At 69.1% G+C, this 115,343-nt stretch carries 83 protein-coding genes, 3 tRNA genes and 2 pseudogenes (2 of these 88 running past the window's edge); 44 read left to right on the top strand and 44 right to left on the bottom strand.

Annotated elements, in window-relative coordinates:
- Positions 1–1,064, bottom strand: partial view of a muconate/chloromuconate family cycloisomerase gene (locus V5F66_RS00935; RefSeq protein ID WP_394093011.1) — the 5' portion only. 127 nt of this gene lie to the left of the window's left edge; 1,064 of the gene's 1,191 nt are visible here — the first part of the coding sequence; its start codon is at positions 1,062–1,064; its stop codon lies off the left edge, out of view.
- Between the two features lie 66 nt (positions 1,065–1,130).
- Between V5F66_RS00935 and V5F66_RS00930 the strand changes: the two genes are divergently transcribed.
- A complete protein-coding gene (locus V5F66_RS00930; protein WP_012113149.1) occupies positions 1,131–2,063 on the top strand; it encodes a LysR family transcriptional regulator in 933 nt (310 codons plus the stop codon).
- A gap of 19 nt (positions 2,064–2,082) precedes the next feature.
- On the opposite strand, the gene V5F66_RS00925 is transcribed toward V5F66_RS00930, so the two are convergent.
- The 5 genes from V5F66_RS00925 to V5F66_RS00905 form a co-directional block, all read right to left on the bottom strand.
- A complete protein-coding gene (locus V5F66_RS00925; protein WP_394093010.1) occupies positions 2,083–2,943 on the bottom strand; it encodes an NADPH-dependent oxidoreductase in 861 nt (286 codons plus the stop codon).
- Positions 2,944–3,057: 114 nt separating this feature from the next.
- Positions 3,058–4,464, bottom strand: a complete 1,407-nt coding sequence (locus V5F66_RS00920; protein WP_394093009.1) for an LLM class flavin-dependent oxidoreductase — start codon at positions 4,462–4,464, stop codon at positions 3,058–3,060.
- 17 nt (positions 4,465–4,481) lie between these two features.
- Positions 4,482–5,696 (bottom strand): acyl-CoA dehydrogenase family protein, encoded by a 1,215-nt coding sequence (locus V5F66_RS00915; protein WP_394093008.1) that lies wholly within the window; start codon positions 5,694–5,696, stop codon positions 4,482–4,484.
- A gap of 61 nt (positions 5,697–5,757) precedes the next feature.
- The gene (locus tag V5F66_RS00910; RefSeq protein WP_394093007.1) at positions 5,758–6,603 is read right to left on the bottom strand and encodes a MetQ/NlpA family ABC transporter substrate-binding protein; all 846 of its coding nucleotides are present in this window, start codon (positions 6,601–6,603) and stop codon (positions 5,758–5,760) included.
- Between the two features lie 87 nt (positions 6,604–6,690).
- Positions 6,691–8,052, bottom strand: coding sequence for an LLM class flavin-dependent oxidoreductase (locus V5F66_RS00905; RefSeq protein WP_394093006.1), 1,362 nt, complete (start codon positions 8,050–8,052; stop codon positions 6,691–6,693).
- Positions 8,053–8,495: 443 nt separating this feature from the next.
- Here V5F66_RS00905 and V5F66_RS00900 point away from each other — a divergent pair, with 443 nt between their 5' ends.
- Positions 8,496–9,551: an aldo/keto reductase gene (locus V5F66_RS00900; RefSeq protein WP_394003347.1), complete on the top strand. Its 1,056-nt coding sequence runs from the start codon at positions 8,496–8,498 to the stop codon at positions 9,549–9,551.
- 68 nt (positions 9,552–9,619) lie between these two features.
- Here the strand turns inward: V5F66_RS00900 and V5F66_RS00895 are convergent, their stop codons facing one another.
- Positions 9,620–10,033, bottom strand: coding sequence for a DUF2147 domain-containing protein (locus V5F66_RS00895; RefSeq protein ID WP_394093005.1), 414 nt, complete (start codon positions 10,031–10,033; stop codon positions 9,620–9,622).
- 217 nt (positions 10,034–10,250) lie between these two features.
- A complete protein-coding gene (locus V5F66_RS00890; RefSeq protein WP_394093004.1) occupies positions 10,251–11,027 on the bottom strand; it encodes an IclR family transcriptional regulator in 777 nt (258 codons plus the stop codon).
- Between the two features lie 275 nt (positions 11,028–11,302).
- On the opposite strand from V5F66_RS00890, the gene pcaF reads away from it, so the two are divergent.
- From pcaF to bioB, 6 genes are all read left to right on the top strand, one after another.
- Positions 11,303–12,508 (top strand): 3-oxoadipyl-CoA thiolase, encoded by a 1,206-nt coding sequence (gene pcaF / locus V5F66_RS00885; RefSeq protein WP_394093003.1) that lies wholly within the window; start codon positions 11,303–11,305, stop codon positions 12,506–12,508.
- A 38-nt stretch (positions 12,509–12,546) separates the two neighbouring features.
- The gene (gene catC, locus V5F66_RS00880) at positions 12,547–12,822 is read left to right on the top strand and encodes a muconolactone Delta-isomerase (protein ID WP_012113139.1); all 276 of its coding nucleotides are present in this window, start codon (positions 12,547–12,549) and stop codon (positions 12,820–12,822) included.
- Between the two features lie 14 nt (positions 12,823–12,836).
- Positions 12,837–13,511 (top strand): 3-oxoacid CoA-transferase subunit A, encoded by a 675-nt coding sequence (locus V5F66_RS00875; protein WP_445329419.1) that lies wholly within the window; start codon positions 12,837–12,839, stop codon positions 13,509–13,511.
- On the top strand, positions 13,508–14,161 hold the full coding sequence (locus tag V5F66_RS00870; RefSeq protein WP_012113137.1) for a 3-oxoacid CoA-transferase subunit B: 654 nt from the start codon (positions 13,508–13,510) through the stop codon (positions 14,159–14,161). Before V5F66_RS00875 ends, V5F66_RS00870 begins: the two co-directional genes overlap by 4 nt.
- Positions 14,162–14,326: 165 nt before the next feature.
- Positions 14,327–15,127, top strand: coding sequence for a 3-oxoadipate enol-lactonase (gene pcaD / locus V5F66_RS00865; protein ID WP_394006328.1), 801 nt, complete (start codon positions 14,327–14,329; stop codon positions 15,125–15,127).
- 97 nt (positions 15,128–15,224) lie between these two features.
- Positions 15,225–16,262 carry a biotin synthase BioB gene (bioB, locus tag V5F66_RS00860; protein WP_012113135.1) on the top strand — a complete coding sequence of 346 codons (1,038 nt, stop codon included), beginning with the start codon at positions 15,225–15,227 and terminating at the stop codon, positions 16,260–16,262.
- Between the two features lie 70 nt (positions 16,263–16,332).
- On the opposite strand, the gene V5F66_RS00855 is transcribed toward bioB, so the two are convergent.
- On the bottom strand, positions 16,333–18,444 hold the full coding sequence (locus tag V5F66_RS00855) for an ATP-binding protein (RefSeq protein ID WP_394093001.1): 2,112 nt from the start codon (positions 18,442–18,444) through the stop codon (positions 16,333–16,335).
- A complete protein-coding gene (locus V5F66_RS00850) occupies positions 18,431–18,814 on the bottom strand; it encodes a response regulator (protein ID WP_012113133.1) in 384 nt (127 codons plus the stop codon). The genes V5F66_RS00855 and V5F66_RS00850 overlap by 14 nt, the downstream gene beginning before the upstream one ends.
- Before the next feature lie 324 nt (positions 18,815–19,138).
- Between V5F66_RS00850 and V5F66_RS00845 the strand changes: the two genes are divergently transcribed.
- The gene (locus V5F66_RS00845) at positions 19,139–19,939 is read left to right on the top strand and encodes a response regulator (RefSeq protein WP_394093000.1); all 801 of its coding nucleotides are present in this window, start codon (positions 19,139–19,141) and stop codon (positions 19,937–19,939) included.
- 485 nt (positions 19,940–20,424) lie between these two features.
- On the opposite strand, the gene V5F66_RS00840 is transcribed toward V5F66_RS00845, so the two are convergent.
- The 3 genes from V5F66_RS00840 to V5F66_RS00830 form a co-directional block, all read right to left on the bottom strand.
- Positions 20,425–20,500: transfer RNA gene (locus V5F66_RS00840), tRNA-Ala, on the bottom strand.
- Between the two features lie 76 nt (positions 20,501–20,576).
- A tRNA-Ala gene (locus tag V5F66_RS00835) sits at positions 20,577–20,652 on the bottom strand.
- A 150-nt stretch (positions 20,653–20,802) separates the two neighbouring features.
- Positions 20,803–21,195 (bottom strand): TIGR02300 family protein, encoded by a 393-nt coding sequence (locus V5F66_RS00830; RefSeq protein WP_012113131.1) that lies wholly within the window; start codon positions 21,193–21,195, stop codon positions 20,803–20,805.
- Positions 21,196–21,442: 247 nt separating this feature from the next.
- Here V5F66_RS00830 and aroA point away from each other — a divergent pair, with 247 nt between their 5' ends.
- Positions 21,443–22,813 carry a 3-phosphoshikimate 1-carboxyvinyltransferase gene (aroA, locus tag V5F66_RS00825; protein WP_394092999.1) on the top strand — a complete coding sequence of 457 codons (1,371 nt, stop codon included), beginning with the start codon at positions 21,443–21,445 and terminating at the stop codon, positions 22,811–22,813.
- Between the two features lie 10 nt (positions 22,814–22,823).
- A complete protein-coding gene (cmk, locus tag V5F66_RS00820) occupies positions 22,824–23,450 on the top strand; it encodes a (d)CMP kinase (RefSeq protein ID WP_394092998.1) in 627 nt (208 codons plus the stop codon).
- Positions 23,451–23,454: 4 nt separating this feature from the next.
- Here the strand turns inward: cmk and V5F66_RS00815 are convergent, their stop codons facing one another.
- Together V5F66_RS00815 and V5F66_RS00810 are read right to left on the bottom strand one after the other, a co-directional pair.
- On the bottom strand, positions 23,455–24,216 hold the full coding sequence (locus V5F66_RS00815; RefSeq protein ID WP_394050354.1) for a YkgJ family cysteine cluster protein: 762 nt from the start codon (positions 24,214–24,216) through the stop codon (positions 23,455–23,457).
- A 206-nt stretch (positions 24,217–24,422) separates the two neighbouring features.
- On the bottom strand, positions 24,423–24,722 hold the full coding sequence (locus V5F66_RS00810) for an antibiotic biosynthesis monooxygenase family protein (protein WP_012113127.1): 300 nt from the start codon (positions 24,720–24,722) through the stop codon (positions 24,423–24,425).
- 182 nt (positions 24,723–24,904) lie between these two features.
- Between V5F66_RS00810 and V5F66_RS00805 the strand changes: the two genes are divergently transcribed.
- Together V5F66_RS00805 and V5F66_RS00800 are read left to right on the top strand one after the other, a co-directional pair.
- A complete protein-coding gene (locus tag V5F66_RS00805) occupies positions 24,905–25,318 on the top strand; it encodes an EVE domain-containing protein (protein WP_041575204.1) in 414 nt (137 codons plus the stop codon).
- A complete protein-coding gene (locus tag V5F66_RS00800; protein WP_394092997.1) occupies positions 25,285–25,974 on the top strand; it encodes a class I SAM-dependent methyltransferase in 690 nt (229 codons plus the stop codon). The genes V5F66_RS00805 and V5F66_RS00800 overlap by 34 nt, the downstream gene beginning before the upstream one ends.
- A 12-nt stretch (positions 25,975–25,986) precedes the next feature.
- Here V5F66_RS00800 and V5F66_RS00795 read toward each other — a convergent pair whose 3' ends face one another.
- Positions 25,987–26,283, bottom strand: coding sequence for an ArsR/SmtB family transcription factor (locus V5F66_RS00795; protein ID WP_394003322.1), 297 nt, complete (start codon positions 26,281–26,283; stop codon positions 25,987–25,989).
- A 100-nt stretch (positions 26,284–26,383) separates the two neighbouring features.
- Here V5F66_RS00795 and V5F66_RS00790 point away from each other — a divergent pair, with 100 nt between their 5' ends.
- From V5F66_RS00790 to V5F66_RS00775, 4 genes are all read left to right on the top strand, one after another.
- The gene (locus V5F66_RS00790) at positions 26,384–26,587 is read left to right on the top strand and encodes a YgaP family membrane protein (RefSeq protein WP_012113123.1); all 204 of its coding nucleotides are present in this window, start codon (positions 26,384–26,386) and stop codon (positions 26,585–26,587) included.
- 39 nt (positions 26,588–26,626) lie between these two features.
- Positions 26,627–27,643 carry an efflux RND transporter periplasmic adaptor subunit gene (locus V5F66_RS00785; protein ID WP_012113122.1) on the top strand — a complete coding sequence of 339 codons (1,017 nt, stop codon included), beginning with the start codon at positions 26,627–26,629 and terminating at the stop codon, positions 27,641–27,643.
- A gap of 1 nt (position 27,644) precedes the next feature.
- Entirely contained in the window at positions 27,645–30,863 is a 3,219-nt protein-coding gene (locus tag V5F66_RS00780) for an efflux RND transporter permease subunit (RefSeq protein WP_394092996.1), read from the top strand.
- Positions 30,864–30,964: 101 nt separating this feature from the next.
- A tRNA-Ala gene (locus V5F66_RS00775) sits at positions 30,965–31,040 on the top strand.
- Positions 31,041–31,216: 176 nt separating this feature from the next.
- Here the strand turns inward: V5F66_RS00775 and V5F66_RS00770 are convergent.
- Positions 31,217–31,477 (bottom strand): annotated as a pseudogene (locus V5F66_RS00770) (transposase); the annotation flags it as partial.
- A gap of 182 nt (positions 31,478–31,659) precedes the next feature.
- Here V5F66_RS00770 and V5F66_RS00765 point away from each other — a divergent pair.
- Positions 31,660–32,565 (top strand): LysR family transcriptional regulator, encoded by a 906-nt coding sequence (locus V5F66_RS00765; RefSeq protein ID WP_394050360.1) that lies wholly within the window; start codon positions 31,660–31,662, stop codon positions 32,563–32,565.
- A 90-nt stretch (positions 32,566–32,655) separates the two neighbouring features.
- Here V5F66_RS00765 and V5F66_RS00760 read toward each other — a convergent pair whose 3' ends face one another.
- The gene (locus V5F66_RS00760) at positions 32,656–33,669 is read right to left on the bottom strand and encodes an aldo/keto reductase (RefSeq protein ID WP_394003316.1); all 1,014 of its coding nucleotides are present in this window, start codon (positions 33,667–33,669) and stop codon (positions 32,656–32,658) included.
- 244 nt (positions 33,670–33,913) lie between these two features.
- Entirely contained in the window at positions 33,914–34,549 is a 636-nt protein-coding gene (locus V5F66_RS00755; RefSeq protein WP_012113080.1) for a TetR/AcrR family transcriptional regulator, read from the bottom strand.
- Between the two features lie 119 nt (positions 34,550–34,668).
- Here V5F66_RS00755 and V5F66_RS00750 point away from each other — a divergent pair, with 119 nt between their 5' ends.
- From V5F66_RS00750 to V5F66_RS00740, 3 genes are all read left to right on the top strand, one after another.
- Positions 34,669–36,204, top strand: a complete 1,536-nt coding sequence (locus V5F66_RS00750; RefSeq protein ID WP_394006315.1) for an efflux transporter outer membrane subunit — start codon at positions 34,669–34,671, stop codon at positions 36,202–36,204.
- A gap of 73 nt (positions 36,205–36,277) precedes the next feature.
- Positions 36,278–37,399, top strand: a complete 1,122-nt coding sequence (locus tag V5F66_RS00745) for an efflux RND transporter periplasmic adaptor subunit (RefSeq protein WP_012113078.1) — start codon at positions 36,278–36,280, stop codon at positions 37,397–37,399.
- A gap of 72 nt (positions 37,400–37,471) precedes the next feature.
- The gene (locus V5F66_RS00740; protein ID WP_394093284.1) at positions 37,472–40,468 is read left to right on the top strand and encodes an efflux RND transporter permease subunit; all 2,997 of its coding nucleotides are present in this window, start codon (positions 37,472–37,474) and stop codon (positions 40,466–40,468) included.
- A 137-nt stretch (positions 40,469–40,605) separates the two neighbouring features.
- Here the strand turns inward: V5F66_RS00740 and V5F66_RS00735 are convergent, their stop codons facing one another.
- Entirely contained in the window at positions 40,606–41,334 is a 729-nt protein-coding gene (locus V5F66_RS00735) for an SDR family oxidoreductase (RefSeq protein WP_394050368.1), read from the bottom strand.
- Between the two features lie 189 nt (positions 41,335–41,523).
- Here V5F66_RS00735 and soxR point away from each other — a divergent pair, with 189 nt between their 5' ends.
- The gene (gene soxR / locus V5F66_RS00730; protein ID WP_394003307.1) at positions 41,524–41,955 is read left to right on the top strand and encodes a redox-sensitive transcriptional activator SoxR; all 432 of its coding nucleotides are present in this window, start codon (positions 41,524–41,526) and stop codon (positions 41,953–41,955) included.
- An 85-nt stretch (positions 41,956–42,040) separates the two neighbouring features.
- Here the strand turns inward: soxR and V5F66_RS00725 are convergent, their stop codons facing one another.
- The 9 genes from V5F66_RS00725 to V5F66_RS00685 form a co-directional block, all read right to left on the bottom strand.
- On the bottom strand, positions 42,041–43,150 hold the full coding sequence (locus V5F66_RS00725; RefSeq protein ID WP_394050370.1) for an amidase: 1,110 nt from the start codon (positions 43,148–43,150) through the stop codon (positions 42,041–42,043).
- Between the two features lie 3 nt (positions 43,151–43,153).
- On the bottom strand, positions 43,154–44,179 hold the full coding sequence (locus V5F66_RS00720; RefSeq protein ID WP_394092995.1) for an FAD-binding oxidoreductase: 1,026 nt from the start codon (positions 44,177–44,179) through the stop codon (positions 43,154–43,156).
- A gap of 120 nt (positions 44,180–44,299) precedes the next feature.
- Positions 44,300–45,445 carry an ABC transporter substrate-binding protein gene (locus V5F66_RS00715; RefSeq protein ID WP_394092994.1) on the bottom strand — a complete coding sequence of 382 codons (1,146 nt, stop codon included), beginning with the start codon at positions 45,443–45,445 and terminating at the stop codon, positions 44,300–44,302.
- A 50-nt stretch (positions 45,446–45,495) separates the two neighbouring features.
- A complete protein-coding gene (locus V5F66_RS00710) occupies positions 45,496–46,647 on the bottom strand; it encodes a YlbE family protein (protein WP_394092993.1) in 1,152 nt (383 codons plus the stop codon).
- A gap of 11 nt (positions 46,648–46,658) precedes the next feature.
- Entirely contained in the window at positions 46,659–48,308 is a 1,650-nt protein-coding gene (locus tag V5F66_RS00705; RefSeq protein ID WP_394092992.1) for an ATP-binding cassette domain-containing protein, read from the bottom strand.
- Complete coding sequence (locus V5F66_RS00700; RefSeq protein WP_012113069.1) at positions 48,305–49,249, bottom strand: branched-chain amino acid ABC transporter permease; 945 nt, start codon at positions 49,247–49,249, stop codon at positions 48,305–48,307. The genes V5F66_RS00705 and V5F66_RS00700 overlap by 4 nt, the downstream gene beginning before the upstream one ends.
- 1 nt (position 49,250) lies before the next feature.
- The gene (locus V5F66_RS00695) at positions 49,251–50,120 is read right to left on the bottom strand and encodes a branched-chain amino acid ABC transporter permease (RefSeq protein WP_394050376.1); all 870 of its coding nucleotides are present in this window, start codon (positions 50,118–50,120) and stop codon (positions 49,251–49,253) included.
- Between the two features lie 26 nt (positions 50,121–50,146).
- Entirely contained in the window at positions 50,147–50,764 is a 618-nt protein-coding gene (locus V5F66_RS00690) for a hypothetical protein (protein WP_394092991.1), read from the bottom strand.
- 108 nt (positions 50,765–50,872) lie between these two features.
- Positions 50,873–52,237, bottom strand: coding sequence for a Rieske 2Fe-2S domain-containing protein (locus V5F66_RS00685; RefSeq protein ID WP_394092990.1), 1,365 nt, complete (start codon positions 52,235–52,237; stop codon positions 50,873–50,875).
- A gap of 329 nt (positions 52,238–52,566) precedes the next feature.
- Between V5F66_RS00685 and V5F66_RS00680 the strand changes: the two genes are divergently transcribed.
- The gene (locus tag V5F66_RS00680; RefSeq protein ID WP_394003288.1) at positions 52,567–53,517 is read left to right on the top strand and encodes a LysR family transcriptional regulator; all 951 of its coding nucleotides are present in this window, start codon (positions 52,567–52,569) and stop codon (positions 53,515–53,517) included.
- Between the two features lie 108 nt (positions 53,518–53,625).
- Here V5F66_RS00680 and V5F66_RS00675 read toward each other — a convergent pair.
- Positions 53,626–54,039 (bottom strand): annotated as a pseudogene (locus V5F66_RS00675) (integrase core domain-containing protein); the annotation flags it as partial.
- A 273-nt stretch (positions 54,040–54,312) separates the two neighbouring features.
- Here V5F66_RS00675 and V5F66_RS00670 point away from each other — a divergent pair.
- Genes V5F66_RS00670 through V5F66_RS00620 form a run of 11 tightly spaced genes read left to right on the top strand, consistent with a single transcriptional unit; the run spans position 54,313 to position 64,692 of the window.
- Positions 54,313–55,002 (top strand): HAD-IB family phosphatase, encoded by a 690-nt coding sequence (locus V5F66_RS00670; protein ID WP_394092989.1) that lies wholly within the window; start codon positions 54,313–54,315, stop codon positions 55,000–55,002.
- On the top strand, positions 54,995–56,404 hold the full coding sequence (locus V5F66_RS00665) for an aspartate aminotransferase family protein (protein WP_394092988.1): 1,410 nt from the start codon (positions 54,995–54,997) through the stop codon (positions 56,402–56,404). The genes V5F66_RS00670 and V5F66_RS00665 overlap by 8 nt, the downstream gene beginning before the upstream one ends.
- A gap of 5 nt (positions 56,405–56,409) precedes the next feature.
- Positions 56,410–57,333, top strand: a complete 924-nt coding sequence (locus tag V5F66_RS00660) for an arginase family protein (RefSeq protein WP_394092987.1) — start codon at positions 56,410–56,412, stop codon at positions 57,331–57,333.
- Complete coding sequence (locus V5F66_RS00655; protein ID WP_394092986.1) at positions 57,330–57,698, top strand: EamA family transporter; 369 nt, start codon at positions 57,330–57,332, stop codon at positions 57,696–57,698. Before V5F66_RS00660 ends, V5F66_RS00655 begins: the two co-directional genes overlap by 4 nt.
- Positions 57,699–57,706: 8 nt before the next feature.
- Positions 57,707–58,603 carry an alpha/beta hydrolase gene (locus V5F66_RS00650; RefSeq protein WP_394092985.1) on the top strand — a complete coding sequence of 299 codons (897 nt, stop codon included), beginning with the start codon at positions 57,707–57,709 and terminating at the stop codon, positions 58,601–58,603.
- Positions 58,593–59,816, top strand: coding sequence for a GNAT family N-acetyltransferase (locus V5F66_RS00645; RefSeq protein WP_394092984.1), 1,224 nt, complete (start codon positions 58,593–58,595; stop codon positions 59,814–59,816). The genes V5F66_RS00650 and V5F66_RS00645 overlap by 11 nt, the downstream gene beginning before the upstream one ends.
- Complete coding sequence (locus tag V5F66_RS00640) at positions 59,813–60,235, top strand: EamA family transporter (protein ID WP_394003274.1); 423 nt, start codon at positions 59,813–59,815, stop codon at positions 60,233–60,235. The genes V5F66_RS00645 and V5F66_RS00640 overlap by 4 nt, the downstream gene beginning before the upstream one ends.
- Complete coding sequence (locus V5F66_RS00635) at positions 60,223–60,729, top strand: DUF2147 domain-containing protein (RefSeq protein WP_394092983.1); 507 nt, start codon at positions 60,223–60,225, stop codon at positions 60,727–60,729. The genes V5F66_RS00640 and V5F66_RS00635 overlap by 13 nt, the downstream gene beginning before the upstream one ends.
- Before the next feature lie 6 nt (positions 60,730–60,735).
- Positions 60,736–62,481: a sensor histidine kinase gene (locus V5F66_RS00630; protein ID WP_394006291.1), complete on the top strand. Its 1,746-nt coding sequence runs from the start codon at positions 60,736–60,738 to the stop codon at positions 62,479–62,481.
- An 8-nt stretch (positions 62,482–62,489) separates the two neighbouring features.
- Positions 62,490–63,875 carry a sigma-54-dependent transcriptional regulator gene (locus V5F66_RS00625; RefSeq protein ID WP_394092982.1) on the top strand — a complete coding sequence of 462 codons (1,386 nt, stop codon included), beginning with the start codon at positions 62,490–62,492 and terminating at the stop codon, positions 63,873–63,875.
- Positions 63,868–64,692 (top strand): MipA/OmpV family protein, encoded by an 825-nt coding sequence (locus tag V5F66_RS00620; protein WP_394092981.1) that lies wholly within the window; start codon positions 63,868–63,870, stop codon positions 64,690–64,692. Before V5F66_RS00625 ends, V5F66_RS00620 begins: the two co-directional genes overlap by 8 nt.
- On the opposite strand, the gene otnC is transcribed toward V5F66_RS00620, so the two are convergent.
- Positions 64,686–65,372, bottom strand: coding sequence for a 3-oxo-tetronate 4-phosphate decarboxylase (otnC, locus tag V5F66_RS00615; protein ID WP_394092980.1), 687 nt, complete (start codon positions 65,370–65,372; stop codon positions 64,686–64,688). The two genes, V5F66_RS00620 and otnC, sit on opposite strands and share 7 nt — an antisense overlap.
- A gap of 104 nt (positions 65,373–65,476) precedes the next feature.
- The gene (locus tag V5F66_RS00610) at positions 65,477–66,544 is read right to left on the bottom strand and encodes a LacI family DNA-binding transcriptional regulator (protein ID WP_394093283.1); all 1,068 of its coding nucleotides are present in this window, start codon (positions 66,542–66,544) and stop codon (positions 65,477–65,479) included.
- A gap of 266 nt (positions 66,545–66,810) precedes the next feature.
- On the opposite strand from V5F66_RS00610, the gene V5F66_RS00605 reads away from it, so the two are divergent.
- The 9 genes from V5F66_RS00605 (at position 66,811) to V5F66_RS00565 (ending at position 77,385) form a co-directional block, all read left to right on the top strand.
- Complete coding sequence (locus V5F66_RS00605) at positions 66,811–68,124, top strand: MFS transporter (protein ID WP_394050404.1); 1,314 nt, start codon at positions 66,811–66,813, stop codon at positions 68,122–68,124.
- Positions 68,051–69,157, top strand: a complete 1,107-nt coding sequence (gene ltnD, locus V5F66_RS00600; protein WP_394092979.1) for an L-threonate dehydrogenase — start codon at positions 68,051–68,053, stop codon at positions 69,155–69,157. Before V5F66_RS00605 ends, ltnD begins: the two co-directional genes overlap by 74 nt.
- Positions 69,158–69,272: 115 nt before the next feature.
- Positions 69,273–70,076: a 2-oxo-tetronate isomerase gene (gene otnI / locus V5F66_RS00595; RefSeq protein ID WP_394050406.1), complete on the top strand. Its 804-nt coding sequence runs from the start codon at positions 69,273–69,275 to the stop codon at positions 70,074–70,076.
- The gene (gene otnK, locus V5F66_RS00590; RefSeq protein WP_394092978.1) at positions 70,073–71,353 is read left to right on the top strand and encodes a 3-oxo-tetronate kinase; all 1,281 of its coding nucleotides are present in this window, start codon (positions 70,073–70,075) and stop codon (positions 71,351–71,353) included. The genes otnI and otnK overlap by 4 nt, the downstream gene beginning before the upstream one ends.
- A gap of 320 nt (positions 71,354–71,673) precedes the next feature.
- Positions 71,674–72,372: a pirin family protein gene (locus V5F66_RS00585; RefSeq protein WP_394003257.1), complete on the top strand. Its 699-nt coding sequence runs from the start codon at positions 71,674–71,676 to the stop codon at positions 72,370–72,372.
- Between the two features lie 62 nt (positions 72,373–72,434).
- Entirely contained in the window at positions 72,435–73,034 is a 600-nt protein-coding gene (gene wrbA / locus V5F66_RS00580; RefSeq protein WP_394092977.1) for an NAD(P)H:quinone oxidoreductase, read from the top strand.
- 311 nt (positions 73,035–73,345) lie between these two features.
- On the top strand, positions 73,346–75,148 hold the full coding sequence (locus tag V5F66_RS00575) for an IlvD/Edd family dehydratase (RefSeq protein ID WP_394092976.1): 1,803 nt from the start codon (positions 73,346–73,348) through the stop codon (positions 75,146–75,148).
- A gap of 9 nt (positions 75,149–75,157) precedes the next feature.
- Positions 75,158–76,090, top strand: a complete 933-nt coding sequence (locus tag V5F66_RS00570; RefSeq protein WP_394006284.1) for a dihydrodipicolinate synthase family protein — start codon at positions 75,158–75,160, stop codon at positions 76,088–76,090.
- 227 nt (positions 76,091–76,317) lie between these two features.
- Positions 76,318–77,385, top strand: a complete 1,068-nt coding sequence (locus V5F66_RS00565; RefSeq protein WP_394092975.1) for an aldose epimerase family protein — start codon at positions 76,318–76,320, stop codon at positions 77,383–77,385.
- Between the two features lie 54 nt (positions 77,386–77,439).
- On the opposite strand, the gene eda is transcribed toward V5F66_RS00565, so the two are convergent.
- The 4 genes from eda to V5F66_RS00545 all read right to left on the bottom strand — a co-directional run bounded on the left by eda (position 77,440) and on the right by V5F66_RS00545 (position 82,543).
- Positions 77,440–78,081, bottom strand: a complete 642-nt coding sequence (eda, locus tag V5F66_RS00560) for a bifunctional 4-hydroxy-2-oxoglutarate aldolase/2-dehydro-3-deoxy-phosphogluconate aldolase (protein WP_394092974.1) — start codon at positions 78,079–78,081, stop codon at positions 77,440–77,442.
- On the bottom strand, positions 78,078–79,937 hold the full coding sequence (gene edd / locus V5F66_RS00555) for a phosphogluconate dehydratase (protein WP_012113038.1): 1,860 nt from the start codon (positions 79,935–79,937) through the stop codon (positions 78,078–78,080). Before edd ends, eda begins: the two co-directional genes overlap by 4 nt.
- Before the next feature lie 170 nt (positions 79,938–80,107).
- Positions 80,108–81,583 (bottom strand): glucose-6-phosphate dehydrogenase, encoded by a 1,476-nt coding sequence (zwf, locus tag V5F66_RS00550; protein WP_394092973.1) that lies wholly within the window; start codon positions 81,581–81,583, stop codon positions 80,108–80,110.
- Positions 81,584–81,802: 219 nt separating this feature from the next.
- Positions 81,803–82,543 (bottom strand): SDR family oxidoreductase, encoded by a 741-nt coding sequence (locus tag V5F66_RS00545; protein ID WP_394092972.1) that lies wholly within the window; start codon positions 82,541–82,543, stop codon positions 81,803–81,805.
- Positions 82,544–82,658: 115 nt separating this feature from the next.
- Between V5F66_RS00545 and V5F66_RS00540 the strand changes: the two genes are divergently transcribed.
- Positions 82,659–83,561: a LysR family transcriptional regulator gene (locus V5F66_RS00540; RefSeq protein WP_394092971.1), complete on the top strand. Its 903-nt coding sequence runs from the start codon at positions 82,659–82,661 to the stop codon at positions 83,559–83,561.
- Here V5F66_RS00540 and V5F66_RS00535 read toward each other — a convergent pair.
- The 8 genes from V5F66_RS00535 to V5F66_RS00500 all read right to left on the bottom strand — a co-directional run.
- Positions 83,533–84,330, bottom strand: coding sequence for a 4'-phosphopantetheinyl transferase family protein (locus tag V5F66_RS00535; protein WP_394006274.1), 798 nt, complete (start codon positions 84,328–84,330; stop codon positions 83,533–83,535). The genes V5F66_RS00540 and V5F66_RS00535 overlap by 29 nt on opposite strands.
- 30 nt (positions 84,331–84,360) lie before the next feature.
- On the bottom strand, positions 84,361–85,284 hold the full coding sequence (locus tag V5F66_RS00530) for an alpha/beta fold hydrolase (RefSeq protein WP_394092970.1): 924 nt from the start codon (positions 85,282–85,284) through the stop codon (positions 84,361–84,363).
- 99 nt (positions 85,285–85,383) lie between these two features.
- On the bottom strand, positions 85,384–86,370 hold the full coding sequence (locus V5F66_RS00525; RefSeq protein ID WP_394092969.1) for a patatin-like phospholipase family protein: 987 nt from the start codon (positions 86,368–86,370) through the stop codon (positions 85,384–85,386).
- The gene (locus V5F66_RS00520; protein ID WP_394092968.1) at positions 86,367–92,309 is read right to left on the bottom strand and encodes an SDR family NAD(P)-dependent oxidoreductase; all 5,943 of its coding nucleotides are present in this window, start codon (positions 92,307–92,309) and stop codon (positions 86,367–86,369) included. Before V5F66_RS00520 ends, V5F66_RS00525 begins: the two co-directional genes overlap by 4 nt.
- 10 nt (positions 92,310–92,319) lie before the next feature.
- Entirely contained in the window at positions 92,320–100,134 is a 7,815-nt protein-coding gene (locus tag V5F66_RS00515) for an SDR family NAD(P)-dependent oxidoreductase (protein WP_394092967.1), read from the bottom strand.
- The gene (locus V5F66_RS00510; RefSeq protein WP_394092966.1) at positions 100,131–108,263 is read right to left on the bottom strand and encodes an amino acid adenylation domain-containing protein; all 8,133 of its coding nucleotides are present in this window, start codon (positions 108,261–108,263) and stop codon (positions 100,131–100,133) included. The genes V5F66_RS00515 and V5F66_RS00510 overlap by 4 nt, the downstream gene beginning before the upstream one ends.
- A 3-nt stretch (positions 108,264–108,266) precedes the next feature.
- Positions 108,267–113,765 (bottom strand): type I polyketide synthase, encoded by a 5,499-nt coding sequence (locus V5F66_RS00505; RefSeq protein ID WP_394092965.1) that lies wholly within the window; start codon positions 113,763–113,765, stop codon positions 108,267–108,269.
- A gap of 10 nt (positions 113,766–113,775) precedes the next feature.
- Positions 113,776–115,343: the end of an SDR family NAD(P)-dependent oxidoreductase gene (locus V5F66_RS00500; RefSeq protein ID WP_394092964.1), read on the bottom strand. The gene runs 4,270 nt beyond the window's last position; only the last 1,568 of its 5,838 coding nucleotides appear in the window; its start codon lies off the right edge, out of view; the stop codon is at positions 113,776–113,778.

Below are 115,343 nucleotides of genomic sequence, written 5' to 3'. Positions count from 1 at the left end.
TCGCTGTAGTCGAGGGGCTCGGCCAGGATCTCCTCGGTGATGAGCAGCGGGCCGAACAATTCGGTGCCGAAGCCGAGGCGGGGGAAGACGGAAAACAGGTGGGCGGCGGCGATGGTGGACACCGCGCCTTCCAGCATGGTGCCGCCATACAGATCGATGCCCGCCGCATCGGCGATGGCACCCACGTTGGCGGCGGCGATGAGGCCGCCGGACTGCTCGATCTTCACCGCGAACACATCGGCGGCGCGCATGCGGGCCAGCTCGAACGCGCTGGCGGGACCCTGCAGGATCTCGTCCGCCATCACCGGCACCACGCCCCGCGCGGTGAGCCGGGCCAGCGCCTCGGCGGAGGCCACCGGCTGCTCCACCAGGTCGCAGCCGGCATCGGCCAGCGCCCTCAGGCCATAGGCCGCTTCGCTCTCGCTCCAGGCCATGTTCACGTCCACGCGCACGCTGGCCCGCTCGCCCAGCGCCGCCTTGATGGCGGCCACGTGCGCCACGTCCGCCCGCACCGCGTGGCGGCCGATCTTCAGCTTGAAGATGCGGTGGCGGCGGCGCGCCAGCATCTCCTCGGCCTCGGCGATGTCGCGGGCGGTGTCGCCGGAGGCCAGCGTCCAGGCCACCGGCAGGCGGTCCCGCACCCGCCCGCCCAGAAGCTCGGAAATCGGCAGTCCGCTCCTTTTGCCCTGGGCGTCGAACAGGGCCGTCTCGACGGCGGACTTGGCGAAATGATTGCCCTTCACCACCTTGCCGATGGTCGCCATGGTGGCCTGGATCCGGGTGGGATCGGCGGCCAGCAACACCGGCGCCATATAGGCGTCGATCGTCAACTTCATACCTTCGGGGCTCTCCGGACCGTAGGCCAGGCCGGCGATGGTGGTGCCCTCGCCCACCCCCACCATGCCGTCGGACATGTGGAGGCGGACCAGCATCAGGGTCTGCCCCTCCATGGTCGCCACCGACAGCTTGTGGGGCCGGATCGTTGGCAGATCGACGAGAAATGTCTCGACTCGCTCGATCCTGGGGGCTTGTCTGGAGAGGGGGGCATGGATCGTCATGCCCATTTTCTACGGCGCGCCGCGGCGCGGATCCAAAACCGAGTTGGTCAACTATTATACTTCGAGGGTATCATGGATGTCCGCCAGCTCCGCTATTTCGTCGCCGTGGCGCAGGAGCGCAACTTCACCCGCGCGGCGGAGCGGCTCCACATCGCCCAGCCGCCCCTGAGCCGGCAGATCCAGGGGCTGGAGGACGAGCTGGGGGTGATGCTGATCGACCGCTCGGAGCGGCCGCTGAAGCTCACCGAGGCCGGGCGCTTCTTCTACGAGCAGGCGCTGCAGATGATCGGCCGCATGGACCAGATCCGCAACACCACGCGCCAGCTCGGCCGCTCCGGGCGCAGCCTGTTCGTGGTGGGGTGCGTGGCCTCCACCCTCTATGGCGGCATGCCGGACCTCGCCCGGCGCATGCGGCGGCTATGGCCGGACATGGAGATCGAGCTGAAGGAAATGAGCTCCACCCAGCAGGTGGCCGCCCTGAAGGAGGGGCGCATCGACCTCGGCTTCGGTCGCGTGCGCGTCACCGACCCGGCCATCGAGCGCATCACTTTGCGCGAGGAACGCCTCGTGCTGGCGCTGCCCCTCGACCATCCCAAGCTGGCGCACAAGGGCCCGCTGCCGCTCGCGACGCTGGAAGACGAGATGCTGGTGCTCTACCCCTCCGAGCCGCGCCCGAGCTTCGCCGACGAGGTGCTGGTGCTGCTCGGCGACCGCAACGTGCGCCCCCGCGCCATCCGCGAGGTGCGCGAGCTGCAGATGGCGCTGGGGCTGGTGGCGGCGGACGACGGCGTCACCATCGTGCCCGCCTCCGCCCAAAGGCTGCGCAGCTACGACGTGGCCTATCGCCATTTCGACGACCCGAAGCTGGTCTCACCCATCATCATGAGCTACCGCGCCAATGACGCGTCCGGGCGCATCGAGGCCATCAAGCAGCTGATCCGCGAGATGTACGCCGACCAGCCCGACTGGCTGAAGCTGTCGGAGAACCGGCTCCTGCCGCCGTGACGGCGGCGCCGGTCGCTCCTCAACGCAGGCCGAAGCCGAGCGCCTTCAGCACTTCCGGGATGCGGTCGCGCCCGCTGAGGGACTCCGCCCCGCGTACGCGGGCCAGCGCCACGCTGGCCCAGCCCACCTCGGGGAGATTCTGGCCGTGCTGGAACGCCTTCAGAGCGTCCTCATAATGGTCCAGCGCCGCCTGCGGCAGGCTGGCGTCATAGCGCTCGCGGTGGAGCACGAGGCGCTGGGAGATGCGCGGCTTCACATCCGCCGGGCGCTGCGGATCGGGATAGCCGACGGCGAGGCCGAACACGCCCACCACGTTGGGCGGCAGGCCCAGCAGCTCGGCGACCACCTCCGGCTTGTTGCGCAGGGCGCCGAGATAAACGCCGCCGAGGCCGAGGGATTCCAGCGCCACCAGCGCATTCTGCGCCGCCAAAGCGGCATCGATGATGCCCACGAACAGGGTTTCGAGGAAGGACAGGGCATCGGTGGGCGCCCCGGCGCGGCGGCCGATCTCCTCAAGGCGGGAGAGATCGGCGAGCCAGACCAGCACGAGCGGGGCTTCCACCACATGCTTCTGCCCGCCCGCCACTTCGGCGAGGCGCGCCTTGGTGGCGGGGTTCTCCACCGCCACCACGCTGAAGGTCTGAAGGTTGGAGGAGGACGGCGCCGACTGCGCCGCCGCCACCAGCGTCTCGATCAGCCCCTCCGGCAGGGGACGGTCGGAGAAGGCACGCACGGTGCGGTGGGAGAGCAGCGCGGCGATGGTGTCGTTGAGCAGGATGCCGGCGGGCGCCTCGGCGGCACCGTAGCGGGCCTCCAGCAGGGCGCGGGCATCGGCGGACGGGGCCGGCGCGGGGCGGGCCTCAGACAGAGTGGCAGACATGACAGCTCCATAATGCGGAGGCGGGAACGGTTCAGCGTGCGGCAAGCTGAACCGTTCCCGTGCCGAACTTCAAGCAACAAGACCGTTTGCCCGACGGCACCGGTCTCCCGACACTCAGGCCCCGGCCGCCACCGGCTCCGCCGGCGCGAGCGCTCCGCGCCGGAAGCCGGCGGCGGGGTGGGTAGCGGGAAGGGTGGGGCCGCGGCCGGGGAACAGCTTCTGGCGCAGGGGGCCTTCGGCGTAAGCCGTCTTGTAGACGCCACGGTCCTGAAGCTCGGGCACCACCAGATCCACGAAGGCCGCCAGCGTCTCGTGGGAGACGAGGCGGTTCAGGTTGAAGCCGTCGATATCCGTGTCCTCCACCCAGGACAGGATCTCGTCCGCCACCTCGCTCGGCGATCCCACGATGAAGGGCGCGCGGGCGCCGATGGCCGAGAGGGTGGCGAGGTCCTTCACCTTCAGCGGCTCGGCACTGCGCAAGGTGAGGTTTTCCAGCGTGGACTGGATGGCGTTGCTCTTCACATAAGAGATGGCATCGTCCGGATCGACCTTGGAGAGGTCCACCCCGGTCCAGCCGGAGAGCAGCGCCAGCTGGCCGGCGGTGTGCACATATTGCGCATAGTCGGCGAGCCGATCGAGGGCCTCCGCCCGCGTCGGCGCGACGATCACCGTGGCGCCGGGGAACATGCGGATGTCGTAGGGGTCGCGGCCGAAGGACTGCGCCGCCTGCCGGATCGCGCGTACGGATTCAGCAAGGATCGGCCGGGTCTGTCCGTTGAGGAAGATGCCCTCGGAGTGCTTCGCCGCGAACAGCCGCCCACGATCGGAGGCGCCGGCCTGGTAGAGCACCGGCGTGCGCTGGGGCGAGGGCTCGGCGAGGTGGATGCCATCGACCTGATAGTAAGGCCCGTCGTGATGGATGCGGTGGACCTTGGCCGGATCGGTGAACACCCGCGCCGCCCGGTCGCGGCGCACCGCCCCATCTTCCCAGCTGGATTCCCATAGCTTGTAGACGGCCGCGAGGAAGTCTTCCGCCGCCTCGTAGCGGGCATCGTGGGCGCGGTTGGCCACATGGCCCATGCCCTTGGCGCCGCTGTCGAGATAACCGGTGACGATGTTCCAGCCCACCCGCCCGCCGGTGAGGTGGTCGAGGGTCGAGAAGCGGCGGGCGAACTGGTAGGGGTGCTCGTAGGTGAGGTTGGCGGTGACGCCGAAGCCGATATGCTTCGTCGCCTGCGCCATCACCGGCACCACCAGGGTCGGGTCGATATGGGGCGTCTGCGCGGCCGAGAGCAAGGCCGCGTCCGGCGTGCCGCCATACACGTCATAGATGCCGAACACGTCGGCGATGAAGATGCCGTCGAGCAGGCCGCGCTCGGCGGTCTGGGCCAGCTCGATCCAGTAGTCGAGGCTGTTGTAGTCGATGGCCTTGTCGCGCGGGTGGGCCCACAGGCCGGCCCAGGTGTGGCCGGGGGCGGCCATGTTGAAGGCGTTGAAGCGCAGCTCCCGCTTGCGGCTCATGGGGTATCTCCTGCGGGTCAGCTGTAGAGCGGGGTCGGGGTGATGGTGCCGTTGAGCGCGTAATTGCCCATTTCCCGCGCCTTGTAGACGACGGGGTCGTGCAGGGTGTGGGTGCGGATGTTGCGCCAGAAGCGGTCGAAACCGTAATGCCCGGCGGTGGCCCGCGCGCCCATCAGCTCGAAGATCCTGGAGGTGATCTCCAGCGCGGTGCGGCTGGAATGCACCTTGGCGGCATAGATGGCGCCGGCGGCGACGTTGCGCTCATCGAGCGTGATGTCGTTGGCGCGCGCGGCGGCCGCCTCGAACCGCTCCGCCGCCACGTCTGCGAGGGCAAGCGAAGCGCGAATCTCCACGTCGAGCAGGCCGTAATGCTCAAGGATGTAGGGATCGAGGCTCGCCTTCTCCACGTTCGAGGCCTGCCACGGCCGCGAGACGGTGCGGATGTAGCGGTTGGCCTCGCCGAGGGCGCCCTCGGCGGTGCCGAGGTAAAAATTGACGATGAGCAGCTGGTGGAACGGCACCACCAGGCTGGTGCGTGGCGGCGGTGCGGCGGCGGGATCGCCCAGCACCTCATCCCTGGCCACATGCACGTCGGCAAAGGTGATGGTGCCGCTCTCCGACAGGCGCTGGCCGAAGGCATCCCAGTCGTTGCCGTGGGTCACGCCCTCCCGGTCGCCGGGGACCACCAGCACGGCGAAGCCGTCGTTCAGCTCGGCGCGCAGGGTGATGCGGTCGGCCAGCGCGGCGTTGGAGGCAAAGGTCTTGCGGCCGGTGAGGCGGAAGCCGTCCTTAACCGGGGTGAGCTTTGATTCCGGATCACGCGGGTTGGAGGCCCCGCCCCAGAACCAGTTGCCGGCCACCGAGGCCCGCGACAGCCCTGCGCTCTGCTCCGGCGCCGCCCGCCACAAGGCGTTGGTGAGGTGGAGATAATGGTAGGCGAGCAGCTGGGCAATGGAGGCATCCGCCCGCCCGATCACCCGCACCGCCAGGAGCGCGTCGGTGAAGCTGCCGCCGCCCCCGCCGTGCTCCTGCGGATTGAGCAGGGGCAGGAGGCCGGAGCCACGCAGCAGTTCCAGTTCCTTGCGCGGGGTGGCACCGAGACGGTCGCGCGCGGCGGCGTCCGGAAGCAGCGCTTGCGCCACCCGCTCGGCGGCGGCGATGGCGTCGAAGCGGGGCGCCGGGCTCGCGGCCGAACGGGCGGCGGGGAAGGTGACGACGGAAGGGCGGGTCATGGCAAACGTCCTGTGGCGGCTGTCCTGCTGGGGTGGTGGGGGTGCCTTTCGGCGCGGCCGCTCACCACGCGGGCAGGATGCTTCCCTTGAACTTGGCGAGGGTGAAGTCCTTCACCGGCTGCGAGCGGTAGACTTCGATGAACTTGGCGATGCGCGGATCATCCTTGCGGTCTTCCCGCGCGGCGAAGACGAGGGTGAAGTAGGGCTTCGCCTCCTCGACCGAGGTCTCGGCCACCAGCGCATTGTTGAGATCGAGCCCGGCGAGATAGGCGTAGTTGGAAGAGACGAAGGCGGCGGCCACGTCGTCCAGCGAGCGCGGCAGCTGGGCGGCGTCGATCTCTACGATCTGGAGCTTCCTGGGGTTCTCCGCCACGTCCAGCACACTGGCATAAAGGCCCGTGCCCGGCTTGAGCTTGATGAGCCCGGCTTTCTGGAACAGCAGCAGGGCGCGCCCGCCATTGGTGGGGTCGTTGGGAATGGCGATCTTGGCGCCCGCGGGAATGTCGGCGGCGCTGGTGTAAGTCTTCGAATAGATGCCCGCCGGCACCAGGAGGGATTCGTCGAGGGCCACGATCTGGTAGTTGCGGGTCTTGATCTGGTTGGCGAGGTACGGCCGGTTCTGGAAATTGTTGAGGTCGATGTCGCCGGCCTGGAGCGCCGCGTTGGGCTGGTTCCAGTCGGTGAACTCGATGATCTCCGCCTTCACCCCCTGCTTCTCGGAGAGCCGCGCCGCCTCGCGCAGGACATCGCCGTAGGGACCGGCGGAGACGCCCACCTTCAGCGGCTTGTCGGCCGCCGGAGCCGGCGTCTGGGCCTGCGCCCCGGCACCGAGGCAGAGAAGGGCGAGCCCGGAGAAGGCCCCCGAGAAAGCCAGAGCGAGGAAGCGGGAGCGGGACAGAACAGTCATGGGTCGATCCGTGTCGGGGCCGGCATCCGCAGCCGGCCCGGCAAGTGAATGGACGAGTGAAGAGAAAGGCTTGGCGCGGCCGGCGGATCACGCCGTGGCGCGGGCCTCACTGGCGTAAAGGCTCTCCGGGCGCGGCAGGCCGTAGTGCTCGCGCAGGGTCTTTCCCGAGTATTGGCTGCGGAACAGGCCGCGCTTGCGCAGGATCGGCACCACCTGGGAGGTGAACAGGTCGAAGCCGCCGCGGAACCAGGGTGGCATCACGTTGAAGCCGTCGGCCGCGCCCTTCTCGAACCAGAGCTGGATCTCGTCGGCGATCTTCTCCGGCGTGCCCACCACCACATAATGGCCGCGGGCGCCGGCGAGGCGGTCGATGAGCTGGCGCAGGGTCGGCTTCTCGCGCTTGACGATGTCCACCACCAGCTGGAAGCGGCTCGCCACGGTGCGGGCGGGGCCGGCATCGGCGAAGGCGTCCAGCGACACCACGCCGTCCAGCGGATGGCCGGTGAAGTCCACGCCGGTGATCTGCTTGAGCTGGGTGATGGAATAGGCCGGCTGGATCAGGTCGTTGACCTCGTCGTACAGCCGCTTCGCCTCGGCCTCGGTGGAGCCGATATAGGGGCTGATGCCGGGCAGGATCTTCACATGGTCCGGGTTGCGGCCCAGCGACTGCGCCTGCTTCTTGATGTCGGCATAGAAGGCCTGCGCGCTCTCCACGGTCTGGTGGGCGGTGAAGATGGCTTCCGCATAGCGCGCGGCGAAGGAGCGGCCGTCGTCGGATGAGCCGGCCTGCACATAGACCGGGCGGCCCTGCGGGCTGCGCGGGGTGTTGAGCGCACCCTTCACCCGGAAGTGCCGGCCCACATGCTCGATGGGGTGGATCCTGGCATCGTCCGCGAATACGCCGGAGATGGGATCGGCGACGAGGGCGTCATCCTCCCAGCTGTCCCAGAGCTTGGTCACCACGTCCACGAACTCGGCGGCGCGGGCATAGCGCTCAGCGTGGGTCGGGGTCTCGGCGAGGCCGAAATTGCCGCTGGCCTGCGGCACGGCGGTGGTGACGATGTTCCAGCCCGCGCGCCCACCGGAGAGGTGGTCGAGGGAGGCATAGAGCCGGGCGAGGTTATAGGGCTCGTAATAGGTGGTGGAGGCGGTGCCGATGAGGCCGATATGGGTGGTGGCCGCCGCGATGGCCGCAAGCCAGGTCAGCGGCTCGATGCGGAAGCGCGAGGCGAAGCGGATGTTGTCCACCTGCGCCGGCCCGTCGGCGAAGAACACCGCGTCGAGCTTGGCGGCTTCCGCAGAGCGGGCGAGGTCCTGGTAATAGGTGATGTCCAAGAGCCGCTCGGGGCTCGCGCCGGGATAGCGCCAGCCGGCCTCGTGATGGCCGCCGGGATAGATGAACAGGTTGAGGACAAGCTGTCGTCCGGGCGACGTCTCAACTAGGGCCATGGACTCATCTCCTCGCGATCCCCGCACGGGATCACGTTCTCACCGCGTGCCTCCCCTGCGGGATCACGTGCGGCGTGTGACGGGGCAGAACTTGTTCGGACGTGGGAGGCGCGCGCCCCGACCTGGGAGGCACCCGCCGGCGCAGGGCGCGGGACACGGCCCGCGGCAAGCCTGAACGGGCGACGGCGCCGGTCACGGGACCGTCAGAGCAAACAGCAGGCGCAGCTCATCTGGACCTCCATCGCGGTGCGTCTTCGCCCTCCACGATAGGCGCGCCGGACGCCCCGTCAATCATTTTTTGATTTAGTCGATGGTTTAAGTTGATTTATAGAGACGCCCCGACCCGCTGGGCTGTCCTTACCTCTCCTCCCGTTGACGGACGCCCGCCTCAGGGTCTTTTCTGCCCTCCCCTCCCTTGCCCGTCCCCCGGAGCATTGCCCTTCATGCTCGATTATCGCCCCCTCGGGCGCACCGGCCTTTCGGTGTCGTCCATCTCGCTTGGCACCATGACCTTCGGCCAGCAGAACACCGAAGCCGAGGGCCACGCCCAGCTCGACCGCGCCCGCGACATAGGCATCAACCTGATTGACACCGCGGAGATGTATTCCATCCCGCCCCGGCCGGAGACCCAGGGCTCCACGGAACGCATCATCGGCACTTGGCTGAAGTCCCGCGGCGGGCGCGACAAGGTGGTCCTCGCCACCAAGGTGTCCGGCCGCACCGACAACACCTGGCTGCGCGAGAACGGCGCCAAGACCCGGCTCGATGCGAAGAACATCACCTATGCCATCGAGGGGTCGCTGAAGCGGCTGCAGACCGATTACGTGGACCTCTACCAGCTGCACTGGCCCGACCGCGCCGTGCCCCTGTTCGGCAACCCGGCCTCGGCCATCACAAGCAGCACGGGCGATGGTCCGGAAGTGCCCATCGAGGAGACGCTGGGGGCGCTCGCCGATCTGGTGAGCGCGGGCAAGGTGCGCCATATCGGCCTGTCCAACGAGACGCCCTGGGGCCTCCACCGCTTTCTCAAGGCGGCGGACACCGGCGGCGGGCCGCGCGTCGCCTCGGTGCAGAACGCGTACCATCTCCTCAACCGGGAGTATGAGGTGGGCCTCGCAGAATTCGCCGCGCGGGAGGATGTGGGCCTGCTCGCCTATTCGCCCCTGGCGCAGGGCTATCTCACCGGCAAGTATCTGGACGGCGCGCGCCCGGCCGGTGCCCGCTCCACCCTGTTCGATCGCGGCCAGCGCTACCAGAAGCCCGGCGTTGACGCGGCCATCAAGGCCTATCTGGCGCTGGCGGCGGACCTTGGCCTGACGGCGGTGCAACTGGCGCAGGCGTGGGTGACCAGCCGGCCGTTCGTGACCTCCAACATCATCGGCGCTACGTCCATGGCGCAGCTGGAGGAGACCCTCGCCACCCTCGACGTGGTCATCACCCCGGAGATCGAGGCCCGGGTGAACGCGGTGTTCCAGCTCCACGGCAGCCCGGCCCCCTGAGGGGCGGGGTAGTCGCGCGAGGCGCTTCCGGCGCGGGACCCATGGTCACCGCGCCGGCTCTCAGAACCTCAGTTGGTCCGGCGCCAGGTTTCGCCGCTGCACAGCACCGCGGCCACGCAGCCTTCCAGCCTGAGGCCGTCGCCGGCGAGGGTCATGGAACCCTTGTAGGTCTTGTTGGTATCGGGATCGAACAGATTGCCCTTCCACTTGCCGGAACCGACGGATTCGGCGCCGTTGACGATGAGCTGGCCCACGGTCGACTGGAACTTGGGATTGGTCACCGAGATGATCTTGCCGCAGAGCTTGCCGCCGCAGTCGTAGAAATTCACCACCGTGCCGGTGGACGGCCGCGTGAACTTGCCGAGCGCGTCGGCAGCCTCAGCGGCACCCGCCGTCGCCAGAGAGAGAAGACCCGCGCCGGTCGCCGCCGCAAGCGCGGCAACCCGCAGGGACCGCGCACGGTCGGACACAGAGATTTTCATTTTCCGTCCACTTCAAGCCAGGAGCCCGACGCAGGTGAAGCACGCTGCGCCGGCGCGCTGATACCATGGCGCCCCTGCCCGGACCATGCGCGTAGGCACAAGATCCCACCTGAAAACCGGGATAAGCTGGCGTGCCCGACATATATTACGCTGCGTAATCTGGCGCCGATCGCCGGAATAGTTGCGCCGGTTCCGGACTATACAGACGATATTACCTCTATTGCGGTAGCGCGGCCGAGATGCGCTGGGCGGCATCGAGCAGCACCGGCAGGAAGCGCGTCTTGATGGTCTCGAGGGAGGTGCGCCCCTCGTGGGTGCTGACATTGAGCGCGGCCAGCACCTCCGAGCGGCGGTTCTTCACCGGCGCTGCGATGGAGCGCAGGCCCATTTCCAGCTCCTGGTCCACCAGGGTCCAGCCCTGCCGGCGGGAGGTCTCGATGGCGTCCTTCAGGGCCACCATGTTGGCCACCGTGCGCTCGGTGCGCCGCTCGATCTTCACCCGGTCGTAATAGGCCGCCAGCTCCGCCGGTGGCAGGCCGGCCAGCAGGGTGCGGCCCATGGAACTGCAATAGGCCGGCAGGCGCGAGCCGATGGACAGGCCGATGGTCATCACCCGCTCGGTGGGCACCCGCGCCACATAGACGATGTCGAGGCCGTCCAGCACCGCCAGCGAGCAGGATTCGTGCAGCGCATTCACCACGTCGCGCATGATGGGTTGGGCCACCTCCCAGATCGGCAGCGAGGAGAGATAGGCAAAGCCGAGGTCCAATACTTTGGGACGCAGGGCGAAATACTTGCCGTCGGTCTCGGCATATTCCTCCCGCACCAGGGTGAGCAGGAAACGGCGCGCGGTGGCACGGGTCATTCCGGTCTGCTCGGCCACCTCGGTCAGGGTCATGCGCGGCTTGTAGCGGCTGAAGGTGCGGATCACCTCCAGCCCGCGCACCAGGGACTGCACATAGTCCTTGTCCTCGCTCGCCTGCACCTTGGTCATCCGCCCTCCCCGATGCGACGCGCGTTGCGCAATGCGTCGCCGGACCGGATGTAGCATTTGTTCGTATTGCGCACAAGATTGAGGCCGTCGGACGCTCTCGAAAGCTGGAAGGGTTCGGCGAGAGGGTCCCGCCGCCTCCTGCGGGCTTGCGGCCCAGAAGGCCGGATTGCAAGGCCGTCGTCCGAACCTCACGCAAATTCCCCTTGACGCGCACCTGCGCGCGCCCCTATCAATTTTGCGAACTTAAGTTCGTATTACGAACAAATGAGGAAGCGATGAGCGACGCCTTCATCTGTGACGCGGTGCGCACGCCCATCGGGCGCTATGCCGGCGCGCTGGCCTCGGTGCGGCCGGACGACCTGGCGGCCCACGTGATCCGCGCCCTCGCCGCGCGCAGCCCCGGCCTCGATGCGGCTCAGGTGGAGGACGTGATCTTCGGCTGCGCCAACCAGGCCGGCGAGGACAACCGCAACGTGGCCCGCATGGGCGCCCTGCTCTCCGGCCTGCCCATCGAGGTGCCCGGCTCCACCATCAATCGGCTGTGCGGCTCGGGCATGGATGCGGTGGGCACTGCCGCCCGCGCCATCAAGGCCGGCGAGACCGACCTCATGATCGCCGGCGGCGTCGAGAGCATGAGCCGCGCCCCCTTCGTCATGGGCAAAGCCGACAGCGCCTTCTCCCGCGCCGCCAAGATCGAGGACACCACCATCGGCTGGCGCTTCGTGAACCCGGCCATGAAGGCCCTGCACGGGGTCGATTCCATGCCCGAGACCGCCGAGAACGTGGCGGAGGATTTCCAGATCAGCCGCGCCCGGCAGGACGCCTTCGCGCTGGAAAGCCAGCGCCGCGCCGCCGAGGCCTGGGCCGCCGGCCGCTTCGCCGACGAGATCGTGGCGGTGAGCATCCCCCAGCGCAAGGGCGACCCCAAGCTGTTCGAGCGCGACGAGCACATGCGCCCCGACACCAAGCTGGAAGACCTCGCCCGCCTCAAGGGCGTGGTGAAGCCCGGCGGCACCGTGACCGCCGGCAACGCCTCCGGCGTCAATGACGGCGCGGCCGCCCTGCTGCTGGCCTCCGCCGCCGGGGTGGAGAAGCACGGCCTCACCCCGCGCGGGCGCGTCATCGCCATGGCCACCGCCGGCGTGCCGCCGCGCATCATGGGCATGGGGCCTGCCCCCGCCACCCGCAAGGTGCTGGAGAAGGCCGGCCTCACACTTGCCGACATGGACGTGATCGAGCTGAACGAGGCGTTTGCCGCGCAGGCCTGCGCCGTGCTCGCCGACCTCGGCCTGCCGGATGACGCCGCCCATGTGAACCCCAACGGCGGCGCCATCGCCCTTGGCCATCCGCTCGGCATGTCGGGGGCGCGGCTCATCACCACCGCGCTCTACCAGCTCCACCGCACCGGCGGGCGCTACGCCCTCGCCACCATGTGCATCGGCGTCGGCCAGGGCATCGCCACCATCATCGAGCGGGTGTGACGCCCGCCCACCCCCCTTTTCAAGAAGAGCGCACCGCCATGCTGTTCCATGTCGAGATGACCGTGAAGATCCCGCACGATTTTCCGGTCGAGAAGGCCGACGCCATCAAGGCGGCGGAGAAGGCCTATGCCCAGGACCTGCAGCGGCAGGGCAAGTGGGTGCATCTGTGGCGCGTCGCCGGGCGCTATTCCAACATCTCCATCTTCGACGTGGAGAGCGTGGACGAGTTGCACACCCTGCTCTCCTCCCTGCCGCTCTTCCCCTTCATGGACATCACTGTGACGGCGCTGGCACGCCATCCGTCGGCGATCTGAGGAGCCCGCCCATGATCGACAAGACCAGGCCCGACACGCAAAGCTGCGTCGCCGACATTCCGGACGGGGCGACCCTGCTGGTGGGCGGCTTCGGCGGCGCCGGCATGCCCCACGAGCTGATCGAGGCGGTGATCGCCCGCGCGCCGAAGGACCTCACCATCATCTCCAACAATGCCGGCAACGGCACCACCGGGCTGGCCGCCCTGCTGGCGGCGGGGCTGGTGAAGAAGGTGGTGTGCTCCTTCCCCCGCCAGGCCGACTCGTTTGTGTTCGACAAGCTCTATCGCGAGGGCAACCTGGAGCTGGAACTGGTGCCCCAGGGCAATCTGGTGGAGCGCATCCGCGCCGGCGGCGCCGGCATCGGCGCCTTCTTCACCCCCACCGGCTACGGCACCCCCATCGCGGCCGGCAAGGAGACGCGGCAGATCGACGGGCGCAACTATGTGCTGGAATATCCGCTGAAGGCCGATTTCGCCCTCATCAAGGCCCGGCGCGGCGATCGCTGGGGCAACCTCACCTATCGCAAGACCGCGCGCAACTTCGGTCCGGTCATGGCCACCGCGGCCACCATCACCGTGGCGCAGGTGGAGGACATCGTTCCCCTCGGGACGCTCGATCCGGAAGACATCGTCACCCCCGGCGTGTTCGTGGACCGCGTCGTGGCCATCGGCACGGGAGCCGCCCAATGAGCGACATCGCCTTCACGCCCTGGACGCGCGCCGAGATGGCGCAGCGCATCGCCGCCGACATTCCGGACGGCGCCATCGTCAACATCGGCATCGGCATGCCCGAGCTGGTTGCGGACTTCCTGCCCCAGGACAAGGAAATCCTGCTCCACAGCGAGAACGGCATCCTCGGCATGGGGCCCAAGCCCTCGCCGAACGAGGTGGACTACGACCTCATCAACGCCGGCAAGCAGCCGGTGACGCTGCTGGAAGGCGGCGCCTTCTTCGACCACAGCCTGTCGTTCGCCATGATGCGCGGCGGGCATCTGGACATCGCCATCCTCGGCGCCTTCCAGGTGGCGGTGAACGGCGATCTCGCCAACTGGGCCACCAACGATCCCAACGCCATCCCCGCCGTGGGCGGCGCCATGGACCTCGCGGTGGGCGCCCGCAACGTGTTCGTGATGATGGAGCTGCTCACCAAGAAGGGCGAATCCAAGCTGGTGGCGCACTGCACCTACCCGCTCACCGGCCTCGGCTGCGTCTCCCGCGTCTATACCGACCACGGGGTGATCGACATCACCCCCGAGGGCTTCGTGGCCCGCCAGCTTCCGCCGGGCCTGAGCCTCGAGGCGCTGAACGCGCGCGCCGGCATCGAGATCCGCGCCAGCTGACCCTGCGTGGCCGGGGACGACCCGGCCGCGCCTTGCCCGACGCCCCCGTGCCCGCCCATTGCGTCGCACAGCCCGCCCCTTGCGCCGGGGCGACCGGGCGGCTTTCCTCGTCCCCGATTTGCCCCGCCAGCCGGCGCGGCGCCCCTTCCAGCCGGAGACCGCCGGATGCCCTTCATCGCCGCCGGAGAGATCACCACCCACTACGCCCTCGAAGGCCCCGAGGGTGCCCCCGTGCTGCTGCTCGCCAATTCGCTGGGCACCAGCTTCCATGTGTGGGACCCGGTGATGGCCGAGCTTGCGGCCACCTTCCGGGTGCTGCGCTACGACATGCGCGGCCACGGCCTCACCGACGCGACGCCCCTGCCTGCCGAGAACGCCGGCTATTCCATCCCCCTGCTCGCCGCCGATGCGCTGGCGCTGCTGGATGCCCTTGGCATCGAAAAGGTCCACGTATGCGGCCTCTCCATCGGCGGCATGGTGGCCCAGCATCTGGCCGCGACGGCACCGACCCGCGTGGACCGGCTGGTGCTGTGCGACACCTCGGCCCTCATCGGCCCGGCCTCGGTTTGGGACGAGCGCATCGCCGGCATCCGCCGCGACGGCCTCGCCGCCATCGCGCCGGGGGTGATGGGCCGCTGGTTCACAGACGCTTTCCGGGAGAAGGCGCCGCAGCTCATGCGCGGCTATGCCAACATGGTGGCCCGTACCACGCTGGACGGCTATCTCGGCTGCGCCATGGCGGTGCGCGACGCGGACCTCAGGGCAGCGGCGGCCACCATCACCGCCCCCACCCTCGTCATCGTCGGCGACCAGGACCCGGCGACGCCCCCCGCCTCCGCGCAGGCGCTGGCCGCGGCCATCCCCGGCGCCCGGCTGGAGGTGATCGCGGACGCCTCCCACATCCCCTGCGTGGAGCAGCCCGCAGCCCTCACCCGCCTGCTGGTGCCGTTCCTGACCGCGGCCTGAAGCCCGGGCCTGAAGGACCGACAAGGGGAGGATTGCGCCCGGTGTGCGTTGCGGCGTAATCCTTGGGCCCAGATCGGGGAAACCTCAGGAGCAACGCATGACCACGAGCACCGGCACGACCACCGGGACCGGAACCGCCCGCGCGGCGGAGGGGAGCCTGCTGCGCTCCGACTGGACCGAGGCCGAGGCCCGTGCGCTCTACGACCTGCCCTTCCCCGAGCTGATGTTCCGCGCCCAGAGCGTGCACCGCCGCCACTTCGATCCCACCACGGTGGAGACGGCGACGCTGCTCTCCATCAAGACCGGCGGCTGCGCCGAGGATTGCGGCTACTGCTCCCAGAGCGCCCACCACGAGACCGGCCTGAAGGCCACCAAGCTCATGGGCGTGGAAGAGGTGCTGTCGCAGGCCCAGAAGGCCAAGGACGGCGGCGCCACCCGCTTCTGCATGGGCGCCGCCTGGCGCAGCCCCAAGGATCGCGACCTCGACGCCGTCTGCGCAATGATCTCGGGCGTGAAGGCCATGGGCCTTGAAGCCTGCGTGACCCTGGGCATGCTCACCCCCGATCAGGTGACCCGCCTCGGCGCCGCCGGCCTCGACTATTACAACCACAACATCGACACCTCGCCCGCCTTCTATCCCGAGATCGTCACCACCCGGACTATGGACGACCGCCTCGACACCCTCGCCTCGGTGCGGGCGGGCGGCATCCGGCTGTGCACCGGCGGCATCGTCGGCATGGGCGAGAGCGTGGACGACCGCATCGCCATGCTGCTGGTGCTCGCCACCCTCGATCCCCATCCCGAGAGCGTGCCGATCAACATGTGGAATGAGATCGAGGGCACCCCGGTGATGGGCAAGGCCGACAAGCCGGACCCCATCGCCTTCGTGCGCCTGATCGCGCTGGCGCGCCTTCTGATGCCGCAGAGCATCGTGCGCCTCTCCGCCGGCCGGGACGCCATGAGCGACGAGATGCAGGCCCTCTGCTTCCTCGCCGGGGCCAATTCCATCTTCACCGGCGACGTGCTGCTCACCACCGCCAACCCGGAGCGGGACAAGGACGCGGCGCTGTTCGCCCGCCTCGGCATCCGCGCCGCCGCCCCCGCCGCCACGGAGATGCGCTCCGCCGCGGAGTGAGGGCGCGCGACGGCCGCCTCCGGACGCTCGCCGCAGGAGGCATCAGCCTTGCGCGGTCGGCCTCGCGTGGTCAGCCTTGCACGATCTCGGCGCTGGCGCCGATCAGGGCCGGCGCGGCCAGCCGGGCCGGAAGGCGGATGCTGAAAATGGCGCCCTCGGACCCGTTGCGGACCGAGAGGCTACCGCCGTGGTCGCGGACGATGCCGAAGCTCACCGACAGGCCAAGGCCCGTCCCCTTGCCCGGCGGCTTGGTGGTGAAGAACGGCTGGAAGATGCGCTCCACCACCTCTTCCGGAATGCCGCCGCCATTGTCGGCGACCTCGATCAGCACCTGCTCCGGCGCGCCGATCCTCGCCTCGCCGGCGACGCGCACCGCGATGCGGCCGGCGAAGTGCTCGCCCAATGCGGCGCGGCGCTCGTTGATGGCGTCGCGGGCATTCTGCAGCAGGTTGATGATCACCTGCTCCAGTTGGTCCTGGCGGCAGAGCACGTCCGGCAGGTGGGGCTCGGACATGGTGTTCACCTCGATCTCGTCGAGCCGGAAATGGGCACCGACCACCTGCAGCGCACCCTCCACCGCCTGGGTGGGCTGCGAAGGCTGAAGCTGCTCCTCGCTCTTGCGGCCGAAGATGCGCATGTGGTCGATGATGCGGCTCATGCGCACCGTCTGCTGGATGATGCGGTCGAGCTTGCCGGCGAGATGATCGGGCGGCAGCCCCACCTTCAGGCCGGTCAGGGCGTTGGACGCGGCCAGCCGGATGACGCCGAGGGGCTGGTTGATCTCGTGGGCAAGCCCCGTCGCCACCTCGCCGAGGGAGGCGAGCTTCGACATCTGGTAGAGCTTGTTCTCCTCCATCCGCCGCTGGGTGCGGTCCACGGCGAACACCACCATGTCGCCCCCCTGCCCGGGCGATGCGGCGCGATCGATGTCCTGGAGCGGCGCCACCACCATCTCCACTTCCAGCTCGCTGGTGCCATCGGACAGATGCTCGTCGCGCAGCTGCGGCTCCTTCAGGCCGCGGACCAGGTTGCGAAACCGGCCGCTGGCGAGATAGCGGCGCACCAAGGGTGACAGGGTCGGATCGGCGGCGGTGCCCACCTCGCTGGCGCCGGCTTCGGTGACGTGCATGACGGCGACGCCGGGCACCCGGCTGATGGCTTCGAGCACGTTGGCCTCGCGCTGGCGCGCCAGGGCCTGCACCTCATTGGCCTTCAGCTTTTTCTGCAGTTTCAGGTAGCGCCCGGCCAGAAGCGCGACGATGAACAGCGCCACGGACAGTCCGATCGCCGTGCTCCAGATGGCGGCGCGGAACTCCTTCGACCGCTGCTCCACGGCGGCCAGCGAGTGAGCCACCGTCACCAGGATGGGGTATTTCGTCGAGGCAACGGCGTATCCCACCCGCGCTACGCCGTCGAAGACACTCACTTCGTCATAGACGACCGCCCCGTTCGCGATGGTTTGCCGGAAGGCCCGGCTTGCGGAAACGTCTTCGCCGAAGCTGGTGGCGCGGGCCGCGCGGGCGCGAACGATGCCATCGCGGCCGACGAGAGCGATCAGCATGTCGTCCTCGGTTCGCAGTTGCTTGTAGAAGTCGATGAAGTCGCTGATCGCGTACGACGCAACCGCCACGCCGGCAAACCGGCCTTCCGCGTCGACGAGCGGCCGAGCGAGCGGGATCCCCCACTTCTTCGACAGCAGGCCCAGCACCGGCTTGCCGATGGAGAGCCCCGCATGGACAGCCTCCCTGCCGAGGTAGGCGCGCATGTACTCGCGGCCCGACAGGTCCTTCTGCTCCATGCCGTCGGTGGGCAGGCTGCTGGCGATCAACATCCCCGCCTTGTCGGTGATGGTCACCTGGAGCACGGCCGGAGGCAGGTTGAAGCTGCGCAGCATGGTATGAACCTGCACCGGCGAGGCGGATGCGTCATACGTGCTGGCGATATTCAGGAGCAGAAGGTCGACCGGCGCGATGGATTGCTCGAAGCTGCGCAGCAGCAGCGTCGCGGTGCGCCGGGCGTCGGCCACCGCCTCGTCCCGTTCGGCCCGGTCATGCATCTGGTACAGCGCCAGCGCCGCGACGAACGGGATGACGCCGACCAGGACCACGAGGCCGACCAGCATCAGCGTGACCGGATTGACCAGCCCCCGCAAGCCGTCGCCCAGTGCCTCAGGCCCCTTCATCCTTGCCGCCATCCAGTTCCACCAGCGCCGCACACAGGTCCTCGAAGGCCAGCGGCTTGCGAAAGCACCGCACCACGCCGGCCGCGAGCGCCTGTGCGATATCGCCGGGGGCAGCGTGGCCGGTCATCATCAGGAAATCGATCTTGCGCCCGGGAAAGGTCTCTTGAACAGCCTTGATCAGCGTGATGCCATCCATGTCGGGCATGCGCATGTCGGTGAGGATGACGCGGATGGCGGGGTCGCGGCGGAGCGTATCGATGGCCTCGGCGCCCCGCCCCACCGAAATGGTGGCGTGGCCGAGAAAACCCAGCGCCTCGACCAGTTCGTCGAGGTATTCGGGCTCGTCATCGATGACAAGAACCTGGTCCATGCGACACCGCTCAAGACCAACTCCGGCCATCCGCGCCGGATATCATCAGGTTGAACCGACCTGAACGGGCATGAACAACGCAACGAGGCAGACCTTGCAGCCCCATTACGATGCCATCTGATCACAACGCTGCCCTGAGCTCCGCGAGACCGGAATGCACTGCACAGCACGACCAAGATACCGTCAAGGCGAATTGATTTCATTTTGGATTGAATTAGAGACAAACTTCAACCAGAAGCCGAAAGAACAGGCGCCGCGATAACGGCCTGCTTGCCCTTCAGGCTGGACTCGGCCATCGCCGTACGGGGATCGCTGGAGGAGAAGATGGACGGGCGGACCGAAACAGCCCCGCGTGTTCTGCTGGTGGACGATGATCCCGACGTGCTCATCGAGTTGCAGGAGGGCCTCGGCATGCTGGGCATCGCCGCCCTGACCGCCGGCACCGCGGTCGAGGCGCTCGACCTGGTCCGGCTCAATGACGACCTGCAGGTCATCGTCACCGACCTGGAAATGCCACGCATCGACGGCATCGAACTGCTGCAGAAGCTCTCGGCACGGCGGCGCAAGCATCCCATGGCCGCCATCGTCATCACCGGCCACGCCTCCCTCGACCGTGCCGTCGGGGCGTTGCGGCTGCATGCGGTGGACTTCCTGCAGAAGCCGCTGGCCGCGGAGGAGGTTGCCCACGCCATCACCCGCGCCTTCGCGCTGGTGGAGGACGAGGCCGGCTCCGGAGACGAAGCGGCGGCGACGGGCCACATCGCCCGCCCCGTTTCCCCGCGCGCCCAATATCTCCGCGTATTGGTCGCCGCCCGCGCCGACCGCGACTCGCTCTTCCAGGCGGGCCTGTTTTCCGACCCCGCCTGGGAGATGATGCTTGATCTGGCGGTGGCGGAAGCGAGTCAGCGGCCCATCTCGGTCACCAGCCTGTGCATCGCCTCCGGCGCGCCCACCACCACCGCCCTGCGCCGCATCGACGACCTGGAGGCGGCGGGGCTCGTGACCCGCGTTCCCGACGCTTGCGACCGGCGGCGCATCATCGTCCACCTCACCGATCTGGGGCGCGAGCGCATGGAGGCCTTCGTGCGCCGGCAGGCCGAGCGCTTCGGCATAAGGCTGGATTGAGACCTGGCGTCGTCGGCCCGCCTGCGGACCATCGGATATGGGAGCGCCCGGCTCCGAGAACCGGAACGGGCCGGATGGCACCGCATGCGGCCACCACCCGACCCGCCCACCCCGTGCCGGTCAGGGCTTGACACGGGATCCCGACTAGTACGCCCGGCGCTTCCGAAGACGGCTCGGCGTGACCCGGATCGATATGGAACGGATCTAGCACGCACAACCGGGAAACAAATTGGGAGACTGATCCAAATGGGATCGAATCCGCCGCGCCCCGCTCCGGCATGGAGCGGGATTCGCCGCTCTTGGAATACGCCATGTGGGCAGGAACCGGCGTCGCCGGGCAGAGCGTGGTGATTCGCGCCCTATCGCGCCGATTCGCACGCCCTTCTGGCCTTGTGCGTCCGCGAGATAGCCCGGATTCCGGCCTCGACGGTCGAGGCGGCGCGTGCGGTCAGCGCATATGCGGGGCAGGGTATATGCGGGGGAAGTGGTGGAGCCAGGCGGAATCGAACCGCCGACCTCTTGAATGCCATTCAAGCGCTCTCCCAACTGAGCTATGGCCCCACGCGGGGAAGCGTGGTCGCGTCCGGGACGATCCGGGCGAAAACCCGAGCCGCGTGCCGCACGCTTATGGGAAATTTGGTGGAGCCAGGCGGAATCGAACCGCCGACCTCTTGAATGCCATTCAAGCGCTCTCCCAACTGAGCTATGGCCCCACTGAACCGCGGCCTGCGCGCAGGACGCCCCGTTGGGAGGAGCGCCGGATCTGCGTGCCGGGAAATCCGCGGCGGATGCTTGGTGAACCTTGATCGTGAAACCAGGTCCGCCGAGCGAGAGCGGCCTTTAAGCACAGGCCGCGTCGGGTATCAAGCCTCTTCGTCGTCCTCGAGGCCCTCACCGATGAGATCGGAGACGTCGTCCCCATCATCTTCATCTTCTTCGAGGAAGGTGTCGTCGTCACCGGCCTCGATGTCGTCGTCCACGTCCACATCGTCGCCCACGACCACCTTGGCGGGAGCGGAGGCTTCCTCATCCGCTTCCTCGAGGCTGATGACCTCGGCCTCGGTGTCCTCGGCTTCAACCTCCTCGACCGCACCACGCGGCTCGGCTCGGCTCGAGCCGCGGACGGCGGGCTCGAAATAGGATCGCGGATAGGACTCCCCCGTGAACGGCGACACGACGGGGTCCTTATTCAGGTCGTAGAACTTGCGCCCCGTAACAGGACAGATGCGCTTCGTGCCGAGTTCAGCTTTCGCCACGGCAAAGATCCTCGGAAGGGCTAAACAGGAGCGTGCTCCATTGGCGCCAGACGTATCCCCTGTCAAGGCCCGATCATCAGCCGGGCGCGGGGCGGTGACGCCTCGCCGCGCCCTGTGCTAGAGCACGCGCCGGTCGGCTTGCACGGCGAGGCGACCGGATCCGGCTTTTCGCAAGCCGGCCTTTACAACAAGAATCCGTCGCCCCGGACGTCATCGATTAAGACGCCAACGCTTGAGGAAGGCCCCCATGTCCGCCACCCGCAGCGCCGCTCCCGCCTCCGGCCACGGCGACGGCCCGGCTCAGCCCGCGACCGCCCTTCGCTCCCCCGCGCTCACCGGCCGCGTGCGCGTTCCCGGTGACAAGTCCGTGTCCCACCGCGCGCTGATCTTCGGCCTGTTCGCGGAGGGCATCACCCGCATCACCGGCCTGCTGGAAGGCGAGGACGTGCTGAACACCGCCAAGGCCTGCGCCGCGCTCGGCGCGCGCGTCACCCGCCGCGGCCCCGGCGAGTGGGAGGTCGAGGGCGCCGGCGCCGACGGGCTGTCCAGCCCCGCCGCCCCGCTGGATTTCGGCAATTCCGGTACCGGCGTGCGCCTGATGATGGGCGCGGTGGCCGGGCAGGACGTGACCGCCACCTTCGACGGCGACGCCAGCCTCAGGCGGCGCCCCATGAAGCGCGTGCTGGACCCGCTCACCGCCATGGGGGTGGAGATCGTGGACAGCGCCGAGGGCGGGCGCCTGCCCCTCACCCTCAAGGGCAGCGACAGGACGAAGGCCATCACTTACGAAACACCTATGCCGTCGGCGCAGGTGAAGTCTGCCGTGCTGCTGGCCGGGCTCGGCGCCGCCGGCGAGACCGTGGTGATCGAGCGCGAGGCCACCCGCGACCACACCGAGCGCATGCTCGCCCATTTCGGCGCCGACGTGCGGGTGGAACCCCATGGTGCCCACGGCCGCCGCATCGCCCTGAAGGGCCGGCCGACGCTCGTGGCCGCGCCGGTGGACGTGCCGGCCGACCCCTCCTCCGCCGCCTTTCCGCTGGTGGCGGCGCTGATCGTGCCCGGCTCCGACGTGACCTTGACCGACGTGATGATGAACCCGCTGCGCACCGGCCTCATCACCACGCTGCTGGAAATGGGCGCCCGCATCGAGGTGGTGGCCGAGCGCACCGAGGGCGGCGAGCGCGTCGCCGACCTGCGCGTGCGCCATTCCCGCCTGAAGGGCGTGGAGGTGCCGCCCGAGCGGGCGCCGGCCATGATCGACGAATATCCCATCCTCGCCGTGGCCGCCGCCTTTGCCGAGGGCGTCACCGCCATGCGCGGCCTCTCCGAGCTCAGGGTGAAGGAAAGCGATCGCCTGGCGGCGGTGGCAGACGGCCTTGCCGCCTGCGGCGTGGCCCATGAGGTGGTTGGGGACGACCTGCTCGTGACCGGCGCCACCACGGTCAAGGGCGGCGGTCCGGTCGCCACCCACATGGATCACCGCATCGCCATGTCGTTCCTGGTGCTGGGCCTTGCCAGCGAGGAGGGCGTGAGCGTGGACGACGTGGCCTTCATCGCCACCTCCTTCCCCACCTTCATGCCCATGATGCGCGGCCTCGGCGCCGTCATTTCGTGAGGTGACAGCCATGGTCATCGCCATCGACGGGCCGGCGGCCTCCGGCAAGGGCACGCTGGCCCGCCGGCTCGCCGCCCACTACGGCCTGCCCCACCTCGACACCGGCCTGCTCTACCGGGCCGTGGGGGCTATCGTATCGGCGCAGGGGCGGCTTCAGGACGAAGCGGCCTCGGTGGAGGCGGCGCGGACGCTGGACGTGGCCACGCTCGATCCCGAGGCCCTGCGCACGGCGGAGCTGGGCGAGGCGGCCTCGGTGGTGGCGGCGCGCGGCGGCGTGCGCGCGGCGCTGCTGGATCTCCAGCACCGATTCGCAGCCCAGCCCGGCGGCGCGGTACTGGACGGGCGGGACATCGGCACCGTCATCTGTCCGAAGGCACAGGCCAAGCTGTTCGTCACCGCCTCACCGGAGGTGCGCGCCGAACGGCGCCACCGCGAACTGATCGGGCGGGGCGAGGACGTGGCCTACGAGACGGTTCTGGCAGACATCCGCAAGCGCGACGAGCGTGATTCGGCCCGCGCCGCAGCCCCGCTGGTGCAGGCGGACGACGCGGTTCTGCTCGATACCTCGGCGCTGGATATCGCCCAGGCGTTCGCGGCGGCCCTCGCCATCGTGGAGGCGCGGCGGGCCGGGCGGTGAAGCATCACACCTTCAGCCGGTCGAAGGTGCGCGCCATCTCCTCGCGGCTCACATGGTCGATCATGGCGGGCTCGAACACGTCCGTGCCGGCGGCGAAGGCCGCCTCTGCATCAGGCCGCTCCAGGGCGATCCGCAACGCCGCTACCAGATCATAGAGCGCCCACGGGTGGCCGGTGTCGCGCAGCGCCGATTGCAGCGCGCCCTGCACCAGCGCCCGCACGGTGCGATGGGATTCGGAGACCGGAACCTCGTCGGCCTCCCCTTCCAGCGCGGCGACGCAGGCCTCCTCGTTGAAGGAGACGTGGCCCCGGCACGCCAGCGGGCGCACCGGATAGATCACGCAGATGCCTTCCACGAGAAACGGGCATTCGCGCCCCAGCGCCATGGTGCCGGCGGCCTCCGGCGCGATGGCGGCGGCGGCGGCGAGGCGCGCGGGCAGATCGATGCCCACCTTGCGGAAGCCGTCCGCCATGGCCCGCACGTAGCGCGCCACCATCAGCACCTCGGGCGCGGTGGCCACCACCTGGATCCGGCAGCAGGTGCCGCACCCCTTGCGGCAGGCCAGCGGCGGCAAGTCCCGGGTCTGCTCCGCCACATTGTGCTCGTAGCTGGAAAACGCCTGCATCCAGATGCGGTCGAGCAGATTTGGCGCGCCCTTGTTTGCAGCGAGCGTGCTGCCGAAGGCTTCGTGCTGAGCGCGGAAAAACAGGGCCGGCCCGGCCTCTTCGCGCCCATCCTCCGCCTGCCCCTCAGAAGCGATCGCCACGGCAAGCCTCCAAAAATACCATCCGCCCGCAACGGGCGCCGCGCCACGCTCCCCAAGATGGAGAGCCGGCGCATTGAGATGGAACAAGCTATGTTTCGTTGGATACAACGATCAACATAGGGAAACTGCGTAGGGCGCTTGGGGGGGTGCGGGACCGTCACGAAAGGGGAGAGCCCGCACCGGCGCGGTGCGGGCTCTCCGGCATCTCAGAAGAAGGTGCCGACCACGCTGGTGTGCTCCACCGACGGCGGGTTGGCGAAATGGGGGCTGGCGAGGCGGCGCCATTCCTGGAACTCGGGCGAGTTGCGGAAGTGGACCATGTGGTCTTCCACCGTGTCCCAGGTCACCACGAGATAATAGCGGCTGGGCGATTCCACCGAGCGCTGCAGCGACAGGCCGCGGCAGCCGCGCGACTTCTGGAAGAAGGGGGCAGCTTCCTTCACTCCGGCCTCGAAGGCGGCTTCCGAGCCTTCCTTGATGTCCAGCGTGGCGATCTCATAGACCATGATGTTTTCCTTCACAGCGACGGCCCGTCCGCGCCGCCGCGCGGGACATTAAGGCTTCGCCCCGCCGAGGCAAGATTGCCCGGCACCGGCGCGCAAGCCTGCCAATGCACTTGCCAACACACTTGCCAAGCCGGGAGGGAAGAGGCAAACCCGCACCATCATTGCGAAACACGAGCTTTGCCATGGCCCATTGGCTCTATAAGTCCGAACCCTTCAAATGGTCGTGGGACATGCAGGTGAAGGCCGGCGCCAAGGGCACCCACTGGGACGGGGTGCGCAACCACCTCGCCAAGCAGCAGTTGCTGGCCATGAAGAAGGGCGACCGGGGCTTCTTCTACCATTCCAACGAGGGCAAGGAGATCGTCGGCATCGTGGAGGTCATCAAGGAGGCCTATCCCGACCCCTCCGACCCCTCCGGCAAGTTCTTCATGGTGGACATCAAGGCGGTGAAGCCGCTGAAGACCCCGGTGACGCTCGCCGCCGTCAAGGCCGAGCCTAGGCTTCAGGAGATGGCTCTCATCAAGTTCTCCCGCCTGTCGGTGCAGCCGGTGAGCGACGAGGAATGGGACATCGTCTGCGGGATGGGCGGGGTGTGAGAGCGCCCATCGCCGACCCTCTCGCCTTCATCCGCGCCGAAACCCGCCTCAACCCGGTGCCGCTGGTGCCGGAAATCTCGCTCCATGTGGCCGACGAGGCCGTGCCCCTCTGGCAGCGCACCGAGGAGGAACTGGGCGAGATGGGCCTGCCGCCGCCGTTCTGGGCCTTCGCCTGGGCCGGCGGGCAGGCGCTGGCCCGCCACGTGCTCGACCATCCCGAAGCGGTGGTGGGCCGGACCGTGCTGGATTTCGCCTCCGGCTCCGGCCTCGTGGGCATCGCCGCCATGAAGGCGGGGGCGGCGGCCGTCACCTGCGCCGACATCGACCCCTTCGCCCGCGCCGCCATCGGCCTCAACGGGCAGGCCAACGGCGTGGTGCTCACCGCCGCTGAGCAGGACCTCATCGGCACGGACGAAGGCTGGGATACCGTGCTCGCCGGCGATATCGCCTATGAGAAGGACCTCTCCGCGCGGGTGTTCGACTGGCTACTGGCCCTCAGCGCACGCGGCGCCACCGTGCTCATCGGCGATCCCGGCCGCACCTATTTGCCGAAGGACCGGCTGGAGCATCTCGCCGAATACAGCGTGCCGGTGACCCGGGAGCTGGAGGACATGGAGATCAAGCGCACCAGCGTCTGGCGCCCCAGAGAGGGTTAAGCCTCACACCGCTCAGCACGGCCCCTCCGGCTTGCTGCAGAAGGCCCTGTGCAGCGCCTCGATGATATGGAGCACCTCCTCGCGGGCGATGCGGTAGTGCACGCTCGTGCCCTCGCGCCGCGCCTCCACCAGCCCGTCGGCCCGCAGGCGCATGAGCTGCTGCGACATGGGCACCTGCTCGATGCCCAGTTCGTCCCGCAATTGGCCCACCGACTTTTCCCCACTGCCCAGGGAGCACAGCACCAGAAGGCGCTGGGGATGGGAGAGGCTGCGCATCAGCTCGGCCGCCCGTTCCGAAGCGGGCATCATATCAACAACATTCATGATCTTGAATTTATAATATTTGAATGTTAAGTGCAAACGAACACGCACGGGCACGGGGCCCGCGCGTTTTCAAGGGAACAAGATAATGTCGGTTGATCGCGCCGTCATGCTGTTTGCCGGGTTTATGGTCCTGGCCTCCCTCGGCCTCGGCCTTTTCGTGTCGCCGTACTGGTTCTGGCTCACCGCCTTCGTGGGCGCGAACCTGATGCAGGCGTCCATCACCGGCTTCTGCCCGGCCGCCATGGTGCTGAAGAAGCTGGGCCTGAAGCCCGGCGTCGCCTTCTCCTGAGCCCGCGCCCGGCGCCGGCCGGGCTGAAGAGACCTTAAGATGCACCTGCCCTCCCTCGCGGTCCTCGCCGCGCTCGTTGCCGCTCCCCTCGCCGCCTCCGCCGCTGCGGCGGAGGATTTCACCGTGCGCCTGGAACAGGTGCCGGAACTGAAAGCCGTGTTCGGCGAGGTGGAAAGCCGCACCGTGGTGCCCGCCCGCGCCCGCATCGGCGGCACCCTCAGAACGGTGTCGGTCACCGAGGGCAGCCAGGTGAAGGAGGGCGACGAGATCGCCCTGGTGGTGGACGACAAGCTTGCCCTCACCCTCAATGCCGCAGACGCCAAGATCAAGGAGCTGCGGTCCCAGCTCGAAAACGCCCGCGTCGAGCTGGACCGCACCCAGCAGCTGGTGGCCAAGGGCGTCGCCAGCCAGAGCCGGCTCGACACCGGCAAGACCCAGTTCGACGTGGCCACCAACCAGGTCACCGCCGCCGAGGCCGACCGCGCCGTGGTGCTCCAGCGCGCCCGTGAGGGCGCCGTGCTGGCCCCGGCGGACGGACGCGTCCTCACCGTTCCGGTGACGCCGGGCAGCGTGGTGCTGGCCGGCGACGAGATCGCCCGCATCGCCTCCGGCCCCTATTACCTGCGCCTCAGCCTGCCCGAGCGCCACGCCGCCGACATCCGCGAGGGCGGCACGGTCCGCATCGGCCGGCGCGGCATCACGCAGGATACGGCCGGGACGCCGGCCACCGCCCGCCTTGGCCGGGTGGTGAAGGTCTATCCGGAAATCACCGCCGGCCGCGTCATGGCCGACGTGGAGGTGGATGGCCTCGGCGACTATTTCGTCAACGAGCGCACTTTGGTGTGGGTGGAGATCGGCCGCCGCGCCGTGCTCGCCATCCCTCCTGCCCTGGTCTCGACCCGCCACGGCATCGACTATGTGCGCGTTGCCACGCCGCGCGGGGCGCTCGATGTGCCCGTGGTGCTGGGCGCCCGCCTCACCGACGCTGCCGGGGAGCGGGTGGAGGTGCTCACCGGCCTTGCCGACGGCGACAAGATCCAGGCGCCGGGGCACTGACATGACCAGCAAGACCTCCTCCCTCGGCCTCGCCGGCGTGCTGACGCGCGCCTTCATCACCTCGCCGCTGACGCCGCTGCTGCTCATCGCCGCCTTCGCCTTCGGCCTCATCGCGCTCATCACCCTGCCGCGCGAGGAGGAACCGCAAATCTCCGTGCCCATGGTGGACATCTCCGTCTCGGCCCAGGGCCTGAAGGCGGAAGACGCGGTGAAGCTCGTGACCGAGCCGCTGGAAACCATCGTCAAGGCCATCGACGGGGTGGAGCACGTCTATTCCACCACCCAGGACGACGGCGTCATCGTCACCGCCCGCTTCCTCACCGGCACCAGTCCGGATGCCGCCATCCTGCGCGTGCACGAGAAGGTGCGCGCCAATCTCGATCGCATCCCCGTGGGGATCACCGAGCCGCTCATCGTCGGGCGCTCCATCGACGACGTGGCCATCCTCGTCCTCACCCTGACCCCCAAGCCCGAGGCGGCGGAGCGCTGGAATGCCAACGCCCTCACCCGCGTCGCCCGCGAGCTTCAGGCCGACATCGCCAAGCTTCCCGACATCGGCCTCACCTACATGGTGGGGGAGCAGCCGGAACAGATCCGCGTCGCGCCCGATCCCGAGCGGCTTTCGCTCTATGGCATCACGCTGGCCCAGCTCGCCGGCAAGCTCGAAGGCGCCAACCGCACCTTCAACACCGGCACCGTGCGCGAGGCCGCATCCCAGCGCACCCTCGTCGCCGGCCAGACGCTCCAGACCCCGGCGGAAATCGGCAACATCCTCGTCACCGCCCGCGACGGCCGCCCGGTCTATGTGCGCGACGTGGCTCAGGTGACCCTTGCCACCGACACCGCCGAGACCCGCGTGTTTCATGTGGCGAAGACGGCGGACGGCCTTGCGCGCCGGCCCGCCGTTTCGCTCGCCATCGCCAAGCGGCCCGGCACCAATGCGGTGGTGATCGCCGATGCCGTCCTGCGCCAGATCGAGGCCGCCCATGGCGGCATGCTGCCGGCGGACGTGGAGGTGCAGGTCACCCGCAATTACGGCGAGAGCGCCAACGAGAAGGCCAACGAGCTGCTGCTGCATCTCGGCCTCGCCACCGTGTCCATCGTGGTGCTGGTGGGCTTTGCCATCGGCCGGCGCGAGGCGCTGGTGGTGGCGGTGGTGATCCCCACCACCATCCTGCTCACCCTCTTCGCCGCCCGGCTCATGGGCTACACCCTGAACCGGGTGAGCCTGTTCGCGCTCATCTTCTCCATCGGCATCCTGGTGGACGACGCCATCGTCGTCATCGAGAACATCGCCCGGCACTGGGCCATGAAGGATGGCCGCACCCGCGCCGAAGCCGCCATCGATGCTGTGGCGGAGGTGGGCAACCCCACCATCGTGGCGACGCTGACCGTAGTGGCCGCGCTGCTGCCCATGCTGTTCGTGTCGGGCATGATGGGGCCCTACATGAGCCCCATCCCGGCCAATGCCTCGGCGGCCATGGTGTTTTCCTTCTTCGTCGCGGTGGTGCTCACCCCCTGGCTGATGCTGAAGCTCGCCGGCCGCGACACCGGCACCCCCGTCCATGCCGAGGCGGCGGACGGTGGGCGGCTGGGGCGCTTCTATCGCCGCGTGGCCGCGCCCATCCTCGCCTCGCGGGCGCGCTCGGGGGCCTTCCTCGCCGTGGTGGGGGTGGCGACACTGGCTTCGCTGAGCCTGTTCTACACTCACGGCGTGACGGTGAAGCTGCTGCCCTTCGACGACAAGACCGAGCTGGCCGTCATCCTCGACCTGCCCGCCGACACCTCGGTGGAGACCACCAACCGCACCCTGCAGGACATGGTGACCGCGCTGGCCGATCTGCCGGAAGCGGTCGCGTTCCAGACCCACGCGGGCACCGCCGCGCCCTTCAACTTCAACGGGCTGGTGCGCCATTACGGGCTCAGGTCCGCGCCCCGGCAGGGCGACATCGAGATCACCCTCCAGCCCAAGGGCGCGCGCAGCCGGGCGAGCCACACCATCGCCCTCGACGTGCGCCAGCGGCTGAAGGCCATCCCCCTGCCCGCCGGCAGCGCGCTGAAGGTGGTGGAGCCGCCTCCCGGCCCGCCGGTGCTGGCGACCCTGCTGGCCGAGATCTACGGCCCGGACCCGGACACCCGCCGCGCCGTCGCCCGCAAGGTGCGCGCGGCGTTCGAGAGCGTGCCCTATATCGTGGACGTGGACGACAGCTTCGGCACGCCCGGCGAGCGGGTGCGCCTCGCCATCGACCAGGACAACCTCGAATTCTACAAGGTGGAGCAGGCGGACGTTTACGACGCCATCCGCTCCGTCTTCACCGGGGCGACCCTGGGCTATTCCCATCGCGGCGGCGGGCGCGCGCCCATTCCCATCCGCCTCGCCCTGCCCAAGGGCGAGCAGGCGGTAGACCCGCGCACCCTCTCCACCCCGGTTCCGGCCAACGCCCTGCCCGGCGGGCGCGGCGTGGTGGAACTGGGCGACGTGGTGCGGGTGGTGCGCGAGCCGGCCTCCTTCCCCATCTTCCGCCATAACGGCCGCGCCGCCGAAATGGTCTCCGCCGACCTCGCCGGGGCCTACGAGGCCCCCGTCTACGGCATGCTGGCGGTGTCGAAGGCGCTGGCGGCGGCGGACTTCGGCGACCTGCCCAAGCCTGAGATCACCCTCCACGGCCAGCCCACCGACGAGAGCCGCCCCACCCTTTTGTGGGACGGGGAATGGGAGGTGACCTATGTGACCTTCCGCGACATGGGCGCGGCGTTCGGCGTGGCCATCCTCGGCATCTATATCCTGGTGGTGGCGCAGTTCGGCTCGTTCAAGCTGCCGCTGGTGATCCTGACGCCGATCCCGCTCACCTTCATCGGCATCATGGCGGGGCATTGGCTGTTCGGCGCGCCGTTCTCGGCCACGTCCATGATCGGCTTCATCGCGCTGGCGGGCATCATCGTGCGCAATTCCATCCTGCTGGTGGACTTCATCCGCCACGCCCGCGCGCCGGGCCGCCCGCTCAAGGACGTGCTGCTGGAGGCGGGCGCCATCCGCTTCAAGCCGATCCTGCTCACGGCGCTCGCGGCCATGATCGGGGCGGCGGTGATCCTCACCGATCCCATCTTCCAGGGCCTCGCCCTCTCGCTGCTGTTCGGCCTCGCCTCCTCCACGGCGCTGACGGTACTGGTGATCCCCGCCATCTACGTGGTGCTGCGCGGCGAACGACAGGCGGCCTGAGGCAAGGCCATGGTGGACAGCGCAGGAATGGCCCGGATTTCGCACCCCGGGGCGCTTGACAGCATGGGGCCCCAACTCATAAATGGCGCCTCCCACGGATCGGGGCCGTAGCTCAGATGGGAGAGCGCTGCAATCGCACTGCAGAGGTCAGGGGTTCGATTCCCCTCGGCTCCACCAATCAGACGACATAAGCTATCGAATTATAATGGGCTTCTGATGCTTGTTTCGCATCACCCCCACCGCCGCCCCCACAGCGTGACACTGGCTTTAGGCGAACGTTTCCGGACGCATCTGGACGATTATTGTCCCCTAAAAAGGTAAGGGGCCGCCATCCGGTGGGCAGCCCCTTAGGCTCCGCCCACGACGCGATCGGCCGTGCGGGCAAGTTCGGCCTCGATCGGGACCTCGTCCCACAGGCCATCCCAGATGAAATGATGGAAACGGCCGTACCGTGCCGGATCAAGGCGTTCGGCCATGGGCCGCATGCTCTTGCGCTCACCCGGACCGATCAGGCCTGCCACATAGAGCGGGCACATCTGCCGTCGCTTCTTGTGCTCCAGCAGGGCGACAAACGGCTTCAGAAACGCCCCCAGCGCCTCATCCCAGCTCGCCATGGCCTGCGCCACAATCCGGGCGCAAACCTCAACAGCCAATCTTATCAATGCGTTAATCGGCCAAAGCAGTGCTAGACGGCCGCTTTTCACTGGATTTGGGAGATGGTTTCACAGATCGCGGGACGGCCGTCCGATGGCGTGTTAGGTCTCGGCCCTCGGTCAAGCCAGATCAAAGGTCCGCCATGGACAACCGCGCCGGCGAGATGATGGTGTTCGTTCGCGTGGTGGAAGCGGGAAGCTTTTCCGAAGCGGCCCGGCTGATGCTGATGACACCCTCCACGGTATCCAAGCTGATCGCCCGCCTGGAAGCGCGGCTGGGGGTGCGCCTGATCGAGCGATCGACCCGCCGGCTGGCGCTGACCGGAGAGGGCCAGTTCTATTACGAGCGCAGCCAAGCCCTGCTCGGCCAACTCGACGAAACCGAGCAACAGATCGCCCAGGGCGGCGCCGAGGCCGAGGGCGTTGTGCGCGTAACCTCATCGGTGAGCTTCGGCTCCGCGGCCCTGGAACCGGTCCTGCCGGCCTTCTTCGAGGCCTATCCAAAAGTGATCGTCGATCTCTCGCTCTCGGACGAGGTGGTCGATCTCTATCTCGACCGCACCGATGTGGCGATCCGGGTGGGCAAGCTCATGGATTCCAACCTGATGGCGCGCAAGATCGGCGAGACGCGGCGGCGCATCGTCGCCTCCCCCACCTATCTCGCGCGCCACGGCACGCCCGCTACGCCGGAAGATCTCGTCCACCACAATTGCCTCGGCTTCAATTTCCGCCGCGCGATGCCGGTCTGGCCCATGCGCGAAGGAGGACGGATCGTCGAGCGCATGTTGAGCGGGTCGCTGCTGGTCAATAACGGCGACACGCTCCGCCGCATGGCGATTGCCGGCGTCGGCATCATCAGGCTCGCCGACTACCATCTGCGCGAGCCCATCGCACGGGGCGAACTGGTGGAGCTTCTGGCCGACACCGACATCGGCGTGACGGACGATGTCCATGCCCTGTTCCGGGGCGCGCAGTTCCTGCCTGCCCGCGTCCGGGCCTTCCTGGATTTTGCCGTGCCGCGCATGCAGACGTTTTTGGCGCACGGCTAGGCCACTCACGCGACACGCTCCCCTGCGCACGCCGCCACCGCGTCGGCGGCGGCTGCCTGTGGACGCGGTGGCGGGGACGGGATCGCAGGATCAGCCTGCGACGGGAAGCGGCGCCGCCGGATTGACGAGGCCACGCTCGCGCAGTTCGGCCCAGAATGCGGCCGGAATGGGTTCGCGCAGCGCGGCGCCATCCTCGGCGATCCGCTCCGGGCGGCTGGCACCGGGAATGACCGCGGCCACTGCGGGATGGGCAAGCGAGAACTGCAGTCCGGCCGCCTTCATGGAGATGCCGTAGCGATCGGCGATGGCCTTGATCGCCGCGATGCGCGCGCTCATGACAGGCGTCACGGGGGCGTACTCGAAGTTGGGCCCGCCGACGAGGGCGCCCGAGCTGTAGGGGCCGCCGACCACGATGCCGAGGCCGCGCTCCTGAACCATCGGCATCACCCGCTGCAAGGCCCGGTCATGGTCGAGCAGCGTGTAGCGCCCGGCGAGGAGGAAGCCGTCGGGGCGCGGCTCGTCCAGCGCCAGCAGCAGCTCGATGGGCTCGACCCGATTGACGCCCAGCCCCCAGGCCTTGATGACGCCCTCATCGCGCATTCGGTCTAGCGCGCGGAAGGCGCCCTTGCGCGCCTCCTCGAACCGGCCGAGCCATTCATCGCCATAGAAGTCCTGCGCCACGTCATGGACGAAGGCGATGTCGATATGATCGACCTTCAGGCGCTTGAGGCTGTCCTCGATGGACCGATAGGTGGCGTCTTCCGAATAGTCGTTCACGATCTTGTTGGGGCGGCCATATTTGAAGACCTCGCCCTTCTCCCCGAGATCGCGGGCGCTGATGTCTTCGATCTCGTCGAGGATGATACGGCCCACCTTGGTGCTGATGACGAACTCGTCCCGCGGCTTGCCGGCCAGCATCTCGCCCATGCGGATTTCGGCGAGGCCCGCACCGTAGAAGGGTGCGTTGTCGTAGTAGCGGATGCCGTCATTCCAGGCCGCCTCGACGGTGGCGCGCGCCTCCGCCTCGGGGATGTCCCGGAACATGTTGCCGAGGGGCGCCGCGCCAAAACCGAGTTGCCCGCGCAGGATAGCCTTGAGTGCCATGACCTGAACCTTTCGATTCCCTTCCAGACCCGATGTCTGGTGTCAGGCAATGAAATACGGCGTGCGGGATATCCTCAGTAGCCGGCCCGTGATCTCAGCACTTTGGAATGTGGTTCATAGGCCGGTGCTTCCCAGGCCCTCCGTTATCGCCGTATTGCCGGCACGGCTAAACACGACGCCAACGCGAAGACCTTCCATCTTGAGAGTCCGGGGACGCTTTCGATCAATTGCCTTCAACATTCGGCTAAGCCTTGTAGAAGCCGAGGAACATCGCGATGCCGCTCTCGATCAGGCGATCGGCCGCGCGACCGCTCGAGGGGGGAAACCCCAGGGCCCCGCTCAGCTTGATGTCCTCGGTGACCAGCGCGAGAAACTGGTGCGCCGCCAGTTCAGGATCAGGAATCCGGAGGCGGCCCGCGTCACTCAGCGCACGGAGATAGCCCGCGATCTGATGGATCGCGGCACCTGGCCCTTCATCATTGAAAACCTGGGCGAGACGGGGAAACCGCGGCGCGACCGGAATCAGGATCCGGAAGATGTCGAGCCCCTCGCGGTCCGCGAAAATGCCTCGATAGTTGGCCGCCACCTTGCGCAGCTCCTTCGAAACGGTGGCGCTCTTGGGGTCCGGCACGTAGAGGTTGGCGTTCACCGCCCGGCATTCGACCCGGATCAGTTCCTCGAAGAGGGCGGCCTTGTTGGAAAAGTGCGCATAGAGAGTCGCCTTGGACAGCGCGCCGACGCGCGCGATCGCGTCCATGCTGGCGCCGTCGTAGCCCACCTCCAGGAACACGGCGCGGGCCGCCGCGAGGGCCTCCCGGGCTTTGGGCCTCAGGGAGCTGGCGTCTTGCGGCTCAAGGGATGAAGCGTTGCATTCCGACATGCGTTCAATCTAATCGAACTGTACGGTTCAGTCCATATTGACTCTCCACCTGCCTCGCCCTACTCGTATATCGAACTGAACGGTTCGGTTCAGGCTGTTGTACCGGGGTGCCATCACACATGCGAGACCTGTCTGCCCTTTCCGGGCTCGCGCCCTGCTTAAAGGGAGGCGCCTTCGCCGCTTCCCTGCTGCTCATGAACGGCTGCATGGTGGGGCCGGACTTCGAGGCGCCCGATGCACCGCGCGTCAGCGGCTACCTGCCCGAAGGCACGCCCCGTCCTACGACCTCGGCGGATGTCCATGGTGGAAGCCGCCAGGTCTTTCTCCGCGGTCGCGATCTGCCCGGCGAGTGGTGGCGGGTGTTCCGCAACAAGCAGATCGATGCCTTCGTCGCGGAGGCGATCCGCAACCATCCGGACGTGACCGCCGCCCAGGCTGCGCTGCGGGCGGCACGCGAAAACGCGCTGGCCGGCGAGGGCGCGCTGTTTCCGCAGGTGTCGGCGAGCGGCAGCGCCACCCGGCAGGTCGCCTCGCTGGCGAGCCAGGGCGAGAGCGGCAACACCAGCCCCTACAATCTCTACAACGCCTCGGTCAGCGTCAGCTATGTGCTGGACGTGTGGGGCGGCACCCGCCGGCAGGTCGAGGCGCTGGAGGCGCAGGCGGACTATCAACGCTTCCAGCTGGAGGCAACCTATCTCAGCCTGACCGCGAATGTGGTGACGGCGGCCATCACCGATGCCTCTCTGCGCGCGCAGATCGAAGCAACCAACGACATCATCAAGTCCGAGCAGGAACAGCTCAAGCTGGTCCAGCGCCAGTTCGAGCTGGGCGCGGTGGCTCAATCCGACGTGCTATCGCAGCAGTCCAATCTCGCCCAGACCCAGGCGACCCTGCCGCCGCTGCAGAAGCAGCTCGCCCAGCAGCGTAACCAGCTGATGGCCTATCTCGGCCGGCTGCCGAGCCAGGATCGGGGCGAGCACGTGACCCTTGCCAGTCTCACATTGCCGCGCGATCTTCCCGTCAGCGTCCCCTCCGCGCTGGTGCGGCAGCGGCCCGATATCGGCGCGGTGGAGGCGAGCCTGCACAAGGCCACCGCCACCGTGGGCGTCAACGTGGCCAATATGCTGCCGCAGGTTCAGCTCACCGGCAGCTACGGCAGGGCCGGCCTCACCCCCGACAGCCTGTTCTCGCCGGGCACCGCCGCTTGGAGCATCGCCGGCAGCGTCGCACAGACGGTGTTCGACGGCGGGACGCTCTACCACGACAAGGAATCCGCCGTCGCGAGCAACGAGCAGGCGCTGGCGCAATACAAGAGCACGGTCATCACCGCCTTCCGCGACGTGGCGGATTCGCTGCGCGCCATCGAGGCTGATGCCAGCACGCTGAAGGCCCAGCTTGCCTATGAGAAGGCGGCGCAGGAGAGCGTGAAGATCTCCCGCACCCAGTATCTGGCCGGCGCGGTGACCTATCCCTCGGTGCTCACAGCCGAGCAGAACTTCCAGCAGGCCGTGGTCGCGCGGGTGAAAGCGCAGGCCGCCCGCTTCACCGATACCGCGGCGCTGTTCCAGGCCCTGGGCGGCGGCTGGTGGAACCGCGTGGACCAGACGGCGCAGGCCGAACCCCGCACCAACGCCGGCTATTTCCAGGACCACTGAGCGGTACGCACGACCCCTCGCCCCTGCGCCCTCAAAACGCCACCTGCGCCGCAGCTGCAAGAAGAGACGTCAGATGAAGAAACGGATGATCCTCATGCTGGCCGCCGTCGCCCTGGTTTTCGGGGCGCTATACGGCTTCCAGCTCTTCAAGGCGAGCATGATCAAGCAGGCGCTGGCCTCGCTGCGCGACCCGCCGCAGACCGTCGCGACCACGGTGGCTGGCCTCACGCCCTGGCAGTCCACCGTCAAGGCGGTGGGCAGCGTGCGCGCCGAAGCGGGGGCAGACTTGGCGCTCGAGAGCTCCGGCACGGTCGCGAAGATCAATTTCAAGTCTGGTGACGAGGTGCGCGAGGGGCAGGTCCTCCTTCAACTGCGCGACGAGCAGGAGGTGGCCAATCTCGCCGCCCTGAAGGCGACTGCGGACGTCAGCGCCATCATCCTCAACCGCGACCAGGAGCAGTTGAAGATCCACGCGGTGAGCCAGGCAACCATCGACAGCGACACCGCAAACCTCAAGAAGGCGCTGGCCCAGGTGGCCGAGCAGCAGGCGGTGGTGGACAAGAAGACGCTGAAGGCGCCCTTTTCCGGCCGGCTCGGCATCCGCTCCGTCGATCTCGGCCAGTATGTGAGCGCGGGCACGGCGGTGGTGACGCTCCAGTCCCTCAACCCCATCTTCATCGACTTCTACCTGCCGCAACAGGCCCTCGCCGAGGTGAAGACGGGCCAGACGGTGAAGGCCACGGTGGATACCTATCCCGGCCAGGCATTCGAGGGCACGGTGACGGCCATCAGCCCCAAGGTGGACGTCACCTCGCGCAACGTGCAACTGCGCGCCGAGTTCAGGAACGACGATCACCGCCTCACCCCCGGCATGTTCGCCACTGTCGAGGTCGCTGTGGGAACGCCGGACGCGTTCGTTACCGTGCCGCAGACGGCCGTGACGGCCAATCCGTATGGCGACATCGTCTTCGTGGTGGAGAAGAAGGAGGGCTCGGCCACGGGCCTCGCCGCGCGTCAGGTCTTCGTGAAGACGGGCGCGACGCGGGGCGACCAGATCGCCGTCCTATCAGGCATCAAGGAGGGCGACCAGATCGTCGCCGCCGGGCAGATGAAGCTGCACAACGGGTCCCAGGTCAGCGTCAACAATACGGTGCTGCCGGCCAACGACCCCGCTCCCTCCATCGTCGATCGCTGAACCGAGGCGCCAGTGTCATCCTTCACCGACATCTTCATCCGCCGGCCGGTGCTGGCGATCGTGGTCAGCCTGATGATCCTGGTGCTGGGCCTGCGCGCCATGAGCTCCATGCCCATCTTGCAATATCCGCGCACGCAGAATGCCATCGTTACCGTCTCGACCACCTATCCCGGCGCCGATCCGGACGTGGTGGCGGGCTTCATCACGACGCCGCTGGAAAATGCCATCGCCCAGGCGAACGGCATCGACTACATGACCTCCACCAGCACCACCGGCACCAGTACCATCACCGCCAACCTGCGGCTCAACTACGATACCGGCAAGGCGCTGACCGAGATCAATACCAAGGTCAATTCGGTACTCAACCAACTGCCCTCCGGTACTCAGCAGCCTGTGCTGACGGTCAAGGTCGGGCAGACCATCGACGCCATGTATATCGGCTTCCGCAGCGACGCCATCGCCGGAAACCAGATCACCGATTACCTGATCCGCGTGGTGCAGCCGAAGCTGCAGGCGGTGCAGGGGGTGCAAACGGCGGAACTGCTCGGCAGCAAGACTTTCGCCATGCGCGCCTGGCTCGATCCCATCCGTCTTGCGGCCTATGGTGTGACCGCCTCGGAGGTCTCCACCGCGCTCACCCGCAACGACTACATTGCGAGCCTCGGCAACACTAAGGGCCAGATGGTGCAGGTGAACCTCACCGCCTCAACCAGCCTGCACAATGTGGAGGAGTTCCGGAACCTCATCGTCAAGGAGGCGAACGGCGCCATCGTGCGCCTGAAGGACGTGGCGAACGTCACTCTTGGCGCCGACGACTATGAGTCCGCCACCATGTTCGACGGGCGGGAGTCGGTCTATATCGGCATCCAGATCGCCCCCACCGCCAATCTGCTTGATGTCATCAAGGGCGTGCGCGCGGTGCTACCGGAGATCGAGAGCCAGCTGCCCACCGGGCTCTCCATGGGTGTGATCTACGATTCCTCCGCCTTCGTGAATTCCTCCATCGAGGAGGTGATCCACACGCTGGTGGAGGCGCTGGCCATCGTGACCCTTGTGGTATTCGCCTTCCTCGGCTCCTGGCGCTCGGTGCTCATACCGGTGATCGCGATCCCACTGTCGCTGATCGGCACCTTCCTGATGATGCTGGCCTTCGGCTTCAGCATCAACCTGCTGACGCTGCTGGCCTTGGTGCTCGCCATTGGCCTCGTGGTGGACGACGCGATCATCGTGGTGGAAAGCGTCAACCATCACATGGAAGAGGGCATGAGCGCGCTTCAGGCCGCCTTCGCCTCGGCGCGCCAGCTCGCCAATCCCATCATCGCCATGACCGTGGTGCTGATCGCGGTCTATGTGCCCATCGGATTCCAGGGCGGGCTCACGGGTGCGCTGTTCACCGAGTTCGCCTTCACGCTCGTGGGCGCGGTGACCATCTCGGCCGTGGTGGCGCTGACGCTGACGCCGATGATGTCCGCCTACATGCTGAAGCCGGTGGACCATGCGGGCGGGGACCTGGAATCGCGCATGGTGCTGGCGGTGGACCGGGTGATGGGCAGGATCACCGCCGCCTATTCCCGCTCGCTGACGGGCGCTCTCAACTACATGTCCGTCACCGCCGTGTTCGCCGCCCTCGTCCTGTGCAGCGTCTACTGGCTGTATGGCACCGCGCAGAGCGAACTGGCGCCCGAGGAGGACCAGGGCATCATCCTCGCCCAGAGCATTTCCGCCCCCAATGCGACACTGCAGCAGAAGCTGCTCTACAATCGACAGACCTACGAGACCTTCTCCAAGCATCCCGAAACCGAGACGGTATTCCAGGTGGAGAGCACCGGCACCAGCATCGCCGGCTGGGTGCTGAAGCCCTGGGACGAACGCAAGGCGACCACCAAGACCCTTCAGCCGATGATCCAGCAGGAGCTGAACGCCATCGCCGGGCAGAAGATCGTCGCCTTCCAGACCTCGCCTCTGCCCGGCTCGAACGGCCTGCCCATGCAGATCGTGATCGGCACCTCTGATGGCTTCGACAAGCTCAACGAGGTGGCCGCGAAGTTCCTGCAGGAGGCGCTGGACACTGGCCTGTTCATCTTCCTCAACAACGATCTCAAGATTGACCAGCCGCAGGCCTCCATCGTCATCGACCGGGAGAAGACCTCGCTCCTCGGCCTCTCCATGAGCGACGTGGGCGGTGCCCTCTCCTCGCTGCTGGGTGGCGGCTATGTGAACTACTTCAGCCTGGACGGGCGCTCCTACAAGGTCATCCCGCAGGTGAAGCAGGAGGCGCGGCTCAATACCGACCAGGTGCTCGATTATTACATGCGCATGAGCGACGGAACGATGATCCCGCTGTCGACCGTGGCGCGTATCGAAACGAAGACCGTGCCGGAATCCCTCAACCACTTCCAGCAGGTAAATGCCGCCACCATCGCCGGCGTGGTCGCACCCGGGATTACCACGGGTGATGCCATCACGGCGTTGAAGGATCTCGCCAAGCGCACCCTGCCCGCGGGCTATACGCTCGATTTCGGTGGCGCCTCGCGGCAGTACGTGCAGGAGAGCGGCGGCTTCGTCACCACCTTCGCCTTTGCGCTGATCGTGATTTTCCTATCGCTCGCCGCGCTGTTCAACAGCTTCCGCGATCCGGTGGTGATCCTCTTGTCGGTGCCCATGTCGCTCGCCGGCGCGCTGCTGTTCATCAGCGTCGGCATCGGCGGGGCCAGCATCAACATCTATACACAGGTCGGCCTCACCACGCTGATGGGACTCATCAGCAAGCACGGCATCCTGATGCTGGAGGTGGCCAACGAACTGCAGCTTGAAGGCAAGTCCAAGCGCGAGGCCATCATCGAGGCCGCCACGCTCCGCCTGCGGCCCATCCTGATGACGACGGCGGCGATGGTGCTCGGCGTCTTACCGCTCATCCTCGCGTCCGGCGCGGGCGCCGCCTCGCGCTTCAACCTTGGCCTCGTCATCGCCACCGGCCTCGCCATCGGCACGCTCTTCACGCTGTACGTGGTGCCCACGGCTTATGTTTTGATGGGCCAGACGCACCACGCTTCGAAGAATGAAGACTGAATTTGCCGGGCGGATGCTCCGTCCGGCGTGCAATACCGGGACCGGCACGGCGCCGGTCCCGGGTCGCTTGCACCCAGACTGCCGACGGAGGTCTCCACGCCGGCCTCAAGCCCTGTTGGGCTCCACCTTAAATCATCTTACCAAGGTAGTTCCTGCACTTCATTGACGAAAATGCCGTTCGGTCCCTCATTGTCGAGCAATGCGAATTTAACAGCAATCACAGCCGCCTGTTCGGGCGTGCGTGTCCCCGCAAAGTTGGTCGCCTCGGTGGCCGTGTAGCCTGGGCAAATGGCGTTGACCTTAAAGCCCTTATCCTTCAACTGCTGCGCATAGCTCAGCGTGAGCGAATTGAGCGCCGCTTTGGATGCCGCATAGGTGGGAAGCCTGAAGTCGCGATAGGCCCAGTCCGGATCTGCGCGCAGCCCAAACGAACTGAGTTCAGAGGATACGTTGACGATCCGAGGGCGGGTGGATTTCGCCAGCAATGGGACCATCGCCTCTGTAAGGCGCAGGGCGCCGACGACGTTGACATCTAGTGTTTTCTGAATTCGCTCAACAACCGACAGTGATGGATCATAGTCTAAACCAATTCCGGCATTGTTGACGAGCGCGTCAAGGCGCCCGTATTCATTCTCTATAAAATGAGCAAGCGACGATACGCTGGCTTCGTCCGTTGCGTCCAGTTGGACCGGCCGGACCCGGAGCCCTTCCGCGAGCAGCGGGAGGCTCGCCGTCTTTCCTCGGTCAAGATCGCGGCACCCAAGCAGCACGCTGACACCTTTGCGGCGCGCGAGCCCAGCCGCAACGGCCAAGCCGATGCCGCGATTGGCACCGCTGACCAAGGCAATAATCTCATTGGTTTCCATTTTGTCCGTCCCGTACGAGCTTGCGTCGGGCCGGTCCTTCTTACGGACGCGGTCGCCAACGCGAAAGACTCTTCAGCCGTCCTTGGCCAAAGGGCTTGCATGGGCAAGCGGACCATTCGTATAAAACCTCGAGTATGGTTTAGGTCAAGGATTTTCGTCGTGGACAGACGAGGAAGCCCGCCTCGGCAAATGACCGTGGGGGAAGTTGCGCAGCGCAGCGGAGTGGCCGTTTCGACTCTGCACTTCTACGAAGCCAAAGGGCTCATCGCGGCAACGCGCAGCCGCGGCAACCAGCGGCGCTTTTCCAGGGACATTCTACGGCGGATCGCGATTATCCGGGTGGCACAGCACCTGGGAATGCCGCTGGCTGAAATCTCCGCCCTGCTGAAACCGATACCGGCCGGGAAACAACCGTCAGCTGCCGCGGTTCGCGATATGGTCGCCGGCTGGAGAGTGGCATTGCAGGCGCGTATCGACGGTCTCACCCAGCTGCGCAACCATCTGGATGGTTGTATCGGATGCGGATGCCTGTCACTTGAGGAGTGCCCGCTCCGCAATCCTTCGGATGCGTTAAGTGCTAGGGGAGCGGGGGCGGTTTTGCTACAGAGTAATTTGGAGTGAATTCAAGAAATATATTTTACGTAGTCGTCATTTTTTAAACTAATGTATCATTTTTGGTGCAAACAACTGGAGCTGAAATCGCCCCTCATTGCGACCTTGCGGGGCTGACCCGTTCAGCGACCGCCAGGACCAACGCATCCTCGCCCTTTCTCCCGACGATCTGCAAACCCGCCGGGGCGCCGTTCTCTGCCAGCAGCGGCACGGTCACGGCGGGATGTCCCGACAGGTTGAAGGGGCGCACGAACGTCGTCATGCCTACGGCGGAAAGGTCGCCGCGCGCTTCCGCAAGGGCAGGCGGGAACTCGGGCATGGTCGGCAGAACCAGTACGTCGAGGGCTTCGAGGAGTGCGTCGATCTCCGCCGTGAACGCCGCACGCACAAACTCGGCTGCGGCGATCTCCTCCCTGGTTACGGCGGCTGCCTGGGCGAGGCGCCGGGCGACGTCGTCTCCCACGAGACCCGTCTGCAGCAGGTGGCCGAGGCCGGTGACGTTCTCGGCATTGATGATGGCGAGACCGGCGGAGAAGGCGGCTTCAAGTCCGGCGAGTTTGACATCGCGGCTCTCGACGCCCGAAGCTACCAGTGCCTCGTTGACGGCGCGGTGGATCGCCGGATTGGCCTTCACCGCCACGCGCCCGATGCGCGGCGCATTCACCGACCGTCGCGCGAAGGTGGGATCGATGATCTCCATGGCGCGCATCAGCATGTCCGCGCTTGCCGCGATCGGGCCTACACAGTCGATGGTGCTGTCGGTTGGCATCACACCGTGCCGGCTGACCCGACCGAAGGTCGGCTTCAGCCCGAAGACACCGCAGCAGGCGGCCGGGATGCGGACGGACCCGCCGGTGTCCGTGCCGAGGGCGAAATCGGCGAGCCCCGCCGCCACTGCCGCGGCCGATCCCGAGGACGAGCCGCCGGGCACCAGATGCGGCCATTTCGGGTTCTCGGGCGTTCCGCTCCAGTCGTTGATGCCGGTCACGCCGAAGGCCAGCTCGTGCAGAGTGGTCTTGCCGACGATCCGGCAGCCCGCTGCGAGCGCCCGCGCCACCACTTCGGCATGTTCGGTCGCGGGGGCTGCGTCGGCCAGGGCCCGGCTGCCCGCCATGGTCGGCTCGCCCGCGATATCGATGGTGTCCTTCACTGCGACGCGTGGGCCATCCGCCCCGAGGCTGAGGGTCTTGACAAAGATGCTCATGGATCAAGCTTTCGACCAGGCGGCGGTGGCCCCGCTCGCGACAAAACGTTCCAGAAAGATGGCCGCAGGATCGGCGCCGTGGGCAGTCAGGAAGGCGCGCGCCGCGTCGGTCATGGGGGGCGGACCGCACAGGTAGATGTCGCGCCCCGGCACGTCCCCGGGCTGGAGGAGATCGGTGGCATAGCCCGCCTGCCATTTCGGCCCGGCGTCGCCACGCGCCACGGCGACGCGGATTTCAAGGCCCGGCAGGCGACTTGCAAGCTCGGCGAGGTCGTCGAGGCAGAAGAGGTCCTCGGGCGTGTTCACGCCGAAGCAAAGGGTCATGGCGCGCGACGTTGGCGCGCTCGCAATCTGTCGCAGCATGGCGAGCATTGGCGCGAGGCCCGTGCCGCCGGCCACCATCAGCAACGGGCGCGTGCCGTCGCGGAGATAGAAGGTGCCGCGTGGGCCTTCGCACGCGATCTGGTCGCCGGGAGCCGCGCGTTCGCGCAGATACGTGGACATGGCGCCGTCGTCGAGCAGCCGGATCAGCAGCTCCAGAGAGCGCTCCCCGGACGGCGGGTTGGCCATGGAATAGGAGCGCAGGGCCTCCGTGCCCGGCACTTTCAGGTTGATGTACTGGCCGGAGAGAAACACCAACGGCTTGAGCCCCAACGTCTGCCCCTTCAGGCGGATCACGCTGGCGCCGAGTTGCTCCAGGCTTTCGATGCGCAGCGTGAAGGGCTTCGCCGGCAGCAGCCGGGTGCGCTCATAGGGCATGCTGAGCGTCACGTCTCCATCAGCTGCCGAGACGCAGGTCAGCACCTCGCCGCCCTCCATCTCGGCGGTGGTGAGGGAGGTGGTGGCGAATGCGTCATGCTCGATCGCGCCGGCGAGAAGGGTGCAGCGGCAGGTCTGGCAGTCGCCCACCTCGCAATCAGAGCTCAGCGCCAGTCCGTTACGGCGCGCGGCCTGGAGGATCATCTCGCCGGGGCGGGCCTTGATCTCGGTCCGCTCGCCGTCTGCGAAGACGATGGTCACATTGGGCATGTCCGTCTCCTCGGGAGCGTCCGGCCGGGCGCGCGCGTCTCCGCGCCCGACTGGATCGCCGAACGGAATCGGGTGAAGGGAATGGATCGGGTCGCGGCGGTCAGCGCCGCCGCAATGTCATCACCGCACGAGGGCGAACTTGCCGTCCTTGACGGTGAGCATCACCACGCTGTCCGCCTTGGCGCCGAAATGGTCGCCGGGGCCGTAGGTGTAGACGGCGGTGACACCCACGTGATCCTTCAGGCCCTCGATGGCACCGCGGATGGCGGCGCGATCGGTGGCACCGGCCTTCTTCACCGCCTCCGCCAGCATCATCACCGCGTCGTAGGCGTTACCCGCGAACGTCGCCGGGGGCTTGCCGTATTTGGCCTCGTAATCCTTCGCGAAGGTCTCGATCACGGCTTTCTGCGGGTCGTTCGCGGCCAGCGCGCCGGTGACATAGATCTTCGAGGAGGGGATGAAGATTCCGTCCGCAGCCGGGCCGGCGAGGCGCAGGAAGTTGAAGTCGTTCGCGGCCTGGGAAAGATAGAGCGGCAGGTCGATGCCGAGCTGGCGATAGTTCTTCACCACGATGGCCTGTCCGGGGCCTGTGGCCCACACCACCACCGCCTGCGCATCGGTGCCGCGCACCTTGGTGAGCTGGGGCGTCATGTCCTGATCGGCGTTGCCGAAGGCCTGCTGGGACACGACGGTGATGCCGTAGCTGGCAGCGTTCTTCTCCAGTTGCTCGCGGCCGCTGGTGCCGAAGGGACTGTCCGCATTCAGGAGGGCGATGCGTGTGATCCCGCGCTTCTTCATGTCCTCCATCATCACGCTCTGCACGAGCACGTCAGTGAGGGGCGAGAGGAAGATCCACTTCTTCTCCTCCGCCGGCAGCACGATGTTGCGCGAGCCGCCATTGGAGATCATGGGCACCGAGGCCCGCTGCACGGTGTCGATGATGGCGAAGGACGAGCCGGAGTTCATCGGCCCGACGATGGCAGCGATGTCGCCCTGTCCGATGAGGCGCTTCACGGCGGTCACGGCGCGGGTGTTGTCGCTCTCGGTGTTGACGTTCACGAACTCGACGGGCTGTCCGTTGATGCCGCCCGTCTTGTTGATCTGCTCCACCGCCAGCATGGCGCCCTCAAGGCCGGGCTGGCCGAGGGAGGCGACGGGGCCGGAGGTCTCCAGAAGGCCGCCGATCTTGATGGGGTCGGCAGCGTGGGCGGCCGAGAGGCCAGCGGCGATAAGCAATGCGGCGATGGTGGGTCTCAGGGGCAGCATGGGAACACCTTCGGTCGGGGCTGTGTGGGCGGATCAGGAACGAATTCGGGTCAGGCGATGGCGTTGAAGGCTTCGGCGAACAGCGCCGGGGGTGGGGTATGGATGCCGCCGCCGATGCGTCCGCGCCGTCCGGTGCGGTCGAGGATGCCGAGGGCGATGCGGGGCGCGGCGCCGGCCGCCACCAGGGCCGCGGCGGGGAGCCCGACGCGCGCCCGGCTGAGGGCGAAGGCGGGGTGCTCGCGCGGGAACAGGCGTGCCCGCGGCAGGCCGGCTTGCTCGGTCAGCATGGCGCCGAAGCCCAGCGCGTCCACAAGAGCGCTGTCGCCGATGGCGCCGAGGCGGTCGTCCGGGGTGACGCCCTCCACCAGCGTGCCCTCCGGGGGCGCGGCCGGCGCGGTGAACCACTGGCCGGGCCGGCCGCCGAGCTGGACACCGGCGTCCACGCCGTTGGCGCCCATGGCGGTGATGAGGCTGCTGCCGGGGATCTCGGCGGCCGAGGCGATCAGCTTGGCCGTCGCCATCCAGAGGTTCAGGAAGAAGCCGGGCGCGCCATCCAGGAAATGGCGTTCCAGCGTGGCGCTGCCGAGGCGTGGTGCGATGGCCTCGATCACCAGCCGCGTACCCGCGACGGTGCGGCCGTGGCAATCGTCTCCCGCCGCCAGCGCGGCGTCCGCGATGGGCAGGAGAGGAATGTCCCGGTCGGCTACGATGGACAGCGTCGCCGCAAGGTTGCCGTTGATCCACTTGAGGTGCGCGAGGATGTCGGGTCCGGCAAGGCCGAGCCGTTGCGCCTTGGCCATGCCGCCATTGATGGGGGCGAGCACGCGGCGGCGCGGATCGGCGAGATCGACGACGATCTGGGCCGCCATGTTCGGCGAGAAGACGGCGGCAAGCGGCACCATGACGCCATGGTCCTGTGCCGGGGCGAGGCGGATGGCGCCGGAGAGGATCATCGCCTCCGCCTCGGTCGCATCGGCGGCCCAGGCCTCCAGCAGCGCGGCCATAACGGCGCTGTTGAGGATGGGACGGGCGATGCGCGCCAAGTCCACCGGCGGGCCGGCATGAAGAATGGTCCGCTCGGGAAAGTCCATCGCGTCGCGCGCCAATGCGACGCCGCGCCAGGCCGGTTCCACCGCGTGCATCAGTGCGAGCGCGGTGCCGTCTGCGTCGGAGAGGGCGGAGGGGGCGGTGATCTCGTCCAATGCGACCTCCTCTAGACCGCGATCATGCGCGGTGCGCTGCAGCCGGATGCCTGGCTGTCGCTGGTGCCCAGATAGGCCTCGGTGATGCGGGGATCCCTCAGCAGCTCGGCGCCCGTGCCGCTGGCGGCGACACGCCCGTTGGCGAGCACCAGGCCCCGGTCGGCGATGGCGAGGGCCGAGGCGATGTTCTGCTCCACCAGCAGGATGGTGAGGCCCTGCCTTTTCAGCCGCGCAATGGAGGCGAAGATCTCGTCGATCACCTGCGGAGCGAGGCCGAGGGAGGGCTCGTCGAGCATGAGCAGGCGCGGTTCGCCCATGAGGGCACGACCGATGGCGAGCATCTGGCCCTGTCCGCCGGACAGGGTGCCGGCGAGCTGACGCGCCCGCTCTTTCAGCACCGGGAACAACTGGTACACCATATCGAGGCGGGCTTCGAACACCGCCCGCTCCGCGCGGCTCTGGTGGAGAAGGTGCGTGAAGCCGCGGGCGCGACGGCGGGCATAGCGGCCGGCCGCCAGGTTCTCGGCGACCGTGAGCGAGCCGAACAGGGCGCGCCCCTCGGGCACGAGGCAGAGGCCGCGGGCCACCACGGCATCCTCCGGGAGCCGGGCGATCTCCTCGCCGGCGAAGGACATCTCGGCGGCGCGCGCGTTCACCACCCGGCCGATGGCCTTGAGCAGGCTGCTCTTGCCCGCGCCGTTGGCGCCGACCAGCGCCAGCACCTCGCCCTCGTCGATGTGGAGCGATACGCCGTCTACTGCCGTCAGGCCGCCATAGGTGACGTTGAGATCCCGGACCGTCAGCAGCCGCGCCGCCGGCCTCACCGGCTCGGAGCTGGCCTCGGCGGCCGATGCGACGATGGCGGCGACGGGCGCCGCGGCGGGCTCCTCCGGCGCGCGGCGGCCGAGATAGGCCTCGATCACCTTCGGATTGGCGCGCACCTCATCGGGCGCTCCATCGGCGATGAGATGGCCGCGGTCGAGCACCATGATCCGCTGGGCGATGCGGCTCACCAGTGGCATGTCGTGCTCGACGAACAGCACTGTGCGGCCGTCGCGCCACAAGGAGAGGATGACGTCGCCGAGAAAGGTCTTCTCGCTCTCGTTGAGGCCCGCGCCCGGCTCGTCCAGTACCAGCATGGACGCCCCGGTCGCCAGCACCCGCGCGATGCTGAGCAGGCGCCGCTGGCCGGCAGTCAAGAGGCCGGCCGGCAGGTCCGCCTTCTCCAGCAGCCCGACCCGCTCCAAGTGGGCATCCGCCTCGCTGGCCACGCGGCGGGCGGCGGGCAGGCTGTTGGCGCGGAAGCCGAGGCCGGCGATGAGCCCTAGGCCGGAGGCAGGGACGCCGCCCACCATGACGTTTTCGCGCACCGTGAGGTGCTGGAACGGCTCCGCCGCCTGGAAGGTGCGGGCGAGGCCCCGGCGCGCCACCTCGTGGGGCTTGAGGCCCGCCAGCGGCCGGCCGCGAAAGCTGACCGTTCCAGCCGTCGGCGGCACTTCTCCGGAGAGCACGTTGAGGATGGTGGTCTTGCCGGCGCCGTTGGGGCCGATGAGCGCCACCAGTTCCCCTTCGGCCACGTCGAAGGTCACCTCGGTGAGGGCCGGAAACGTCCCGAAGGTGACGCTGACACCGGCGACGGAGAGGATCGGCTGGGCGTTCATCGGGCGGCCACCTTTCGGAACCGGCGCGCCTGCGCCACCACGGGCTCCGCAATGCCGGCCATGAGGCCGCGCGGGAAGAAGATGACCGAGACCACGAGGAGCGTGCCGTAGGCGATCACGTCGAAGGCGCCGAGCGGCTTCAGGGCCTCGCCCACCAGCGTCACGAAGGCGACGCCGAACAGCACGCCCCAGATGTTGGCGAAACCGCCGAGCGCCACCATGAGCAGGAGCCGCACGGAGAAGCCCACGTCGAACGGTCCGGGGCTGAGGTAGCCGACATAATGGGCGTAGAGCCCGCCGCCCACCGCGCAGAGGAAGCCGCTCAGCATCATCACCTTGCGCTTGATGGCGGCGACGTCATTGCCGAGGGAGCCGACCACCTTGTCGCCCTCCGCGATGGCCCGCATCACGAGACCGGCGGGCGAGGAGATGAGGTTCTGGGCGAACAGGACCGCAAGGATCACCGCGCCCCACACCACCGGCAGCACCTGGGCGTCGGTGATGAGGTCCTTGCCGAAGATCGACAGCGGCTCGATGCCCGACAGGCCGTTGGGACCGCCGGTGAGGAAATGCATCTCGACGAAGGCGATCTGCACGATGATGCCGAAGGCCAGCGTCGCCATGGCGAGATGGTGCCCCTTCAGCCGGAACACCAGCCAGCCGATGGCCCAGGCGATCCCCGCCACCAGCGCCGAGGCGATGATCACGCTCAGCAGGGCGGGCAGGCCGAGGGCGGCGCCGATGAGCGCGGAGCCGTAGGCGCCGAGGCCGTAGAAGGCCGCATGGCCGAGCGAGATCTGGCCGGTGTAGCCGGTGAGGAGCGTCAGGCCGAGGGCAGGCAGTGCCTGCAGTCCGATAACCACTGCGAGGCTGATGGCATAGTCGCCGCCCGTGACCAGGCAGGCGACGAGGATGGCGATGAGCAGGGGGATGCGGACCATGTCAGCTCCTCACCTTTTCGAGGTCGCCGAACAGGCCGCCGGGCCGGAACAGCAGGAAGACGAGCAGCAGCACGAAGGCGATGGCGTTCTTGTAGCCGGAGCTGACATAGCCCGCTGCGAACGCCTCCAGGATGCCGAGGAGGATGCCTCCCAGCGCCGCGCCGATCGGCCCACCGAAGCCCCCGACGATGCAGGCCACGAACCCCTTGATGCCGAGCTGGAGGCCGCTGTCGTACTGGGTGAGGGCGATAGGCGCCACGACGATGCCGGCGACGGCCCCGAGCGCGCCGGACATGACGAAGCTGATGAGGCTCATGGTGCCGACGCGAATGCCGACGAGGCCGGCCGCGAAGGGATTGATGGCGCAGGCGCGGAACATTTGCCCGAGGAACGTTTTGCGGAACAGCAGTTCCAGCAGGACCATCGCGGTCATGGCGGCGCCGACGACCCACAGCGCCTGGGGCGAGATGGTGGCGCCGCCGATGCGGATCGGCGCATCTCCCGAGAAGGCCGGCATGGGCTGGGCGTCGGTGCCCCAGACCAGCGCGGCCACGCCGTGGAGGATCACGCCGATGCCGATGGTGACGATGATGCCACGCACGACGTCCGAGCGGACCGGCCGGATGGCGGTGCGCTCGATGATTGCCGCCACGAGGCACGTGACGACGATGGCGAGCACGATCGCGATGGGCAGCGGCACCCCCGCCGACAGCAGAGCGATGGTGGTCATGGCGCCCACCATCGCGAAATCCCCCTGGGCGAAGTTTACGATGCCGGTCACGTTGAAGATGCAGGTGAAGCCGACGCCGATGAGCCCGTAGATGCTGCCGACGACGATGCCGCTCAGAAGAAACTGGAGCGCGTCCGTCATGGTCCGATCCTCCCGTGGAACGCCGTTCAGGCGTCCGTCCGCATCCAGGACTCGGAAAATGCCAGGAAGGCGGAGCTCTTGACGGTATCGGCGCAGTTGCGCGTCGCGACCTTGCCCTTGAGCGGACGGCCGTTGATCGTCACCGAGGCGTCGGGCGCGTCAAGGAAGACGCTGTACATTTCGTGCTTCTTGGTGGGTCCCTTCTCGGGCGGCATGTCGACAGCATAAGGCGCGCCGAGCTGGTTCCACGTGGCGACCACCTCCATGTCGGCGGCGCTGACGATCTCGCGATAGGTGCCGCGGGTGTCGCCCTCGCGCCGGATCTCTGTGGCCGACAGGTAGCTGATGGCTGAGATGCCGGGAGAGACGCGGAAGGCCGCGAACTTGCTGAAGAACTCGGCCACGAGGTAACGGGCGAGATCCTCGTTGTCGGAGATGCAGAAATTGGCGACCTCGGGCAGGCCCTTGGCGGTGCCGGGCTCGTCCAGCACGACGATGCCGCTGCCAAGGCCGAAAGGCGAATAGACGATGCGGAAGAAGCACATGAGGCCGGTCCACGGCCCCTCCGGCAGCTCCTTCAGATAGATGCCGGGGTTCTCGCCGCTCCAGTCAACGGCGCCGGGGTGGATCGGGTGCTTGGTCACGGGGCAGATCCTTGTGCTGTATGGCTGCGAGGCCGTTTCGCCTCACCGGTCTTGCGGCATTGCTGTGTGGCCGCGTGGGGCGGCGGCTGGGCAAGCCGCCGGGTGCGTTCACTCCGCCGCGCGGGGCAGCAGCGAGCGCTGGTATTCGAGCAGCTTGTGCCGCACGATCTCGATCCGGTCGTCGGCGCTGTGGTGCTCGCCCTCGATGATGATCTCGGTGACGCGGCGGCCCACCTCCTCAAGCAACTCCAGATCGTCCACGCCGTCGATGGGCGGAATGTCGAGAACCGTGTCGTGGCAGTAGGTCGGGATGAGGCCGTTGGAGCGCAGCGGGGATGCAGCCCGCTCTTCGCCTGCGGCAAGGCCGCGGATGTCGCGGCGCAGGAGCTTGCGCAGCATCACCACGCCCTTGTCGCAATAGGTGAGGTGCTCCAGCGCGTGGACGGCGATGGGCCGCTGGGAAACGATGGCGTCATAGTCTCCCGGCAGGCGCTGGCGCTCCTCGAAGGAGGCCCCGATGCCCTGTCCGTAGAAATCCACCTTCTCGACCCCGCACTCCTCTTCCTTCGCCAGGCCGCGCGGATCCACGTCCGGATGGAAATGGCGCCAGCCGATCACCCGGCAGGTCTGGTTGTCGATGGGCGTGGTCCAGCGCGTGATGCCCACGCGGCCGAACTGCTTGGCCTCCTGCCCATCCTCCCAGATATGGCCGACCTGGGCGAGGTTCGGCATGAGGATGTCGTTGGATCGCACCCACACCTTGTCCTTCCAGCGGCGGGTGGTGACGTAGATCATGCCGGTGGGCGTCTCCACGAAATCCATCACCGGAAGCTCGCCCCAGGTGTCGGAGAAGTGGGAGAAGGTCACGCGGGTGTGCAAGAACACCGCATGCGCCGGGTCCATCACGTTTTCCAGCACCTGCAGCCAGTTGCAGGGATAGGTGACGCAATACGGCACGAGCTTGTCGTCGGGGTGCTCGTAGGAATCATAGATGGGAAATTCCGGCATGGCCTCGATCGGGCCGAAGTATCCGAAGACGAGGCCCTTGTATTCGCGTGCAGGATAGGCGGCGTGGTAGAGCCGGTCCTTCAGCGTGCTGCCGGGCGGGTCGCCGGGCGTTTCCAGAACCTTGCCATCCATGCCGAAGAGCCAGCCATGGTAGCAGCACCGCAGGCCGCATTCGGTGGGCAGGCCGAATTCCAGCGACGTCCCGCGGTGCGGACAATGGCGGTCGAGGATGCCGTATTCGCCAGCCGTGTTGCGGAAGACCACGAGGTCCTCACCAAACATCCGGATGCCGAGCGGCACATCCTTGATCTCGCTGGTCAGGGCCACCGGCTGCCAATAGCGTCGCAGCAACTCGCCCGCTGCCGAGCCCTTCTCAATGTGGGTGAGCTCGACATTCTCCTCAGGTGCCGGCTCGTTCAGATATCCGGCGAAGGGCTGCGAGAGAAACTGCTTTTGCTGGGCCATGCGTTTTGCTCTCCGTGGGGCGGCGGAGGTGGGGCGGTGCTTCCCTTCGCGGAAGCGGCTCCGCTTTGGATGACACGAGCATTGCGCCGGCTCTTTAGGTTGGCAAATCGAATTAGTGCGATTACAAAGTCAATAAATCCGAACCAAGATCGCTTACAAAATTTGTGCTGCGCGATATGTTCGTGAGCACTTGCGAGATAAATGCTGCAAAAGGCGCCCACATGCTCATTTTGTAGGCCCATATTGCATCACGTTTGATCGTTTCTGCCGGCGACGGATGTTGCGCGGCTCAGGTGGTGAGCAGCTCTCGGAAGCATGGGGCGCATGATATGAACAGGTCCGAGGGCGAGGACGGTTGGCGGGACGTGCCCAATCTGAGCCTGCGGCAGCTCGCCTATTTCCTCACGGCTGCGAACCAGCTGAGCGTGCTGCGCGCAGCCGAGGCTCTGAATGTCTCGCCCTCCTCGGTTTCCACTGCCATTTCCCAGATGGAGCGCATCCTGGGAGTGAAGCTGTTCATGCGGCGCCATGCGCGCGGCATGCTGCTCACGCCTGCGGGGCGGGATCTCGCCGTCCATGCGCGCAGCATCCTCCTGCATGTACGGGAGATCGAGACCATGGGCGAGCGCGGCGGGCCGCGCGCCGCCATCCGTCTGAGCATTGGTTGCCTGAATACCCTGGCGCCCTATCTCGTACCCCGGCTGATGCAGGAGGTGGAGAAGGAGCACCCCAAGATCCAGGCCCGCTGGCACGAAGACAGCCACGACAGCCTGCTCGAAGGCCTGCACAGCGGCGCCCTCGATCTGGCGATCCTCTATGACTACGACCTGCCCACCACCGTGCAGGCGATCACGCTGCGCACCATGCCGGTTCAACTCGTGGTGCCTGCTGGTCACACGGTGCTTCAGCGGGAGCGCTTGCGCCTCGCCAACGTGGCGAAGGAACCCTTCATTCTTTTGGACCTTCCGAAGACGCGGGACTATTTCCTCTCGATCTTCGCGGCGGAGCGCATCGAGCCGCGCATTGCTTACCGGACCGGTTCGTTCGAGATGCTGCGCAGCATGGTGGCCAGCGGCTTCGGCTACACGGTGCTGAACTTCTCGCCGCCTTACGTCGCCCCGGATCAGGGTGGGCTCGTGTCTCGGCCGCTGGACGGACCGTTCCGGCCGCAGGAATTGGTGATCGCCCGCCTATACAGGACCCGCCCTCCATCTCGCCTCGAACAGCTCGTCGAGACGGTAAAAGCCTGCGTTTCCAAGCTGAAGACATCCACCGGATGACGGCGGGTCAGCTGAATTCGCCGGCAAGGTCACAACCATCCGCGCTGATGTCCTGGCGGGTGCTCATCGGCCCGAAAACTCGAAGGCCTATGACGTTGCCACCAACTTCTATCCAGCTGTGAGTTCGTTCCGTCGGTTGGATTTGCCCTCTGGGGCGGCCTGAGCGGCGGGTGCAGACGCGGAGCCATTCATGGTGCGGAGCGTCTGATCCCGCCACGGGTGGAAGGTTGAGGCGAAGGCCGCTGGCGTCTGCCATCCGAGCTTCGAGTGCGGCCGGGCGGTATTGTAGTCGAGCTGCCACCGGGCGAGAGCGGCTCTTGTCTTGGACAGGCTGGAGAACAGCGTTTCGTTCAGCAACTCGTCCCGAAGGCGGCCGTTGAAGCTCTCGATGAAGCCATTCTGCATCGGCTTGCCGGGCGCGATGGAGTGCCACTCGACCCGAGCCGCGTCGGTCCAGGCCAGAATGGCATTGGAGGTGAACTCGCTGCCATTGTCGCTGACGATCATCTTCGGCCGGCCGCGACCGGAGCGCAGCGGACAAGTTCGCTCCATCGATTTTGAGCTGGCAGGAGCCAGCGCACCTTAAAGGGGCAGGCTGACGCCTGCGACGGCTCGGCACCGCGCGCCCCCGATGCGGGCCTGAGACCCCGCCGCCGCCGTTCCTCCAAAATTTGGAGGAAGCTCCAAACCGCAAGGCTGCGCGGAACCCGTCCCCGACAAAAATTCATTTAAAATCATACTATTATGCTTTGGCCCCGCGCTTGCGTAGAGGGCATGCGCAGTTCGCGAGGCCAAATGCAACTTCACTTCGCTCTCGACTTCGATGGCACCATCAGCCCCATCGACACCACCGATCTGCTCCTTGCCACGTTCGCGGATGGGCGCTGGGAGGAGATCGAGGAGGACTGGCGCGCCGGCCGCATCGGCTCGCGCGAATGCCTGTCGCGGCAGGTCGCCCTGCTTCAGGCGCCGCGCGCCGCGCTGTGTGCCGCACTTGCCGATGTAAGACTCGACCCGCACTTCACCGCCTTCGTCACGCGGGCGTGGCTCTGCGGGGCCACCGTCTCGGTGGTGTCGGACGGGTTCGACCTCGCCATCATCCACCTGCTGCACGCCAACGGCATCGACCTTCCGGTCACCAGCAACCGGCTGGTGGAGGCAGGCGCGGGACGCTGGCAGGCGGCCTTCTCCAATCGCGGGGAACAGTGCCCCAGCGGCACCTGCAAGTGCGCCGCCATCCCGGCGGATCGCCGGTTGGTGCTGGTGGGCGACGGGCGCTCGGACTTCTGCCTCGCCCGCCGCGCCGATTTCGTCCTGGCCAAGGGCGAGCTTGCCGCCTTCTGCGCCGCCGAGGGCATCGCCCACCAGGCCATTTCCGGCTTCGCCGACGCCCTCGCCTTCCTGGACTTCGCCTTTCTGGAACCGCTGCGCGCCCGCCGCGCCGCCTCCCCCTCCCGCCTCACCCTCGAGGAAGTTCATGCTTGATCGCCAGACCGAAATCTCCACCGCCGCCGCCGAGCGTACCCGCCTGCGCGAGCTGGAGGAGACCTATTGCTCCCATGGAGACACGGTCCATTACACTGAAGAGCCGAAGATCTTCGAGCGCTGCGAGGGATCCTTCATCTATGACGACGAGGACCGCGCCTTCCTGGATCTGCAGATGTGGTATTCGGCGGTCAATTTCGGCTATGCCAATCCGCGCCTGAACGAGGCCATGCGCCGCCAGCTCGATCGCCTGCCCCAGGTGGCGAGCCAATATCTGCACCGCGAGAAGATCGAGCTGGCCGCCGAGATCGCCGAAGGCGCCATGGCGCGCTTCGGGCACAAGGGGCGGGTGCATTTCAACGTGGGCGGCGCCCAGGCCATCGAGGATTCCCTCAAGCTGGTGCGCAATGCCTGCGGCGGCAAGAGCCTGATGTTCGCCTTCGAGGGCGGCTACCACGGCCGCACGCTCGGCGCCTCGGCCATCACCTCGTCCTACCGCTATCGCCGCCGCTTCGGCCATTTCGGCGAGCGCGCCCACTTCATCCCCTTCCCCTATCATTTCCGCGGCCCGCGCGGCATGACGAAGGAGGAATGCGGCCACCGCTGCGTCGAGCAGTTCGCCCGCCTGTTCGAGAGCGAATACAATGGCGTGTGGGACCCCAAGGCCGGCCAGTGCGAATACGCCGCCTTCTATGTGGAGCCGATCCAAGGCACCGGCGGCTATGTCATCCCGCCCGCCAACTTCTTCCCGGAGCTGAAGGAAGTGCTCGACCGCCACGGCATCCTGCTGGTGGTGGACGAGATCCAGATGGGCTTCTACCGCACCGGCAAATTGTGGGCGATCGAGCATTTCGGTGTGGCGCCTGACATCATCGTGTTCGGCAAGGCGCTGACCAACGGGCTGAATCCCCTGTCCGGGCTCTGGGCGCGGGAGGCGCTCATCAATCCGCAGGCGTTCCCGCCCGGCTCCACCCATTCCACCTTCAATGCCAATCCGCTCGGCACTGCCGTGGCGCTGGAAGCCATGCGCATGATGCGCGAGGAGGATTTCGCCACCTCCGTGGCCGAAAAGGGCGCCCATTTCCTCGATGGGCTCAAGGAGCTGAAGGCGAAGCACGCCATCGTCGGCGACGTGGACGGGCTGGGCCTTGCCCTGCGGGTGGAGATCTGCGAGCCGCATGACAGCTACACCCCCTCAAAAGCCATCGTCGACCGCATGGTGGACGAGGCGCTGAAGGGCGATCTCGTCCACGGCGGCGAGCGCTACGGGCTGGTGCTGGACATCGGCGGCTACCACAAGAATGTCATCACGCTGGCGCCGGCGCTGACCATCAGCCATGCCGAGATCGACCTCGCCCTGGCGCTCATGGACCAGCTGTTTGCCCGCGTGACGCCCCAGTGAGCGCCATGCGCATCAAGGTCATCGATCTGGACGGCACGCTCACCGTGCAGGACGAGGTCATGGCCGGCCTGCCCGGCTGTGACGCCGATCTGTTCATTGCCCGCGACCTTGCACCCCGGCTGCGCTTTCTGGCGGGGCGGAGCGCGCTGAAGACGCTGGCCGAGCGGCTCGGCCCGCCGACGCGCGGCGAGATCTGCTTTTATGGCTCGGGCGATTTCCATCACCTGAGCCACCTTCTGGTCTCGCGCTTCGACCAGCCGATGAGCGTGGTGCATTTCGACAACCATCCGGACTGGACCCGGTTTCCGCGCACGCTGAACTGCGGCTCCTGGGTCAGCCGCCTGCTGGAACAGCGGAATATCGAGCGGGTGGTGACGCTGGGCCCGTGCAGCAGCGACCTCAACGCCCCACAGCTGAAGGGTGCGGATCTGCCGCTGCTGCGTGCCGGACGGCTTGAGGTCCATCCCCTGGCATCCGGAGCCACCTTCTATGCCGGGCCGGGGTTCGAAACGGCCGGCGTGCGCGGGGCGGCGGGGATCGCCGCCGACGGCCTGCGCTGGGAGGGGCTGGAGGACGGCGACTTCGCCGCGCACGTGGAGACCATCGCCGGCCAGCTCCCGGCAACACCCCTGTGGATCACCCTCGACAAGGACGTGCTCGGCCCGGACGAGGCGGTGACCAACTGGGACCAGGGCCGCCTGCCCCTCCACCTTGTGCTGCAGGCCATCACCCTGTTTGCCCGGCACCGGCCCGTGCTGGGTATGGACGTGTGCGGCGACTATTCGCCGGAAGGCGACAACGGCGCGCTGCGCACCCTGCTGGCCAATCTCGACCGGGACCAACGACGCGATCCCCACGGCAATGCCATCGCCGTCAACGGCGCCACCAACGGCCGTATCCTCCGGCACATGGGGGACATCCTGCAATGAACGCGTCCCTCGTCGCCCTGTTCGCCACCTCGGTGGCCTGCGATGTGGCCGGGCAGCTGGCGTTCAAGCGCGGTGCCGACCGGCTTCCCGCCGTCGGCTCCGCTGGCGTGGGGCGCTTCGCTTTGAGGCTGGTGGGCGAGCCCTGGCTGATCCTGGGGCTGCTGGTCTACGCCGTCGAGTTCCTGGTGTGGACGCGCATCCTCGCGCAGGTGCCGCTGGCCATCGCGTTTCCCGTCGCCAGCCTCAACATTCTCGGCATCACCGTGGCGAGCCACCTGTGGCTCGGCGAACGGATCGTCCCGCGGCAATACGCCGGGGCAGTCCTCGTCACCGCCGGTGTCGCCCTCGTCGCATCCAGCCTGTGAGGAACGCCATGCCTGTGGACCGCAGCATCATGAGCGAGGGCGGCCCCATCGGGGTGCTGCTCATCCACGGCCTCGGCGGCACCCCGGTGGAGCTTCGCGAGGTGGCGCGCCGGCTCGCAGCCACGGGTGCCACCGTTCTGTGCTGCCAGCTCGCCGGCCATTGCGGCACCGAGGAGGAACTGGCCGCCACACGGTTCGAGGACTGGTACGCCAGCGCCGAGGCCGCCCTCGCGGCGCTGGAGGCGCGCTGCACCAAGGTGGTGGTGGGTGGCCTCTCCATGGGGGCACTGCTGGCCGCCCTGCTCGCCGCCCGCAACCCCGACAGCGTGGACGGGGTGGTGATGCTGGCCCCGACCCTGCGCTATGACGGCTGGTCCATCCCCCGCTACGGCTTCCTGCTGCGCCTGCTCATCAATACGCCGCTGGGCCGCCGCTATCGCTTCGTGGAGCGAGAGCCCTACGGCCTGAAGGACGAGCGCATCCGGACCATGATTTTGCGCGCCATGCGGAGGGGCGATACCGATGCCGGCAGCCTCGGCACCCCCTCCGCGGCGCTGAAGCAGCTGTGGCGGCTGGTGGCGCGGCTGAAGCCACTGCTCGGCTCCATCCGCCAGCCGGTCTTCATCGCCCATGCCCGCCACGACGACGTGGCGAGCTTCAACAATGCCGTGCTGCTGCAACGCCGTCTCGGCGGCACGGTGGAATGCCTGGTGCTAGACGACAGCTACCACCTCGTGACCCTCGACCGGCAGCGCCATCTGGTCACCGACCGGGTGGCGGCCTTCATCCGGGGCGTGGTGGCAGCGCCGAACCGCCATCCCGTGCTGGAGCCGCGCCGCGCGGCGGCCGCCCGCGCCGAACGCAATGCGCCCATCGCCGCTGCGGAGGTGGCCCATGTCGCATGAGGCCCTGATGGGCGATTGGGCCGAGGGCACGGCCCGCCGGCCGAGCCTTCCGCTCGCCCGCGTGGTGTCCGGCATGGCCGGCATCGACCCCACCGGCTGGAAGGCCGCCCGCCCCCCCGAAAGCGAGGGATGGGCCTATCTTGCCGCCTGCGAGACCGCGCCGCCCGCCGCCATGGAGCTGGCGGCGGTCAGCGTCGGCAATCGCGACGGCCTCGCCGCCGGCGCCCCGCTGTTCGCCCTCAAATACCGGCTCGACACCCCGCTCCAGGGTGGTCCGCTCGCGGCCTTCTGCGACCGCCTCGCCCGCCGCGCGCCGGGGCTGCTGGAATGGCGCATGCTCGGCGTCGGCTCGGCCTTCACCGACGCCTGCCCGGTGGCGCTCAACCCGCGCCTCGGCGGGACCGGCAGGCAGGAGGCCCTCTTAAGCCTCATCGCCGCCGTGGAGGCGGAGGCGGCGCGGCGAGGCGCCGGCCTCGTGGTCTTCAAGGACCTTGCCCCGCGCGAGCTGGATCTCCTGGGGCCGCACCTCGCCGCCGCCCGATACTTCGCGGTGGAGAGCCTGCCCGTGGCCGTGCTGGACCTCGCGGACACCGGCGATCTCGACTCCTATCTCGCCCGCCTCTCGCCGGCCACACGCAAGGACCTGCGGCGCAAGCTGAAACAGGCCGGGCGGGTGGAGGTGGAATGGCGCACCTCCCTCGCCGGCCTGGAAGGGGAGGTGCGCGCGCTCTATGAGGCTACCCGCACCCGCAGCCAGGTGCGCTATGGCGATTTCGAGGAATTGCCGGACGGCTATTTCGAGGCGGTCTCGCGGGCGCTGGGCACCGATGCGGTGTTCGCCTGCTATCGGGTGGAGGGGCAGCTTGCCGCCTTCAACCTGCTGTTCGTCGAGCCCGACCGGGTGATCGACAAGTTCCTCGGCATGGCCTACCCGCTCGGCCCCGCGCACGACCTTTATGCCCTGAGCTGGCTGGAGAACGTGCGCTTCTGCCAGCGCATCGGCCGGCGCTACCTGCAGACCGGGCAGACCGCCTATGCCTCCAAGCTGCGGTTCGGCAGCGCGCTGGAGCCGCGCACCCATCTCGTGAAGCATCGCAACCAGCTGCTCCATGCCGCCGTGCGCCTGGCCGCCCCGCTGCTCTCCTTTCCCCGCTGGGACCCCGACCTGCGGCGGCTGGACCTGCGGCAGCGGGACAAGGACGGGGCGCGATGACGCTGCGTCCCTCAGCCTTCCCCACCCTCATCCTCGTGGGCGTGTTCCTCGCCGTGGACACCGCGACCCAGCTCGCCTTCAAGGCCGCCGCCGAGGCCATCGGCGACCTGCCGCTGGGGCTCGATTTCCTCGCCTCCGCTGCGGGAACCGCCTTCGCGTGGCTCGCGGTCGCGCTTTACCTTGCGACCTATGTGCTGTGGATGCTGGTGCTGAAGGATACCGCGCTCAGCCGGGCCTTCCCGCTGACGGCGCTGAGCTATGTGAGCGTGCCGCTGTTCGCCTGGCTGGCCTTCGGCGAGGCGGTGGACGCGCGCACCGCCGCCGGCATCGGGCTGATCCTCCTGGGCGTGGCGCTCATCGGCCACGGTGCCGAGGCGGACGCCGTTCCAGAAGAGGAGCTGACCCCATGCGAAACCTGATGGCCGGCCTCCGCGCGCTGGCCCTGATCGGCCCGGCGATGGCGACCCCGGCCTTTGCCGCCCCTGACGTGACCGGCACCTGGATGACCGAGGACGGCGAGGGTGCAGTCCAGATCGCACCTTGCGGCGACAGGCTGTGCGGACGCATCGTATGGCTGAAGACCCCGCTGGACGAGAACGGGCAGCCCATGCGCGACGAGAACAATGCCGACCTGTCGCAGCGTGACCGGCCGCTGTGCGGGATGGAGGTGCTGTCCGGCGTCGCGCCGGGACGGGACGGCTGGGAAGGCGGCTGGATCTATGATCCGGAGGCCGGCGCGCGCTATTCCGTGGCCATCGCCCCGGGGGAGGAAGACGCCATCGTGGTGACCGGTTTCGTCGGCATGAAGGCGTTCGGGCGGACGCTCCAATGGCATCGCGCGCCCGCCAGCCTGAAACGCTGCGACGCCCCGCCGGCCCCGGCGAAGGCCAGCGCCGGGAACAAGAGGTCCTAGGGCATCATGGCGCGACGGCGCGGCTCGCGTTGGCTGAACTGGTGGTCGCTGCTGCCCCTGCGGCTGCGGCTGACCCTTTATTTCGTCATGGTCAGCGTGCCGCCGGTGCTGGTGGCGAGCTTCATCGCGGCCGAGGTCATCTCGGCGACGTTCGAGCGCAACGTGGAGCAGTGGATCGGCGAGATCGCAAGCTTCATGGCCAATGAGGCGGCGGAAGGACGCGAGGAGGCCCAGCGCGCCACCGCCATCGTGGCCGCCGCCCTGTCGCGGGCAGGCACGGGCGGCGTCGAGCCCATCGAGCCGTTCGCCGATCTGCTCACCTCCGTGGGCTATGATTTCGTGCGCCTCTACACCGCCGACGGCAAGGTGCTGTTTTCCACTGGCGACCTGGAGCTGATGCAGCCTTTGCCGCTCAAGGCGGTCTCATCCATCTTCTTCGTCCGGCAGGACGGCCGCCGCGCCATGATGGTAGGTGCGATCCAGGCGGTGCATATCGGCGAGCAGGCTGGCTTCCTGTTCGTCGCCAATCTCTTGGACGAACAATTCTTCACCGCGCCGCAGACCATCCGCTCCCTCGACCTGCACCTGATCGAGGTGACCGAGAGCGGCGAATTGCGCGATCTCGAGGCCCTGCATCGCGCCCCGCTGCCGGTGCCGCCGGAGGCGCTGGCGGCGCTCACCGCCGGCGCACCCATCGCCATCCAGCGGCGCAGCTACGGGCTGGGACCGGCGGTAGCCTTCACTGCCCTGCGTGATGATGGCGGGCGCCTCGTGGGCATCATCGCCTGCCGGCTCAACGGCACGTCGGCGACGTTCGAGCGCCTGGGCACCGTGTGGCTGTTCGTGGCCCTGGCGGCGGTGGCGGGCGCGCTGTCGCTGCTGGTGGGCTTCTCCATCGCCCGGCGCATGAGCCGTCCCCTGCACGATCTCACCCGCGGCGTGCGGGCGGTGGCCGAGGGCAATTACGCCATCCGCGTGCGCGAGACCGGCGGCCGCGAGATCGAGGCGCTGGCCAGTGGCTTCAATGCCATGACCGAGCAGCTTCAGACCCTGCGCGACCGGGAGGCGGCGCTGCGCCACCGCGCCCAGCTGGCGACGCTGGGGCAGGCGGCGGCGGTGATCGCCCACGAGATCCGCAATCCGCTCGGCATCATCAAGACCTCGGCGGAGCTGGTGCGCCGCAAGACCCCGATGGCGCCAAGCGAAGACCGGCTGATGATGTTCGTCCTCGACGAGGTCCAGCGCATCGACCGGCTGGTGAAGGAGCTGCTGGACTATGCCCGGCCACCGCAATGCGCCGCCGTTCCGCTCGATCTCGTCACCTCTATCGTCCAGCCGGCCCTCGACTTCATGGCGCCGGAGCTGCGCCGCCGCGACATCACCCTCGCCGCCCGCCTGCCGGACCATCCGGTGCCGATCCAGGGCGACAAGGACCTGCTCCACCAGGCGCTCATGAACCTGCTCATCAACGCCATGGACGCCGCCGGCGACGGCGGCCATGTGATCGTGCGGGTGGGTCAGGAGGAGGACGCGGCCGTGCTCCATGTGGAGGACAACGGCCCCGGTGTGCCGCAGGACGTGCGCGCCGCCCTGTTCGATCCCTTCGTCACCACCAAGGTGAACGGCACCGGCCTCGGCCTTGCCACCGTGCGCTCGACAGCAGAGGCGCACGGCGGCGCGGTGAGCCATGCCGACGCACCGGGCGGCGGCGCCATCTTCACCCTCCGCCTCCCCCTCGGCAAACAGGGCTGATGCCGCACATGGCCGCGAAGATACTCATCGTCGACGACGAGGTCCGCCATGGGGAGGTGCTGGAGGCAGCCCTCGCCGAGCGCGGCTTCGAGGCGACTTCGACCAACACCGTCGCCAAGGCGCTGGCCCATTGCGCCAGCCACGCGGTGGACCTGGTGCTGAGCGACCTGCGCATGCCCGGCCAGGGCGGCAGCGACCTGCTGAAGGCGCTTAAGGAGCAGCGGCCCGAGCTGCCGGTGATCATCATGACCGCCTACGCCACGGTGCGCGGTGCGGTGGACCTGGTGAAGGACGGCGCCTTCGACTATGTGGCCAAGCCCCTCGACCTCGACGACGTGGTCGCCACCATGGCCCGCGCGCTACGACTGAAGGCGGTGGAAAGCGAAAACGCGCGCCTGCGCTCCGAGCTGGAGGGGCGCTACCGCTTCGACAATCTGGTGGGCGACAGCCCGGCCTTCCGCGACGTGCTGCGCCAGGTGACCGAGGTGGCGCCGAGCCGGGCCAGCGTGCTGCTTCTTGGCGAGAGCGGCACCGGCAAGGAACTGGTGGCCCGCGCCATCCACTACAACAGCCCGCGCCGCGACCTGCCCTTCGTCGCCGTCAACTGCGCCGCCATTCCCGAGACCCTGATCGAAAGCGAGCTGTTCGGCCATGTGAAGGGCGCCTTCACCGGCGCCACCGGCGCCCGCGAGGGCCGCTTCGCGGCTGCCGACCATGGCACGCTGTTCCTCGACGAGATCGCCGACATGCCGTTGCCGGTGCAGGCCAAGGTGCTGCGCGCCCTGCAGGAGCAAAGCTTCGAGCCGGTGGGCAGCAGCAAGAGCGTATCGGTGGACGTGCGGATTATCGCCGCCACCCACAAGGACCTGCAGAAGGAGATCGCTGCCGGCACCTTCCGCATGGACCTTTACTATCGCCTCGCGGTGTTCCCCATCTCGCTGCCGCCGCTGCGCGAGCGCACCGACGATATCGTGCTGCTCGCCAACCATTTCCTCGCTGCCGCGGCGCGGGACATGGGCAAGCGCATCAAGGGCCTCACCCCCGAGGCGCAGGCCATGCTGACGCGCTACCGCTGGCCGGGAAACGTGCGCGAACTGCAGAACTGCATGGAGCGCGCCGCCATCGTCGCGCGGGGCGACCTCGTGGGTGAAGGCGACCTGCTGCTGTTCGAGGCGACCGGCGATGCCGCCGCGATGCCGCACACGCTCGACGGCGACCTCGACGGCGAGCTCGCCCGCATCGAGCGCGAGTTTGTGCTGAAAGCGCTCAAGGACAACGGCGGTGTGCAGGCCCGCGCCGCCGAGAAGCTCGGCATCACCGAGCGCAGCCTGTGGCACCGCATCAAGAAGCTGGGCATCAAGATCGACAAGGTGGCGGGGGCCGGCGATGGTTAGGCGCTTCTTCCTCCTCCTGATGCTGGCGGTATCGGCGCTGCCGTGGCACGCGCGAGCGCAGGACACCGGTTCCGCCGCCACCTCCGCGACCGATGCCGCGACCGACGCCTGGATCGTCACCCTCGGTGGCAGCTTCACGCTGGGGCCGTCCTATGAGGGGGCGCGGTCCATCGCGCCGTTCTTCACGCCCTCGTTCGACATCCGCCGCGCCGACGAGCCGGCCACCTTCGGCGCGCCGGACGACAATTTCGGCATCGGCCTGCTGGATCTCGGCGCCTTCAAGCTCGGCCCGCTGGCGGGCATCCGTGAAGGACGCGCGAGCGGCGCCCTGCCCGGACTGCCGGGCTATGCCTGGGCGCTGGAGGGCGGTGGGTTCGCCGAATACTGGCCGGTGGACGGCATGCTGCGCACCCGCGTGGAACTGCTGCAGGGCTTCGGCGCCTCTGGCGGCCTTGCGGCCAATCTCTCGGCCGATTTCGTGCAGAAGCAGGGCGTGTTCACCTGGTCCATCGGGCCGCGCCTGTCGCTGGCCGACAGCGCGCTGATGCAGACGGAATTCGGCGTCTCGCCGCTGGCCTCGGCGCTGAACGGCCACATCGCCCCCTACGCGCCGGATGCCGGGATCAAGTCCCTCGGCCTCACCTCGTCCCTGTCTTATGAGATGTCGCAGGACTGGACCACCACGCTCTACGGCAGCTACCAGCGCCTGACCGGCGCGGCGGCCACGAGCCCCGTGACCACGCTCTCCGGCAGCCCGAACCAGATCACGGTCGGGCTGGGGTTCGAGCATTCGTTCGTGCTGGGCCGGCCCTATTGACCATGCCCCTCGTGGTCGTGCCCCGCGTGATCGTCCGCCGGCCGCGAGACGCCGAACACCTTGACCAGATCGGCCACCTGCTCCGGCGACAGGTAGCGCGGGTTCAGGCCGCGCAGCAGCAGATAGAGCCTCGCGGTCTCCTCCAGCTCCTCGGTGGCGAAGACGGCGGCTTCCAGCGTGTCGCCGGCCACCACCGGGCCGTGATTGGCCAGCAGCACCGAGGAATAGCGCCCGGCGAGGCCCCGGATGGCATCGGACACCGCCGGGTCGCCGGGCCGATAATAGGGCACCAGCGCGGTCTGGCCGCAGCGCATCAGATAATAGGGCGTCATGGGCGGCAGCACCGCCTTCGGATCGATCTCCGGCAGCATGGTGAGCGCCACCGAATGGGTGGAATGCAGGTGCACGATGGCCCGCGCGCTGGAGCGCGTGTCGTAGAGCGCCTGGTGGAGCGGGATCTCCTTGGTGGGCGCGTCGCCGGAGACGATGCGGCCCGTGGCGTCGAGGCGCGAGATGCGCGCCGGATCAAGGAAGCCCAGCGAGGCATTGGTGGGCGTCACCAGCCAGCCGCCGTCGTCGAGGCGCAGGCTGATATTGCCCGACGAACCGGGGGTGAGGCCGCGCTCGAACAGCGAGCGGCCGAACATGCAGATGCTTTCGCGCAGTTTTGTTTCCGACATGGCAGGTCCTCGGCCCGGCCCCAAGGCTGAGGCGCGGGCTCCAAAGCGGGAACGGAAGATCTCGGCCCGGTTGAGACAGCAAACCGGGTCCAAAGCGGATGAACTTAAGTGGTCGCCCCCTCGATCAGCTCGAAATCGAGGGTGACGACGGCTGGCGGCCCGTCCGATGAAATGAGCCGTGCGCTGGCCTCACCCACCTCGACGCGGGGGGTGCGGATGGTGGACAGGGGCTGCGGCGCGCAGCGGGCGACCTCAAGGCCGTTGTGGCCGAACAGCGCCAGCTCGCCCGGAATACCGATGCCCCTGGACAGGCAGAGGAAATAGCCACCGATGGCCATGTCGTCGTTGGAGAAATAGACGGCGTCAAGATCGCGGGTCTCACTCAGGATCCGGGCCAGCCCGTCGCGCCCCGCCTCGATGGACGAGGGCGCCGACGCGATCACTTGCCCTGCCACCTGGAGCCCGGCCTCGGCAAGCGTGGAGCGGAACCCCTCGAACCTTTTGGCGGCGCGCAGGTCGAGGGCCAGGTCGTGGCCCACATAGCCGATCCGGCGATAGCCGCGGGTGATGAGATGGCGCGCGCTAGCGCGGCCCGCCTCCCGGTTGGAGAAGCCCACCACCATGTCGATGCCGGCCCCGTCGGTGTCGAGCATCTCGATGATGCGGATGCCGGCGCCGCGCAGCATGGCTTCGGCCCGCGGCGTGTGTTCCAGCCCCGCGACCAGCAGCCCGGCCGGGCGCCAGCTGAGCAGCGAGGCGATGAGGGCTTCCTCGCCCACAAGATCATAGTCGGTGACGCCGATGACCGACTGGAAGCCGGCCTTGCCGAGCACCGAATTGGCGCCGCGCAGCAGGTCCGGAAACACGATGTTGGCGAGCGAGGGCACGATGATGCCCACCAGCTTCGATCCGGTGGAGGCAAGGGTGCCGGCGATGCGGTTCGGCACGTAGCCAAGCCGGGCGGCCGCCTCCAGCACGCTGGCGCGGGTCTTGGAGGAAAACGAACCGTGGCTGCGCAGCACCCGCGAGGCCGTGCTCTCGCCGACACCGGCCTCGCGCGCCACATCCGTGAGGGTGACGCCCGCACCCGAGCCCGCGGGAGAGACAAGGTGCGGACCTGCGCTTGCGCGGCGCCCCGCCAGCGCGTCGTCACGGATCGCGTCATCTCGCATCGAACTGGCGTCCTTGTCGGCCACGCCTGCCCTCCCCCGCCCGGTTGGGCGCACTCCGGATGCGCGGCAAATGCGCGTCGGGTTTTCGTGTTTGTTGCCGTTGTGTCACGCTCCTGGGGAGCCATCAAGGTGGTATTTTGGCAGCGCTACCATTTTCTGTTTGGCAGCGCTGCCACTGTTTGCTATGTGCTGATGGCAGCGCTGCCATGCCCAGCACGCAGCCCGACACGACAGCCAACACAAACGCCACCTCCAGGGAGGACCCGATGAGCACCCAAACCGCGCCCCTCGCGGCGCACGTCGCCGTGGAACCCGACACGCAGAAGGCCGCCTACGCCAAGGTGTTCTGGCGCATCGTCCCGTTCCTGATGCTGTGCTACGTGGTGGCCTACCTCGACCGGGTGAACGTGGGCTTCGCCAAGCTCCAGATGTCGCAGGACCTGAACTTCAGCGAGACCGTCTACGGCCTCGGCGCCGGCATCTTCTTCCTCGGCTATTTCCTGTTCGAGGTGCCAAGCAACGTCATTCTCCACAAGGTCGGCGCGCGCATCTGGATCGCCCGTATCATGGTGACCTGGGGTCTCATCTCCGGCGCCTTCATGTTCGTCTCCAGCGCGCCCATGTTCTATGCCCTGCGCTTCCTGCTCGGGGTCGCCGAAGCCGGCTTCTATCCCGGCATCATCCTGTACCTGACCTATTGGTATCCCTCGCACCGCCGCGCCAAGATCATCGCCATCTTCATGTCGGCGATCCCGATTTCCGGCATCTTCGGCAATCCCCTGTCGGGCTGGATCATGGACAGCTTCCACGGCACCTCGGGGCTGGCCGGCTGGCAGTGGATGTTCCTCATCGAGGCCATTCCGGCCATCGCCATCGGCATCGCCATCTATTTCTATCTCGACAATGGCATTCGCGACGCCAAGTGGCTGAGCGCCGAGCACAAGGCCGTGCTGGAATATGAAATCGCCCAGGAAGAAAAGACCAAGGAAGGCCACCACTCGGTTGCCGGCGTGTTCGCCGACAAGCGGATCTGGCTCATGAGCTTCATCTACTTCTGCTTCGTCATGGGCCAGTATGCCCTGACCTTCTGGATGCCCACCCTGGTGAAGGCCACCGGCGTGGTCGGCAACTTCCACATCGGCCTCGTCAGCGCCATTCCCTTCCTCTGCGCCGTCATCGCCATGAACCTGATCGGCCGCAGCTCGGACCGCCATCGCGAGCGGCGCTGGCATCTCGTCGTCCCGGCGCTGATGGGCGCGGTGGGCTTCACGGTGGCCGCCACCTCCACCAGCACCACGGTGGCCATCATCTTCCTGTCCATCGCCGCCGCCGGCGCCATCTCCTGCGCGCCGCTGTTCTGGTCCCTGCCCACCGCCTTCCTCGCCGGCACGGGCGCCGCCGCGGGCATCGCGCTGATCAATTCGGTGGGCAATCTCGCCGGCTTCGTCAGCCCCTACCTCATCGGCTTCCTGAAGGACCTCACCGGCTCCACCCAGGTGGGCATGTATGCCCTCGCGGCGATCCTGGTGGCCGGCGCCGCTGCGGTGCTCACCACCTCGCCCAAGCTCGTCAACAAGTGAACCCACAGCCTCCCGCGGCGCGATCCGCGGGAGGCCCCTCGTGCCGATGCCGTCGCAGCGCAGCTCCCTTTTCGAGGATCAGGTCATGACAGAACAGTTCTCGCCCGAGGTCGCCATTTCGGGGGCCACAGGGACCGGGCGCGCCGCGGTCATCGGGCTCGGCTCCATGGGCTATGGCATGGCCCAGTCCCTGAAGCGCGCCGGCTTCGACGTGGCCGGCTTCGACGTGAACGCCGCCGCCGTTGAGCGCTTCGCCGCAGAAGGCGGTCGCGGCGCATCGAGCCCGGCGGAAGCCGCCCGCGACGCCGACGTGGTGGTGAGCGTGGTGGTGAACGCCGCCCAGACCGAGACCATCCTGTTCGGCGCCGACGGCGTGGCGCAGACGCTGGCAGACGGCGCAGTGTTCCTCTCCTCCGCCACCATGGACCCGGAAGTCGCCCGCACCCTCGCCACCCGGCTGGAGGCCACCGGCCGGCTCTATCTCGATGCACCCATCTCCGGCGGTGCCCAGCGCGCGGCGGAAGGCGCGCTCACCATCCTTGCCTCCGGCAGCCCGGCGGCCTTCGCCAAGGCGCGGCCGGCGCTCGATGCCATGGCGGCGAAGCTCTATGAGCTGGGCGATGCGCCCGGACAGGGCGCGGCTTTCAAGATGATCAACCAGCTGCTCGCCGGCGTGCACATCGCGGCGGCAAGCGAGGCCATTGCCTTTGCCGCGCGGCAGGGGCTCGACATCGCCAAGGTCTATGAGGTCATCACCGCCTCGGCCGGCAACAGCTGGATGTTCGAGAACCGCATGCCCCACGTGGTGGACGGCGACTATACGCCGAGGAGCGCGGTGGACATTTTCGTGAAGGACCTCGGCATCATCCAGGACATGGCGCGCAGCGCGAAATTCCCCGTGCCGGTCTCCGCCGCCGCGCTGCAGATGTTCCTGGCCACCTCCGCCGCCGGCATGGGGCGCGACGACGACGCCTCCGTCGCCCGCCTCTATGCCCGCATCACCGGAACGAAGCTGCCGGGCGATCCGGCCTGAGCCGGTGCCGACCTAAACCCTGCTTGCGTCCCTGCGCGGATTGGTGCGTCCTTCACGCCGCACCGACCGCCGCGACCCGACCTTTCGGAAGATCCCACCTTTTCGGACAATTCCCATGCCGCGCTTCGCCGCCAACCTCACCATGATGTTCACCGAGTGGTCGTTCCTCGACCGCTTCGCCGCCGCCGCCGATGCCGGCTTCACAGCGGTGGAATTCCTCTTCCCCTACGAGCATGCGCCGGAAGCCGTGGGCGAACGCCTCGCCCGCAACGGCCTGACCCAGGCCCTGTTCAACCTGCCCCCCGGCGATTGGGCGGCCGGCGAGCGCGGCATCGCTGCCTTCCCCGAGCGCTTCGACGAGCTGAAGGCGGGCGTTGCGACCGGCCTCACCTATGCCGCAGCCACCGGCGTGAAGCGCCTGCATCTCATGTCCGGCCTTGCCGACCGCGCCGACCCCAAGGCCCGCGCCGCCTATCGCGAGGCGGTGGTCTACGCCGCCGGCGCGCTGGCGGAGAAGGGTCTCGACCTGGTGCTGGAGCCCATCAACGGCCGCAACATGCCGGGCTATTTCCTCAACGATTTCGCCTTCACCGAGGCGCTCATCGCCGAGCTGGGCCTGCCCAACCTGAAGCTCCAGTTCGACATCTATCACTGCCAGATCATCCATGGCGACGTGACCATGCGGCTGCGCCAGCTCATGCCCATCACCGGCCATGTGCAGATCGCCAGCGTGCCGTCCCGCAACGAGCCGGACGGCGAGGAGCTGAACTATCCGTTCCTGTTCGCGGAGCTGGATCGCCTGGGCTATGACGGCTTCGTGGGCTGCGAATACAACCCGCGCGCCGGCACGCTGAACGGCCTTAGCTGGTTCGCGCCCTATGCCGCCGCCCCGGCCCTCAAGGCGGGAGCGAACGGATGACCCTCGCCCTCGGCACCATCGCCGACGACTATACCGGCGCCTCCGACCTCGCCAACACTCTGGCCAAGAACGGCCTGCGCACCGTGCAGACCGTGGGCATCCCGGCCGACGACCTGCCGCTGGGCGAGGTGGACGCGGTGGTGGTCTCCCTGAAGATCCGCTCCGTGCCCGCCGCCGAGGCGGTGGAAAAGGCCCGTGCCGCCGACCGCTGGCTCAGGGCGCGCGGCGCCAGCCATGTGATGTACAAGATCTGCTCCACCTTCGATTCCACCGACGAGGGCAATATCGGCCCGGTGCTCGACGCCCTCTCGGCGGATGCCGGCGCGGCGGCGGTGCTGGTCACCCCCGCGTTTCCGGAGACCGGGCGCACCGTCTACCAGGGCCATCTCTTCGTCGGCTCGGTGCCGCTGAACGAGAGCCCGCTCAAGGACCACCCGCTCAACCCCATGCATGACGCGAACCTCGTGCGCGTGCTGGGGCGGCAGAGCGTCTCCCGCGTGGGGCTGGTTCCACAGGCGCTGGTGGCGCGCGGCGCGGATGCCGTCCGCGCCCGGCTGGCCGAGCTTGCGGTCGACGGCATCGGCGGCGTGATCGCCGACGCGGTGAATGAGGGCGATCTGGTCACCCTCGGCGCCGCAGCACTCGATTCCCAGGTTTCCGTGGGCGCCTCCGGCCTCGGCCTCGGCCTGGCCCGGGGCCTCGTCGCCACCGGCCGGGTGCTGCGGGTCGATGCGACGGCATCGGTCATGGCCGGTGTCGGCGGGCTTTCCGCCTGCCTTGCCGGTAGCTGCTCCAAGGCCACGCTGGAACAGATCGCGCGGGCCGAGGATGTCATGCCGGTGCTGCGCCTGTCCGCCGAGGCGCTGGTCTCCGGCCCTGCCGAGGCCGAGGGGGCACTGGAGTGGGCAGCCGCCCGCATCGGCGACGGCCCCGTCCTCATCGCCTCCTCTGCCTCACCGGCCGAGGTGGCGCGGCTTCAGGCCCTCCACGGCCGTGAGGCCGCCGGCCATGCCATCGAGCAGGGGCTGGCGACCATTGCCGAGGGGCTGGTCAAGCGCGGCGTCCGCCGGCTGGTGGTGGCGGGGGGCGAGACCTCCGGCGCGGTGGTGGATCGCCTGGGCATCCCAGCCTTCGCGCTGGGACCGGAGATCGCCGCCGGCGTGCCGGTGCTGCGCACCATCGGCGGCGCCCACGGTGATCTTCTCATGGCGCTCAAGTCCGGCAATTTCGGCGGCGTGAACTTTTTCACCGATGCGCTGGGGCTGATGTCGAAGTAGCGAGCCGCCTTCCAGACACCGAGCTTCGCTGAGCGGGCTCCGGCCGGGTCGAAATGGCCCCGTCGGAGCCCGTTCGCGTTTCAGGGAAACGCCCAGGCCTATGTTTGCATTTCTGCAAACACCGCTGTCGCTCTACCCCTCTTTGCTTTGCCCAGCGCCAACCTAATATCCACCCCGACAGCTGGAGCGGTCGACGTTGGCCAAAGCCCACGGCAATCGCTCCAGACCCCGAAGTTGACGCGTTTTCGTCACGCGAACCGGTATTCACTTCGCTTGAAAACGCTTTGTTGCGGCCGCTTGAACGGCCACGGAACACCGACATGATCGAGCATCGCCCCTTCGACAGCCTCGGCAAGGCCAACCACGGCTGGCTCAACGCCCGGCACCACTTCTCCTTCGCCAATTATTTCGATCCCGCCCGCCAGAGCCACGGCAAGCTCCGGGTGTGGAACGACGACGAGATCGCGCCGGGATCGGGCTTTCCGCCCCACCCGCACGCCAACATGGAAATCATCACCTATGTCCGTGAGGGCGCCATCACCCACGAGGACAGCCTGGGCAACCGCGGCCGTACCGTGGCCGGTGACATCCAGGTGATGAGCGCGGGGCGCGGCATCCGCCACTCCGAATACAATCTGGAAAGCGGACCCACGCGCATCTTCCAGATCTGGATCGAGCCGGATCAGGCCGGCGGCGCACCCACCTGGGGCACCCGCCCCTTCCCCAAGACCGACCGCTCAGGCCGCTTCGTGGCCCTGGCGAGCGGCATCGCGGGGGATGGGGACGCCCTGCCCATCCGGGCCCGGGCCCGGGTGCTCGGCGCCACGCTGAAGGCGGGCGAGACCATCGACTACGCCCCTTTGAGCGGCCTCAACACCTATCTGGTGCCGGCCACCGGTGCGGTGGAGGTCAACGGCCTGCGCCTCGACACCCGCGACGGCGCCGCCATCTCGAACGAGCCCACCCTCACCATCACCGCTCTGGAAGACAGCGAGCTGGTGCTGGTGGAAGCGGCCTGACGCCCTCTCCCCTCCCTCTCCGTTTCCCCCTTTCCGTTTCCCCCTTTCTCAAGGAGCCCACCATGGCCAAAGTCCTCGTCCTGTATTATTCCGCCTACGGTCACATCGAGCAGATGGCGGAAGCTGCTGCCGCCGGTGCCCGCGAGGCCGGCGCCACCGTCGACATCAAGCGCGTGCCGGATCTCGTGCCGGAAGAAGTGGCCAAGTCCGCCCACTTCAAGCTGGACCAGAAGGCCCCCATCGCCACCGTCGCGGAGCTGGCCGAGTATGACGCCATCATCGTGGGCGTGGGCACCCGCTTCGGCCGCATGGCCTCGCAGATGGCCAACTTCCTCGATCAGGCCGGCGGCCTGTGGGCGCGCGGCGCGCTGAACGGCAAGGTGGGCGGCGCCTTCACCTCCACCGCCACCCAGCATGGCGGACAGGAAGTGACACTGTTCTCCATCATCACCAACCTGATGCATTTCGGCATGGTGATCGTGGGCCTCGACTACGGCTACGGCGCCCAGATGACCCTCGACGAGATCACCGGCGGCAGCCCCTATGGCGCCACCACCATCACCGGCGGCGACGGCTCCCGCCAGCCCTCCGCCATCGAGCTGGACGGCGCCCGCTACCAGGGCAGGAAGATCGCCGAGACCGCCATCAAGCTGCACGGCTGATGGTGGGGGCCGGTCGGCCAGGCTGACCGGCCCTCGCTTCAAGCCCGCATGGAGCTTGAATATTCTGGAGCCGCATGGCGGCCGGGGCGAGCGCTCCGGCCGCTTTTTTTGTCCCGCGAAAGGTGTGAAAAGCCGGGCGGGGACCGGCTGTTCAGCCGCCCGATGCCGTGCCATAAATCGTTTTAAGAAGATGCGGCCAAAGCCGCGTTCAGGCCAGGGAGGACAGCCGCAGTGTCACGCAAAGACCCGCCGCGCGCCGATGATCCCGGCCTTGCCACGCCGCGCCGCAACGGCATGACGGGACACGCAGCATGAGCGACAAGACCAAGGGCAAGCCCGTGCAAGACACGCCCGTCCAAGACACGCCCGCCGCCAAGGAAGCCGCCAAGCAAGGCACCAAGCCCCTGCGCAGCCAGGCCTGGTTCGGCCGGCAGGACAAGATGGGCTTCTATTACCGCTCCTTCCTGAAGAACTCCGGCTTCCCCCAGGACCAGTTCGACGGCCGCCCGGTCATCGGCATCTGTAACACCTGGTCGGAGCTGACCCCCTGCAACGCCCATTTCCGCACCATCGCCGAGCATGTGCGCTACGGGGTGCTGGACGCCGGCGGCTTCCCGCTGGAATTCCCGGTCTCCTCCCTCGGCGAGGTGACCATGCGGCCCACCGCCATGCTGTTCCGCAACCTCGCCTCCATGGACGTGGAGGAGGCCATCCGCGCCCATCCCCTCGACGGCGTGGTGCTGCTGATGGGCTGCGACAAGACCACCCCCGCCCTGCTCATGGGTGCGGCCTCCGCCGACCTGCCGGCCATCGGCGTGTCCGGCGGGCCGCAGCTGCGCGGCGTCTATCGCGGCGAAATCATCGGCTCGGGCACCAACATCATCTCCATGAGCGAGCAGTTGCGCGCCGGGGAGATCACCCTTGCCGACTTCCACGAGGCGGAGGCGGCCATGAACCGCTCCGCCGGCAGTTGCATGACCATGGGCACGGCTTCGACGATGGCCTCGATGGTCGAGGCCCTTGGCCTCGGCCTGCCGGAGAATGCCGCCATCCCCGCCGCCGACGCCCGGCGCAACCTGCTGGCCCGCATGGCCGGCCGGCGCATCGTCGAGATGGCGAAGGCGGACCTGAAGCCCTCCGACATCCTCACCCGCGCGGCCTTCGAGAACGCCATCCGGGCGCTGGCGGCCATCGGCGGTTCCACCAATGCGGTGGTGCACCTGCTCGCCATCGCCGGCCGGGTGGGCGTGGAGCTGACCCTGGAGGATTTCGACCGCCTCGGCCGCGACGTGCACTGCCTGGTGGACCTCATGCCCTCCGGCCGCTTCCTGATGGAGGATTTCTACTATGCCGGCGGCCTGCCCGCCGTGCTGCGCACGCTGGGCGAGCGCGGGCTGCTGAACCGTGAGGCGCTCACCGTCAACGGCCGCTCCATCTGGGAGAATGTGGCGCAGGCGCCGTGCTGGAATAAGGAGGTCATCACCCCGTTCGAGGCGCCGTTCAAGGCCGACGCCGGCATTGCCATCCTGAAGGGCAACCTTGCCCCGGACGGCGCCGTGATCAAGCCCTCGGCGGCCTCTCCCGAGCTGATGCAGCACACCGGCCGCGCCGTGGTGTTCGAGAGCGTGGAGGAGATGCACCAAGCCGTGAACGACGAGGCCCTCGACATCGACGCCTCCTCGATCATGGTGCTGAAGCATTGCGGCCCCAAGGGCTATCCCGGCATGGCGGAGGTGGGCAACATGCCCCTGCCCGCCAAGCTGCTGCGCCAGGGCGTGCGCGACATGATCCGCATCTCGGATGCCCGCATGTCCGGCACCGCCTATGGCACGGTGGTGCTGCACGTGGCGCCCGAGGCCACCGCCGGAGGCCCGCTGGCCCTGGTGAAGACCGGCGACCTCATCACCCTCGACGTGCCCGCCCGTGCCCTGCACCTCCACGTGAGCGAAGAGGAACTGGCGCAGCGACGCGCCGCCTGGGTGCCGCCCGCTCCCCACGCCGAGCGCGGCTATCAGCGCCTCTACATCGACCATGTGCTGCAGGCGGATCGCGGAGCGGATTTCGATTTTCTCGTCGGCCGCACCGGATCGCCGGTGCCGCGCGACAATCACTGAAGGTGACCCATGCCCACGTTTACTGCCGCGCGCCCGTTCAAGGGCGTGTTCCCGGTGGCGCCCACCGTGTTCGACGCCGCCGGCGCGCTTGATCTGGACGGCCAGAAACGCGCCATCGACTGCATGATCGATGCTGGCTCCCACGGCATCTGCATCCTCGCCAATTTCTCCGAGCAGTTCGTGCTCACCGACGACGAGCGCGACCGCGTCATGGTCACGGTGCTGGAGCATGTGGCGGGCCGGGTGCCGGTGATCGTCACCACCACCCATTTCTCCACCGCCGTCTGCGCCGAGCGCTCGCGCCGGGCGCAGGAGCTGGGCGCGGCCATGGTGATGATCATGCCGCCCTACCACGGCGCCACCTTCCGGGTGCCGGAAGCCTCTATCTACGACTTCTATCGCGGCGTCTCCGACGCCATCTCCATCCCCATCATGGTGCAGGACGCGCCGGTGGCGGGCACGCCTTTGTCGGTACCGTTCCTCGCCCGCATGGCGAAGGAGATCGGCAACCTCGCCTATTTCAAGATCGAGGTGCCGCAGGCTGCAGCCAAGCTGCGCGCGCTGATCGAGGCCGGGGGCGATGCCATCGAAGGGCCGTGGGACGGCGAAGAGGCCATCACCCTGATGGCCGACCTCGACGCCGGCGCCACCGGCGCCATGACGGGCGGCGCCTATGCGGACGGCATCCGCCAGGTGACCGATCCCTACTTCGCCGGTGACCGCGAAGCCGCCATGGACGCCTACCAGCGCTGGCTGCCGCTGATCAATTACGAGAACCGCCAGTGCGGCCTCGCCGCCTGCAAGGCGCTGATGAAGGAAGGCGGCGTTATCGCCCACGAGACCGTGCGCGCGCCCCTGCCGGCCATGCACCCCGCCACCCGCGCCGGCCTGATCGAGATCGCCCGCCGGCTTGACCCTCTGGTGCTGCGCTGGGGGAAATGATCATCCGCTGATCCGGGGCGTCATCTTATTTGCCGTCGCCCTCGGTCTTCGACCGAGGCCAAGTGTCCGCGTTTCAACTCGGGGGCTCCCGAGTTGAAGATTCTGGGACCGGTTTCGGCAATAGCCGGAACCGGGCGCCGCGCGGGCTTGACCGATGGCCCACGAGCTAAGCTCATGGGCCATTGACATATCCATGCCGGACCGCTGCCGTTCGAGGGCGAGACGCGATGACGACCCCCATCCTGCGCGAGAATTTCGGCCTGCTGCCCCATGGCCCGGTGGTGGAGCGGGTGCGCCTCCTGGGCGCCGGGGGCTTCGAGGCGTCGGTCATCACCTATGGCGCGGCGCTTCAGGCGCTGCATGTGCCCGACGCCCATGGCGTGCTCGCCGACGTGGTGCTCGGCCATGAGGACGCGGCCGGCTATGGGCGGACACGCGATTTCTACGGCGTCACCGTGGGCCGCTTCGCCAACCGCATCGCCGGGGCGGCCTTCGACCTCGACGGCGTCCGCTTCACCGTGGAGGCCAATGACGGCGCCAACATGCTGCACGGGGGCTTCAACGGCTTCGACCGGGCGCTGTGGACCATCGAAGCGGTGGACGAGGACCCGGTCCCGGCCGTCACCCTGCGCCACATCAGCCCGGACGGGGCCGGCGGCTTTCCCGGCACGCTGGATGCCCGCGTCACCTACAGCCTCTCGGGCCTCGGCGAACTCACCATCGCCTTTTCGGCGGTGACCGACCGGCCCACCGTGGTGAACCTCACCAACCACGCCTTCTTCAACCTGGACGGGGTAGAGACGGGCGGCGACATCCTGGGCCATCACCTCACGCTCGTCGCCGAGCGCTTCCTCGCCACCGATTCCGCAGCGATCCCCCTGCCCGGCCCGCCGCGCACGGTGGATGGCACGCCGTTCGATTTCCGCGCCGGCGCGCTCATCGGTGCGCGCATCCGCGACGACGACGAGCAGCTGCGCTTCGGGCGCGGCTACGACCATAACTACTGCCTTGAAGCGACCGACACGCCTCGCCTTGCCGCCCGCGTGCGGGCCGCCCGGTCCGGCCGGGTGATGGAGCTGCTGACCGACCAGCCGGGCGTGCAATTCTATTCGGGCAACGTCATCGACGGCGCGGCGCAGGGCAAATTTGGCCGCCTGCACCGCCAGTCCGACGCCTTCTGCCTGGAGCCGCAGGCCTGGCCCGACGCGCCGAACCGGCCGGATTTTCCCTTCGCCCGGCTCGACCCCGGCGCGACCTACCGGCACATCTCCATCTACCGCTTCTCGACGCTTTGAGACCGCGCGGCGCGGGAGCGAGGGGATCTCGCCCTCACCCCCGGGTGTCCGTCCTCAGGCCTTGAGCGCTGCCGCCGCCCGGCTCGCGGCTTCGATGGCCGCCCAGTCGCCGGCGTCCACCTGCGCCCGCGGCAGCATCCAGGAGCCGCCGACGCAGATCACGTTGGGCAGGGCCAGATAGCGCGGCGCGGAGGCGAGGCTGATGCCGCCGGTGGGGCAGAAGGTGAGCTGCGGCAACGGCGAGGCGATGGAGGCGAGATAGGCGCTGCCGCCCGCCGGCTCCGCCGGGAAGAACTTGGCGAAGCGGTAGCCGCGCTCGATCAGGCCCATGGCCTCCCCGGCCGTGGCGATGCCGGGCAACAGCGGGATGGCGAAGGAGGCGGCGGCGTCCAGCAGGCGCGGCGTGGCGCCGGGCGAGACGGCAAAACGCGCGCCGGCCTTCTCGGCAGCCTCCAGCTGGGCGGCGTCGAGCACCGTGCCGACGCCGGGAATAGCGCCCTCCACCTCCTGCGCCACGGCGCGGATGGCGTCGAGGGCAGCCGGCGTACGCAGGGTGATCTCGATGGCTGGCAGGCCGCCCGCCACCAAAGCGCGGGCCAGCGGAACGGCATCGGCGGCGCGCTCCACCACCACCACGGGCACCACCGGGGCGCGGGAGAGAATGGAATGAAGCCCGGGCTGGATCTGATCGGTCACGCGAAAACCTCCTGGAAAATGCTTGCGCCCTTTTCGGCCTGGCCGACGGCGTTTCGGAAGGGGGCGAAGAGCTCGCGGCCGACGCCGGAGTGGGAAGCGCTGAGGTCCACGGTCACCGCCGGGCGGGCGGCCCATTCGGCGGCCGGGACCAGAACCTCGAGGGTGCCGGCCACCGCGTCCACGCGGATGAGGTCGCCGTCGCGCACCTTGGCGATGGCGCCGCCGTCCACCGCTTCCGGCGTCACATGGATGGCCGAGGGCACCTTGCCCGACGCCCCCGACAGCCGCCCGTCGGTAACGAGGGCCACCTTCAGCCCGCGATCCTGCAGCACGCCCAAGGGCGGCATCAATTTGTGCAGCTCCGGCATGCCGTTGGCCTTGGGGCCCTGGAACCGCAGCACCGCCACCATGTCGCCCGTCAGCTCGCCGGCCTTGAAGGCGGCCTGAAGCTCCTCCTGGGCATGGAACACCCGCGCCGGCGCCTCGATGACGTGGCGCTCGGGGGCCACCGCCGAGGTCTTGATGACCGCCCGGCCGATGTTGCCGTCGAGCACCTTCAGCCCGCCGGTGGCCTGGAACGGATCGGCCGCCGTGCGCAGCACCTTGGCGTCACCGGTGACGGCGGGGCCGTCGCGCCAGGCAAGGCTGCCGTCTTCGGCCAGAACCGGCTCCTTGGTATAGGCCGCAAGCCCGCGCCCGAGGATGGTCTCGGCATCGGCATGCAAGAGACCTGCGCCCAGAAGCTCGCGGATGACGAAGGCCATGCCGCCGGCGGCGTGGAAGTGGTTCACGTCGGCCGTGCCGTTGGGATAGACCCGGGTGAGCAGGGGCGTGACCTCGGCGAGGTCGGAAAAGTCCTGCCAGGTGAGGGCGATGCCGCCGGCCGCCGCCATGGCCACCAGATGCAGGGTGTGGTTGGTGGAGCCGCCGGTGGCGTGCAGGCCGACGATGCCGTTCACGAACGCCTTTTCGTCCAGCATCCGCCCCGCGGGGATGTAATCGTTGCCCAGCGCGGTGATGGCCAGCGCCCGCTGCGCCGCCGCCCTGGTGAGGGCATCGCGCAACGGCGTGTCGGGGGTCACGAAGGAGGCGCCGGGCAGATGCAGGCCCATGATCTCCATGAGCATCTGGTTGGTGTTGGCGGTGCCGTAGAAGGTGCAGGTGCCGGGGCCGTGGTAGGACTTGGATTCCGCCTCCAGCAGCGCGTCGCGGCCGACCTTTCCTTCCGCGAACAGCTGGCGGATCTTCGACTTCTCGGTGTTGGACAGGCCCGAGGTCATGGGACCGGACGGGATGAACACCGCCGGCAGATGGCCGAACGACAGCGCCCCGATCACCAGCCCCGGCACGATCTTGTCGCAGATGCCGAGGAACACCGCCGCATCGAAGGTCTGGTGGGAGAGGGCCACGGCGGTGGAAAGCGCGATCACGTCGCGGGAGAACAAAGACAGCTCCATGCCGGCCTCGCCCTGGGTGACGCCGTCGCACATGGCGGGCACGCCGCCGGCCACCAGGGCCACGCCGCCCACGCCACGGGCGGCTTCCCGCAGCAATTCCGGATAGCGCTCATAGGGCTGGTGGGCGGAGAGCATGTCGTTATAGGCGGTGACGATGCCGAGGCTCGCGCCCTGGCCCTCGCGCAGCACCGCCTTGTCGCCGGGGGCGCAGGCGGCGAAGCCATGGGCCTGGTTGGCGCATCCCAGCGCCTGGCGGCGGGGCTTGTGGGCGGCAGCGGCGGCGATGCGATCGAGATAGCGCTGTCTCTGATCGCGGCTGCGCTGCGCGATCCGCTCCGTCACCTCCCCGATACGGGCGTTCAGGGGGGCGGGCGAAGCGGACGGAGTTTCGGCGGACATTGGCGGTCTCCTCCCGGAGGGCATCCGCCGATCCTGTGGCGGCTCTCCCGGCAATCGGTTTCTTGTAGTCAGCTCTTATACGCGCATCTTGCGACCATCTGTTGGCACGAGCCAGCTTTTGGCGCGACCCTGCCGGTCAAATCCGGCAGGGTGCAAGCGAAAACGGGCGTTCAGTCGTCGCCGGACCAGGTCCGGCCGTCGCGCTCGATGAGGGCGATGGCGGCAGCGGGGCCCCAGGTGCCGGCGGTATAGGGCTTGGGCGGCTCGCGGGAGGCGCGCCACGCCTCGAGGATCGGGTCCACCCAGCGCCACGCCGCCTCCACCTCGTCGCGGCGCATGAACAGGGTCTGGTTGCCGCGCACCACGTCCATGAGCAGGCGCTCATAGGCATCGGGATTGCGCACGCCGAAGACGCTGGCAAAGCTCATGTCGAGGGGCACATGCTCAAGCCGCATGCCGCCGGGGCCGGGATCCTTGATCATCAGCCACAGCTTCACGCCCTCCTCCGGTTGGAGCCGCAGCACCAGCACGTTGGCCCGCAGCGTGCCGGCGGAGGCATCGAACACCGAATGGGGCACCGGCCGGAAGGTGATGACGATCTCCGACACCCGCGATGCCAGCCTCTTGCCGGTGCGCAGGTAGAAAGGCACGCCGGACCAGCGCCAGTTGCCGATTTCCGCCTTCAGGGCCACGAAGGTCTCGGTCTCGGAGGTGGAGGAGCCCAGCTCCTCCAGATAGCCCGGCACCGCCCCGCCCGACGAAGCGCCGGCGCGATACTGGCCGCGCACGGTGACCTGGCCGGCATTGGCCTCGGTGATGGGCAAAAGCGCCTTGAGAACCTTCAGCTTCTCGTCGCGCACCGCATCCGCATCCAGCGACACGGGGGGCTCCATGGCCACCAGGCAGAGCAATTGGAGAATGTGGTTCTGCACCATGTCGCGCAGGGCGCCGGCGGTGTCATAGTAACCGGCACGGCCGGCGGTACCGATGTCTTCCGCGACCGTGATCTGCACATGGTCGATGTGGGCGTTGTTCCACACCGGCTCGAACAGGTTATTGGCAAACCTGAGCGCCATCAGGTTCTGCACCGTCTCCTTACCGAGATAATGGTCGATACGGTAGACGTTGCGCTCCTCGAAGACTTCGCCGATGGCCTTGTTGAGCGCCACAGCGCTCTCCAGGCTCTTGCCCAGTGGCTTCTCCACCACCACCCGCGCACCATCCACGGCGATGCCGTGCGCGCCGAGCCGGGAGCAGATGGGGCCGAACAGGGCCGGCCCGGTGGCGAGATAGAACACCCGGATCATGTCCGTGTGGGTGGCGATGAGGGCCGCAAGCTGCGGCCAGCCGCCCTCGCCTTCCGCCTCCACCGGCACATAGGTGAGGCGGGCGAGGAAGCGGGCCACGTCCGCATCCTCGAGGTCGCCGGCCGGCACATATTCGGTGATGGCGGCGCGGGCGAAGGCGACGAAAGCCTCCGGCGTCATCTGCTGGCGCGAGGCGCCGACGATGGCGGCGCGCTCCGGCAATTGTCCGGCCCGGTCGCGCTGGTACAGCGCAGGCAGCAGCTTGCGGCGGGCAAGGTCCCCGGTGGCGCCGAACACCGTGAGGACGAAGGGTTGCACCGGAATGACGCGACTCGACATCGGAGATTCGCCTTGCAGTGGGGCCCGCCAGGCCGGGACTGCGGGTCCGGCGCCTGGGTGCGGCACGAGCCGGGGAGGCTCGGCGAGATTTATGCGGCTGACCCCTCCCGCGTCAATTAATAACTTCACATGATTTATATATTGGCGTCGAATCGCATGGGAATCGGCCGCGCCGGGACGCGGGCACAGGCGGCCTCTGAGCTGCGGCAACCGCCGCGATCAGATGATACCGCCGTTGGCCCGCAGGGTCTGGCCGTTGATCCAGGCACCGTCCGGCCCCACCAGAAAGGCGACGGCGGCGGCGATGTCCTCGGGCTGGCCGAGACGCTCCAGCGGTGCGAGCTTGGCGAGGCGATCCACCACCTCCTGCGGCTTGCCGTCGAGAAACAGCCTGGTCGCCGTGGGCCCCGGCGCGATGGCGTTGACCGTGATGCTGCGGCCGCGCAGCTCCTTGGCGAGGATGCTGGTCATGGCCTCGACGGCGGCCTTGGTGGCGGCATAGACGCCATACGTGGGCTGCAGCAGGCCGACCACGCTGGACGAGAAGTTCACGATCCGCCCACCGTTGCGCAGCCGCCGCGCCGCTTCGCGCAGGGTGTTGAAGGTACCCTTCAGGTTGACCGCAATGTGGCGGTCGAACAGCGCGTCGTCGCTGTCGGCGATGGACGCGAGGGCCATGATGCCGGCCGTGTTGATCAGCACGTCGACGCCGCCGAAGGCGGTTTCCGCGCTGTCGAACATGCGACGCACGGAATCTGCATTGGAAACATCGGCCTGGGCGGTGAGGGCATGGCCGCCCGCCGCCACGATTTTCGCCACCAGAGCGTCGGCCGGCGCGGTCTTGCCCGCGTAGTTCACCACCACGGTGAAGCCGTCGCGCGCGAGGCGCTCGGCCACCGCCGCGCCGATGCCGCCCGCGGCTCCGGTCACGATCGCAACCTTGCTGGTGTGAGTGGTCATGGTCTTCGCTCCTGTGCCGACCGCCGGTGTGGCGGCGGGTTGGTGGAGACAATGCCCATTTCCCCACGCCAGATAATCGCCCATGATCCGGCATCATTATTCGAGACTGCGAACAATGGATCGTTTCGATGCCATGCGGGTCTTCACCCGGATTGTCGAACGCAGGAGCTTCACCCAGGCGGCCGGGGATCTCGGCCTGCCGCGCTCCTCGGTCACCGACGCGGTGAAGGGACTGGAGGCGCGGCTGGGGGTGCGGCTGCTGCAGCGGACCACGCGGCATGTCAGCCCGACCCTGGATGGTGAGGCCTATTACCAGCGCTGCGTCAGCCTGCTCGCCGACCTCGAGGATGCCGAGGGCGCCTTCGTCGGAGCCAAGCCCTCGGGCCTCATCCGCATGGATGTCCACGGCACCCAGGCGCGGCATTTCCTGCTGCCCGGCCTGCCGCGCTTCCTCGCCACCTATCCCGGCATCCGGCTGCACATGAGCGAGACCCACCAACCGCTGGACCTGATCCGCGAGGGCTTCGACTGCATCCTGCGCGCCGGCGAACTCGCCGACAGCCCGTTGATCCGGCGGCGCCTGGCGACCCTTGAGCGCGGTACCTTCGCGAGCCCCGGTTATCTCCGGCGCTTCGGCACGCCGCGCACGCCGGAGGAGCTTGAAGGGCACGAGATGGTCGGCCTACTGGCCACCGACACCGCCAAGATCTCGCCCTTGCTGTTCACCGTGGCCGGAAAAGTGCGGCAGCTGACGTTGCCCGCCTCGCTCACGGTGACAGGGCCCGAGACCAACGTGGCCGCCGCCTGCCTCGGCATCGGACTGATCCAGGTGCCGCGCTACCGCGTCGCCGCAGAGCTTGCGGGAGGCGCCCTAGCGGAGGTCCTCGCGGACTTTCCGCCCGCCGCCCTGCCGGTCCATGTGCTGTATTCGCACACCCGCCAGCTCTCGCCGCGGCTGCGCGTGCTCATCGACTGGATGGCCGTCCAGTTCAGGGAACGGGCCGGGCCGGCGCTCTGACGCTACCCGCGCAAGGGAGAACGCTCTCGATGGGCAGCAGCCGCCATGCCACCGGTCCCGGGACCCGCGCGGCGACGGCCAGAATATGGTCCGGGCCAAGGTCGCATTGGTGGAGGTGCCAGTCGCCGGCCGTCCCGAACTGCTCGGAGAGATGGGCGACGGCCGGAGCCCCCTCGCCGGCGGGACCTTGTCCCCCGAGGCGGAAGGAGACGGCATTGCGCGGCAGCGACAGGCCCAGGCCCACGGCCTTGGCGAAGGCCTCGCGCAGGGTCCAGTAGGCAAACGCCTTGCGCCGGGCGGAACCACCGGAAGCGGCAAGGTCTGCCACCTCGGCATCGGCCATGACCATGGCCATGGCCTCCAGCGGAACCTCGCGGCCGTGGGCCTCCACATCGACGCCCACCTGCGGCGCGCGGGCGATGGCAATGGCGATGGCCTGCCCCGAATGGGACAGGCTGAACCCCGGCCCCGCCTCGAACGGTCCGGCGAGGAACGGCTTGCCATAGGCATCGCGGGTGAAGGCGAGGTCCCGCGGACCGACCCCCATGACGCGGCCGAGCGCCAGCCGCATCACCCCATGGGCCAGAAGAAACATGTCGCGGTCGCGGGGAAAAGCGAAGGCCCGGCGGCGGGCCTCCTCCTCGGGGCTGAGGCAGGCCATCACGTGCCGGCGCACGTCCTCCTGCGCCAGCACGTGGGTGAAGCCGTGCAGGACCAGCACCTCGCCGGGTGCAGCCCCGTGGGCGGACACGCCGTCCTCAAGCCGCATCGCGATCCCCCCTCTCCGCGCCCCTGCGGATTACGACACCGAGCGGATGAAGGCGATGATCGCCTGCTGGGCGGGCGCGTCCCACAGCAGGGGCGCGTGACCCTGGTCCGCCACCTCATGGATCACGAGGCCCGGATGGCGGGCCGCCATGTCCTCCACCGTGCTGGCCGAGAGCACGTCCGACAGCGCGCCGCGCACCACCATGGCCGGGACCTGCGCGAGGGCATCGAAGCCGGGCCACAGGTCCGGCAGGGGCTTGCCGGGATCGATGGCCTTGAACGCCTCGCCCAGCGCCGGATCATAGGAGAGGCACGGCTTGCCGCCCGCATCGCCGTAGATCTGGCGGGCGAAACGCTCCCACTCGGCATCGGTGAGGGCCGGGAACATGAAGCCCTGGGTCGCCTTCAGGTCGGCGACGGCCTCCGGCCAGCTCGCCTTCAGCGGCGCGCCCACATAGCCGCCGATGCGCAGGATGCCGGACACTTCCACCACCGGGCCGATGTCGTTGAAGATGGCGCCGGCGAACAGGTCCGGACGCAGGATGGCCAGCACGAACATGACGAGGCCGCCCCGCGAGGTGCCGGCCAGCACCGCCCTCGTGATGCCGAGCACGGCAAGGCCGGCGAGGATGTCCTGCGCCTCCTGGATGGGCGTGTAGGTGGTATAGGGCGCATGGCCCGAGCCGCCGCGCCCGCGATAATCGAACGCCACCACGCGGGTCGGATGGGCCGCATCGGCCACCAGCGCTTCGGCAAGCGCCTCATAATCCCGCGAATTGCGGGTGAGGCCGGACAGAAGCACCACCGGCAAAGGCGCTGCGGCATCGCCCCATTCACGCCCGAACAGGGCGACGCCATCCGCGCTCGGATAGGCGAAGAAGCGGGCCGGGGCGGTCTTTCCCGGTTCTGCTCCGGCCGGCTCCACGCCGCTCTGCATCCCGTTTTGCTGGTCCATGCTCCCCCCTCCCGGCCGCTGTGCCGGCGTCCCTTGAAGCCGCCTCTCCCCAGCGGCGGCCGGCGGCCCGAAAGCCGAGCCGGCGCCGCCGCACCCCGGTCACGAAACGGGAGCTGCCGGCGCCTTCACGGCGGCGGCGGGATCGTTCCAGCCGTGGGCGTTGAGCCAGTCCACGGTGGTGTCCAGCACCGCATTGGTTTCCGGCGCGTCCCAGGCCGGCCCGGTGAACACCGGCGGATCGACGCGGCGGAAGCGCGAGCCCAGAAGCTGAGCGCACTGGGCGCTGGTGGCGGCGGCGCCGGCCTGCAGGAACAGGTCCACCAGCACCAGCGGGTTGAACGGATCCAGCAGCCACTGGCGATAGCCCCAATCGGCGCTACCCTCGGACAGGCCGGGCGAAAGATAACGGGACTGGCCCGCGAGGTTGCGCGGCGTGCCGATGGACAGAAGGGCGATGTCCTCCAGCGCCTTCTGCTGGGCCAGCGCCGAGGTGATCGCCGTCAGCGCCGGATTGTTGGAGGCCACCGCCCCGTCCACATAGGCTGGGCCGGTCTGCGCCCCGCTCTGGTAGATGGGATATTGCAGCGGCATGGCCATGGTGCGCAGCACCACGTCCGCGATCAGCTCCACCCGGCCGAGATCGCCGGGGAAATTGCTGAAGGTGCGCGGCAGCCAGCTGCGCTGCCCGTCGGAGAGGGCGTTGTCGAGCTGCACCGTGTTGACCAGCACCGGCCGCTTCACGTCGGCGAGGATGGCGCCGGCACCGAACACCTCGTCGCAGAACGTCTTGATGCGCCCCGTGGTCATGGCGGCATTGTTGCCCAGCACGGTGCCGGCGATGGACCACGGCGTCTGGCTCTCGCGCACCTCGTCATCGAAGCGCAGCACCGCCTCGAAGGCCAGCACCGGATCGTCGAACCACGCCAGCAGCAGCGCGTTGACGGCGCCGTTCGAGGTGCCGGCGAACAGGTCGGTCTGGCGCAGGACGCTGAAGCCGAGCACCTCGGCCCGGCGCTCCAGCGTCGAGAGGAACACGCCGGCCTTGCCGCCGTTGCCGCCGTCCAAAGACAGGATGCGATACGTCATACCCCTTCTCCCTTTCGTGCTCCGGCCTCACCATCGAGAAACGGCTTCAAGCGGGCGGCAAGCGTCGCCGCCCCCTCGGGATCGAGAATGATCGACATGTGGTTGCCTGGAAGATCCACGCGCACCACATCGCCGGCAACATGGGTCCGCAACTCCGCCTCCAGCGGATCGTCCGCCCCTTGCGAGGACCCCGCGCGGAACAGCACCGCGCCTGCGGTGATGCGGGAGGGAGAATAGCGGTATCCCATCGTCGTGTTGAGATTGAAGATGCGCAGGGAGCGCCCGACACCCGCCCAGAAGGCGCGATCGAGCCTCAGCTCGCGGAAGCTGGCCGGCAGGCTCAGCCCGATGAGGCGCGCCAGGGCGGCGAGATCGCCATAGGAGCGCGGCAGGCGCACCTGCGTCACGAACGTGCCCATGCGCCACAGCGCCTTCACATGGCGCAGGGGATCGCGCGAGCGCACGAAATTCTCGGTCTCCATCACCGCGCAGTCGAGGAAGGCCAGCGTCGCCACACGCTCGCCTGTCTCCTCCAGCAGCCGCGCCATCTCGAACGCCACCGGCCCACCTGAGGACCAGGCGGCTACGTGGTACGGCCCCTCAGGCTGGCGCACCCGCATCGCTTCCACATAAAGCCGCGCCATCTCCTCCACGGTGGAGAGAGGCGGCGCATCGTCAATCAGCCCCGGCGCCTGGAAGCCGTAGAGCGGCTGGTCGCGGCCAAGATGATCGGCAAGGAACAGGTAGCACCAAGGGCTGCCTCCGGCCGGATGGACGCAGAACAAAGGCGGCCCCCGGCCTTCCGGCTGCACCGGCACGAGGCAATCGGGCAGCGGCCGGCGATCCGCCTCGGCCGGCGCGTTGGCGGCGATCCAGCGGGCCATGCCGCGCAGGGTGGGGGCCTCGAACAGGATGCGCAGGGGCAGGTCCACCCCGAACGCCGCGCGCACCCGGTGGACGAGGCCGGCCGCCACCAGCGAATGGCCGCCGGAGGTGAAGAAATTGTCGTCCGGCGCAATACTCGGCCGCTTCAGCAGCACGCTCCAGATGGCTGCCAATTCCGCCTCCACCCCATCCTGCCCGCCCTCGACGGCCAGCGCCACGCCCTCGTGGCGCGACAGGGCTTCGGTGTCGATGGTGCCGTCCGCCGACCGGGGCATGGCATCGAGCACGCGCAGCGGGCACGGGATCGGCGTGCCGAAGCGATCGGCCACATCGTTCACAGGCGCCGCCGGCACGGCACCCGGACGCGGCACCACGAAGCCGGCCAGCCCCTGCAACGGCCGCGCCGGCTGGCGCACCCGCGCCCGGACAAATGGCGAGGCGCCATCGAGCCCGATGGACAAAGGCGAAGTCCCCAGCGCCAGCGCCGCCTCAAGGCTGGCGAGGGCGTCCTCCACCGGCAGGGTGCGAAAGCCCCGCGCGGCGGCAAATTCCGCCGCCCCGCTGTCGGCGCCCGCCGGCGCGCTCATGCCGAGGTCTTGCCAGCGGCTCCAGTTAAGGCAGAGCACACGGGTTCCCTCCCCCACCATCCCCGCCAGAGCGGCATTGGCGGCGGCATAGGCTCCCGCCTCGGCGCCGCCGAAGATAGCGTTCACCGACGACCACAGCACCACGAACCCGCCGGGCCGGCGCGCCATGGCCTCGATCACCACCCGCGCGCCCACCGCCTTCGGCGCGAAGGCTGCCGCCAGCCCCTCCGCCGTCTCCTGCGCCAGCGCTCCGGCCGGCGAGATGCCGGCGAGATGGAAGGCGCCGTCGAGGGGGCCGCCGAAGTGTTCCTCCGCCACGCGGATGGCGGCTTCCAGCGCATCGGCGTCGGTGACATCCACGGCGCGGGTGAGCAGGTCCGGGCCATCCTCCTCGCTGCCCCCAGCGGAGCGCCCGACCACGAGCAGCCTGGCCCGGCAGCGCGCCGCCAAATGGCTCGCCAGCGCCCGCCCGATGCCGCCGGTGCCGCCGGTGATGAGATAACGCCCGCCAGTCTTCAGCCGGAGCGCTGGCTCGCGGGGCGCGCGACCGGGGTCAACCGGCTCCAGCCTTGGCACGAAGCGGCCAGTGGGCCGCAGCGCCACTTCCGCCTCGCCAGCGGGCGCGCGGATCTCGCGGGCCAGCCGGGCCATCAGGTCGGGTGCGGTGGCGTCCAGCCCGCCGACATCGATCTGCCGGCAGGCGAGGCCGGGCATCTCCTGCGCGGCGGTGCGCAGCAGGCCGCGCAGGGCAGCACGGACGGGGTCGATGCCCTCGCCGCTCCCGGCCCCGCCGCGCGTCACCAGCGTGAGCGCCACAGGCGGCCTCCCGCGCCCCAGTTGCTGGAGCAGGGCGAGCGTGGCCGCGAGTTCCAAGCCGGCCCGCGCCCGGAAATCATCCAGCGTCTCGCCGGCGGGCACGGGAGCCAACGGACGCAGGTCCACTACCGTGTCGGCCCGCGCATCAGCGAGAGCCACCTGAAGGCCCCCATCCACATCGGCACCAGCCGAAACCACCGGCACGCCCTCCCGCTCCAGCGCCTGCGCCAGCGCGGCGGCGAGCCCATCCGGGCCGCCCAGAAACACCACGCCGCGCGGCGGAACAGGCTCCGCGTCCAGATCGCGCCGCACCCAGCTTTCCGCGTGGAACCACGCCGGCACCGTGCGCGCGCCTGCGCCCTGCGCCAGTTGCGCCATGAGGCCGGCGCGCAGCTGCATGCGCTGGATCTTACCGCTGGTGGTCTTGGGAAAATCCGGCTGGGGGATCGCCGTCACATGGGCCGGGGCGATGCCGAGCCGGGCCGTCACCGCCGCGCGGATGGCGTCGGCCACTGCCGATGCGTCCGCCTCGGGGCGGGGAGAGAAGAACAGGGCCAGCGCCTCGCTGCCCGTTGCCGCATCCGGCACGGCGCAGGCCGCGGCAAACGTGGGCTGGACGCCGTCCACCGCATTCACCAGATCCTCGATCTCGTAGCAGTAGAAATTGGCGCCGTTGACGATGATCAGCTCTTTCTCGCGTCCGGTCAGGGCGAGATTGCCATCGCGGATGAAGCCGAGGTCGCCGCTGTTGAACCAGCCATCGCCCACGAAGGCCTCGGCATTGGCGGCATCGTTGCGCAGATAGCCCGGCGTGATCACGCCGCCCTTGATCTGGAACCGCCCGATAACCCCCTCCGGCACCAGCGCGCCGGCGCCGTCCACGATGCGGATGGCCACCCCCGGCACCGGCGGGCCGAGCTTGATGAAGCTCACCGCCTCGGGCGCATCCGCCGCCACCGGCCGCAGCCGACCACCGAGGGAAGCCTTGTCGATCCAGTGCACCGAGCGGGCGGGGTCGAAGCCGGTCTCATAGGTCATGCAGGTGCAGGCCTCGGCCATGCCGAAGGCTGGCTGCATCGCCTCCGCCCGCAGGCCGAAGGGCGCGGTGAGGGCGAGGAATTCGGAAATCACCGGCAGTGTCGCCTGCTCCCCCGCATTCATGAGGGTGCGCACGTGGCCGAGCGCGAAGCGGCGGCCGGGGTCCCGTCGCAACGCGTCCGACACCAGCTTGAAGCCGAAGTTCGGCGACCAGCTGCGGGTGACGCCATGGCGGTCCATCAGGTCGAGCCACAACAGCGGATCGGCCAGCACTGCCGCCGTCTCCACCTGGATCTGGGTCATTCCCAGATACACGTCGCGCAGGTGCCAGGTGAGCATGGGCACCACATGGTCCATGGGCAGCCAGTTCAGCGCCACGTCGTCGGCGCCATAGCCGTTGACGCGCACGGTCGCGTGGATGTGCGCCACCACCCCGCCATGGGTGATCTGGATGCATTTGGGCGTGCCGGTGCTGCCGGAGCTGAGCTGGAGGAACAGCACGTCCGCGGGCGCCGCCGCGTGCACGGTTTCGAGGGGCGGGTGGTCCGCAAGCTGTTCCAGCGCCAGCACACGCGGCGCGGCATCGGCGAAGCGCGCCAGCCCCGCGAGAGGGGGCGCCAGCGCGGCGGGGGCCAGCACCACCGGGCGGCCCAGCAGCTCCCAGGCATTGATGAGCTTGGCCACCAGCGCGGTGCGCTCGGTGAAGGTGGCGCTCACCGCCACCGTCACCGGCTTCACGCCAGCCAGCACGCAGCCCCAGAAGGCGGGAAGATGGGCCCGCAGGTCCGCCACTTGCAGGATGGCCATGTCGCCAGGCTCAAGCCCCGCTGCCTTGAGCCCGCCGGCGATGCGCCGCGCCTCCTCAAGCAACGTGGCATAAGTGAGCCGCCGGGACGGCCCCGTGCCTTCGAACAGGATGCCCTTGTCGCCGGCTCGTTCCGCCGTGCGCAGCAGGGCCTCGGTGAGGGTGCGGGCGGCGTCGGCCGGCAACTCCTGCGGCCCGCCATCCGCCAGCGCCCATGGGCCTTCGGGGGCGGGCGGCGGCTCCGGCGCGACCGTCGCGGGGGACGGGAGCGGCGCCACCGCCGGCAGCGTGACCAATGCCGGCTCGGGCGCCAGAGCCCGCGTCACCACGGCGGCTTCCGCGATACCGTCCATGGGTTCCAGAAGCGCACGCCACTGCGCGGCGGCGACCGCATCGGGCACCGGCAGGCGGGCCAGCGCCACGTCGTCCACCGCCCCGGCTTCAGTGAGAGGCAGGGCTGCCACCGCGACGAAGGCCGCCGGCCGCTGCCAAAGCGGCAGGACGCGTTCGGCATGAGGCGCCCACCCCTCCGGCGCCGCATGGCCATCCGGCACGATGTAAGCCACGAGGCGGGGTGAACCCGCATTATCCACCCGTTCCAGCACCCGGCAATCGGCGATGCCGGCCTGCCCGCGCAACTCCGCCTCGATGACGGCGAGGCCGAAGCGCAGGCCGCCCGTCTCCACGCGGCGGCCACCATCGGGCCGGCGCTCGAAGCGGCCATCGGCGCGCTGCCGCGCCCGCACGCCCGGCGCCACCTCCGGCAGTTCCGGCGCGGGGGTCACCGCGAGGTTGCCGACACCGCCCAGCGGCACCTTCTGACCATGGCGATCGAGGATGCGCAGGGGGGCACCCATCAGTGGCGCGCCCTCGCCCACCGGCTGCGCCAGCACCGGCCCGCCAGCTTCCGCGACCTGCCACAGGGTGAAGACATGGGCCCCCGCCGGGCTGGCGGCACCGGGGGGCGGATCGGCATCGAGGAACACCAGCCGCAGCGCAGTTTCATCCAGCAGCGGCAAGCCAGCAGCCGGCAGCAGCGCGCACGTCGCCGCCGTGGTGCGCGCAAGCTGTGCCAGAGCGGCCGGCTCACGCTCCACCGGCGCCAGCGCCACCGTCGCGCCCACCGTCAGCGGCCACAACAGGCTGGTGACGGCCGATATGTCGTGGAGGGAGGAGGCGCACAGGCTGACATCGCCGTCCCCCAGCCGGAATGCCGCCCGCAGCCACGCCAACCGCTCCGCCACAGCGCGCGCTGGCACGACGAAGAGCGCCCGCTCCGGCGCGATCAGGGCGAAGGCGGATGGGTCGGTGGGGGCGGCCTCAGCAACACCGGCCTCAGCAACACCTGCCTCAACAAGACCTGCCTCCGAACCTACCGCGTCCGTGAGCACGAACCGCGCGGATGCCCGCAACCGGTCGAGCCGCGCCGGCGCGTCCTCCGGCTCCAGCGGCAGGATTGCGCAGCCGGCCTTCAGGATGCCGATGAGGCCGGCAATCAGCGCAGGCCCGCGCGCAAGGGCGAGCCCCACGACATCCCCCGGCCGCGCGCCCCGGCCGCGCAGGGCATCGGCCCATGCCGCCGCGCGGGCATTCAGTTCGCCATAGGTCAGCCCGTCGCGGCCATCGGACACCGCCGGGGCGGCGGGCATCAGCCCGGCCTGACGCTCGAACAGGGCCACGAAGCCCTCGGCCGGGGCAACGGCACGGCCTTTTCCCTCCGCCATCAGCCGCGCCAGCAAGGCACGCTTCTGGGCGGCGGAAAGGCCGGTGCCGGCCCCGGCGGGGCCATCGTCCCGGGCGATGCTCATGACGCCTGTCTCATGGTGTGTGGTCGACGCCCTCGTCCATCATCTCGCGCAGCAGCGCATCCACCTCGGCGTCGCTGAGGTTCTCGATCTGCTGGAGCGTGCGCGCCAGCGCATCTCCCCCATCCGGCACAGCCGAGGCCAAAGGCAGCCGCGAGACCGGCAGGTCCGGGGCCTCCACCATGGCCGCGAGCACCGCCGCGAACTGGCGTTCCAGCTGCTCCACGCTGGCGGCGTCAAACAGGTCGGCGTTGTAGATGAAGGAGGTGGAGAGGCCCTGGTCGGTCTCCCAGACATGCACCTCCAGATCGAAGCGCACGGTGCCGTTGTCGAGGTCCCACACCGGGCCGATCTTCAGGTCCCGCGCGTCGAGGTCGGGCTTCGGCACGCCGCGCTGGAGCACGAGGATCACGTCGCAGAGGGGATTGCGGCCGGCATGGCGCTCGGGCTTCAGCTCCTCCACCAGTTTCTCGAACGGCACGTCCTGGTGGGCGAGGCCGCCGCGCACGGTCTCCGCCTCGCGGGCGAGGGCCGCGCGCACGGTGGGGTCGCCCGAAAGGTTGCCGCGAAACACCACCATGTTGGCGAAGAAGCCGATGAGGCCCTCGATCTCCGGCCGGTCGCGATTGGCCACCAGCGAGCCGATGACGATATCGGGCGCCTCGGTGAGGCGATGCAGCAGGATGCGGAAGCCGGCCATCAGGGTGGCGAACAGCCCCGCCCCGGCGCTGCGGCCGAGCGCCTTGAGGCCATCCGCCAGATCCTTCGGCAGCATCACGGTGAAGGCGCCGCCCCGATGCACGACGGCGCCGGTGCGCGGCCGGTCGGTGGGCAGGTCCAGCACCGGCAGGGGCGCCACCAGCTGCCCGCGCCAATAGTCCAGCTCCGCCGCAAGGCGCGGCCCGCTGAGCCAGTCGCGCTGCCACACGGAGAAATCGGTGTATTGCACCGGCAGCTCCGGCAGGGGCGAGGCCTCCCCCCGGGAAAAGGCGCGGTAGAGCGCCCCCAGCTCCTGGATGAACACCACCGCCGACCAGCCGTCCGTGACGATGTGGTGCATGGCGACGATGGCCCGTTGCAGCTCCGCGCCCAGCTTCAGCACCGTGAGCTTGAACAGCGGCCCTTCGACCAGATCGAAGGTGCGGCGGGATTCCTCCTCCACCCGCCGCGCCATCTGGCGTTCGCGTTCCGCCTCGCTCAGGCCGGAGAGGTCCACCCACTCCAGCGGCAGCGCAAGATCATCGCGGATGCGCTGCACCGGCGCGCCGTCCACCTCCGGGAAAGTGGTGCGCAGCGCGCCATGGCGGCGGACGATCTCCGCCGCCGCGCGGGCGAAGGCGGCTGGCTCGAACGGGCCTTCCAGGAACAGGGAGAAGGTGACGGTGTAGAAGGCCGAGCCCGGATCGAGCCGCGACAGGAACCAGAGGCGCTGCTGCGCGAACGAGGCCGGCGCCTCGGCAAGGTGAAGAGGCACGATGCCGGCGGGCGGCGGCGCGCCCTCCCCCGCCACCGGCGCGATCTTGCCGGAGGCCACCGCCACCAATTGGGCAAGGCTGCCGGCCTCCATCATCTCCGCCACCGGCAGGTCGATCTCCAGCTCGGCGCGGATACGGTTGCGCAGCTGGATGCTGACGAGGGAATCCAGCCCCAATTCCTGCAACGACTGGGTTTCGGAGAGCACCTCCCCGCCCTCCAGCCGCAGCAGGCGGCTGACGACGCCGCGCAGGTAATCCAGCAGCAGGCCGTCGCGGCGGGCGGCATCGGCGCCGCGCAAGGCGGTGCGCAGGGCGGCGAAGGTCTCGGCGGCGGCGGCGGCCTGCTCCAGCTCCCGCTCCACATGGGCGAGCACCGAAAGGCGGCGGGGCAGACCCTCGAAATAAAGCCGCCAGTCGAACGGGGCAACGCCCACCTCGGGGCCGCCCTCGCGCATCAGCTGGCCGAGGATCGCGAGCCCCTTCGCCGGCGGGATGCTGCCGCCATAGGCAAGGTTCGCCGCCACCGCGCCGCCGGCGGTCATGCCGGTGTCCTGCCAGCCGCCCCAGTTGATGGCCAAAGCGGGCAGGCCCTTGGCGCGGCGGGCGTGGGCGAGCCGGTCGAGGAAGGCGTTGGCGGCGGCATAATTGGCCTGCCCCGGCGCGCCGAGCACGGAGCCGAGCGAGGAGAACAGCACGAACAGGTCCAGCGGGCGATGGGCGGTCGCCCGGTGCAGGGCGTAGGCGCCGCGCACCTTGGCGGCGAACACGCTTTCAAGCCGCGCCGGATCGAGCGCGGTGAGAACGCCGTCATCCAGCACCCCGGCGGCATGGATGACACCGCGCAGCGCCGGCATGCCGGCATCGACGGCGGCGAGCACTTGCGCGAGCGCCGCCTCGTCCCCCACGTCGGCGGCAAACACCTCCACCCGCGCGCCGGCGGCCCGCAGCGCGGCGATGGCGGCCTCGGCCTCCCGATCCGGCGGGCGGCGGCCGACGAGCGCAAGAGTGCGGGCGCCGCGCTCCACCATCCAGCCCGCCACCAGCCGGCCGATGCCGCCGAAGGCGCCGGTGACGAGATAGGTGGCGTCGGCGGCAAAATCGCCCCGCCGCGCGCCGGCGGCGGGCGTCGCCAGCACCAGCTTGCCGGTGTGCCGCGCCTTCTGCATGGCCGCCATGGCGTCGAGCGCGTCCTCCACCCCATAGACGGTGGTGACGGGCTGGCCCAGCGCGCCGGACGACATCAGCTCCAGCGCCTCGGCCAGCAGGGCGCGGACCAGCTCGGGCTCCTCCACGGCGGTGATGTCGAAATTGACGATGGAATAGGTGATGTCGCCCCGCACCGCACGGGCCTCGTCCACGCTCCAGATGTCGCGCTTGCCGATCTCCACGAAATGCCCGCCCGGCGCCACCACCGAGAGGCTGGCGGGAATGGCTTCACCGCCCAGGCTGTTGAGCACGATGTCGACGCCACGCCCGCCGGTCAGCCGCATGATCTCGTCGGCGAAGGCGGTGTCGCGCGAGTTCATGATGTGGGTGACGCCGAGCGACCGCAGGAAGTCGTGCTTGTGGGGGCTGGCGGTGGCGAAGATCTCCGCGCCCACCATCTGCGCGACGCGGATGGCGGCGATGCCCACGCCGCCCGAGGCGGAATGGATCAGCACCCTGTCCCCAGACTTGATGCCGGCGAGGTGGTGAAGCCCGTACCAGGTGGTGAGATAGACGATGGGCAGGCCCGCCGCCTCTACCACGCCCATGCCATGCGGCACCTTGAAGACCACCGCCGCCGGCAGGGTGACGTGACTGGCGAAGGTGCCGAAATGCATGGCGACCACCGCGTCGCCGGGCGCAAGGCCGGTGACGCCCGGCCCCACCCGCAGCACCCGCCCGGAGCATTCGCCGCCGAACGGGCCGGCCTCGCCGGGATAAAGGCCCATGGCGTTCAGCACGTCACGGAAGTTGAGGCCCATGCCCAGCACTTCCAGCTCCACCTCTCCGGCCTGCGGGCGGCGGCGGGCATGGGGCACCACAAGCAGCCGGTCGAGGCCGCCCTCGGGCGTCCGGTCGATGCGATAAGGGGTATCGGGAATGTCCAGCCGGCTCTGCGCCGCCGTGCTCTGGTGGTGCTTCAGCCGCGCCACGAAGCGCCTTCCGGCGCGATAGGCCACCTGCTGCTCGCCATCGGCGCCGGTGAGTTCGGCGGCGATCTGCGCGGCCTCGTCTGTTGCGGCTTCGGGTGCGAGGTCGAGGATTGTTGCGGGCAGGTCGGGATATTCGTGCCACACGGTGCGCACCAGGCCCCAGAGCGGGGCGGCGGCCAGACCCTCGGCAACGCCCCCCTCGACAACGCCCTCCCCGGCCGGCGCCTCGTCGGGCACGACACCGCCCTGGGCGCCACGCGTGAGCACGACCAGCGGCAGATCACGGGTGCGCCCGGCGGCGATCATGGCCTGTATCAGCGCCAGCAGGTCCGCGCTCGCGCGCTGGGCGGCATCGGGGAGAGGGATATCGCTTGAAGCGAGCGCCCTGAGATCCACAAGGCCGGCAAGGGCGCCGGTAGCGAGGAGCTCCGGCAGGCGGCCCACCTCCCCTGCCGGCAGAAGCAGCGCGGACCATCCCAGCATGTACAGCCGAGCGGCGATGGCACGCGCCAGCCCATCGCCGCCGAGGAGAACCCACGGCCCCGCCCCCGGCCCCTCGACGCCCGAAGGGGTTTCAGCCGACTCCCAGGCGAGGTCATAGAGCCAGGTGTCGATGCCGCCGGCATCCTGCGGCAGCACCACGTCGCGGGTGATGCGGCGCGACTTCAGCCCCGCCGCCTCCGCCGCCACCGCGCCCTGCGCGTCGAACAGGCGCAGGGTGGAGACATGGTCGGCGACGCCTTCCCCTTCCCCGCCGTGCAGGCGGGAATGGCTGAAGATGTCGCCCGGCACGAGGCCGCGCACGGTGAGGCGGTCGAGGCTCACTGGCAGGTAGGTGTCGGCGTCATTCATGGCGCCGAAGGCGGCGCCCAGCGCCTGGAAGCAGGCATCCATCAGCGCCGGATGCAGGCGATAGGCATCGGCCCCGTCCCGCGCCGCGTCGGGCAGAACGATATGGGCCAGCGTCTCTCCCTCCCCGGCGGCCAGATCGGCGATGCCACGGAAGGCCGGTCCGTAGGCCAGCCCGCGCTTGAGATAATTCTCGTAGACCGAGGCCACCGGCACCGGCGCGTCGCAGCGGCGGCGGGCCGCGTCCAGTGTCTCGTCATCGGCGGGCAGGTCGGTGTCATCCTCCGCCGGCTTCACGGTGCCGGAACAGTGGAGCGTCCACTCGTTCCCAGCCGCATCGCCGCTGAAGATCTCGAAAGAATAGGCCTTCCCGGAAGCGGGCACGAACACCGCCTGCACGATGCGCTCGCCGGTGTCCGGCAGGGTCATCACCTGCTTGAAGGAGATATCCTCCAGCGTCAGTTCGTCGGTGGCGAACAGGTGAGCGCCGCCAGCCAGCGCCATTTCCAGATAGCCGGTGGCCGGCAGCACCACCGCGTCGAACACCCGATGGTCGGTGAGGAAGGCGGGATCGGTCGCGTTCAGCGCCGCCTCGAACCGCACCTCTTTGGTACCGGCCTGTCGCAGCCTTTGGCCCAGCAGTGGATGGTCGGCGCCGGTGGCGACGCCGCGCACCTTGCCGCCAGCCGTCCCGCCGGCGCGGGGCGCGGCCCAGAAGCTGCGGCGCTGGAAGGCATAGCCCGGCAGCCGCACCCGGCGGCGCGCATAGTCCGCATCAAACCCGGCCCAGTCGATCTCCACGCCGGCCAGATGCAGCCGGCCGAGGCTGTCGAGCAGCGTGCGCCAGTCGGTGCCGGGCCGGCGCAGGCTGGCCAGCCACTGCCGCCCGTCCGCGCCGGGCGCCCCATCCAGCGTCTCGCGGCCGAGCGCGCACAAAACCGGGCGCGGCCCGATCTCCACGAACAGGCTGATGCCCCGCGCGGCGGCGGCGCTGATGCCATCGAGGAAGCGCACCGGCGCCAGCACGTGGCGGCACCAATAGTCCGCGCTCGCCAGCGCACTGGTCTCCAGCCGGCCGGTGAGGTTGGACAGGATGGGAATGTCCGGCGCGCCATAGGCGACGCTTTCCGCCAGCGCGCGGAACGCCGCCATCATGGGCTGCATGAGGGGGGAGTGAAACGCATGGGACGTGGTGAGCGCCCGCGCCTTCACGCCCTTGGCCTCGAAGCCGGCGGCGATGGCCTCCACCGCCGCCCGCCGGCCGGAGATCACCGTGCTGCGCGGGGCGTTGACGGCGGCGATGGAGACATCGGCAGCGTAAGGCGCCACCGCCGCCGCCACCTCGGCCTCGGCGGCGAAGATCGTCATCATCACCCCGTCGCGGGGCAGCGCCTGCATGAGGCGGCCACGGGCGGCGATGAGCTTCAGCCCCTCCTCCAGCGTGAACACGCCGGCGAGCGTCGCGGCGGCATACTCGCCCACGCTGTGGCCCAGCATCACCGAGGGCTTCACGCCCCATGAGCGCCACAGGTCCCCCAGCGCATAGCCGAGGCTGAACAGGGCCGGCTGGGTGTAGATGGTCTCGTCGATCAGCCCTTCATCCCCCGGCGCCGGGAACAGCACGCTGAGCAACGGCCGGTCCATGAGCGGGCGGAGGACGGCGTCGCATCGATCCAGCGTGCGGCGGAAGCGCGGCGATGCCTCATAGAGCACGCGGCCCATGCCGGCATATTGGGAGCCCTGCCCCGAGAACAGGAAGGCGACCTCGGGCGCCACCGCCGCCGCCTCGCCGGAGAGGTCCGGAGCGCCGCCATCGGCGAAGGCGACAAGCTGCGCTGCCAGTTCCTCCGCCGCGCGGGCCGTCACCGCCAGCCGGTGCGGAAAATGCCGCCGCGCGGTGGCGGCGGTGAAAGCCATATCTCCCAGTTGCCCGGCGCCCGCCTCCGCCACGGCCCCGGCATAGGACCGCGCCAGATCGCGCAAGGCGGCCGCGCTGCGAGCGGAGAGGACGATTAGATGCTCCGGCCGCTCCACCTGCGGAGCGACCGCCGGCACGGCGGGGGCCTGCTCCAGCACCATGTGCACATTGGTGCCGCCCATGCCGAAGGAATTCACCCCGGCGCGGCGGGGATGGCCTTCTGCCGGCCATGGCGTCAGCTGGTCCACCACCCGGAACGGGGTGGCGGGAAAGTCGATCTCGGGATTGGGCGTCTCGAAATTCAGGCTCGGCGGGATCACCCCGTGCTTCACCGCCAGCGCCGCCTTGATGAGGCCGGTGATGCCCGCCGCCGATTCCAGATGCCCCACATTGGTCTTCACCGAGCCGATGCCGCACTTGTCGGCGCGCCGTGCCCCCGAGCCATAGGCGCGGGTGAGCGCCCGCACCTCTATGGGGTCGCCCAGCGGCGTGCCGGTGCCGTGGGCCTCCACATAGGAGATGGTGTCGGGCGAGATGCCGGCCTGCGCCAGCGCGGTGGCGATGACGCGGGCCTGCCCGTCCACGCTGGGGGCGGAGAAGCCCACCTTGTGGTCGCCGTCATTGTTGACGCCCCAGCCGCGGATCACGGCGTGGATGGGATCGCCATCAGCCACCGCATCCTCCAGCCGCTTCAGCGCCACCACACCCACGCCGCTGCCGAAGATGGTGCCCCGCGCTTTGGCGTCGAACGCCCGGCAATGGCCGTCCGGCGACAGGATGCTGCCATCCTCGAACAGGTATCCGCTTTTCAGCGGCAGCTTCACCGTGACCCCGCCCGCCAGTGCCACGTCCGCCTGCAGGTTGAGCAGGCTGTCGCAGGCCATGGCGACGGCGGTGAGGGAGGTGGAGCAGGCGGTCTGCACGCTCACGCTCGGCCCCCTCAGGCCCAGCTTGTAGGAGACGCGGGTGGCCAGATAATCCTTGTCGTTGCCCAGCACGGTCTCAAGGCTGCCCACCGAGCCGATCTCGGCGCGCAGGTGCAGCAGGCCGTAGGTGGAGAAGCTGGCGCCGCCGAACACCGCGATCTCGCCGGCAAAGCGCTCGGGCACGATGCCGGCGTCTTCCAGCGCCAGCCACGCATGCTCCAGGAACAGGCGCTGCTGCGGATCCATCAGCTCCACCTCGCGCGGGCTGATGCCGAAGAAGGCGGCGTCGAACTGGTCGATGGCGTCGAGATAGGAGCCGGCCTTCACATAATTGGGCTGGCGCAGCACGGCGGCGGGAATGCCCGCCTCCAGAAGCTCTTCATCGGTGAAGCGGGTGATGCATTCGCGGCCCTCCAGCAGCGCGCGCCAGAAGGCGGCGATGTCGCCGCTGCCGGGAAACCGGCCGCTCATGCCGATGATGGCGATGCCGTCCAGAGCTGGGGTGACGGGCGCGTTGCTCATGATGCCGCTTCCGCTTCTGTCGAATTGCCGCCGGTGCGCCGGCGGGCGAGCCGTCTCGCGCGGTCCTGCTTGGCGCGTTCCACACGCGCGACGATGTCGTCGGTTTCAAGCGCCGCCGCGCCGCCGTCGAGGAACAGCGCGAGGCGGCGGATGGAGGGGTTCTGGAACAGGTCCACCAGCGGGAAGGTGCGCGCCAGCTGCTCCTGGAGCCGGCGGTGGATCTGCACCAGATGCACCGAATTGGCGCCGAGGTCGAAGAAGTTGCTGTCGAGCCCCAGCGCCGGCAACTGCAATACAGCCTCCACCACTTCGGCGATGGTCTTCTCCACGTCGGTGGCCGGCGCCGCGCCCGCATCCGCAGCGGGCAGGACGGCGTCGGGGGACGGGAGGGCGTCGCGGTCCACCTTGCCGTTGGCGCTCAAGGGCAGGGTATCGAGCAGGATGACGCTCGACGGCAGCATGTAGTCGGGCAGCTTGCGGCGCAGGTAAGCGCGCAATTCGTCCACCGGGCTTGGCTGCTGCGGCACCTCCTCCGGGGACCAGCTTTCCAGTTGGGTCTCGGTGATGGCCCCGCCGGCGAAGCTGTGCAGCACCACGTCCGCCTCTTCGAGCCCGAGCAGGGCGCGGGCCGGCCCCTCGGCGAGGAAGCCCAGCGGGCACAGGCCGAGCTTGTGCTCGGGCGCGGCGGATGACAGGAGCTGGCCCATGTAGCCGGCCTCCAGCAGGCAGAAGTCGCGCCACAGCGGGCCATACATGGGCTCCACCGCCGCCCGCCGCCCCACCAGCACGAGGGAGAAGGCCGAGGCCTCCACCAGCGGGCGGTTGGGGCCCGGGTAAAGCGGTGTCATCTCCGCCCCCGGCCCCACCGCGACGAGGCGATGGTGGCTCGGGTCATAATAATAGGCCCCGCCCGCGAGGCCGGCGACGCGGCCGGGCTTTGCCACCACATAGGCCTGCACCGGATAGAGGCTGCCGGCCGATGGATAGCGGAACTTCGGCAGCGGCGCGCCCTCCATGGGCAGCTCCTGCAACGCGCCCAGAAGCGCGCCGAGGCGTTCCATGGTGACGCCCTCGCCCTCGAAATGGCGGAAGCTCTGGCGCGCCAGCCAGGCCGCGCGGCGCGCCGCATCGAAGCTGCCGCCGGGCAGCGCCACGGTTTCCGCGTCAGGCGCGGGCGCGCGCAGGCCGTGGCGGTCGAGCTTGAAAGCGACCCGCGCCATGGGATCGGCGAGCACATTGTCCGTGCTCAGGTCCCCGCCCGGTTCCTGTTCGGCCTCCGGCCGGGGCTTGAGCACCACATAGGCCACCAGCCGGCGATGGCCGAGGGCATCCGCCGGCGCCGCCGCCACGGCGTGTTCCACGCCCGGATGCTGCGCCAGGATGGCCTCGATCTCGCCCAGCTCGATGCGGTGGCCGTTCACCTTGATCTGGGTGTCGCGCCGGCCGAGGAACTCGATGTTGCCATCGGGCAGGAAGCGCCCGTAATCGCCGGTGCGGTACAGCCGCTCTCCGGTGCGGGGATGGCGGATGAAGGCGGCGCGCGTCTTTGCCTCGTCCTTCCAGTAGCCGTCCGCAAGGCCGGTGCCGCCGATGTAGAGCTCGCCGGGCACGTAGTCGGGCGCGGGCTCCAGCAAAGCGTTGAGGATATGAGCGGTCTGGTTGGCGAAGGGCTTGCCATAGGGAATGGAGCGCCACGCCGGGTCCACCGCCCCGATGGGATAGACCACCGCATTGATGGAGGTTTCCGTCGCCCCGCCCTGGCCGTGGAGGGCGATGGCGGGATCGAAGGCGCGGATGCGGTCGGGCAGGGACACCGGGATCCAGTCCCCGCTCATGACCACACAGCGCAGGGATGCTGGCCACAGCTCGCGGCGCGGCTCCAGCGCCTCCACCATCATCTGCATCAGCACCGGCACCGATTGCCAGACCGTGACGTTATGGCGGCGGGCAAGGTCCGCCCAATGCTCGGGATCGCGCAGCTTGTCGGCGTCCGGCAGCACGATGGCGCCGCCGGCGGACAGCGGGCAGAAGATGTCGAACACCGAAAGGTCGAAGCCCAGCGCCGAAAGGCCAAGCGTGCGGTCGCGCGGGGTGAAGCCGTAGCGGCGGGTGAAGTCGGCGATGGAATTGGCGATGGCCCGCTGGCTGATCATCACCCCCTTCGGCACCCCGGTGGAGCCGGAGGTGAAGAGCACGTAAGCCAGATCATCGAGGAAAAACAGGCCGATATCGGCACTCGCCCCGCCCGTCCCCTCCAGCAGGTCCACGGCGATGCGCGCGATGCCGTCCGGCCAGTCCAGCGCCCCATCAACGGCGGACTGGGTGAGGGCGGTGGTGACATCGCAATGGGCGAGCAGATAGGCCCGGCGCTCGCTGGGCAGGTCCGGGTCCACCGGCAGATAGGCCGCCCCCGCCATGAGGATGCCGAGCACGGCGGCCACCTGCTCCCAGTCCTTGCGCATGACCACCGCGACGAGGCGGCCCGGCCCTTCGCCCCGCGCCCGCAACAGGCTGGCGATCTCGGCCGCGCGCCGGTTGAGTTCGCCATAGGTCACGGCGCGGCGGCTGGTGAGGAGGGCCACGGCTTCGGGAGAAGCGGCAGCGTGGGTCAGGAAGGCGTCTTCCAGCCGGCGCGGCGGGAAATCCTCCCGGGTCCGGTTGACGGCGGCGCGGCGGGCGATCTGCGCGGCGGGGGCAAGGCTGCCCTGCGCTTCGCTCCACGCGCTGTCGGAGGTGGCGAGGCGCTCCACCAGATCGCCGTGGGCGGTGGCGAAATCATCCAGCAGGCAGGGCGGGAAGATCGCCTCCACCGCATCCCAGTTCAGCACCAGCGTGCCGTTCCACTCCATCACCTGATGGTCGAGCCAGACCTGCGGGGTCTGCGACACGCTCTCCACCACCTCGCCGAAGCGCTGGGCCTTCTGGCCGGCGGGGTCGATGTCGAGGGCGCTGGTGAACACCACCGGCATCAGCGCCGACACGCCGCTGCGGCGACGCTGGGCGAGCGCGCGCAGCACGTCGATGCCGCTGATGGTGCGATGCTCCAGATCGTCCCACAGCCGGGCCTGCAGCGCTCGTGCGCGATCGAGGAAGGAGGCCGGCTGGCTGTGGTCCGCTTCCAGCAAGGTGAGGGTGGTGAAGTCGCCCATCAGGCCGGTCACGTCGGGGTGCAGCGGCAGGCGGTTGAAGGTGGTGAGGTTCAAGGTGAAGCGCGGGCTGGCGCTCCAGTTGGCAAGCGCCTGCGCATAGGCGGCGATGAGCACCAGCGAGGGCGTCAGCCCGGCCGTGGCGGCGCGGTCCTTCAAAGCCTGCCACTGGGCGGGGGAGAGCCGGCGGGTGCGGCGCACGAAATGGGGCTTGTCCAGCGCGGCCGCCGCCGCCCGGTCCACCGGCAGGTCCGGCGCCGGCGGCAGGGTGTCCAGCCGGTCGAACCAGTAGCGCTGCGCGGCCTGGTAGAGCGCGCCCTGGTGCAGGCCGCGCTCGGCCAGCACATAGTCGCGGAAGCCGATGGCGAGCGGCGGGCGGGTGTCGCCGTCCGCCTCGTAACTCCGGCGCCACTCGTCGAACAGCAGGAACAGACTGGCGGCATCCGCGATCAGCGCGTCCACGCCCACATGCAGGCGCACCCGGCCGCCATCCATGAGGGTGGCGCGGATCTGGAACAGGGGCCAGCGATCGGCCGGCAGGGTCTGCCCGCTCATGGCGGCGCGCACCTCTGCAAGATGGCGCTCCACCGCGTCGGCGGGGCGGCCCCGCAAATCCTCGACCGCGATGGAATAATAGGGCACCTCCGCCAGCACCTGCTGGCGCTCCTCACTGAGGATGATCGCGCGCAGCATGTCGTGGCGCTTCACCAGCCGGTTCCACGCCGCCTCGATCCGCGGCAGGTCCCAGCCGACCTGCTCCAGCTCCAGATAGATCTGGGTCGCCGCCTGCCCCAGCTCGAAGGTGGCGGTGCGCCCCATCCAATAGGCTTCCTGGATGGGGGTGAGCGGGAACGGCTCGTGCCACGCCGCCGGGTCCGGCGTCAGCTGCGGCAGGCCAACGGCGGCATCCGCCCCGCCCTCCGCCTGGGGCTCGGCATCGATGCGCGCGGCGAGCCGCGCCACCGTGGGCGCTTCGAACAAAGCGCGCAGCGGCAGCGCCACGTCGAAGCGGGCGCGCAGCTGCGCCATCAGCAGGGTGGCCAGCAGCGAATGCCCGCCGATGCGGAAGAAGTCATCATGGATGCCCACGGCCTCGCGCTGCAGCACCTCGGCCCACAGGGTGGCGAGGCGCCGCTCGGTCTCGGTGCGCGGGGCGGCGGCTTCCGGCGCGGCGGGAGCAGTGGGCGCGGGCAGCGCGCGCGTATCGAGCTTGCCGTTGGGGGTCAGGGGCAGCGCATCAAGGAAGATGATGTCCGCCGGCACCATGTAGTCCGGCAGGCGGCCGGCCAGCGCCACGCGCAGGCCTTCGGCATCGAGCACGGGCGGGATGGCGGCGCGGGGCGGGCGGGAGCCGGGGCGCAGCCCGCGATGGGCGTAGAGGTAGTAGTTGCTCTTGACGCTCTCCTCCAGCCGCCAGTCCTGCTCCACGGTCACGGTGAAGCCCTGCGCCTTCAAGAGCGCCACCACGGCGTCGAGCCGCCCGTCCATGTCGTGGAGTTCCAGCGCCACCTGCCGGATCTTCGGCCAGTCTTCGGCGCGGATGCCGGCGAGGACCTCAGCCTCGCTCTTCTCCACATTGATCTTCAGGAGGTCGATCGTCTCCACCCCCTCCCGCGCCATGACATCCGAGAGGGTGTCCAGCGCCACATCGAGGGTGCGGCTGGCGAGGCGGTCCTCCAGCAATTCCTCCAGCAGGGCCGGGGCGAAGCCCTCACCGCCCTCGCCATCGTGCTTGCGCACGAAGGAGCGCACCACGTCCGCATCCGCCGCCCGGTCGGCGTGAAGGCCGGAGAGGAAGGAGAAGCCGGGATAGAAGGTGAAAGCGGCCTGCCCCGGCGCGGCGGCGAGCCCCGTGTTGTGAACGGTGGCGGCAACGCCATAAAGCGCCGCGTTGGCCCGCGCCAGCGCGCAGACCGTGGGGTTGGGCTCAAAGGCATGCACCCGCACGTCGGGCGCGGCGAGATGGGCCGCCAGCGTGAAGAGGCCGATATTGGCCCCAACGTCGAACACCGTATCGCCGGCGCGCAGCTCCACCCCGTGGCGGAAATAGGCTTCCAGCTCGAACATTTCCTCGTAGAGGAAGTCGGTCTCGTTGCGGTTGAGATGCGCCACCGCAAGGCCATTGGGCAGCACATGGCGCGGCGCGCCGTTCACCAGCGGCGCGCGGGCGGGATCGGCCACCACATAGGCCACCAAGCGCTGCATCGCGCCCGCCCCGTGGAGCACCACGGCGGCATCGCGCACGCCCTCCACCGCCTTCAGCGCGGCGGCGATCTCCCCCGGCTCGATGCGATAGCCGCGCAATTTCACCTGCGCGTCGGCCCGGCCGAGGAAGACAAGCGAGCCATCGGCCCGGCGGCGCACGAGATCGCCGGTGCGATAGACCGGCCCGTTGTCGAACGGCAGCGCAACGAAGCGCCGGGCGGTCAGCTCCGGTTCGCCCAGATAGCCCCGCGCCACCCCGGCGCCGCCGATGAAAAGCTCCCCCGCCATGCCCTGCGGCACAGGGCGGCCGGCATCATCCAGCACATAGGTGCGCACGTTCGCCAACGCCCGGCCCATGTGGGGCACGGGGCCGGCAATCAGGGCGGCGGTGGCATCGACGGTGCATTCCGTCGGCCCGTAGAGGTTGAAGAAACGCACGTCGGACTGCGCCGCAAGCTGCGCCCACAAGGCCCCGTCGATGGGCTCGCCGCCCACCAGCACCGCCTTCGGCCGCGCGTGGCCGGGCGACAGCAGGCCCTCGGCCAGCAGCATGGAGAGGTGGGTGGGCGTCACGTCCAGCACGTCGATGGCGTGGTCGCGCAGATAGGCGACCAGCGCGGCCGGGTCCTCCCGCGCCGCATCGGGGATCACGTCCAGCGTGTGGCCACCGAGCAGCTGGATGATCTGCTTGACCGAGGTGTCGAACACCACCGGCCCGTTCATCGCCACCCGCAGCGGCCCGTCGCCGAGGCCGGCATGGACGCTGGCATGAAGCGCGTGGAACAGGTTCACCACCGCACCGTGGGGCACCACCACCCCGCGCGGACGCCCCGTGGAGCCGGAGGTGTGGAGGATATAGGCCGGGTCATCCGGCCCCACGGCGATCTCCGGCACCGTGGAAGGCACCGTGGAAGGCTCATGGGCAATGGCGGGGTCGCACAGGGCGATCCCCTCACCCAGCGCGCCATCCACCGCATGCGCCACGGCGATGCGGGCGCCGCTTTGGGCCAGGATCTCCGCCTGCCGCGCCGTCGGCCAGTGGGGATCCAGCGGCACATAGGCCGCCCCGGCCTTCAGGATGCCGACGAGGCCGATGATCAGCCCCACCGAGCGCTGAAGCCGCAGCGCCACCGCCTGCCCCGGCCCGGCGCCGAGGCTGATGAGGCGATGGGCCAGCCGGTTGGCGGCGGCGTCCAGTTCGGCATAGGTGAGGCTGTCCGCCCCGCAGGTGACCGCAATCGCCTCCGGCTGGCGCGCGGCCACGGCGGCGAAGAGCACATGGAGCCGCCGCTCCGGGCCGATCTCCAGCCGTGGCCCGAGGCCGGCGGCCAGCGCCTCCCGCGCCTCCTCATCCGACATAAGGGCAAGGTCGGCCAGCGCCGCATCAGGCCGGGCGGCGATGTCCGCCAGCAGAGCCTGGAACTGCCGCGCCATGGCCTCCACGGTCTGGCGGTCGAACAGGTCGGCTGAATACTCGAAGGTGCCCACCAGCCCGGCGCCGTCATCCTTGATGGAGAGGCCGAGATCGAACTTGCTGGTGCCGGGGTCCACGTCCAGATACTCGACGGAGAGCCCCGCCGGCGCGATGCCCGCCGGCAGCTTCTGCACGTCGAACATGAGCGCTGTGAGCGGCACCGGCCCCAGATCCCGTTCCCGGCGCAGATGCTCCACCAGCCGCTCGTGGGGATAAAGCTGGTGCGCCCGCGCGCCGGTCGCCGCCGCGCTCACAGCGCCCAGCGCAGCGCGGAACGAGGCTTGCGCGTCCAGCCTCAGGCGCAGCACCAGCGTGTTGATGAACAGGCCCACCGCGCTTTCCAGCTCGGGCAGGTCGCGGGTGGTCGAGGGCACGGCAAGGAGCACGTCGTCGGTGCCGCCGTGGCGCGACAAGAGCACGCCGTAGGCCGCCGCCAGCGTCGCGAATAAAGTGGTCTCGCAGCTCTGGGCCAGCGCGCGCAGCGCCGCGCTCAAGTCCGCATCGCAGCGAAAAACCACGCGCCCGCCTGCGGTGCCGCGCAAGGCCGGGCGTGGCCGGTCCAGCGGCAGGGCGGGGGGCGGCGGGGCATCCGCCAGCGTCCCCGTCCAGTAGTCGCGCTCGGCATCCAGCGCGCCGGCGGCGAAGCGCGCGCGCTCCCACACCGCATAATCGGCATATTGCACCTGCGGCGCGGGGGCCGGCAGGCGCTCCCCGCGCTGGCGGGCGCCATAGACGGCGAAGATCTCGCGGAACAGGCCGGCGGCTGACCAGCCGTCGAGCACGATGTGGTGGACCACGAACACCAGCACCTGCTCATCCGGCCCCAACTCAAGCGCGCAGAGCCGCAGCAGCGGCGGCGTGGCAAGCGTGAACGGGCGGCGGATCACCTCGCGGATGGCCGCGTCCAGCCCCTCTTGGCCCTGCCCCGCAAGATCGCGCCGCTCCAGCGGCAGCGGCGCCGGCGGGGCGATGACCTGCTCCGCCGGCGCCGCTGCCGGCACGATGCCGGTGCGCAAAATCTCGTGCCGGGCGATCAGCTCGTCGATGGCCGCGCCGATGAAGTCGAGCCGGAGCGGACCGCGCACGCGCAGCACCACCGCCTCGTTATAGGCCGGGCTCGAAGGGTCGATCTGGTGCTCGAACCACAGCCGCTCCTGCGCGAATGATAGGGGAAAGCCCCGCCCGTCGCGCGGCTGGGGCGGGATGCGCGGCGCGGCCGGGGCCTGCGTCCGCTGCCCGAGCCGGCGCGCCAGCAGTTCGCGCTGCTGGGGAGACAATTGGGCGAGGCGCTCTTCGATGTTCATGGATCAGGCCACCTTCTGCCCGGACGCGAGCAGCGCCTCGACTTCCGCTTCCGGCAGGTCCTCGATCTCGTCCAGCAGGGCCTTGAGGCGATCGTCGGCGGCGAGCTCCCCGTCCAGCCAGTCGGCAAGGCGCGCCACCGAACCGGTGAACAGGTCCACGATGCTGGGCGTCAGGTCGAACTGGCGCCTGACGCGGTTGCGGATTTCCACCGCCATGATGGAATCCATGCCCAAGGTGGTCAGCGCCCGCCGGTGGTCGAGCTTGTCCGCATCGAAGCGCAGCACGGCGGCGACGATAGCGCCGAGGCGCGCGCGCAGCTCCGCCTTGCGTTCGGCCGGCGCCATCAGCAGCAAGTCGGCGATGCCGGCGCTCGTGGAGGGGGTATCGGGCGCGGCCGCCGCCTGAACCAGCTCCAGCCGCGCCGAGGCCGGCACCTGCGCCCAGTCGGCGTTCAGCACCAGCGCCTGCGTCTCCCCCCGGGCCACGAGGTGGTCGAGGGCCGCCATGCCCTGTTCCGGCGCGATGGGCTCCACGCCCGACAGCCCGGCCCGGTCGGCAAGGCCAAGGCGCGCGAACAGGCCGATGTCCGCCCACGGCCCCCAATTGATGGCGGTGGCCGGCAGGCCCGCTGCGCGGCGGTGAGCGGCCAGCGCATCCTCGAAGGCGTTGGCGGCGCCATAGCCGGCCTGCCCCACCTGCCCCAACACCGAGGAGGCGGAGGAGAACAGCACGAAATGATCGAGCGGCAGATCTCCCGTCTGCCGGTGGAGCGCGAGGGCGCCAGCCACCTTGGGCCGCATCACGGCGGCAATGTCTTCGCCGGTCATGCGCAGCAGCAGGGCGTCCTGGATCACCCCCGCCGCATGCACCACGCCGCGGATGGGCGGGTGCGCCTCGGCCCGATAGGCGGCGAGGAAGGCGGCGAGGCGCGCCTCATCCGCCACGTCGAACGCCTCCACCCGCACGGAAGCGCCCAGCTGTTCCAGCCCCCGCACGGCGGCGACGCGCCGGCCGGCCTCGCTTTCGCCGGGCAGCGCCGCCCAGTCCGCGCGCGGCGGCAGGACCGTGCGGCCGATGAGGATCAGCCGCCGGGCGCCCCGCGCCACCAGGAAGCGCGCAGTCTCAAGGCCAAGTCCGGTGAGGCCGCCGGTGACCAGATAGCTCGCATCCGGCCGCAGCAGCACCGGGCCGGCGGCAATATCTGGCTTCGGCAGGCGGGCGAGCCGGCCCACCCGCCGCCGGCCGGCGCGCAATGCGATTTCCCGGTCGGCGATATCCCGGTCGGCGCCAAGATCCAGCATCTCGTCGGCCGCCTCCACGCAGGAGCCGGCGGGGTCGGCGGGATCAAGATCGATCTGCGCCCCCCAGATTTCCGCATGCTCGAGGCCCACCACCCGGCCGAAGCCCCAAAGCGGCGCTGCCACCAGATCGGGCGCCGGGTCCGCCCCATCGCAGGCGATTGCCCCATGGGTGACGATGAACAGACGCGCCCCTCCCGCCCCTTCCGCCAGCGCCTTCACCGCCGGAAGCGCGCGCCCCGCCACCGCCTCGAACACGGCCTCCGGCACATCCGTGCCGCCCGCCCCGTCTTCCAGCAGCACCACGCCGCGCAGGGCGGCACCGGCCGCGGCGATGTCGGCCGCCAGATCCGCGCAGGGCGCGAGCAGGCGCACCTCCCCGCCCCGCTGGCGCAGGGTCGCGGCGAGGCTGTCGGCCACGGCGCCCGGCACCCCTGAAAGCAGCCACAGGCCGGCGGCATCGGCCGACGCTGTGTGTGACGCGCGCGTGCGTTCGTGCCATTCCAGATGATAGAGGCTGTCGCGCAGGGACGCGCTGGCCCGCGGCCGCATCTCGTCCACCCGGCGCAGGGCAAGGCCGGTGACGCGCGCCACCACTGTGCCGTCCGCATCGCTCAGGGTGAGGTCGGCGGCAAGGCGCGGCGCGCCGGGCACCGCATCTGATACCAGCCGTGCATGGACGAAGACCCGCGCCGGCACCGCCGCAAGCTGCGCCAGCCTGCCCACCCCCTGCGGCAGGTAGACCGGCCGCGCGCCGTCCCCCTCGGTCCCGATGGCAGCCACCACCTGGAACGCCCCGTCCAGCAGCGCCGGATGGAGCCCGAAGGCGGTGTCGGACAGGCCCTCCGGCAGCGCCACTTCCGCCCACGCATCGGTGGCGCCGGCCCGCAGCGTCCGCACGCCCCGGAAAGCCGGGCCATAATCGAGCCCCCCGGCAGCAAACTGGCGGTAGAAGCCGGCGAGATCGACGGGCTCGGCGGCCTCATCCACCACCGGCACGGGGCCGGCCGGCGCCTCGGGGCCAGAGCGGCGCACGCCGATGCGCGCATGCAGGGTCCAGTCATCCTCGCCCTGAACAGGTCGGCTCAGCACCGCCACCTCAGCGCCATCGCCGCCGGTGCGGGTCAGCGTCACCTGCAGGCGGCGCGCCTCGCCCTCGGGCAACAGCAGCATCTTCTCGAAGCGGGCATCTTCCAGCACCAGAGCCTGCCTCGGCAACGCCTCTCGCACGGCCGTCAGCGCCATCTCCAGATAGGCCGCGCCGGGCAAGACGGGCACGCCGGAGAGGGCATGGTCGCGCAGCCACGGCAGGCTCGAACTGTCGATCTCCCCATCCCAGAAGTGCGCGCCGCCCTGCGCCGCCGCGAACGGCGCGCCGAGCAAAGGATGGCTGCCCGCCTTGCGCGCGCCGGCCGAACCGCCGGTGGTGGCGGCGATCTGGTCCACCCAGAAATGTACGCGCTGCCAGGGATAGGCCGGCAGCGACACGCAGCGCCCCGCGGGCAGCACGCGACCCCAGTCCACCGCCAAACCGTTGGCCCACAGCCCGCCGAGCGCGGTGGCGAGATCCAGCGCGCCGTCCCCCTCCCGCGTCAGGCTGCCCAGCGCGACGCCGTCCGCGCCCACATGCTGGAGGATCTGGCGCAGCGCCCCCACCAGCACCGGATGGGGGCTGATTTCGAGGAACAGATGCGCCCGCTCGAGGGAGAGCCTGGCCACCGCATCGGCGACGCGGAAGGGCTCGCGCAGGTTGCGGCTCCAATAGGCGGCATCAAGGTTCGGGCCGGGCTCGTCCTTCAGCGTCACCGTGGAGAGGAACCGCACCTGCGCCGACTGGGGCGCTATTCCGGCGAGGGCTTTTTCCAGCGCCGGGCGCAGGCTGTCCATGGCCGGGCTGTGGGCCGGCACGTCCACATTCTCCAAAAGCCGGGCGAAGATGCCCGCTGCCTCCAGCTCCGCCAGATAGGCTTTGAGCGCATCGCCATCCCCGGCGATGAGGGTGGAGGCGAAGCTGGTGACGCCGGCCACGGCGAGCCGGTCGGCCTGCGGCGCCAGCGCGGCTTCCACCTCCGCCGCCGGCAGGCCCACAACGGCGGTGGCGCCCGCCCCGCGCTTGGTGCGCAGCAGCCGGCTGCGGGCGAGGATGACCCGCGCCGCATCCTCCAGCGAGAGGATGCCGGCGGCGAAGGCCGCGGGGATCTCGCCCATGCTCTGGCCGATCACGACCTCCGGCACCACGCCGAGCGCCCGCCACAGGGCTACGAGGCCCGCCTGCATGGCGAAGATCGCGGGCTGCACCACATCGATGTCGTCGAGGCGCGAGGCGTCCGGCGCCGCGTTCATCTCGTCTACGAGGGACCAGCCGGCCTCGGTGCGTACCAGCGCATCCAGCCGGTCGATCACCGCGCGAAAGGCGGGCGCGGCGGCATAGAGGTCGCGGCCCATGCCCAGCCAGTGGGAGCCCTGTCCGGAGAAGACGAAGGCCAGCGGCATGCCGGCCTCGCCATCGACGGCGGTGCCGGGGACCACATGGCGCGCGTCCTCGCCGGCGAGATGGGCCTCCAGCCGGTCGGCCATCTCCTCCCGGCTGGTAGCGGCCACTGCAAGGCGAAAGGCGTGGGGCGTACGGCGCAGGGCAGCGGTGGCGCAGATGTCGGTAAGCGCTGGCGCATCGGGCGCCCGCAGGAAGGCCGCATAGGACCGGGCCAGAGCCGTGAGCGCATCCGGCGATTTCGCCGACAGGGGCAGCACATAGGCCGTCGCGGCTTCGGCAGATGCGGAGACGGTAGGCGCGGAGACGGTGGGCGGGTCGAGGACCGCCGGCGCCTCCTCCAGCACCACATGCACATTGGCGCCGCCGAACGAGAAGGCGCTGACCCCGGCGATGATCGGCTGGTCCGGCGCGGGAAAAGATCCTGCGGCGGTGCGCACCTGCAGCGCGAAAGGCGCCTCGGACAGGGCCGGATGGGGGGTCTCGAAATGCAGATTTCCCGGCAGCAGGCGGTGCTTCAGCGCCAGCGCGGTCTTGATGATGCCGGCGATGCCGGCGGCAGATTCGGTGTGGCCGATATTGCTCTTCACCGAGCCCACCACGCAGCCGTGTCCCGGTGCGCGATCGGTGCCCAGCACCTTGGCCAGGGCCTGCAGCTCGATGCGGTCGCCGACGATGGTGCCGGTGCCGTGGGCCTCCACATATTGCACCCGGCCGGGCGCGATGCCGGCCTTGCCATAGGCCTCGCGCAGCAGCCGTTCCTGCGCCTGCCCGTTGGGGGCGGCGATGCCGTTGCTGCGCCCGTCATGGTTCACCGCGCTGGCGCGGATCAGGGCATAGATCCGGTCGCCGTCGGCCTCAGCCTGCGACAGCAGCTTCAGCACCACCATGCCGGCGCCTTCCGAGCGCGCCATGCCGTCGGAGGCGGCATCGAAGGTGTGGCAGCGCCCGCGTGGGGAGAGCGCCCCCATGCGCGAGAAGCAGATGTCCGGCGCCGGCACCAGATTCACCGCCACCCCGCCGCACAGGGCGAGCGTCGCCTCGCCATTGCGCAGGGTCTGGCAGGCAAGGTGCAGCGCCAAGAGCGAGCCCGAGCAGGCGGTGTCCACCGTGAGGCTCGGGCCGTGGAGGTCCAGCACATAGGACAGCCGATTGGCGATGATGGAATTGGAGGTGCCGGTGCCGGTGGCAGCGCTGACCCAGCGGTCGTCCGCCGTGATCAGCTGGTTGTAGTCGTTGGTCAGCGTGCCCACCACCACCGAAGTGAGGGAGCCGGCGATGCGGTCGGCCGGAATGCCGGCATCCTCCAATGCCTCCCAGGCGGTTTCCAGCACCAGCCGCTGGCGCGGATCGATGAACGGCGCCTCGCGCGGGGTGATGCCGAAGAAGTCGGCGTCGAACCTGTCGAGGTTCGGCAGATAGCCGCCCTCGCGGCTCACCGTCCTGCCGCGCGCCTGTGGGTCGGGATTGTAGAGGCTGTCAATGTTCCAGCGGTCCGGCGGCACCGGGCCAAGGGGGTCCTCGCCCCGAACCAGAAGGTCCCAGAACCCCGAGAGGTCTGCGGCGCCAGGAAAGCGGCATCCCATGCCCACGATGGCCACCGGCTCGCCCTGCCGGCGCTCAAGCACATCCACCTTGGCGCGCAGGTCGCGGATCGCGCGCAACGCCCGTTCGGTGGTGGTCGCAGAGCTGCCGGCGGTGCGGTCGGGCATGGATTTCGCCTCAATATTTCAATGCGTTGAGCTCGGCGAGGAGCGCGCTTTCGGCATCGTCCTGCGGCGCGGCGGGGGCGTTGGCGGGAGCCTCCTCCCGCCAGCCCAGCACCTCGTCGACGAGGTGGCGCACCAGAGCGTCGATGCTCGGATAATCGTAGGCCAGGGTGGCCTTGAGCAGGACGCCCAGATCCTGCTCAAGCGCCGCCTTGAGTTCCATGTTCATGAGGGAATCAAAGCCCATGTCCTCCAGCGGCCGCGCCGGATCCACCGCCTCAGGCGCTGGAAACTCCAGTGCCGTGGCAACGAGTTGCCGGACATGGGCGCGCAGCAGGCGCGCTCGTTCCGCGCCCCCCGCCGCCTCCAGCCTGGCGCGGAATGGCGGAGTGGCCGGCCCCCCATGCCGTGGCGGGTCGGCGGCGGCAAATCCCGCCAGAAGTCCTGTTGGACCAAGGCCTTTCGCAAGCCCGGCCTGCCAGCCGGTGGGCAGCACCGCCACATGCCCGGGGCGTCGCACCATGAGCTGCCCCAGCAGCGCTGCAGCGGCCGCGGGCGAGATCCGACCCATACCGTCAGAATCCAGCGTTTGCGCCATTCCCGGCCCCGCCCACGGCCCCCAGTCGATGGCCTGCGCGGGCAGGCCGAGGCTGGCGCGATGCTCGGCGAGGGCGTCCAGGGCGGTGTTGGCGGCGGCGTAATTAGCCTGCCCCGGCAGCCCCAGAAGGCCCGACGCCGAGGCGTAGAGAACGAACATTTCCAGGGGTTCGTCGAGGGTCGCCCGATGCAGCAGCCACGCCGCCCGCAGCTTGGGGCCGAGGACCTTGGCGAAATGCGCCGGGCCCTGGTTCACCAGCAAGGCGTCGTCGAGCACCCCGGCGGCATGGATAAGCCCACGCAGGGGAAGCATTTTTTCCCGCACAGCCGCCAGCAGGTGGTCCACCGCCACCGGCTCGCCCACGTCCGCCTGGAAGACCTCCACCCGCGCCCCGGTCCGGCGCAGCGCCTCCACGGCCTCCCGCGCCGCCTCGCCCGGCGCGTTGCGGCCCACCAAAGCGATGCTGCGCGCGCCGTGGCGCACCAGCCAGGACGCCGCATGAAGGCCCAGCGCGCCGAGCCCCCCGGTGACGAGGAATGTCGCGTCGCCCCGCACCATGTCGCCGGCCGGCGCCGCCGCCTGCCACAGCACGATCTTGCCCATGTGCCGCGCCCGGGCCATGTGTTGGAAGGCAGCACCGGCATCGGCGATGGCGAACAGCTCGGAGCGAAGCGGCACCAGCGTGCCATCGGCGAGGCGGGCGACCATCTCGCCCATCATCTGCGCAATAAGGCCTTGGTCCTGCTTGATATCCCACAGATCGAACGGGTGATAGGCGATGTCGCGGTTAAGCGCCGCCACATCGGCCGCGCTCCAGATGCCCATCTTGCCGATCTCGATGAAGCGGCCGCCATCGGCAAGCGCCGCGAAGCTCTCGGCGATGGCCTCGCCGGAGAGGCTGTTCAGCACCACATCCACGCCACGCCCGCCGGAGAGGCGGCGGATCTCGTCGGCGAAGTCGGCGGTGCGCGAGTTGAACAGGT

Source organism: Xanthobacter versatilis, assembly GCF_043193975.1.
Taxonomy (GTDB): domain Bacteria; phylum Pseudomonadota; class Alphaproteobacteria; order Rhizobiales; family Xanthobacteraceae; genus Xanthobacter; species Xanthobacter autotrophicus_E.
This window is presented reverse-complemented; position numbering and strand designations above follow the sequence as displayed.

What these genes read in the sequence shown, in the direction of transcription:
- V5F66_RS00585 (WP_394003257.1), top strand. Translation starts at nt 71,674, where the DNA reads ATGATCGAGCATCGCCCCTTCGACAGCCTCGGCAAGGCCAACCACGGC.
- V5F66_RS00570 (WP_394006284.1), top strand. Translation starts at nt 75,158, where the DNA reads ATGCCCACGTTTACTGCCGCGCGCCCGTTCAAGGGCGTGTTCCCGGTG.
- V5F66_RS00920 (WP_394093009.1), bottom strand. Translation starts at nt 4,464, where the DNA reads ATGAGCCGCAAGCGGGAGCTGCGCTTCAACGCCTTCAACATGGCCGCC.
- V5F66_RS00545 (WP_394092972.1), bottom strand. Translation starts at nt 82,543, where the DNA reads ATGACCACTCACACCAGCAAGGTTGCGATCGTGACCGGAGCCGCGGGC.
- V5F66_RS00535 (WP_394006274.1), bottom strand. Translation starts at nt 84,330, where the DNA reads ATGCGGCTTGAGGACGGCGTGTCCGCCCACGGGGCTGCACCCGGCGAG.
- V5F66_RS00610 (WP_394093283.1), bottom strand. Translation starts at nt 66,544, where the DNA reads ATGCGAGATGACGCGATCCGTGACGACGCGCTGGCGGGGCGCCGCGCA.
- V5F66_RS00635 (WP_394092983.1), top strand. Translation starts at nt 60,223, where the DNA reads ATGCGAAACCTGATGGCCGGCCTCCGCGCGCTGGCCCTGATCGGCCCG.
- V5F66_RS00620 (WP_394092981.1), top strand. Translation starts at nt 63,868, where the DNA reads ATGGTTAGGCGCTTCTTCCTCCTCCTGATGCTGGCGGTATCGGCGCTG.
- pcaD (WP_394006328.1), top strand. Translation starts at nt 14,327, where the DNA reads ATGCCCTTCATCGCCGCCGGAGAGATCACCACCCACTACGCCCTCGAA.
- bioB (WP_012113135.1), top strand. Translation starts at nt 15,225, where the DNA reads ATGACCACGAGCACCGGCACGACCACCGGGACCGGAACCGCCCGCGCG.
- otnI (WP_394050406.1), top strand. Translation starts at nt 69,273, where the DNA reads ATGCCGCGCTTCGCCGCCAACCTCACCATGATGTTCACCGAGTGGTCG.
- V5F66_RS00810 (WP_012113127.1), bottom strand. Translation starts at nt 24,722, where the DNA reads ATGGTCTATGAGATCGCCACGCTGGACATCAAGGAAGGCTCGGAAGCC.
- zwf (WP_394092973.1), bottom strand. Translation starts at nt 81,583, where the DNA reads ATGTCGAGTCGCGTCATTCCGGTGCAACCCTTCGTCCTCACGGTGTTC.
- V5F66_RS00850 (WP_012113133.1), bottom strand. Translation starts at nt 18,814, where the DNA reads ATGGACCAGGTTCTTGTCATCGATGACGAGCCCGAATACCTCGACGAA.
- V5F66_RS00625 (WP_394092982.1), top strand. Translation starts at nt 62,490, where the DNA reads ATGGCCGCGAAGATACTCATCGTCGACGACGAGGTCCGCCATGGGGAG.
- V5F66_RS00750 (WP_394006315.1), top strand. Translation starts at nt 34,669, where the DNA reads ATGCGAGACCTGTCTGCCCTTTCCGGGCTCGCGCCCTGCTTAAAGGGA.
- V5F66_RS00565 (WP_394092975.1), top strand. Translation starts at nt 76,318, where the DNA reads ATGACGACCCCCATCCTGCGCGAGAATTTCGGCCTGCTGCCCCATGGC.
- V5F66_RS00685 (WP_394092990.1), bottom strand. Translation starts at nt 52,237, where the DNA reads ATGGCCCAGCAAAAGCAGTTTCTCTCGCAGCCCTTCGCCGGATATCTG.
- V5F66_RS00900 (WP_394003347.1), top strand. Translation starts at nt 8,496, where the DNA reads ATGCTCGATTATCGCCCCCTCGGGCGCACCGGCCTTTCGGTGTCGTCC.
- V5F66_RS00525 (WP_394092969.1), bottom strand. Translation starts at nt 86,370, where the DNA reads ATGACGTATCGCATCCTGTCTTTGGACGGCGGCAACGGCGGCAAGGCC.
- V5F66_RS00800 (WP_394092997.1), top strand. Translation starts at nt 25,285, where the DNA reads ATGGGACATCGTCTGCGGGATGGGCGGGGTGTGAGAGCGCCCATCGCC.
- V5F66_RS00780 (WP_394092996.1), top strand. Translation starts at nt 27,645, where the DNA reads ATGACCAGCAAGACCTCCTCCCTCGGCCTCGCCGGCGTGCTGACGCGC.
- pcaF (WP_394093003.1), top strand. Translation starts at nt 11,303, where the DNA reads ATGAGCGACGCCTTCATCTGTGACGCGGTGCGCACGCCCATCGGGCGC.
- V5F66_RS00870 (WP_012113137.1), top strand. Translation starts at nt 13,508, where the DNA reads ATGAGCGACATCGCCTTCACGCCCTGGACGCGCGCCGAGATGGCGCAG.
- ltnD (WP_394092979.1), top strand. Translation starts at nt 68,051, where the DNA reads ATGCCCTCGCGGCGATCCTGGTGGCCGGCGCCGCTGCGGTGCTCACCA.
- V5F66_RS00515 (WP_394092967.1), bottom strand. Translation starts at nt 100,134, where the DNA reads ATGAGCAACGCGCCCGTCACCCCAGCTCTGGACGGCATCGCCATCATC.
- V5F66_RS00915 (WP_394093008.1), bottom strand. Translation starts at nt 5,696, where the DNA reads ATGACCCGCCCTTCCGTCGTCACCTTCCCCGCCGCCCGTTCGGCCGCG.
- V5F66_RS00530 (WP_394092970.1), bottom strand. Translation starts at nt 85,284, where the DNA reads ATGGACCAGCAAAACGGGATGCAGAGCGGCGTGGAGCCGGCCGGAGCA.
- cmk (WP_394092998.1), top strand. Translation starts at nt 22,824, where the DNA reads ATGGTCATCGCCATCGACGGGCCGGCGGCCTCCGGCAAGGGCACGCTG.
- otnK (WP_394092978.1), top strand. Translation starts at nt 70,073, where the DNA reads ATGACCCTCGCCCTCGGCACCATCGCCGACGACTATACCGGCGCCTCC.
- edd (WP_012113038.1), bottom strand. Translation starts at nt 79,937, where the DNA reads ATGTCCGCCGAAACTCCGTCCGCTTCGCCCGCCCCCCTGAACGCCCGT.
- soxR (WP_394003307.1), top strand. Translation starts at nt 41,524, where the DNA reads ATGACCGTGGGGGAAGTTGCGCAGCGCAGCGGAGTGGCCGTTTCGACT.
- V5F66_RS00845 (WP_394093000.1), top strand. Translation starts at nt 19,139, where the DNA reads ATGGACGGGCGGACCGAAACAGCCCCGCGTGTTCTGCTGGTGGACGAT.
- otnC (WP_394092980.1), bottom strand. Translation starts at nt 65,372, where the DNA reads ATGTCGGAAACAAAACTGCGCGAAAGCATCTGCATGTTCGGCCGCTCG.
- V5F66_RS00925 (WP_394093010.1), bottom strand. Translation starts at nt 2,943, where the DNA reads ATGTCTGCCACTCTGTCTGAGGCCCGCCCCGCGCCGGCCCCGTCCGCC.
- V5F66_RS00930 (WP_012113149.1), top strand. Translation starts at nt 1,131, where the DNA reads ATGGATGTCCGCCAGCTCCGCTATTTCGTCGCCGTGGCGCAGGAGCGC.
- V5F66_RS00855 (WP_394093001.1), bottom strand. Translation starts at nt 18,444, where the DNA reads ATGAAGGGGCCTGAGGCACTGGGCGACGGCTTGCGGGGGCTGGTCAAT.
- V5F66_RS00905 (WP_394093006.1), bottom strand. Translation starts at nt 8,052, where the DNA reads ATGGCCCTAGTTGAGACGTCGCCCGGACGACAGCTTGTCCTCAACCTG.
- V5F66_RS00715 (WP_394092994.1), bottom strand. Translation starts at nt 45,445, where the DNA reads ATGCTGCCCCTGAGACCCACCATCGCCGCATTGCTTATCGCCGCTGGC.
- V5F66_RS00650 (WP_394092985.1), top strand. Translation starts at nt 57,707, where the DNA reads ATGCCTGTGGACCGCAGCATCATGAGCGAGGGCGGCCCCATCGGGGTG.
- V5F66_RS00795 (WP_394003322.1), bottom strand. Translation starts at nt 26,283, where the DNA reads ATGATGCCCGCTTCGGAACGGGCGGCCGAGCTGATGCGCAGCCTCTCC.
- V5F66_RS00785 (WP_012113122.1), top strand. Translation starts at nt 26,627, where the DNA reads ATGCACCTGCCCTCCCTCGCGGTCCTCGCCGCGCTCGTTGCCGCTCCC.
- V5F66_RS00790 (WP_012113123.1), top strand. Translation starts at nt 26,384, where the DNA reads ATGTCGGTTGATCGCGCCGTCATGCTGTTTGCCGGGTTTATGGTCCTG.
- V5F66_RS00725 (WP_394050370.1), bottom strand. Translation starts at nt 43,150, where the DNA reads ATGAGCATCTTTGTCAAGACCCTCAGCCTCGGGGCGGATGGCCCACGC.
- V5F66_RS00670 (WP_394092989.1), top strand. Translation starts at nt 54,313, where the DNA reads ATGCAACTTCACTTCGCTCTCGACTTCGATGGCACCATCAGCCCCATC.
- V5F66_RS00755 (WP_012113080.1), bottom strand. Translation starts at nt 34,549, where the DNA reads ATGTCGGAATGCAACGCTTCATCCCTTGAGCCGCAAGACGCCAGCTCC.
- V5F66_RS00745 (WP_012113078.1), top strand. Translation starts at nt 36,278, where the DNA reads ATGAAGAAACGGATGATCCTCATGCTGGCCGCCGTCGCCCTGGTTTTC.
- wrbA (WP_394092977.1), top strand. Translation starts at nt 72,435, where the DNA reads ATGGCCAAAGTCCTCGTCCTGTATTATTCCGCCTACGGTCACATCGAG.
- V5F66_RS00605 (WP_394050404.1), top strand. Translation starts at nt 66,811, where the DNA reads ATGAGCACCCAAACCGCGCCCCTCGCGGCGCACGTCGCCGTGGAACCC.
- aroA (WP_394092999.1), top strand. Translation starts at nt 21,443, where the DNA reads ATGTCCGCCACCCGCAGCGCCGCTCCCGCCTCCGGCCACGGCGACGGC.
- V5F66_RS00760 (WP_394003316.1), bottom strand. Translation starts at nt 33,669, where the DNA reads ATGGCACTCAAGGCTATCCTGCGCGGGCAACTCGGTTTTGGCGCGGCG.
- V5F66_RS00540 (WP_394092971.1), top strand. Translation starts at nt 82,659, where the DNA reads ATGGATCGTTTCGATGCCATGCGGGTCTTCACCCGGATTGTCGAACGC.
- V5F66_RS00630 (WP_394006291.1), top strand. Translation starts at nt 60,736, where the DNA reads ATGGCGCGACGGCGCGGCTCGCGTTGGCTGAACTGGTGGTCGCTGCTG.
- V5F66_RS00520 (WP_394092968.1), bottom strand. Translation starts at nt 92,309, where the DNA reads ATGAGCATCGCCCGGGACGATGGCCCCGCCGGGGCCGGCACCGGCCTT.
- V5F66_RS00665 (WP_394092988.1), top strand. Translation starts at nt 54,995, where the DNA reads ATGCTTGATCGCCAGACCGAAATCTCCACCGCCGCCGCCGAGCGTACC.
- V5F66_RS00805 (WP_041575204.1), top strand. Translation starts at nt 24,905, where the DNA reads ATGGCCCATTGGCTCTATAAGTCCGAACCCTTCAAATGGTCGTGGGAC.
- V5F66_RS00575 (WP_394092976.1), top strand. Translation starts at nt 73,346, where the DNA reads ATGAGCGACAAGACCAAGGGCAAGCCCGTGCAAGACACGCCCGTCCAA.
- V5F66_RS00735 (WP_394050368.1), bottom strand. Translation starts at nt 41,334, where the DNA reads ATGGAAACCAATGAGATTATTGCCTTGGTCAGCGGTGCCAATCGCGGC.
- V5F66_RS00705 (WP_394092992.1), bottom strand. Translation starts at nt 48,308, where the DNA reads ATGAACGCCCAGCCGATCCTCTCCGTCGCCGGTGTCAGCGTCACCTTC.
- V5F66_RS00660 (WP_394092987.1), top strand. Translation starts at nt 56,410, where the DNA reads ATGCGCATCAAGGTCATCGATCTGGACGGCACGCTCACCGTGCAGGAC.
- V5F66_RS00890 (WP_394093004.1), bottom strand. Translation starts at nt 11,027, where the DNA reads ATGACCAAGGTGCAGGCGAGCGAGGACAAGGACTATGTGCAGTCCCTG.
- V5F66_RS00740 (WP_394093284.1), top strand. Translation starts at nt 37,472, where the DNA reads ATGATCCTGGTGCTGGGCCTGCGCGCCATGAGCTCCATGCCCATCTTG.
- V5F66_RS00655 (WP_394092986.1), top strand. Translation starts at nt 57,330, where the DNA reads ATGAACGCGTCCCTCGTCGCCCTGTTCGCCACCTCGGTGGCCTGCGAT.
- V5F66_RS00910 (WP_394093007.1), bottom strand. Translation starts at nt 6,603, where the DNA reads ATGACTGTTCTGTCCCGCTCCCGCTTCCTCGCTCTGGCTTTCTCGGGG.
- V5F66_RS00700 (WP_012113069.1), bottom strand. Translation starts at nt 49,249, where the DNA reads ATGGTCCGCATCCCCCTGCTCATCGCCATCCTCGTCGCCTGCCTGGTC.
- V5F66_RS00640 (WP_394003274.1), top strand. Translation starts at nt 59,813, where the DNA reads ATGACGCTGCGTCCCTCAGCCTTCCCCACCCTCATCCTCGTGGGCGTG.
- V5F66_RS00895 (WP_394093005.1), bottom strand. Translation starts at nt 10,033, where the DNA reads ATGAAAATCTCTGTGTCCGACCGTGCGCGGTCCCTGCGGGTTGCCGCG.
- catC (WP_012113139.1), top strand. Translation starts at nt 12,547, where the DNA reads ATGCTGTTCCATGTCGAGATGACCGTGAAGATCCCGCACGATTTTCCG.
- V5F66_RS00680 (WP_394003288.1), top strand. Translation starts at nt 52,567, where the DNA reads ATGAACAGGTCCGAGGGCGAGGACGGTTGGCGGGACGTGCCCAATCTG.
- V5F66_RS00720 (WP_394092995.1), bottom strand. Translation starts at nt 44,179, where the DNA reads ATGCCCAATGTGACCATCGTCTTCGCAGACGGCGAGCGGACCGAGATC.
- V5F66_RS00695 (WP_394050376.1), bottom strand. Translation starts at nt 50,120, where the DNA reads ATGACGGACGCGCTCCAGTTTCTTCTGAGCGGCATCGTCGTCGGCAGC.
- V5F66_RS00645 (WP_394092984.1), top strand. Translation starts at nt 58,593, where the DNA reads ATGTCGCATGAGGCCCTGATGGGCGATTGGGCCGAGGGCACGGCCCGC.
- V5F66_RS00505 (WP_394092965.1), bottom strand. Translation starts at nt 113,765, where the DNA reads ATGCCCGACCGCACCGCCGGCAGCTCTGCGACCACCACCGAACGGGCG.
- V5F66_RS00510 (WP_394092966.1), bottom strand. Translation starts at nt 108,263, where the DNA reads ATGAACATCGAAGAGCGCCTCGCCCAATTGTCTCCCCAGCAGCGCGAA.
- V5F66_RS00765 (WP_394050360.1), top strand. Translation starts at nt 31,660, where the DNA reads ATGGACAACCGCGCCGGCGAGATGATGGTGTTCGTTCGCGTGGTGGAA.